This window comes from Ruegeria sp. CF4 (assembly GCF_056537345.1).
On sequence record NZ_JBQFRJ010000001.1, the window covers coordinates 57672 to 172026 of the forward strand.

General features: G+C 58.6%; 109 protein-coding genes (2 of these 109 only partly in view). 68 read left to right on the forward strand and 41 right to left on the reverse strand.

Annotated features, from left to right (window positions below; genetic code table 11):
- Window positions 1-121, forward strand: partial view of a (d)CMP kinase gene (gene cmk / locus ACR0NF_RS00260; RefSeq protein WP_480469071.1) — the 3' end only. The gene continues 494 nt to the left of window position 1, outside the view; the window shows 121 of its 615 coding nt (coding positions 495-615); its start codon lies off the left edge, out of view; the stop codon is at window positions 119-121.
- Window positions 122-145: 24 nt separating this feature from the next.
- On the opposite strand, the gene ACR0NF_RS00265 is transcribed toward cmk, so the two are convergent.
- The gene (locus tag ACR0NF_RS00265; protein WP_480469072.1) at window positions 146-622 is read right to left on the reverse strand and encodes a YHS domain-containing (seleno)protein; all 477 of its coding nucleotides are present in this window, start codon (window positions 620-622) and stop codon (window positions 146-148) included.
- Window positions 623-841: 219 nt separating this feature from the next.
- Between ACR0NF_RS00265 and ACR0NF_RS00270 the strand changes: the two genes are divergently transcribed.
- The 9 genes from ACR0NF_RS00270 (at window position 842) to ACR0NF_RS00310 (ending at window position 9358) form a co-directional block, all read left to right on the forward strand.
- Window positions 842-1378 carry a hypothetical protein gene (locus ACR0NF_RS00270; protein ID WP_480469073.1) on the forward strand — a complete coding sequence of 179 codons (537 nt, stop codon included), beginning with the start codon at window positions 842-844 and terminating at the stop codon, window positions 1376-1378.
- A gap of 283 nt (window positions 1379-1661) precedes the next feature.
- Window positions 1662-3344: a tryptophan halogenase family protein gene (locus ACR0NF_RS00275; RefSeq protein WP_480777574.1), complete on the forward strand. Its 1683-nt coding sequence runs from the start codon at window positions 1662-1664 to the stop codon at window positions 3342-3344.
- Window positions 3345-3545: 201 nt separating this feature from the next.
- Complete coding sequence (locus tag ACR0NF_RS00280; RefSeq protein WP_480777575.1) at window positions 3546-3836, forward strand: DUF6525 family protein; 291 nt, start codon at window positions 3546-3548, stop codon at window positions 3834-3836.
- A gap of 264 nt (window positions 3837-4100) precedes the next feature.
- Window positions 4101-5777, forward strand: coding sequence for a 30S ribosomal protein S1 (gene rpsA / locus ACR0NF_RS00285; protein ID WP_039532111.1), 1677 nt, complete (start codon window positions 4101-4103; stop codon window positions 5775-5777).
- A gap of 271 nt (window positions 5778-6048) precedes the next feature.
- Window positions 6049-6333 carry an integration host factor subunit beta gene (gene ihfB, locus ACR0NF_RS00290; RefSeq protein ID WP_008758048.1) on the forward strand — a complete coding sequence of 95 codons (285 nt, stop codon included), beginning with the start codon at window positions 6049-6051 and terminating at the stop codon, window positions 6331-6333.
- Window positions 6334-6339: 6 nt separating this feature from the next.
- The gene (locus ACR0NF_RS00295) at window positions 6340-6690 is read left to right on the forward strand and encodes a lipopolysaccharide assembly protein LapA domain-containing protein (RefSeq protein WP_480658539.1); all 351 of its coding nucleotides are present in this window, start codon (window positions 6340-6342) and stop codon (window positions 6688-6690) included.
- A gap of 9 nt (window positions 6691-6699) precedes the next feature.
- Complete coding sequence (locus ACR0NF_RS00300) at window positions 6700-7344, forward strand: phosphoribosylanthranilate isomerase (protein ID WP_480666568.1); 645 nt, start codon at window positions 6700-6702, stop codon at window positions 7342-7344.
- Between the two features lie 89 nt (window positions 7345-7433).
- Window positions 7434-8681: a tryptophan synthase subunit beta gene (gene trpB, locus ACR0NF_RS00305; RefSeq protein ID WP_480777576.1), complete on the forward strand. Its 1248-nt coding sequence runs from the start codon at window positions 7434-7436 to the stop codon at window positions 8679-8681.
- 44 nt (window positions 8682-8725) lie between these two features.
- Entirely contained in the window at window positions 8726-9358 is a 633-nt protein-coding gene (locus ACR0NF_RS00310) for a class I SAM-dependent methyltransferase (protein WP_480777577.1), read from the forward strand.
- Here ACR0NF_RS00310 and ACR0NF_RS00315 read toward each other — a convergent pair.
- From ACR0NF_RS00315 to ACR0NF_RS00345, 7 genes are all read right to left on the reverse strand, one after another.
- The gene (locus tag ACR0NF_RS00315) at window positions 9355-9729 is read right to left on the reverse strand and encodes a DUF2237 family protein (RefSeq protein WP_480777578.1); all 375 of its coding nucleotides are present in this window, start codon (window positions 9727-9729) and stop codon (window positions 9355-9357) included. The genes ACR0NF_RS00310 and ACR0NF_RS00315 overlap by 4 nt on opposite strands.
- 9 nt (window positions 9730-9738) lie before the next feature.
- The gene (locus ACR0NF_RS00320; protein ID WP_480777579.1) at window positions 9739-10902 is read right to left on the reverse strand and encodes a serine hydrolase domain-containing protein; all 1164 of its coding nucleotides are present in this window, start codon (window positions 10900-10902) and stop codon (window positions 9739-9741) included.
- Window positions 10903-10984: 82 nt separating this feature from the next.
- Window positions 10985-11665 (reverse strand): aminoacyl-tRNA hydrolase, encoded by a 681-nt coding sequence (gene pth, locus ACR0NF_RS00325; protein ID WP_480469081.1) that lies wholly within the window; start codon window positions 11663-11665, stop codon window positions 10985-10987.
- A 136-nt stretch (window positions 11666-11801) separates the two neighbouring features.
- Window positions 11802-12455, reverse strand: a complete 654-nt coding sequence (locus ACR0NF_RS00330; protein WP_480469082.1) for a 50S ribosomal protein L25/general stress protein Ctc — start codon at window positions 12453-12455, stop codon at window positions 11802-11804.
- 255 nt (window positions 12456-12710) lie between these two features.
- Window positions 12711-13877: an alpha-hydroxy acid oxidase gene (locus ACR0NF_RS00335; RefSeq protein ID WP_480469083.1), complete on the reverse strand. Its 1167-nt coding sequence runs from the start codon at window positions 13875-13877 to the stop codon at window positions 12711-12713.
- A gap of 172 nt (window positions 13878-14049) precedes the next feature.
- On the reverse strand, window positions 14050-14841 hold the full coding sequence (gene trpA, locus ACR0NF_RS00340; RefSeq protein ID WP_480657050.1) for a tryptophan synthase subunit alpha: 792 nt from the start codon (window positions 14839-14841) through the stop codon (window positions 14050-14052).
- Window positions 14842-14911: 70 nt separating this feature from the next.
- Entirely contained in the window at window positions 14912-15397 is a 486-nt protein-coding gene (locus ACR0NF_RS00345; protein ID WP_480469085.1) for an acyloxyacyl hydrolase, read from the reverse strand.
- Between the two features lie 199 nt (window positions 15398-15596).
- Here ACR0NF_RS00345 and ychF point away from each other — a divergent pair, with 199 nt between their 5' ends.
- The 6 genes from ychF to ACR0NF_RS00375 all read left to right on the forward strand — a co-directional run bounded on the left by ychF (window position 15597) and on the right by ACR0NF_RS00375 (window position 24373).
- Window positions 15597-16694 carry a redox-regulated ATPase YchF gene (gene ychF, locus ACR0NF_RS00350; protein WP_480657052.1) on the forward strand — a complete coding sequence of 366 codons (1098 nt, stop codon included), beginning with the start codon at window positions 15597-15599 and terminating at the stop codon, window positions 16692-16694.
- 68 nt (window positions 16695-16762) lie between these two features.
- Window positions 16763-17197: an ester cyclase gene (locus ACR0NF_RS00355; protein WP_480469087.1), complete on the forward strand. Its 435-nt coding sequence runs from the start codon at window positions 16763-16765 to the stop codon at window positions 17195-17197.
- Between the two features lie 163 nt (window positions 17198-17360).
- Window positions 17361-18242, forward strand: coding sequence for a LysR family transcriptional regulator (locus tag ACR0NF_RS00360; protein ID WP_480469088.1), 882 nt, complete (start codon window positions 17361-17363; stop codon window positions 18240-18242).
- A gap of 85 nt (window positions 18243-18327) precedes the next feature.
- Window positions 18328-20031: an NAD(P)H-dependent oxidoreductase subunit E gene (locus tag ACR0NF_RS00365; protein ID WP_480777580.1), complete on the forward strand. Its 1704-nt coding sequence runs from the start codon at window positions 18328-18330 to the stop codon at window positions 20029-20031.
- Between the two features lie 13 nt (window positions 20032-20044).
- Window positions 20045-22828, forward strand: coding sequence for a formate dehydrogenase subunit alpha (fdhF, locus tag ACR0NF_RS00370; protein ID WP_480469090.1), 2784 nt, complete (start codon window positions 20045-20047; stop codon window positions 22826-22828).
- 582 nt (window positions 22829-23410) lie between these two features.
- Window positions 23411-24373 (forward strand): porin, encoded by a 963-nt coding sequence (locus ACR0NF_RS00375; protein WP_480777581.1) that lies wholly within the window; start codon window positions 23411-23413, stop codon window positions 24371-24373.
- 53 nt (window positions 24374-24426) lie between these two features.
- On the opposite strand, the gene ACR0NF_RS00380 is transcribed toward ACR0NF_RS00375, so the two are convergent.
- The 3 genes from ACR0NF_RS00380 to ACR0NF_RS00390 form a co-directional block, all read right to left on the reverse strand.
- On the reverse strand, window positions 24427-28509 hold the full coding sequence (locus ACR0NF_RS00380) for a translocation/assembly module TamB domain-containing protein (RefSeq protein ID WP_480469092.1): 4083 nt from the start codon (window positions 28507-28509) through the stop codon (window positions 24427-24429).
- Entirely contained in the window at window positions 28509-30314 is a 1806-nt protein-coding gene (locus ACR0NF_RS00385) for an autotransporter assembly complex protein TamA (protein ID WP_480469093.1), read from the reverse strand. The genes ACR0NF_RS00380 and ACR0NF_RS00385 overlap by 1 nt, the downstream gene beginning before the upstream one ends.
- A 134-nt stretch (window positions 30315-30448) precedes the next feature.
- Window positions 30449-31672 (reverse strand): urate hydroxylase PuuD, encoded by a 1224-nt coding sequence (locus ACR0NF_RS00390; RefSeq protein WP_480469094.1) that lies wholly within the window; start codon window positions 31670-31672, stop codon window positions 30449-30451.
- Window positions 31673-31768: 96 nt separating this feature from the next.
- Between ACR0NF_RS00390 and ACR0NF_RS00395 the strand changes: the two genes are divergently transcribed.
- The gene (locus ACR0NF_RS00395) at window positions 31769-32689 is read left to right on the forward strand and encodes a LysR family transcriptional regulator (protein WP_480469095.1); all 921 of its coding nucleotides are present in this window, start codon (window positions 31769-31771) and stop codon (window positions 32687-32689) included.
- 206 nt (window positions 32690-32895) lie between these two features.
- Here the strand turns inward: ACR0NF_RS00395 and uraH are convergent, their stop codons facing one another.
- Complete coding sequence (gene uraH, locus ACR0NF_RS00400; protein ID WP_480657061.1) at window positions 32896-33252, reverse strand: hydroxyisourate hydrolase; 357 nt, start codon at window positions 33250-33252, stop codon at window positions 32896-32898.
- A gap of 166 nt (window positions 33253-33418) precedes the next feature.
- On the opposite strand from uraH, the gene puuE reads away from it, so the two are divergent.
- Complete coding sequence (puuE, locus tag ACR0NF_RS00405) at window positions 33419-34837, forward strand: allantoinase PuuE (protein ID WP_480777958.1); 1419 nt, start codon at window positions 33419-33421, stop codon at window positions 34835-34837.
- Window positions 34834-35319, forward strand: a complete 486-nt coding sequence (locus ACR0NF_RS00410; protein ID WP_480777582.1) for an ureidoglycolate lyase — start codon at window positions 34834-34836, stop codon at window positions 35317-35319. Before puuE ends, ACR0NF_RS00410 begins: the two co-directional genes overlap by 4 nt.
- 90 nt (window positions 35320-35409) lie before the next feature.
- Here ACR0NF_RS00410 and ACR0NF_RS00415 read toward each other — a convergent pair whose 3' ends face one another.
- The 3 genes from ACR0NF_RS00415 to ACR0NF_RS00425 form a co-directional block, all read right to left on the reverse strand.
- Complete coding sequence (locus tag ACR0NF_RS00415) at window positions 35410-36396, reverse strand: type I glyceraldehyde-3-phosphate dehydrogenase (protein ID WP_480777583.1); 987 nt, start codon at window positions 36394-36396, stop codon at window positions 35410-35412.
- A gap of 55 nt (window positions 36397-36451) precedes the next feature.
- The gene (locus ACR0NF_RS00420; RefSeq protein WP_480777584.1) at window positions 36452-36775 is read right to left on the reverse strand and encodes a hypothetical protein; all 324 of its coding nucleotides are present in this window, start codon (window positions 36773-36775) and stop codon (window positions 36452-36454) included.
- Between the two features lie 101 nt (window positions 36776-36876).
- Window positions 36877-37710: a bifunctional allantoicase/(S)-ureidoglycine aminohydrolase gene (locus ACR0NF_RS00425; RefSeq protein ID WP_480469100.1), complete on the reverse strand. Its 834-nt coding sequence runs from the start codon at window positions 37708-37710 to the stop codon at window positions 36877-36879.
- A gap of 174 nt (window positions 37711-37884) precedes the next feature.
- On the opposite strand from ACR0NF_RS00425, the gene ACR0NF_RS00430 reads away from it, so the two are divergent.
- The gene (locus ACR0NF_RS00430) at window positions 37885-38241 is read left to right on the forward strand and encodes a hypothetical protein (protein WP_480469101.1); all 357 of its coding nucleotides are present in this window, start codon (window positions 37885-37887) and stop codon (window positions 38239-38241) included.
- Between the two features lie 3 nt (window positions 38242-38244).
- On the opposite strand, the gene ACR0NF_RS00435 is transcribed toward ACR0NF_RS00430, so the two are convergent.
- Complete coding sequence (locus ACR0NF_RS00435) at window positions 38245-39180, reverse strand: 2-hydroxyacid dehydrogenase (RefSeq protein WP_480666580.1); 936 nt, start codon at window positions 39178-39180, stop codon at window positions 38245-38247.
- Between the two features lie 126 nt (window positions 39181-39306).
- On the opposite strand from ACR0NF_RS00435, the gene ACR0NF_RS00440 reads away from it, so the two are divergent.
- From ACR0NF_RS00440 to ACR0NF_RS00455, 4 genes are all read left to right on the forward strand, one after another.
- A complete protein-coding gene (locus ACR0NF_RS00440; protein WP_480469103.1) occupies window positions 39307-40542 on the forward strand; it encodes an acyl-CoA dehydrogenase family protein in 1236 nt (411 codons plus the stop codon).
- Window positions 40543-40557: 15 nt separating this feature from the next.
- Complete coding sequence (locus ACR0NF_RS00445; protein ID WP_480469104.1) at window positions 40558-41358, forward strand: thioesterase family protein; 801 nt, start codon at window positions 40558-40560, stop codon at window positions 41356-41358.
- Between the two features lie 70 nt (window positions 41359-41428).
- Window positions 41429-42076, forward strand: coding sequence for a DUF1007 family protein (locus ACR0NF_RS00450; protein WP_480666581.1), 648 nt, complete (start codon window positions 41429-41431; stop codon window positions 42074-42076).
- A complete protein-coding gene (locus ACR0NF_RS00455; RefSeq protein ID WP_480666582.1) occupies window positions 42061-42999 on the forward strand; it encodes a nickel/cobalt transporter in 939 nt (312 codons plus the stop codon). The genes ACR0NF_RS00450 and ACR0NF_RS00455 overlap by 16 nt, the downstream gene beginning before the upstream one ends.
- Window positions 43000-43001: 2 nt before the next feature.
- Here the strand turns inward: ACR0NF_RS00455 and truA are convergent, their stop codons facing one another.
- Window positions 43002-43769 (reverse strand): tRNA pseudouridine(38-40) synthase TruA, encoded by a 768-nt coding sequence (gene truA / locus ACR0NF_RS00460; protein ID WP_480666583.1) that lies wholly within the window; start codon window positions 43767-43769, stop codon window positions 43002-43004.
- 107 nt (window positions 43770-43876) lie between these two features.
- On the opposite strand from truA, the gene ACR0NF_RS00465 reads away from it, so the two are divergent.
- The 10 genes from ACR0NF_RS00465 to ACR0NF_RS00510 all read left to right on the forward strand — a co-directional run bounded on the left by ACR0NF_RS00465 (window position 43877) and on the right by ACR0NF_RS00510 (window position 56375).
- Window positions 43877-45292 (forward strand): YcjX family GTP-binding protein, encoded by a 1416-nt coding sequence (locus ACR0NF_RS00465; protein WP_480777585.1) that lies wholly within the window; start codon window positions 43877-43879, stop codon window positions 45290-45292.
- Complete coding sequence (locus ACR0NF_RS00470; RefSeq protein ID WP_480657074.1) at window positions 45289-45744, forward strand: N-acetyltransferase family protein; 456 nt, start codon at window positions 45289-45291, stop codon at window positions 45742-45744. The genes ACR0NF_RS00465 and ACR0NF_RS00470 overlap by 4 nt, the downstream gene beginning before the upstream one ends.
- Window positions 45737-46726 carry a YcjF family protein gene (locus tag ACR0NF_RS00475; RefSeq protein WP_480777586.1) on the forward strand — a complete coding sequence of 330 codons (990 nt, stop codon included), beginning with the start codon at window positions 45737-45739 and terminating at the stop codon, window positions 46724-46726. Before ACR0NF_RS00470 ends, ACR0NF_RS00475 begins: the two co-directional genes overlap by 8 nt.
- A gap of 54 nt (window positions 46727-46780) precedes the next feature.
- Complete coding sequence (locus ACR0NF_RS00480; RefSeq protein ID WP_480777587.1) at window positions 46781-47491, forward strand: VIT1/CCC1 transporter family protein; 711 nt, start codon at window positions 46781-46783, stop codon at window positions 47489-47491.
- 95 nt (window positions 47492-47586) lie between these two features.
- Window positions 47587-48891: an SDR family oxidoreductase gene (locus ACR0NF_RS00485; protein WP_480469112.1), complete on the forward strand. Its 1305-nt coding sequence runs from the start codon at window positions 47587-47589 to the stop codon at window positions 48889-48891.
- On the forward strand, window positions 48891-49370 hold the full coding sequence (locus ACR0NF_RS00490) for a DUF2269 family protein (RefSeq protein WP_480469113.1): 480 nt from the start codon (window positions 48891-48893) through the stop codon (window positions 49368-49370). Before ACR0NF_RS00485 ends, ACR0NF_RS00490 begins: the two co-directional genes overlap by 1 nt.
- Before the next feature lie 97 nt (window positions 49371-49467).
- On the forward strand, window positions 49468-52158 hold the full coding sequence (locus tag ACR0NF_RS00495; protein ID WP_480777588.1) for a DUF2339 domain-containing protein: 2691 nt from the start codon (window positions 49468-49470) through the stop codon (window positions 52156-52158).
- Window positions 52159-52321: 163 nt separating this feature from the next.
- A complete protein-coding gene (gene ileS / locus ACR0NF_RS00500) occupies window positions 52322-55240 on the forward strand; it encodes an isoleucine--tRNA ligase (protein ID WP_480777589.1) in 2919 nt (972 codons plus the stop codon).
- A 134-nt stretch (window positions 55241-55374) separates the two neighbouring features.
- Entirely contained in the window at window positions 55375-55830 is a 456-nt protein-coding gene (locus ACR0NF_RS00505; RefSeq protein WP_480666591.1) for a methylated-DNA--[protein]-cysteine S-methyltransferase, read from the forward strand.
- 77 nt (window positions 55831-55907) lie between these two features.
- Entirely contained in the window at window positions 55908-56375 is a 468-nt protein-coding gene (locus ACR0NF_RS00510; protein ID WP_480469117.1) for a hypothetical protein, read from the forward strand.
- Window positions 56376-56377: 2 nt separating this feature from the next.
- Here the strand turns inward: ACR0NF_RS00510 and ACR0NF_RS00515 are convergent, their stop codons facing one another.
- From ACR0NF_RS00515 to fsa, 4 genes are all read right to left on the reverse strand, one after another.
- A complete protein-coding gene (locus tag ACR0NF_RS00515) occupies window positions 56378-57073 on the reverse strand; it encodes a CDP-alcohol phosphatidyltransferase family protein (protein ID WP_480469118.1) in 696 nt (231 codons plus the stop codon).
- Between the two features lie 66 nt (window positions 57074-57139).
- Window positions 57140-58060, reverse strand: coding sequence for a tyrosine recombinase XerC (locus ACR0NF_RS00520; RefSeq protein ID WP_480469119.1), 921 nt, complete (start codon window positions 58058-58060; stop codon window positions 57140-57142).
- A complete protein-coding gene (locus ACR0NF_RS00525) occupies window positions 58057-58764 on the reverse strand; it encodes a DUF484 family protein (protein ID WP_480469120.1) in 708 nt (235 codons plus the stop codon). Before ACR0NF_RS00525 ends, ACR0NF_RS00520 begins: the two co-directional genes overlap by 4 nt.
- Window positions 58765-58959: 195 nt before the next feature.
- On the reverse strand, window positions 58960-59613 hold the full coding sequence (gene fsa, locus ACR0NF_RS00530) for a fructose-6-phosphate aldolase (protein WP_480469121.1): 654 nt from the start codon (window positions 59611-59613) through the stop codon (window positions 58960-58962).
- Window positions 59614-59672: 59 nt separating this feature from the next.
- On the opposite strand from fsa, the gene ACR0NF_RS00535 reads away from it, so the two are divergent.
- The 4 genes from ACR0NF_RS00535 (at window position 59673) to ACR0NF_RS00550 (ending at window position 64597) form a co-directional block, all read left to right on the forward strand.
- Entirely contained in the window at window positions 59673-61898 is a 2226-nt protein-coding gene (locus ACR0NF_RS00535) for a primosomal protein N' (protein WP_480657083.1), read from the forward strand.
- 79 nt (window positions 61899-61977) lie between these two features.
- On the forward strand, window positions 61978-63210 hold the full coding sequence (locus tag ACR0NF_RS00540) for an MFS transporter (RefSeq protein WP_480777590.1): 1233 nt from the start codon (window positions 61978-61980) through the stop codon (window positions 63208-63210).
- Between the two features lie 65 nt (window positions 63211-63275).
- Window positions 63276-64148: a 50S ribosomal protein L11 methyltransferase gene (locus tag ACR0NF_RS00545; RefSeq protein WP_480777591.1), complete on the forward strand. Its 873-nt coding sequence runs from the start codon at window positions 63276-63278 to the stop codon at window positions 64146-64148.
- A 104-nt stretch (window positions 64149-64252) separates the two neighbouring features.
- Window positions 64253-64597: a hypothetical protein gene (locus ACR0NF_RS00550; RefSeq protein WP_480469125.1), complete on the forward strand. Its 345-nt coding sequence runs from the start codon at window positions 64253-64255 to the stop codon at window positions 64595-64597.
- 105 nt (window positions 64598-64702) lie between these two features.
- Here the strand turns inward: ACR0NF_RS00550 and ACR0NF_RS00555 are convergent, their stop codons facing one another.
- Entirely contained in the window at window positions 64703-64918 is a 216-nt protein-coding gene (locus tag ACR0NF_RS00555) for a DUF1127 domain-containing protein (protein ID WP_480469126.1), read from the reverse strand.
- Between the two features lie 333 nt (window positions 64919-65251).
- Here ACR0NF_RS00555 and ruvC point away from each other — a divergent pair, with 333 nt between their 5' ends.
- From ruvC to ACR0NF_RS00645, 18 genes are all read left to right on the forward strand, one after another.
- Window positions 65252-65749, forward strand: a complete 498-nt coding sequence (gene ruvC, locus ACR0NF_RS00560) for a crossover junction endodeoxyribonuclease RuvC (RefSeq protein ID WP_480666595.1) — start codon at window positions 65252-65254, stop codon at window positions 65747-65749.
- Complete coding sequence (ruvA, locus tag ACR0NF_RS00565) at window positions 65746-66420, forward strand: Holliday junction branch migration protein RuvA (RefSeq protein ID WP_480469128.1); 675 nt, start codon at window positions 65746-65748, stop codon at window positions 66418-66420. Before ruvC ends, ruvA begins: the two co-directional genes overlap by 4 nt.
- Window positions 66421-66424: 4 nt before the next feature.
- The gene (gene ruvB, locus ACR0NF_RS00570) at window positions 66425-67444 is read left to right on the forward strand and encodes a Holliday junction branch migration DNA helicase RuvB (protein WP_480469129.1); all 1020 of its coding nucleotides are present in this window, start codon (window positions 66425-66427) and stop codon (window positions 67442-67444) included.
- A 61-nt stretch (window positions 67445-67505) separates the two neighbouring features.
- On the forward strand, window positions 67506-68129 hold the full coding sequence (locus ACR0NF_RS00575; protein WP_480469130.1) for a hypothetical protein: 624 nt from the start codon (window positions 67506-67508) through the stop codon (window positions 68127-68129).
- Window positions 68126-68509 carry a tol-pal system-associated acyl-CoA thioesterase gene (gene ybgC / locus ACR0NF_RS00580; RefSeq protein ID WP_480469131.1) on the forward strand — a complete coding sequence of 128 codons (384 nt, stop codon included), beginning with the start codon at window positions 68126-68128 and terminating at the stop codon, window positions 68507-68509. The genes ACR0NF_RS00575 and ybgC overlap by 4 nt, the downstream gene beginning before the upstream one ends.
- 105 nt (window positions 68510-68614) lie before the next feature.
- Window positions 68615-69310, forward strand: coding sequence for a protein TolQ (gene tolQ / locus ACR0NF_RS00585; RefSeq protein ID WP_170397391.1), 696 nt, complete (start codon window positions 68615-68617; stop codon window positions 69308-69310).
- 2 nt (window positions 69311-69312) lie between these two features.
- Window positions 69313-69783, forward strand: a complete 471-nt coding sequence (tolR, locus tag ACR0NF_RS00590; RefSeq protein ID WP_480657086.1) for a protein TolR — start codon at window positions 69313-69315, stop codon at window positions 69781-69783.
- A gap of 15 nt (window positions 69784-69798) precedes the next feature.
- Window positions 69799-70917, forward strand: a complete 1119-nt coding sequence (locus tag ACR0NF_RS00595) for an energy transducer TonB family protein (RefSeq protein ID WP_480777592.1) — start codon at window positions 69799-69801, stop codon at window positions 70915-70917.
- A complete protein-coding gene (gene tolB / locus ACR0NF_RS00600; protein ID WP_480666598.1) occupies window positions 70914-72233 on the forward strand; it encodes a Tol-Pal system beta propeller repeat protein TolB in 1320 nt (439 codons plus the stop codon). The genes ACR0NF_RS00595 and tolB overlap by 4 nt, the downstream gene beginning before the upstream one ends.
- Window positions 72234-72320: 87 nt before the next feature.
- A complete protein-coding gene (gene pal, locus ACR0NF_RS00605; protein WP_480469135.1) occupies window positions 72321-72827 on the forward strand; it encodes a peptidoglycan-associated lipoprotein Pal in 507 nt (168 codons plus the stop codon).
- Between the two features lie 4 nt (window positions 72828-72831).
- Window positions 72832-73656, forward strand: coding sequence for a tol-pal system protein YbgF (ybgF, locus tag ACR0NF_RS00610; protein WP_480471880.1), 825 nt, complete (start codon window positions 72832-72834; stop codon window positions 73654-73656).
- Complete coding sequence (gene tilS, locus ACR0NF_RS00615) at window positions 73653-74906, forward strand: tRNA lysidine(34) synthetase TilS (RefSeq protein WP_480777593.1); 1254 nt, start codon at window positions 73653-73655, stop codon at window positions 74904-74906. Before ybgF ends, tilS begins: the two co-directional genes overlap by 4 nt.
- 77 nt (window positions 74907-74983) lie before the next feature.
- Complete coding sequence (ftsH, locus tag ACR0NF_RS00620; protein WP_480657090.1) at window positions 74984-76900, forward strand: ATP-dependent zinc metalloprotease FtsH; 1917 nt, start codon at window positions 74984-74986, stop codon at window positions 76898-76900.
- Window positions 76901-76991: 91 nt separating this feature from the next.
- On the forward strand, window positions 76992-77579 hold the full coding sequence (locus tag ACR0NF_RS00625; protein ID WP_480777594.1) for an MOSC domain-containing protein: 588 nt from the start codon (window positions 76992-76994) through the stop codon (window positions 77577-77579).
- 143 nt (window positions 77580-77722) lie between these two features.
- Window positions 77723-79399 (forward strand): formate--tetrahydrofolate ligase, encoded by a 1677-nt coding sequence (locus ACR0NF_RS00630; RefSeq protein WP_480469139.1) that lies wholly within the window; start codon window positions 77723-77725, stop codon window positions 79397-79399.
- A 58-nt stretch (window positions 79400-79457) separates the two neighbouring features.
- Window positions 79458-79763: a chorismate mutase gene (locus ACR0NF_RS00635; RefSeq protein WP_480469140.1), complete on the forward strand. Its 306-nt coding sequence runs from the start codon at window positions 79458-79460 to the stop codon at window positions 79761-79763.
- A gap of 52 nt (window positions 79764-79815) precedes the next feature.
- Window positions 79816-80706, forward strand: a complete 891-nt coding sequence (folD, locus tag ACR0NF_RS00640) for a bifunctional methylenetetrahydrofolate dehydrogenase/methenyltetrahydrofolate cyclohydrolase FolD (RefSeq protein WP_480469141.1) — start codon at window positions 79816-79818, stop codon at window positions 80704-80706.
- A gap of 227 nt (window positions 80707-80933) precedes the next feature.
- Window positions 80934-81671 carry a LytTR family DNA-binding domain-containing protein gene (locus tag ACR0NF_RS00645; RefSeq protein ID WP_480777595.1) on the forward strand — a complete coding sequence of 246 codons (738 nt, stop codon included), beginning with the start codon at window positions 80934-80936 and terminating at the stop codon, window positions 81669-81671.
- Between the two features lie 3 nt (window positions 81672-81674).
- Here ACR0NF_RS00645 and pdeM read toward each other — a convergent pair whose 3' ends face one another.
- The 14 genes from pdeM to ACR0NF_RS00715 all read right to left on the reverse strand — a co-directional run bounded on the left by pdeM (window position 81675) and on the right by ACR0NF_RS00715 (window position 96777).
- Window positions 81675-82313, reverse strand: a complete 639-nt coding sequence (gene pdeM, locus ACR0NF_RS00650; protein ID WP_480667132.1) for a ligase-associated DNA damage response endonuclease PdeM — start codon at window positions 82311-82313, stop codon at window positions 81675-81677.
- Between the two features lie 65 nt (window positions 82314-82378).
- Complete coding sequence (locus tag ACR0NF_RS00655; protein ID WP_480777596.1) at window positions 82379-84790, reverse strand: ligase-associated DNA damage response DEXH box helicase; 2412 nt, start codon at window positions 84788-84790, stop codon at window positions 82379-82381.
- 39 nt (window positions 84791-84829) lie between these two features.
- Window positions 84830-86137, reverse strand: a complete 1308-nt coding sequence (locus ACR0NF_RS00660) for an ATPase (protein ID WP_480469144.1) — start codon at window positions 86135-86137, stop codon at window positions 84830-84832.
- A gap of 116 nt (window positions 86138-86253) precedes the next feature.
- A complete protein-coding gene (locus tag ACR0NF_RS00665) occupies window positions 86254-86799 on the reverse strand; it encodes a prepilin peptidase (RefSeq protein WP_480469145.1) in 546 nt (181 codons plus the stop codon).
- Between the two features lie 3 nt (window positions 86800-86802).
- The gene (locus ACR0NF_RS00670) at window positions 86803-87654 is read right to left on the reverse strand and encodes a tetratricopeptide repeat protein (RefSeq protein WP_480469146.1); all 852 of its coding nucleotides are present in this window, start codon (window positions 87652-87654) and stop codon (window positions 86803-86805) included.
- Window positions 87655-87667: 13 nt separating this feature from the next.
- Window positions 87668-88210, reverse strand: coding sequence for a tetratricopeptide repeat protein (locus ACR0NF_RS00675; RefSeq protein ID WP_480469147.1), 543 nt, complete (start codon window positions 88208-88210; stop codon window positions 87668-87670).
- A 73-nt stretch (window positions 88211-88283) separates the two neighbouring features.
- Window positions 88284-89258: a type II secretion system F family protein gene (locus ACR0NF_RS00680; RefSeq protein WP_480469148.1), complete on the reverse strand. Its 975-nt coding sequence runs from the start codon at window positions 89256-89258 to the stop codon at window positions 88284-88286.
- Between the two features lie 10 nt (window positions 89259-89268).
- Complete coding sequence (locus ACR0NF_RS00685) at window positions 89269-90237, reverse strand: type II secretion system F family protein (RefSeq protein WP_480469149.1); 969 nt, start codon at window positions 90235-90237, stop codon at window positions 89269-89271.
- Window positions 90238-90249: 12 nt separating this feature from the next.
- Complete coding sequence (locus tag ACR0NF_RS00690; protein ID WP_480777597.1) at window positions 90250-91689, reverse strand: TadA family conjugal transfer-associated ATPase; 1440 nt, start codon at window positions 91687-91689, stop codon at window positions 90250-90252.
- Between the two features lie 18 nt (window positions 91690-91707).
- A complete protein-coding gene (locus ACR0NF_RS00695) occupies window positions 91708-92943 on the reverse strand; it encodes a CpaE/TadZ family protein (protein WP_480777598.1) in 1236 nt (411 codons plus the stop codon).
- A gap of 201 nt (window positions 92944-93144) precedes the next feature.
- Entirely contained in the window at window positions 93145-93768 is a 624-nt protein-coding gene (locus ACR0NF_RS00700; protein ID WP_480469152.1) for an OmpA family protein, read from the reverse strand.
- Window positions 93769-93786: 18 nt separating this feature from the next.
- Window positions 93787-95193 carry a type II and III secretion system protein family protein gene (locus ACR0NF_RS00705; protein WP_480777599.1) on the reverse strand — a complete coding sequence of 469 codons (1407 nt, stop codon included), beginning with the start codon at window positions 95191-95193 and terminating at the stop codon, window positions 93787-93789.
- A 194-nt stretch (window positions 95194-95387) separates the two neighbouring features.
- Window positions 95388-96269, reverse strand: coding sequence for a Flp pilus assembly protein CpaB (cpaB, locus tag ACR0NF_RS00710; RefSeq protein WP_480469154.1), 882 nt, complete (start codon window positions 96267-96269; stop codon window positions 95388-95390).
- 262 nt (window positions 96270-96531) lie between these two features.
- The gene (locus tag ACR0NF_RS00715; RefSeq protein WP_480469155.1) at window positions 96532-96777 is read right to left on the reverse strand and encodes a Flp family type IVb pilin; all 246 of its coding nucleotides are present in this window, start codon (window positions 96775-96777) and stop codon (window positions 96532-96534) included.
- A 351-nt stretch (window positions 96778-97128) separates the two neighbouring features.
- Between ACR0NF_RS00715 and ACR0NF_RS00720 the strand changes: the two genes are divergently transcribed.
- Entirely contained in the window at window positions 97129-98007 is an 879-nt protein-coding gene (locus tag ACR0NF_RS00720; protein WP_480657100.1) for a lytic transglycosylase domain-containing protein, read from the forward strand.
- Window positions 98008-98053: 46 nt separating this feature from the next.
- On the opposite strand, the gene ACR0NF_RS00725 is transcribed toward ACR0NF_RS00720, so the two are convergent.
- The 5 genes from ACR0NF_RS00725 to tldD form a co-directional block, all read right to left on the reverse strand.
- Window positions 98054-98680: a 3-oxoacid CoA-transferase subunit B gene (locus ACR0NF_RS00725; RefSeq protein WP_480657101.1), complete on the reverse strand. Its 627-nt coding sequence runs from the start codon at window positions 98678-98680 to the stop codon at window positions 98054-98056.
- A complete protein-coding gene (locus ACR0NF_RS00730) occupies window positions 98680-99384 on the reverse strand; it encodes a CoA transferase subunit A (RefSeq protein ID WP_480469158.1) in 705 nt (234 codons plus the stop codon). Before ACR0NF_RS00730 ends, ACR0NF_RS00725 begins: the two co-directional genes overlap by 1 nt.
- Window positions 99385-99476: 92 nt before the next feature.
- Window positions 99477-102077 carry a type I DNA topoisomerase gene (gene topA / locus ACR0NF_RS00735; RefSeq protein WP_480777600.1) on the reverse strand — a complete coding sequence of 867 codons (2601 nt, stop codon included), beginning with the start codon at window positions 102075-102077 and terminating at the stop codon, window positions 99477-99479.
- Window positions 102078-102258: 181 nt separating this feature from the next.
- Window positions 102259-103383: a DNA-processing protein DprA gene (gene dprA / locus ACR0NF_RS00740; protein ID WP_480777601.1), complete on the reverse strand. Its 1125-nt coding sequence runs from the start codon at window positions 103381-103383 to the stop codon at window positions 102259-102261.
- Window positions 103384-103623: 240 nt separating this feature from the next.
- Complete coding sequence (tldD, locus tag ACR0NF_RS00745; protein WP_480469161.1) at window positions 103624-105045, reverse strand: metalloprotease TldD; 1422 nt, start codon at window positions 105043-105045, stop codon at window positions 103624-103626.
- A 176-nt stretch (window positions 105046-105221) separates the two neighbouring features.
- Here tldD and coxB point away from each other — a divergent pair, with 176 nt between their 5' ends.
- The 11 genes from coxB to ACR0NF_RS00800 form a co-directional block, all read left to right on the forward strand.
- Complete coding sequence (coxB, locus tag ACR0NF_RS00750) at window positions 105222-106133, forward strand: cytochrome c oxidase subunit II (protein ID WP_480469162.1); 912 nt, start codon at window positions 105222-105224, stop codon at window positions 106131-106133.
- 73 nt (window positions 106134-106206) lie between these two features.
- Complete coding sequence (gene cyoE, locus ACR0NF_RS00755) at window positions 106207-107163, forward strand: heme o synthase (RefSeq protein ID WP_480777602.1); 957 nt, start codon at window positions 106207-106209, stop codon at window positions 107161-107163.
- A complete protein-coding gene (locus tag ACR0NF_RS00760; RefSeq protein ID WP_480469164.1) occupies window positions 107160-107321 on the forward strand; it encodes a hypothetical protein in 162 nt (53 codons plus the stop codon). The genes cyoE and ACR0NF_RS00760 overlap by 4 nt, the downstream gene beginning before the upstream one ends.
- Window positions 107321-107896 carry a cytochrome c oxidase assembly protein gene (locus ACR0NF_RS00765; RefSeq protein WP_480666610.1) on the forward strand — a complete coding sequence of 192 codons (576 nt, stop codon included), beginning with the start codon at window positions 107321-107323 and terminating at the stop codon, window positions 107894-107896. Before ACR0NF_RS00760 ends, ACR0NF_RS00765 begins: the two co-directional genes overlap by 1 nt.
- Before the next feature lie 22 nt (window positions 107897-107918).
- Window positions 107919-108734, forward strand: a complete 816-nt coding sequence (locus tag ACR0NF_RS00770) for a cytochrome c oxidase subunit 3 (protein WP_480469166.1) — start codon at window positions 107919-107921, stop codon at window positions 108732-108734.
- A 156-nt stretch (window positions 108735-108890) separates the two neighbouring features.
- On the forward strand, window positions 108891-109568 hold the full coding sequence (locus ACR0NF_RS00775) for an SURF1 family protein (RefSeq protein ID WP_480777603.1): 678 nt from the start codon (window positions 108891-108893) through the stop codon (window positions 109566-109568).
- Window positions 109565-110953 carry a threonine synthase gene (gene thrC, locus ACR0NF_RS00780; protein ID WP_480777604.1) on the forward strand — a complete coding sequence of 463 codons (1389 nt, stop codon included), beginning with the start codon at window positions 109565-109567 and terminating at the stop codon, window positions 110951-110953. The genes ACR0NF_RS00775 and thrC overlap by 4 nt, the downstream gene beginning before the upstream one ends.
- Window positions 110950-112212 (forward strand): M16 family metallopeptidase, encoded by a 1263-nt coding sequence (locus ACR0NF_RS00785; protein ID WP_480777605.1) that lies wholly within the window; start codon window positions 110950-110952, stop codon window positions 112210-112212. Before thrC ends, ACR0NF_RS00785 begins: the two co-directional genes overlap by 4 nt.
- On the forward strand, window positions 112212-112796 hold the full coding sequence (locus ACR0NF_RS00790; RefSeq protein WP_480469170.1) for a GNAT family N-acetyltransferase: 585 nt from the start codon (window positions 112212-112214) through the stop codon (window positions 112794-112796). The genes ACR0NF_RS00785 and ACR0NF_RS00790 overlap by 1 nt, the downstream gene beginning before the upstream one ends.
- Window positions 112797-112897: 101 nt before the next feature.
- Window positions 112898-113716, forward strand: a complete 819-nt coding sequence (locus ACR0NF_RS00795; protein WP_480777606.1) for an MBL fold metallo-hydrolase — start codon at window positions 112898-112900, stop codon at window positions 113714-113716.
- A 38-nt stretch (window positions 113717-113754) separates the two neighbouring features.
- On the forward strand, window positions 113755-114355 hold the 5' end (the start) of the coding sequence (locus ACR0NF_RS00800; RefSeq protein WP_480777607.1) for an FAD-binding oxidoreductase. It continues 815 nt past the right edge of the window; 601 of the gene's 1416 nt are visible here — the first part of the coding sequence; the start codon lies at window positions 113755-113757; its stop codon lies off the right edge, out of view.

Here is a 114355-nt window from a genome sequence, read left to right on the forward strand (position 1 = left end):
CAGCACTGCGCCGATGAAACCAGCCGAAGATGCCATTCTACTGGATACTTCTGAGCTGAGCATTGACGAAGCGTTGGCGCAGGCCATCTCGCTCATCGCAGAAAAAATGCCCGCGGCGTAGCTTCGCCACGGGCACCAACAAGGTTTACAGTTCGCCGACTGCGATGCTCTTGATGTTGGCCCACTGGTCGTCCGCGGTTTTCGCGGTGCCGGTGACGTCCTTCAGGAACGCGGTGCGGGTTTCGGCATTCAGGAACAGGTACAGCTTGCCGTCCGCAACCAGGTATTGATCCGGGTCACCATCGAACTTCTTGCCTACGGACACACCGAACGAGCAGTAGCCGCCATGCTGAGGCAGATAGGCCGCCGGATTGGCCTCGAACGCTTCGCGGTTTTCCGAGCTGGTGAAATAGTAAGACGCGCCGTCATAGGTGGCAGAGTGGGTGGCAAAACCTTCAACCGGGTTGCCGTTGGTAACGAGCGCGACCAGATCGACACCATGTGCGGCCAGGGGGGCACCAGCCGCTGAGATGCCTTTTGAGACGTTGATTTCATCCGCCGCAAAAACCGGAGCCGTCAGGGCCAGTGTTACAGCAAGTGCAGTGAGAAACTGAGATTTCATGGCAGTAGTCCTTTCTGTTTTCAGATCGGGGTCAGTGTGCACCTCGACCGATGTGACAAGGTTAGGAGGATCTGATCGGACGTTTAATCGCAGATAGGCCGTGAAACATTGCAGATCATTCGAATGGCTGGATTTGTCGTAAAAACTGTTCACACAGCTTTGTTTAGCCAGCCGCTGTCTTGCCGCCTAAAGTCAGGGGGCAATCGCAGGAGTGGCCTCATGATCCGACTAGCATTGATTTTGTTCTTCGTCGCGGGCGGGCTTGCCGCACAAGAGGCTGAGGCCCCGACGCCTGAGGCTGAACCTCCGATGACTTACGAGCGTCTGGGCAAGATCATCTTCGCGCTCGATCCTGAGGCGCGACCGGTTGGGCCGGGATTTGAAATGACGGTCTCGGACGTAACAGTGCTTGTCGTGACGGATACCAATGCGGATCGGATGCGCGCGATGGTTGCGATTGGGCGGGCCGCGGATTTATCGCCTAAAGATCTGCAACGCGTGATGCAGGCGAATTTCGACAGTACGCTGGATGCACGGTACGCCATTGCCAATGGCACCTTATGGGCTGCGTATATTCACCCATTGTCTCCATTGCAAAGGGACCAACTGATCTCAGGGTTGGCCCAGACTGTGAATATCGCCAATACATACGGCACCCTGTATTCCGGGGGAGCGGCGGAGTTCGGCGGGGGCGACAGTCATGATTTGCAGCGCGATCTGATCGAAGACCTTCTGAAGAAGGGCGAGGAGATCTGAGATCGGCAGAGTTCTCCATATTCGCCGATATCATAAGAGCATGTTGATGTGGGAGCGCGGCGCGGCGGCCTCTGACGCTTCTCGCTCTGGCACCGCCTTGGTCTTACGGCTGTGTCAGCACGGATCAAAGAAGCCACAGTGGCACTCTCACCAAAAGCCTTAACCCTAGCTGGATGCGGGAAAGCTGTTATAGTTTCCGATACGCCATGAGGGAAAGCTGCAAAAAAGCTCAAAAAAAGGGCAGCAGCTAAATAATCCCTCAAGCCAACAGGGACAGAATAATATGAATAATCGTTTGCGTAAGATCACCATAGTAGGTGGTGGCACGGCTGGTTGGATGACCGCGCTGATACTTGAGATGGTGCTTTCCCGCACGTCGGGACCCAAAGATCGCCCGCGCATATGCCTGATCGAAAGCCCCAATATCTCTACAGTCGGAGTCGGCGAGGCCACGGTGCCACGAATGCCGGTCACTCTGCGCCAGGCCGGCATTTCCGAGCGGGACTTTTTCCGCGAAACCAACGCGTCGTTCAAGCTGGGAGTGAAGTTTTGCAACTGGAACAACGATGCCAAGGGCAATCGCATCGATTATGTGAACCCGTTTGCGCATGGCCAGATGATAGAGGGGTTAGAGGCCGCTGAGTATTTCCTGCGCTTTGGAAATGGCGATCGGGATTTTACACAGTCCATCGCGCCGCATGATGATCTGGCACGTCTGTGCAAGGGCGCGCGGCCTTTGGGTGCCCCGGAGTTCGAGCAGCGGTTCGGCTATGCCTATCATCTGGACGCTGTGAAGTTTGCGGGCATGCTGACCAAGGTCTGTACCAATCGCAGCGTTGAGCACATTCAGGATGAGGTGCAAGCGGTTGAGCTGGATGAGCAGGGTAATGTCAGCCATCTGATGCTGGAGCGGAAGGGCCGTCACGATATCGAGATGGTGGTCGATTGCACCGGTTTCCGGGGGTTGATCATCAACCAAGCTCTGGGCGAGCCGTTTATGGATTATTCGGAATATCTGCCGAATGATCGCGCCATGGCCCTGCAGGTCGAGCATCCTGATCCGGAAAAGATCGAAAGCCTCACACGGTCTACGGCACTTGGCGCAGGCTGGACATGGCGAGTGCCGCTCTACAACCGTGTCGGCACGGGCTATGTGTTTTCATCTGCGCATCGCACGGACGATCAGGCTGCAGATGAGTATCTTGAATGGCTGGGCGACAGCGGTAAGGGCTTGACGCCCCGCGTAATCCCGATGCGTGTCGGGCGTGTGCGCAACGCATGGGTCAAGAACTGTGTGGCGATCGGTCTGTCCGGCGGTTTCATCGAGCCATTGGAGAGCACCGCGATCCATATGATTGATCATGCAATCCGCTGGTTTGCCGAGCATTTGCCCACTCAGGACATAGAGCCGTCGCTCAGAGACAGATACAACCGCCAGATGGATAAGCTCTATAATGAAGTTCTGGAGTTCATCTGTCTGCATTATCGGCTGGGCAATCGTACGGATGACCAATATTGGATCGACGCGCGCACCGAGATGAAGTTGCCGGATCGTTTGGCCGAGAATCTTGATTTGTGGCAGTACCGTTTGCCGATGGAACACGATATCGAGTTCGCGACCCTGTTTGACCATCGCGTCTATCAAACGGTTCTTTTGGGCAAGCGGGTCTATGATACAGGCTATGGACCCGACATTCGTGATCGTCTGCGACCGCTGAAGAAGCCGATATGGTTCCAGGGGATGAAAACCGCAAAGGCGCATCTTGCGCAGGTTCTAAAAAGGATGCCAGACCACAAGACTCTGCTGTGCGACATCCGGGGAGAGCTGGATCGACCGGCCTTTAAAAAGGCAGCAGCGAAACCGACAGTGGCGATGCCGGGTGCGAAACCTGCACCTTTGGTGGTCCAGAACATGCCGAACCTCGCCGAAATCCAAAGCGGTCAGAAAGATCTGCAACTGTTCTAAAGATCTTTGCTCTTGGTACAGAGCGTATCTTGAGAAACGCATCGAGGCCGTGAGTCGAGCCCCTGCCTTCGCGATGACTGTCGCGGAGGCGTTAGTTTTTGCGCGTATGATGACTATCAGTAAGAGCGGGGGACTATTTTGCCCTGGCGACCGTTCAATCTACATTGTGCTTGGTGGTTAGATATGTAATATCATTACGGTATGAGGAAATCGAGAATTGAACAGCGCCCATCTGCTAAGGCTCGTAACCTTCGTAGTGATCTGAAGCGCCGTCGGCGTCGGGGTTCGCCAATGCAGACCTATGATGCCCTGCCGCAAGCGCTGCGACAGTGGCTAGCGCAGGCCTGCCTGCCATGGAGCCCGAACTCGGCCCTGAGAATCTGGCGGCAGACAGGTGGCGACAGTGATCCCGCGACCGCGATTGGTCGATTGAACGCAGTCGAGCATGCGATGCTGCAACGGGATGCGAAGGTCTGGGTTCAAAAAGGCTAATTGCGCCACGGTGGCGATATCTGGCCGGGCCCTGGAAATATGGGCTTTGCCCTTGCGCTGCTGGTGAAATCCGCCTATACGCGCGCTGTCGATACAAGGGCGGTCAACGCCCGGATGACGTTTCTGAGCAGGGCCGGGTAACCTCGGCCCTTTGTGTTTGTTGCTCAGGGGCGCGCCGGGTCACGCCTGAAGACATCATGAAACAAGACCGGCGGAGACAACCGCTCGGCCAGCAAAAACGTATGTAAAGGAAAATGACGCCACATGGCTAACGCATCCATGGAGGAATTCGAAGCCCTCCTGAACGAAAGCTTCGAAATGGACACACCCGAAGAGGGTTCTGTTGTCAAAGGCAAGGTTCTGGCAATCGAAGCCGGCCAAGCCATTATCGACGTAGGCTACAAAATGGAAGGCCGCGTTGATCTGAAAGAATTCGCAAATCCCGGCGAAGCCCCTGAAATCGCTGTTGGTGACGAGGTAGAAGTTTACCTGCGCGCCGCAGAAAACGCCCGTGGCGAAGCCGTCATCTCGCGTGAGATGGCCCGCCGTGAAGAGGCATGGGATCGTCTGGAAAAAGCATATGCCGACGACCAGCGCGTCGAAGGTGCAATCTTTGGTCGCGTCAAAGGTGGCTTCACCGTCGATCTGGGTGGCGCAGTTGCGTTCCTGCCCGGCTCGCAGGTTGACGTTCGCCCCGTGCGCGACGCTGGCCCGCTGATGGGTCTGAAGCAGCCGTTCCAGATTCTGAAAATGGACCGCCGCCGTGGCAACATCGTTGTTTCGCGCCGCGCCATCCTGGAAGAATCGCGTGCCGAGCAGCGTGCAGAAGTCATCGGCAACCTGTCCGAAGGTCAGACCGTTGAGGGTGTCGTCAAGAACATCACCGAATACGGTGCGTTCGTTGACCTGGGCGGCGTTGACGGCCTGCTGCACGTCACTGACATGGCATGGCGCCGTGTGAACCACCCGTCCGAGATCCTGACGATCGGCGAAACCATCAAGGTTCAGGTCATCAAGATCAACAAAGAGACCCACCGCATCAGCCTGGGCATGAAGCAGCTGCAGGAAGATCCGTGGGATCTGGTTGCTGCGAAATACCCGCTGGGCTCGGTCCATCAGGGTCGCGTCACCAACATCACCGACTACGGCGCGTTCGTCGAGCTGGAAGCTGGTGTCGAAGGTCTGGTGCACGTTTCCGAGATGTCCTGGACCAAGAAAAACGTCCACCCCGGAAAGATTGTTTCGACCAGCCAGGAAGTCGATGTCATGGTTCTGGAAATCGACGGCGCCAAGCGTCGCGTGTCTCTGGGCCTGAAGCAGACTCAGCGCAACCCATGGGAAGTGTTTGCAGAAACGCACCCCGAGGGCACCGAGGTCGAAGGCGAAGTCAAGAACATCACCGAATTCGGTCTGTTCATTGGCCTCGAAGGCGACATCGACGGCATGGTTCACCTGTCGGACCTGTCGTGGGACGAGCGCGGCGAGGATGCGATCCAGAACTACCGCAAAGGCGATATGGTTTCGGCCGTTGTCTCGGAAGTCGATGTTGAGAAAGAGCGTATCTCGCTGTCGATCAAAGCCCTGGGCGGTGACAAGTTCGCCGAAGCCGTGGGCGGCGTGAAGCGTGGCTCGGTCATCACCGTCGAAGTCACCGCGATCGAAGATGGCGGCATTGAGGTCGAGTACGAAGGCATGAAGTCGTTCATCCGTCGTTCGGACCTGAGCCGTGACCGTGCCGAACAGCGCCCCGAGCGTTTCTCGGTCGGTGACAAGGTCGACGTTCGCGTCACCAACGTTGACAGCAAGACCCGTCGTCTGGGCCTGTCGATCAAGGCACGCGAGATCGCCGAAGAGAAAGAGGCCGTGGAACAGTATGGTTCTTCCGACTCGGGTGCATCGCTGGGCGATATCCTGGGTGCGGCGCTGAAGTCCGGTGACTAAACTTTAGGCTTCAACCCAAGTCGATATTCCGGCCCCGCATGCCAGTGCGGGGCCGTTTTTGTTGCGAATCAACATCTTCCAAATAACCGGCTTAATTCGCCAATCATTCGCGCTTGAAGTGTGTAAATCAGCCCCACGGGCAAAATTTCGCGTGAGTTTGCCGCAAAATGCCGCCTTTGCTGGCAGAGTATCCGTTCCCCCGATCCGGGTTTTTTCCTATACTGTCAGAACAGTAGGCTTGTCACATCGTCCGCCTGGGAGGGTATTGCGAATGATCCGTTCAGAATTGATTCAGAAAATTGCCGACGAAAACCCGCATCTCTATCAACGCGACGTCGAGCGGATCGTGAACACTGTCTTTGAAGAAGTCACCGACGCGATGTCGCGCGGTGACCGTGTCGAGCTGCGCGGCTTTGGCGCGTTTTCGGTGAAGAAGCGTGATGCGCGCGTAGGTCGTAACCCCCGCACCGGCGAGACCGTACAGGTCGAAGAAAAATGTGTTCCGTTTTTTAAAACGGGCAAGTTGCTAAGGGACCGTTTGAACGGTAAAGCCTAAGCCATGATGCGCTACATTCGTTACGCCTTTTTGGCTGCCTTGGGAATTATTCTGGTTTCTGTCTCGCTGGCCAACCGCCAGATTGTTGAACTGAAACTGATGCCGGACGCTCTGTCCGAATTGCTGGGGTTCAACCTGACCACATCCCTGCCGCTGTTTCTGGTGGTGCTGGGCGGCGTTGTGGCCGGTCTGGTTATTGGCTTCCTCTGGGAATGGCTGCGCGAGCACAAGCACCGCAAAGACGCGACCGTCAAGAAAGGCGAAGTGCGCAAGCTTGAGCGCGAGGTCAAAAAGCTCAAGAAAAAGCAGAATGAAGGTCAGGATGACGTTCTGGCTCTGCTGGATGAGGCAAGCTGAGGCCCCACCATGCCTTCTGATATTCGTGTCAAAATATGCGGCCTGACCGCCCCTGATCACGTGCGCGCCGCGGTAGATGCCGGTGCGGGCTATTTGGGGTTTAACTTTTTCCCGAAATCACCCCGGTATGTCGCACCTGCCGAGGTTGCCGCTTTGACGTCCGAAGTTCCCGCAGGGGTGGCAAGTGTGGCGCTGGTGGTGAACGCTTCAGACGAACTTCTGGATAGCATCACGCAATCTGCGCCGTTCGATATGCTCCAATTACACGGCAGTGAGAGCGTTGAGCGTGTTCGAGAGATCAAGCAGCGCTATGGATTGCCAGTGATGAAAGTCATTGGCGTGGCCGAGGCCGAGGATCTGGCCAAAATCGATACCTATAGCGAAGTGGCCGATCAGCTCTTGATCGATGCCAAAGCTCCGAAAAACGCGGTTTTGCCGGGCGGAAACGGTTTGGCGTTTGATTGGCGCCTGTTGGCAGGGCGAAAATACTGGCGCAAGCCGTGGATGCTTGCCGGTGGATTGACCCCTGACAATGTGGCCGAAGCGATTCGAATGACAGGAGCGCGTCAGGTAGACGTTGCATCTGGGGTCGAAAGTGCTCCGGGGGTCAAGGACGCGGAGCTGATCCGCGCCTTCATCGAAGCTGCCAGCTGATCCCATTGCCGCACCACGTGCTTACGTTTTGCGATGGCAAATCCTAGCGCTACCTCCTATGAACATCAGGTACGACGAGGGAGATATCCATGGCTAACGATCTATTTAATTCCTTCATGTCCGGCCCGGATGAGCAGGGTCGCTTCGGCATCTTTGGCGGGCGCTTTGTCAGCGAAACGCTGATGCCGCTGATCCTGTCGCTGGAAGAGGAATACGACAAAGCCAAGGACGACCCCACTTTCTGGGCCGAAATGGACGATCTGTGGGCTAACTACGTCGGTCGCCCCTCGCCGCTGTATTTTGCAGAACGCCTGACTGAGCATCTGGGTGGCGCGAAAATCTATCTGAAGCGGGATGAGCTGAACCACACCGGTGCGCATAAGATCAACAACGTGCTGGGCCAGATCATTCTGGCACGCCGTATGGGCAAGACCCGGATCATTGCGGAAACCGGGGCAGGGCAGCACGGCGTTGCCACTGCAACTGTCTGCGCCAAATTCGGTCTGAAATGCATCGTTTATATGGGTGCCCATGACGTACAGCGTCAGGCCCCGAATGTGTTCCGCATGCGTCTGCTAGGGGCTGAAGTGATACCAGTGACCTCGGGCCGTGGCACGCTGAAAGATGCCATGAACGATGCGCTGCGCGATTGGGTGACCAATGTGCGCGACACCTTCTATTGCATCGGTACCGTGGCTGGACCGCACCCGTACCCAGCTATGGTTCGCGATTTCCAGTCAATCATCGGCAAGGAAGCCAAAGAGCAGATGATGAAAGCCGAGGGCCGTCTGCCCGATACCATCATCGCCGCCATCGGTGGTGGCTCGAACGCGATGGGGCTGTTCTACCCGTTCCTTGACGACAAGGATGTGAACATCATCGGCGTCGAGGCTGGTGGTAAGGGCGTGAACGAGAAGATGGAGCACTGCGCCTCGCTGACCGGCGGTCGACCGGGCGTGCTGCACGGTAACCGTACCTATCTGCTGCAGGACGATGACGGGCAGATTTTGGAAGGCTATTCGATTTCGGCCGGCCTCGATTATCCCGGTATTGGACCGGAACATTCCTGGTTGCATGAGATTGGCCGTGCCAACTATGTCTCGATCACCGACAAAGAGGCGCTGGAGGCGTTCCAGCTGTGCTGCGCGACTGAGGGCATCATCCCTGCGCTGGAACCCAGCCATGCGCTGGCGCATGTGATGAAAATCGCGCCCGAGCTGCCAAAGGATCACCTGATCTGCATGAACATGTGCGGGCGCGGTGACAAGGATGTGCAGACCGTGGCGAAATATCTGAACTTCGATATGTCGGATACTGAGGGGCGTACAGCTGACTGACCCTAGGGCTATGCGTTCCGATTGAATTGTGTCAGGTTGCGCCCATGCGCAACCCGTCCCATTCCATCAGGTCTGAGCGGCTCGATCAGAAATACGATGCCGCTGCGCCCGGATGGGCGGACAAGATGCGGTTGCTTGGCTATTTCGACGCCTACCTTGGATTTCTTTCGTCTGATCCCTCGGCGCACTACGGGCATAAAGTCCTCGACGTTGGGTGTGGAACGGGTGCCTTTGCTGAGGCGCGCGCGGTGGTTCAAACGGACGGTTCGGTAACCTTGCTGGAACCGTCAGAGAAAATGCTGAGTCAGGCCAAAAGCGCGTTGGCCAGACGTGGTATAGATGCGGCGATAGACAACACTCGGCTGGAAGATTTCAAAGCGACGCAGCCCTTTGATTGCATCTTAGCTGCACATGTATTGGAGCATTGCCCGAACCCGGTCGATGCCTTGCGCCGGATGCGTGATCTGGCTGCCGCGGGCGCGGAGTTGTGGTTGGTCGTAAGCAAACCGCATTGGTGCAATGCAATCATATGGTTGCAGTGGCGACATCGGACATATCGACCAGAGGCGGTGGCAGATATGCTGGCGCGCTCAGGCTGGGAATTGTTGGTTGAACACAGTTTCCCCACCGGACCCCCATCGCGCACGTCCCGCGGGTATCGGGCAAGAGCGATCTAGTCTTCGACCCGTTTGGTTTTCAGAACGTCCAGCGGCACGATATCCAAGGCACTTTGGTGCGTCGCCTCAAGATGTACCATCGGGGCGCAACCCTCATCGTAGGCCTGAAGAAAACGGCTCGCACAGAGACACCAGCTGTCCCCCGGCTTGAGGCCCGGGAAATCGAACTCAGGGCGTGGGGTGCTCAGGTCATTGCCGACATATTTGGAGAAGGCCAGAAACTCGGCCGTCATCACCGCGCAGACCGTGTGGCTGCCCTGATCTTCGGGGCAGGTGTTGCAGGCACCATCGCGGAAGAACCCGGTCAGAGGGTCGCGCGAACAGGGTGCCAGCACGCCACCCAGGACATTGATGCTGTCTTGCTTTTGCATGCCGCCACCTTACAGGCTTTCCGCGAGCTTGCGGAACATTTCGACATTCTGCGCGCTGACGCCCGGTTCACGGAATTTGCGATCGGCACCTGTTGTGACGATCAGCACGCCGCGCGGTTGGTCGAAATACAGGTATTGCCCATAAACGCCGCGCGCCATGAACTCTCCTTCATGCGCGCCAACGGGTACCCACCATTGGTAGCCGTATCCGATCTTGCCCGGTTCAGTGGGGGCGCTGGGCCATGTTGAATCACTGATCCATCCGGCTGGAACCACCTGTTGCCCATCGCGTGCGCCGTTCTGCAAAATCAGCTGCCCGAAACGTGCAAAGTCCTTTGTCGTGAAGTTCAGCCCGCCCAGCACAAAGGCCACACCCGCGCCGTCGGTGATGTAATACCCATCCCGTTCAAGCCCAAGCGGTTGGATGATTTTCTCGGTCAACAGGTCCGCCACGCTGCGCCCGGTCGCACCGCGAATGACCATCCCGATGACATGAGTGTCGATCGATACATATTGCCAGGCCTCGCCAGGTGTGGCGAAGCTGTCCTGCAAAGAGGCGGCGAAATCATCCAGTTCTCCGCCCAGTGCCACAACGCGGCCCATCCTGTTAATGTCTGAATTGTAGTCCAGATAATCCTCGTCAAAGGTCACGCCGCTGGCCATGTTCAATACGTTGCGGATCGTGGCGGCCTCATAGGCGCTGCCCTTTAGCTCGGGGGCATATTGTACAACGGGATCATCCAGAGATGTAATTGCGCCTTCCTCCATCAGGATACCGAACAAGGCCGACAGATAGCTCTTTGCGACCGACCATGAGATCCTGCGGTCCTCAGGCCCAGTATCCAGATAGTACTCCTCAAACCTGATCTCACTATTCTGCATCACGAGCAGCGAGGTCACGGCGCGTTCCTCAATCCACTGATCTGTGCCTGCGGGCAGGTCGAAGCCGGGACCATAGGGCAGCTCCCATGTCGGACCGGTGCCGCGTGGCAGGTCGACGGTCAGGAAGGCCTTATCCATATTTGAGAAGTTGTGGATGATTTTGTCTTCGGAAAACAAAGAGTTAACCGCCATTAACCGCTGAATCTCTTCGCGTTTCCAGACCCCGACAACAACCGCTGCCAGCACCAGCATCAAAACGATGCGCAGCACCCACTTCAACAGTGTTCTCATATGTCCTCTCCCAAACGGCTGCCGTATTGGAGCGTGCCGAATGTCGATCCGCAATTACGACGTTGCGGCAACAGCCAAAGATCTATCTGAATTTATCAAGCAGCTTTTGCATGGCCGAGCGGTCATCAACCTCGGGTTCTGGCGCAGGTTTGGAGGCTGCTTTCGCCTTCTCGGCAGGGGTTTTTGAAGACCTCGGCGGGGCGGTGCGTAGCGCGACCGCGTTCATGAACTTTCCGCCATCTCCATCGGCTAAGTATCCCGCACCATCCGATACTCCACGCAACACGTCGTCCAGCCAGTCTGCATCGGCCTTGGCGAAGTCCCCCAGAACGTAGGGCGAGACCATCTCTTTCCGCCCCGGATGCCCAATCCCCAGCCGAACCCGGTCGTAGGCCGGGCTGATGTGTTCGTGGATTGAGCGCAATCCGTTGTGACCGGCATGGCCTCCGCCCGCCTTGACGCGCACCTTTCCGGGCGCAAGATCCAGCTCGTCGTGAAAGACGGTCACGTCGGTCGAATCTAGCTTGTAGAACTGCATCGCCTCGCCCACGGACTGGCCGGAACGATTCATAAATGTCTGGGGTTTGATCAACAGAACCTTTTCGCGACCGAGCCGCCCCTCGGCAATCTCGGCCTGGAACTTGGATTTCCACGGGCCGAAACCGTGATCTTCAGCGATCCGATCCACGGCCATAAAGCCGATATTGTGCCGGTTCCGGGCATATTTTGATCCGGGGTTTCCCAATCCGACAAACAGTTTCATGGGCTCGTCCTTGTTCGCTGAAACCAGTGCAGCAGGTTGATGGCACGAATTGCCCCCGGTTTTCCAGCCCGGGCGACAAAAGAAAACGGGGCCTGATAGAGGCCCCGTTTCAATCTCCGGTATGTTCCGCCCGGATTTATTCTTCGGCTTCTTCCTGGCCGACGACTTCAACCTCGTCTGCGGCCACTTCTTCGCCTTCCTCTTCATCGTCGGTCGACAGGCCTGTCGGTGCCGAGATGTTGGCGATCACGAAGTCACGGTCGATGGTCGGCTTGGTGCCCGTGGGCAGGTCAACTGACGAGATGGTGACAACATCGTTGATGTTCAGACCGGTCAGATCAACGGTGATTTTCTCGGGAATGTCACCAGCGGTGCACATCAGTTCGACTTCCGGACGGACAACGGTCAGAACGCCGCCCTTCTTGATGCCGGGGGCTGCTTCTTCGTTGACGAACTCAACAGGAATGAACAACGCGATCTTCGTGGTCCGACGCAGGCGCATCAGGTCCAGGTGGGTCGGCAGATCTTTGACGACGTCACGCTGAACGTCGCGGCAGATGACGCGAACGTCTTCGTGGCCTTCGACCTTCAGGTTCCACAGGGTCGACTTGAACCGGCCTGCTTTCAGGCGCTTGAACAGGACGTTGAACGGGATTTGGATCGGCAGCGGGTCTTTGTCGCCGCCAAAAACAATGCCCGGAACCATGCCGTCGCGGCGTGCCTGACGAGCGGCGCCCTTGCCTGTCCCCGTCCGTTCCAGAGCTACGAGATCAGGAATCTCTCCAGCCATGATAATTCTCCAATGTTAGGGCGGGCATCCTCCAAGGCTGTATGCCCGCGTGAAGCCGCGTCCTTAGCTTGATTCACCCAGTTTGGAAAGGGCTTTTTGTTCAGCAGGGAATTTTGCGAGGCTCTGCCTCGCGCTCCGGGATATTTATAGCCAGATGAAGAACGGATCCCCTGCTTCATCTGGCTATAAATATCCCGGGGGAGACGCCCGAAGGGCGGCGGGGGCAGAGCCCCCATCCTTGATTGCGGCTGCAAATCAATCCTGCCAGCGACCGCCAAAATCCTCGGGTATCAGAAGATTATGACGCCCCAGATCAGCCACGTTGCGTTCGCCGCAGAGCGCCATTGTCGTGTCCAGCTCTTTCTGGATCACTTCCAGGGCGGTCGTCACACCTTTCTGGCCCATCGCCCCCAGACCGTAGACAAAGGCGCGGCCTATGAAAGTGCCCTTGGCGCCAAGCGCCAGCGCTTTCAGCACATCCTGACCCGAGCGGATGCCGCTGTCGAGATGCACCTCGACGTCGCCGCCGACCGCGTCCATGATCTCAGGCAGAACCCGGATCGAGCTGAGTGCGCCATCCAGCTGCCGACCCCCGTGGTTCGAAACCACGATCGCATCTGCACCCAGCTTGGCGGCCATTTTGGCATCTTCCGCATCCAGAATGCCTTTGAGGATCACTTTGCCGCCCCATTGCTCCATCAACTTCTCGACCTTACCCCAGTCGAGGCTAGGGTCGAACTGCTCTGCCGTCCACGTGCCCAGTGATCTGGTGTCGGTTACGTTGTCGACATGACCGACGATGTTGCCGAATTCTCGCCGCTTGGCGCCGAGCATCTCGATACCCCAAGCCCATTTTGTCATCAGGTTGGCAATGGTTTTGGGGGTTAGCTTCGGCGGGGCGGAGAGGCCGTTTTTCAGGTCTTTGTGCCGTTGACCCAGGATCTGCAGGTCGAGCGTGATGACAAGGGCTGAACATTTTGCGTCTTTGGCCCGCTGGATCAGTCGACCGACATAGTCCTGATCCTTCATGGTATAGAGCTGGAACCAGAATGGTGCCGAGGTGTTTTCGGCGACATCCTCGATCGAGTTGATCGACATTGTCGAAAGCGTAAACGGAACACCAAAAGCTTCGGCAGCTTTGGCCGCTTTGATCTCACCATCGGCGTGCTGCATCCCGGTCAGGCCCACAGGTGCCAACGCGACCGGCATCGACACATCCTGCCCAATCATCTGCGATGCTGTCGAGCGTCCGGTCATGTCGACTGCAACCCGCTGCCGCAGGCGAATGTCTTCGAAATCCGAGCTGTTCTCGCGGAAAGTCTGCTCAGTCCAGCTGCCGCTTTCGGCATAATCATAAAACATACGTGGAACGCGACGTTCGTAGATTCGTTTGAGGTCTTCGATATTGGTGATCACGGGCATGACATCAGGCCTTTGCAGGATTGGTTAAGTTTCTTTACCAATTCTTGAAGCCCTGTGCAACATCGCGTGAATGCGGTGGGTTGCCGCGCTGATCACGAGGTCCAATGACAAAGCCCCAGCCGACAGGATGTCCGCTGGGGCTTGTAGAAAAAGTTGTAACTCAGAAGGTCAGTCAGGCTGAATGCGCGCCGTCTGCCAGAGACTTGACGAAATCAAGGACCTCAGCCGCCGGTTTGCCCGCGCCAATCTGGCTGACAATGGCCGAACCAACCACTGCTCCATCGGCGACACTGGCGATTGCGCGCGACTTTTCGGGCGTGTTGATGCCAAAGCCGACAATGACGGGCAGGTCGGTCTTGGCCTTGATCCGTGACACTTCGGGGCCGACATCGGTCGCCTGAGCCTCGGCAGCGCCTGTGATGCCCGTGATCGAGACATAGTAGACGAAGCCAGATGTGTTCTGCAAAACGCGTGGCAAACGTTTGTCGTCGGTGGTTGGCGTTGCCAGTCGAATGAAGTTCAGACCCGCGGCCTGTGCTGGGAGGCACAGCTCCTCGTCTTCCTCAGGCGGCAGATCGACCACGATCAGCCCGTCTATCCCCGCTGCTTTGGCGTCTTCCAAAAAGGCGTCGACGCCCCGGCTGTAGATCGGGTTGTAATACCCCATCAGCACGATCGGGGTTGTATCATCCGTTTCGCGAAATGCGCGCGCGAGATCCAGAGTACGCTGCAGGGTCATACCACCATCAAGCGCGCGCTGACCTGCGGCCTGAATGGTTGGCCCATCTGCCATCGGGTCGGTAAACGGCAACCCCAGTTCGATCACATCAACCCCTGCACCGGGCAAACCCTTGACCACCTCAAGCGACGTTTCATAGTCCGGATCACCGGCCATGATATAGGCAACAAAGGCCTTCTTCCCTTCGGCTTTCAAAGCGGCGAATTTGGCGTCGATACGGGTCATCGGAATTCCTTGCACACGAGGTTTGGACCTGATGTGCAGAAACTTGACCCGAAAATCAATCCCGGTTGCCTCAGAACGCGTAATGATATCTCAGGAACACCGAGTTCACGCCCGGATTGTCATCCTGGGTGCTGGCGTTCGAGATGTGCGTGATTGCCAGGGACACCTTGTTGCCGCTGTCGAGCGTATACCCCAAACCCAGCAGGCTGCGGATCTGGAAGCTACCACCCAGATCGTTTGCTGCGTTTGATTCATTATAGTAGCCCGGGAAGACGCTTCCTTCGACGAACCAGCGATCTGCAAAACTGTAGAGCCCGACCAAACCGGCACCCAGATGCGTGTCACCATCGGAATCGACTGTCAGGGCAGCCCCCCATGTGGCGCTGAACCGGGTTGCCTCGTGAAACGGGCGGTGCTGATATTCCAGCGAGAATATTGCCTGATCGTCACCCGAGCCAGCCGAGTAGTCCGCATATCCTGCGCCAAAGATAACAGATTGTGCCTGAGCTGCACCTGCTGCAGCCAGTGTAAATGCCAATACAAGAAGGGATTTCATCTTCACTACTATGTCCGTCGTTTTCTGATTACTTTTATTGGGGACTGTAAGTGCGTGATTTCAATACGCGCAAGAACACAATGCGATCTCGCTTTCGTGATGTGGCAGAATGGACTCGGCGCAAGACGGACACCCATGCCTTGCGCATTGCCGCTGACCTGCATAGAAGCAGCGCGCAACCGGTATGCAGGAGGCCGTGATGGGCTTTAAAATGGGAATTGTGGGTCTGCCGAATGTGGGCAAGTCGACCTTGTTCAACGCGTTGACCAAAACCGCAGCCGCGCAGGCGGCGAATTTCCCCTTCTGCACCATTGAACCCAATGTGGGCGATGTAGCCGTTCCTGATGATCGGCTGGACAAATTGGCGGCGATTGCGTCATCCAAGCAGATCATTCCCACGCGGATGACATTTGTGGATATCGCCGGTCTGGTAAAAGGGGCCTCGAAAGGCGAGGGTCTGGGCAACCAGTTCCTGGCGAATATCCGCGAGACTGACGCCATTGCCCATGTGCTGCGTTGTTTCGAAGATGGTGACGTGACCCATGTCGATGGCCGCGTTGATCCGGTTGCCGATGCCGACACGATTGAGACCGAGCTGATGCTGGCCGATCTGGAAAGCATCGAAAAGCGCCGCGCCAATCTGGTGCGCAAGCTGAAAGGCAACGACAAAGAGGCGCAGCAGCAGGACCGCCTGTTGGCCGAGGCACAGGAAATGCTGGAAAGCGGCAAGCCTGCGCGTCTGGTCGAGGTGTCAGACGAAGACGTCAAGGCGTGGAAGACGCTGCAACTGCTGACCACAAAACCGGTGCTCTACGTCTGCAACGTGTCCGAGGAAGAAGCCGCCGAGGGCAACGAATATTCGGCTAAGGTTGCCGAGATGGCAGCGGAGCAGGGCAACTCTCATGTCATCATCAGTGCCAAGATCGAAGAAGAGATCAGCCTGCTGGAAGACGACGAAGCGCAGATGTTCCTTGAGGAGATGGGTCTGGAAGAACCCGGTCTCGACCGCCTGATCCGCGCGGGCTACGACCTGCTGAAACTGGAAACCTATTTCACCGTCGGCCCGAAAGAGGCCCGTGCCTGGACCATCCGCACCGGAACCGCCGCGCCGCAGGCGGCAGGTGTGATCCATGGCGATTTCGAAAAGGGTTTCATCCGCGCCGAGACCATCGCCTATGACGACTACATCGCCGCGAATGGTGAGCAGGGAGCGAAAGAAGCGGGCAAGATGCGGGCCGAGGGCAAGGGCTACATCGTCAAGGACGGTGATGTGATGCACTTCCTCTTCAATACCTGAAGCGGTGCAATTGCTTCGAGAAATGTGCTATCTGCAACGGAGTTTTTTCTAAACTTGGTTGGGTTGGGATGGAAAACGCAACTCTCGAAGCGAACAAGGCCGTTGTGAAGAGATATATCGACGAAATACAAAACGGTCATTCGCTCGACGCTATTTACGACATTTTCGCGGAAGACTTCGTCGATCACACATCGAGCGGGGGAGGTGCGTTTGTCGGCGGCATTGAAGGTCTAAAAAATGGATATGCAACTTTCTTGCAGGCGTTCCCCGATTTACATGCAACTGTAGAAATGATGATCGCCGAGGGCGATAACGTTGTCGCGTACAAGACGCTTACGGGAACGCATACGGCTGAGTGGTTGGGCGTTCCTGCGACCGGGCACCCGGTAAAGTTCAAGATTATCAGTATCTATAAAATCAAAGACGGAAAGCTCTCCGAATTTTGGGGATTGCAGGACGAGAATACGCTCAGGCAGCAATTGGCAAACACTCCAACTGGTTAGTCAAAGCACGCGCACTATAGCCCTAAAATGCTATCTGTGTTTGAAATCCAAGCGCCGGGTTTCAGTAACATAATCAGGACGCTAAGAAGAATAGATGCGGGCTTACTTTTTTCCGTCCGATACGCTGTAGTGTTGGGCCGACCCGTAACCCGAGAAAAGATAGATGATTGAAATCCGTGACCTACAACTCCTCAGCGCCTTGGCGCGGCATCGGCATTTTGCCAAGGCGGCGGAAGAATGCGGAATTTCTCAGCCTGCGTTTTCAATGCGCATCCGCAATCTTGAGGATCGTCTGGGCGTCTCCATCGTCCGTCGCGCCAACCGGTTTCAGGGCCTGACTGAAGAGGGCGAGATGATCGTGCAGCGTGCGCGGCGTATCCTTGACGATACCAAGGCCCTGGAGCAGCAGGTGCTTGCCTCGAAGGGTGAAATTACAGGTACATTGATCTTGGGCGTGATTCCGACGGCGATCGCCTTCACTGGCCGGTTGATAAAGCGCCTGCAGTTGGCGCATCCGCGTATTCTCTCTCGAATCGAAACCATGTCCGCGACAGCGATCCAGCACCGGTTAGATGAAGGCAGTCTGGATGCGGGCATTACATATGGCGACAGTATCGGCACAGATTTGAGGCAGGTGCAGCCGCTCTATGAGGAAACTTATGTTTTGTTGGTTCCATCGCATATGACGGATGAAACCGACCCGATCCCGTGGGCGCGGGTTGCCGAGTTTCCCATCAGCCTGTTGGAGCCGCAGATGCAGAACCGACGTATTCTGGATCGCATTTTTGCCGAGCAGGGCCTGCATCCCCATGTGGTTGCGGAAACCAGCGGTTTTACCGCCTCGATGGTGATGGCGCGCGAGGGGTTGGCGGCCACCGTGGTTCCCCGGGTGTTGGTCCGCGCGCTGGGCGATTTGAAGGGGACAAAAGTGCTGCCTTTGGTCGATCCTCTTGTCAGCAAACCGATTTGTCTCGCGACCCTGACCCGTGACCCTGAACTGCCAACGGTCGAGGCTTTGCGTGCCGTGGTGACGTCTTTGCGGTGATAAGCTGTCGTTATCGTGCGATTACGATAAGCGATTTGACGATATGCTATTCTGATGAGACACGGAGCCTCAATCGGAGGGCATCATGGCACCATTAGATACCAAGCCATCAGGCGCACCAAAGGGCGTCTGGAAGTCAGGTAAAGGCAAGGGGCGGCACACGCCCAAAGGCCGTCAATTCTCGGACGAGGCACAGGCAGAGATCCATCGCCTGCTGGGCGACCGCCCGCGACGTCGCGACCTGCTGATCGAATTCCTGCATTTGATTCAGGACGAACACGGCCACATCAGCGCCGACCACATCGCGGCACTTGCGGTTGAGATGCGCATCGGTCAGGCCGAGATCTATGAGACCGCCACCTTCTATGCCCATTTCGACGTCGTGAAAGAAGGCGAGACGCCTCCTCCTGCGTTGACGATCCGCGTCTGTGATTCTCTGTCCTGCGAGATGGCTGGTGCCCAACAGTTGCAGAAAGCTCTGGAAGACGGTCTGGACCCGGCTGAGGTGCGCGTTGTCCGCGCGCCCTGCATGGGCCGATGCGACACGGCTCCGGTGCTTGAGATCGGTCACAACCATATCGATCATGCGACCCCCGAAAAGGTGCAGGCCGCAATTGCCGCCGATGATACCCATGCGCACCTGCCCGTCTACGAAACCTTCACGGCCTATGAGGCGGATGGCGGTTACGCCAAGCTGAAAGAACTGCGCGATGGCGGTGATTGGGAAAAGGTGCAGGAAGATGTCCTGACCTCGGGCCTGCGCGGTCTGGGCGGCGCAGGATTCCCGTCCGGCAAGAAATGGGGCTTCGTTCGCATGAACGAAGGTCCGCGCTATCTGGCCGTGAACGGGGACGAAGGCGAGCCCGGCACGTTCAAGGACCGTTACTATCTGGAACGCACGCCGCATGTCTTCCTTGAAGGGATGCTGATCGCCGCATGGGCGGTCGAGGCCGAGACCTGCTTTATCTACATGCGTGACGAATATCCGGCGGTTCTGGAGATTCTGCGTCGGGAGATTGCTGCGCTGGAGCAGGCCGGGATTGTTGAGCCCGGTTACATCGATCTACGCCGGGGTGCTGGTGCTTACATCTGTGGTGAAGAGTCCGCGATGATCGAGTCGATCGAAGGCAAGAAGGGCCTGCCGCGCCATCGTCCTCCGTTCGTGGCGCAGGTTGGGGTCTTTAACCGCCCGACCTTGGTGCACAATGTTGAGACGCTCTATTGGGTCACCAAAGTGTGCCGCGAGGGGCCGGAATGCCTCAACAGCACTGAAAAGAATGGCCGCAAAGGTCTGCGCAGCTATTCGGTCTCGGGCCGAGTGGCCAAGCCGGGGGTCTACCTGCTGCCTGCGGGGTCAACCATTCTGGATGTGATCGAAGTTGCTGGAGGCATGGCCGAAGGTCATGTGTTCAAAGCGTATCAGCCGGGCGGCCCGTCCTCGGGCCTGCTGCCCGCATCGATTGACGATGTGCCGCTGGACTTCGACACCTTGCAGCCGCTGGGCACCTTCATCGGCTCCGCCGCCGTGGTGGTTCTGTCCGATCAGGACACCGCGCGGGATGCGGCGCTGAACATGCTACGGTTTTTCGAGGATGAAAGCTGCGGCCAGTGCACGCCCTGCCGTGCTGGCTGCGAGAAGGCGGTTAAGCTGATGCAAGCCGATAAGTGGGACACCGATCTGCTGGAAGATCTGTGCCAGGTCATGGGCGACGCCTCGATCTGTGGTCTGGGGCAGGCTGCTCCGAACCCGATCCGCCTTGTCATGAAACATTTCGCTGACGAAATCTGAGGGAGACAGAGCCATGCTTGACGCAAGCCCAAACAAGACCGTCACCTTCAACCTGAACGGCGAAGATGTCACCGTGCCCGAAGGCTGGACCATCTGGGAAGCCGCCAAAGGGCAGGGGTTCACCATCCCGCACCTGTGCCACAAGCCACAGCCGGGCTACAAGCCCGATGGCAACTGCCGCGCCTGTATGGTCGAGGTGGAAGGCGAGCGCACGCTGGTCGCCTCGTGCATCCGCCCTGCAGCGGACGGTATGGTTGTGAAGACCGACAGCGAGCGTGCTGAGAAGTCGCGTGCTATGGTCATGGAGCTTCTGGTAGCTGACCAGCCTGAAGAAGCACACGACACGTCCAGCCATTTCTGGGACATGGCCAAGCTGAACGATGTCAGTGAAAGCCGTTTCCCAGCCAAAGAGGCCGAGAAGATCCCGCTGCTGGATGACAGCCACGTTGCGATGCGTGTCAATCTGGATGCCTGCATCAACTGCAACCTCTGCGTCCGCGCCTGCCGTGACGTGCAGGTGAATGACGTAATCGGTATGGCCGGTCGCGGTCACACTGCGCAGGTGGTGTTCGACCAGAACGATCCGATGGGCGCCTCGACCTGCGTGGCCTGTGGTGAATGCGTTCAGGCCTGTCCGACAGGAGCGCTGATGCCCGCTACGGTGCTGGATGACCAGCAACAGGGCGACAGCAAAGACTACGATTCCGAGACCGAAAGCGTCTGCCCGTTCTGCGGGGTTGGCTGCAAGGTCTCGCTGAAGGTCAAAGATGGTAAGGTCAAATATGTCGAGGGCATTAACGGTCCCGCCAACGAAGGCCGCCTCTGCGTCAAAGGCCGCTTTGGCTTTGATTACATCCACCACCCGCATCGCCTGACCAAACCGCTGATCCGACGCGAGGATGCGCCTGAGAAAGGTCTGAATGTCGATCCATCGGACCTGTCGACCCATTTCCGCGAAGCGACATGGGAAGAGGCGATGGATTTGGCTGCCTCCAAACTGATGGCCTTGCGTGAGGAAGACCCGCGCAACGTTGCAGGCTTTGGCTCGGCCAAGTGTACCAACGAAGAGGCCTATCTGTTCCAGAAGTTCATCCGTCAGGGCTTCAAACACAACAATGTCGACCACTGCACCCGTCTGTGCCACGCGTCGTCTGTGGCGGCTCTGATCGAGAACGTTGGCTCGGGTGCCGTGACCGCGACTTTCAACGAGATCGAAAACGCGGATGTGGCGATCATCATCGGGGCCAACCCGATTGAAAACCACCCCGTTGCGGCCACCTACTTCAAGCAGTTCACCAAACGCGGCGGCAAGCTGATCGTCATGGACCCGCGCGGCGTTGGCATGCGCAAGTTTGCCGATGAAATGCTGCAATTCCGCCCCGGCGCGGATGTCTCGATGCTGAACGCGATCATGAACGTGATCGTCGAGGAAGAGCTGTATGACAGCCAGTATATCCATCGCTGGACCGAAAACTGGGAGGCAGAGAAAGAACACCTGCGCCAGTTCACGCCCGAGGCGATGGCGCCGATCTGCGGTATCGAACCGGATCAGCTGCGCCGTGTTGCGCGCACCTTTGCGCAGGCCAAGGCCGGTCTGATCTTCTGGGGCATGGGCGTCAGCCAGCACATCCACGGCACGGATAACTCGCGCTGCCTGATCAGCCTTGCGTTGATGACCGGTAATGTCGGCAAACCCGGTGCGGGTCTGCACCCGCTGCGTGGTCAGAACAACGTGCAAGGTGCGTCTGACGCAGGCCTGATCCCGATGTTCCTGCCGGACTACAAGACGGTCACGGATGACAGTATCCGGGCGCAGTTTACGGATGTCTGGGGCTCGGACGATTTCTCGAACGAGAAGGGGCTGACCGTTACCGAGATCATCGACCAGGCCTATGCAGGCAACATCAAGGGTATGTACATCATGGGTGAAAACCCGGCCATGTCCGACCCTGATGTGGGCCACGCGCGCGAGGCTCTGGCCAAGCTGGAGCTGATGATCGTGCAGGATATCTTCCTGACCGAAACGGCGAACTATGCCGACATCATCCTGCCCGCCTCAGCGCTGTATGAGAAGAACGGCACCGTGTCGAACACCAACCGTCAGGTTCAGCGGGTGCGCCCGGCTGTGACCCCTCCGGGTGAGGCGCGCGAGGATTGGCGGATCACCGTCGAGCTGGCGCAGCGCATCGGATTGAACTGGGATTACACCGATGTGTCTCAGGTCTTTGCCGAGATGAAGCTGACCATGGAGTCGCTGAACAATATCACCTGGGAACGGCTTGAGAGCGAGACGATCACATACCCGTCTCTCAGCGAAACCGATCCAGGGCAGTCCATCGTGTTCGGCGACGGGTTCCCCCGCGCGGATGGTAAGGCCAGATTCACACCGGCCAGCATCATCCCGCCGGATGAGGCCCCGGATGAAGACTATCCGATGATTGCCACCACCGGACGTCAGCTGGAGCATTGGCACACAGGTTCGATGACTCGACGTGCAACCGTTCTGGACGCGGTGGAACCCGAGGCGAACTGCTCGATGAACCCGCGCACGCTCAAACTGATGGGGATTGAGCCGGGTGAAACGATCCGTCTGACCACCCGTCGCGGTTCGATTGAGATCATGGTTCGCGCGGACCGGGCGATTGCCGAGGATATGGTGTTCATCCCGTTTGCATATGTCGAGGCGGCGGCGAATATCCTGACCAACTCGGCCATCGATCCTTATGGTAAGATCCCAGAGTTCAAGTTCTCGGCAGTCCGGATTGAAAAGATCGAAGACGCCATCGCTGCGGAATAGCGGAAGCAGTGATTTGACATAATTTTTGGGGCGGCTCTGAACAAGGCCGCCCTTTTTTGTTTCACCATCGAAACCCGCGATAAAGATGTTGAATTTGCTGGCTACCAACGTTCGATTGCCCAGTGCAATCGCTCATGAGAACGGACGGGTTCATCGGAAAAAACGGGCCATTAATCACTCAATGTAACGTTTCAATGGTTGGTAAGACACACGATAACGTTATGCCGAAATCTGTGACTTTCAGGCCGCGTCGAAGGCTGAGAAACAAAAGGCATTTTGCGAGTATAGCGCAATCGAAAGAATGGGATTTGACAAGTGAAGTCGCGCGAATCCTGATATAATAAGTTATATTTATCAAAATGTTATGAGTGCATCGTGGGCGAATTTATGGACCTGTCATGTGGCCCGATTTCTGTTTTTTTGTGAATTGATCTTCATTAAGCACATCCGATCCAGAGGGGCAGATATCGTGTGGTCTTTCCTGAATTGACCCGGGCGTATTGCAGGTCAATCGGATTTGACCGATGAGGACCCGTGCCAGCTTTTGCAGCAAGCTCATTCACTCAAATTACGGAACACGACATGAAACATGTTCTCTTCGCTTCTGCGGCGCTGTTTGCGACCGCAAACGTCGCCGTGGCTGACGTAAAGTTCAGTGGTTTTGCCCGCTTTGGTATCGGCTATCAGGAAGATCGCTCAGCTGATGAAAATGTTGACGACACCATTTTGGTTTCGCGCTTCCGCCTGAATCTCGACGGGGATGCGGAAACCGATACAGGCATCAAATTCTCGGCACGAGTTCGTCTTCAGGCGGACGAAAGCAGCAGCACTGGTGAGGCTAATCAGGCCGGGCTGAACGGCGCGCGGTTCTCTGTCATCTATGGCGGCCTACGAATTGATGCTGGCAACGTTGCAGGCTCCTTTGACAACTCGGACCTCTATTTCGGGAATGAGCCGGGTCTGGAAGAATTTTTGGGTCAGTATTCGGGGGTCGATTATGAGTTCCTTGAATATTCATCGACCGGAGCAGGTTCGAACGCCGTATTCTTCCAGTACCATATTGATGATTTTTCCTTCACCGGGTCCTATGATTCCGATAGCGAAGAAGGTGCAGATCGTTGGGATGTCAGCGCTATTTACGCCATAGACAACATTTCAGCCACGCTGATCTACGGTAAGACCGATGGTGTAAACGGAGAGAGCAGCCAGAATCTTGTCGTTCTGGCTTTGGGTGCCGATTTTGGCGATTTCAGCGGCACCCTGCTTGTCGGTCGTGACGGTGATACGCCTGACAATGATTTTGGTGAAGAAACTGATGGTACGACCTATGGTCTGTCACTGGCCTATAACATTGGCGCAGCGACCACATTGACTGCGGCATATGGTGATGGTTCTGCCGAAGGCGATACGCAGCAGTATGGCGTTGGTATTATTCACGATCTGGGCGGTGGTGCCTCGCTGCGCGGCGCTGTTGGGCGCGAAAAAGTTGGCCGTGAAGGTGACGGCCAGGTGCTTGCCGATTTTGGTGTTCGCTTCAATTTCTGAGCCGTTTCGAAACCAAAGAGGGGGTTGCCCATAGGGCAGCCCCTTTTTTTGCCCTAGTAGTCGCGCTCGAAAAAGATACCCAGTCCGGTCTCGCCACGCCCGTCTACTGTGCCCCGAACCGTGAAGCTGTCGGTGACATCCAGATTCAGATTCACTTCGGTATCGCCCTCAGTGTTGACGGTGAAATCGGTATAAAGGTTATCGCTGAGATAGGCACCGGCGCCCAGACGGCCTGCGCCGCCTTCGGTCGCGCCAATATCGATCGTATCTACCCCGGTTGCATCGCGCACGCCTTTGGTGGCATCCCCGCCCGCGCCGCTGAGTTGTGCCAGCGAGGCCGCCATCTGCGCAATCACGAACGGCGAAAGCTCTGAGAAACGGTTGCCGAACAGCAGCATCGCCAATGCCTCTTCAGTGGGGCGTTCAGGGTCCGAGAATACATCGATTTCCGGTGCATCCAACGGACCTTCAATCTCGATGGTCGCGGTGCCATCGGATGTGCTGGTTGAGGATTCGAATTCGATATAGGGCGTCAGGTCACCCTGCAGCGTGACCACACCCTTGGTTAATGCCAGACGGCGGCCCAATATGTCGATGTTGCCCCGGATCAGTTCGATCTGACCGGAGGGAACGACCGCTGTCGTCGTGCCGCCGATCTGAATGCGTCCGCCCAGTTCCGCGTTAACGCCACGGCCCCGCACAAAGACCGCCTTCGGGGCGAGCAGAGCGATATCCAGCGCGATGCGAGAGTTGCTCTTTTCAGCGTCCTCGCGTTCTACCAGATTGGCGCGCTCTCGGGTAACGAAGCTAGCCTGGCTTTCGTTGAGATGTTCGATTGATGGGATCGGGGCGGCACCAACCGCGCCGGACGCTGCGGCAAGGTTGATGTTTGTCTCGCCGAAATTGATCTGTCCGGCGACCGAGCTGTTGCCCGCCAATGCCCCTGTCATCGCAATCTGGCCGTTCAGCGTAGTTTCGAACAGCAACTTGTCAGTTAGAACCAGATTGTTGATTGCCGTGGTGATCTGTGCGTTGAACGGTGGCGTCAGATCGACCGGGCCTCTGACTGTAAAGCCGCCTCCGGCGCGCACGCCGCCTTGCAGGTCGATTGTGGCACGGCTCTGCCCGAGCGTGACTGCGCCGCTGATACCGGTGATTGTCTGACCGACTTCCGGCAGCGCCATTGATGTGCCCGAGGTTGAGATCGTTCCACTGAGCGCGCCAAGCGATGGCGCTCCGTTCAGGGCGAGGTCGAATTGCGCAGTGCCCTGCAAACTGTTCGGGGTGATAAAGGTATTGGCGATGCCAATATTGACGCCGCCCCGCATTTTCAGATCGGCGGTACCGCTGGTTTCATCAAACGTGCCGGTGACCGTGCTGTTGATCTGTGCCGGACCTTCTGCCCTGGCATCGATAACCCATTTGCCCGCATCGCGTTGGGCCTTGCCCGTCGCAGAGATGGTGCCGGGGAAATCCGGTGCAAACCGTTCAATCCGATTGAGTCGGGCATCAAAATCCAGATCGGCCGAGCCATTGGTATCGAAATCTCCCGACAGGCTGGCATATGAACTCTCTGGCCCCAAAAGCCGCGCGGTCCCTTCCAGCCCAGACGCCGTGGGGGCAACATTACCTTCTAACCGCAACGGACCCGACAGGGTGGGCGAGAGACGGGCCATATCGTCCAGCGCTGCTGAAAAGGTCAAGCCGCCAGCCGAGCGATCCAGTTGACCCGAGGCGTTTGCGGTCAGCGCTGTGCCATTCAGGCGGAAGGTGCGAATGTTCAGCCCTTGATCGTCATTCACGGCATCCACGTTGAGCGTGGTCCGACCCTGAACAAGGTTGTCAACCACATCCATCCCGGTGCCGATGTCATCGGCCGTTACGTTGCCTTTCACGTCGAAGGTCCTGGATCCTTGAGCACCCTTTCCCGAGAGGTCGGCATTGACCGATCCAGCCAATTCACGCCCCGCGAGGCCGGAAAACAGTGACAGATCAGGCACATCTACCTTGGCTGAGCCATCTACAGCGAAGTCTCCCGTGGGGTCGTCAATCGTTGCTGAGACCTGCGCTGTCAGAGCTTTGCCGTTCACTGTGGCATCGCGAATGACGATCTGGTCCCCCGAACGCGCACCATCGAAGCTGATCGTGATGCGGCCCGTTAGCAAGGGATCGATATCGCTCATCCCGGTCTGGATATCGGTGCCGATCACGCTGGCCTGGCCGTCAAACTCAAGCGTCTGAACGGTACCTTTGCCGTCCAGCCGTGCCTGAACAGTTCCGGCCAATTCGCGTTTGGCCAGACCAGAGAAGACCGAAAGATCAGGCGCATTTACGCTAGCCTGACCGTCGATAGTGACATTGCCATCAGGTGTTGTGACAGTGCCGCTAGCCTGAGCGGTCAGTGCGTCGCCGTCGATGCTGAACGCTCGGATGGTGACGCCATCGGACCCACGTTTGGCATCCAGTGTGATCTCGGTCTCGCCCGTGATCACCGGATCGATATCATCACGACCTGTCGACAGGTCACGTCCGTTGACGACCACCGTGCCGTCAAAGCTGCGTTCGAGCGGTGAACCCTTGCCCTGCACCCGAACCGAAGCCTCGCCACCCAGCTGAAGCTGTGCCAGATCGGAAAACCGTGACAGATCGGTGGCCTTTAGCGTTGCAGCGCCGTCGACCTGCAATCCCGTTGCAAGCCCACTGATCAACGCATCCGCGCCGAGCGTATAGTCGCTGCCTACCAGCTCGAACTCGGAAAGCTGCAGGGACTGATCGCTGCCGTAGTCAAATTGTCCGTCCAGTGTGACCTGATCCCCAACGGCTTTGTTGAGCGCCGGATCGGCGAGGTCGATACCGTTCAGGGCCGCCTGTAGATCGCCCTCGATCGACAGCCCGTCGGTCTGATCCAGCGTGCCTTGGCCAGAGATCCGAGCATCGTCCAGTTTCAGATTAGGCGTTGTGACCGCGTTCGTGGTCAGGCTCAAATCCCAGAGGTTGCCGTTCTCGGCGTTAAACAGGGCCGAGATCTGTGCCGCTCCGATTGAGGTGTCGCCACCACTGATCGGCAGCACGACACTGTCTCCTTCCGGCGGCGTTATCCGGCCTTGCAACGCGGCCAGTTCCAGTGTGCCTCCTGCCCCAAGGCTGAGCTGGCTTTTCAATTCCAGTGCCTGCGACGTGATTTCGATATCCGAGATATCCAGCGCGCCGTCCGGATGTGTCCGCCCATCCACGAACAGCTTGGTATCGGTGCCAAAGAATGTGTCCATCTCTTCGGCCAGAAACGGGGTCAGATCGCCGCCCAGATCGGCAGTGAAGGCGATGCCGTCCGCCGCCGTGCCGCCCTCGACAGCGCTACGCAGCCGAACCTGTCCGGTGACCCGCAACTGCTGATCGCTGCTGAGACCGATATCAGCGGTGAAGTCACTGACAGGGCCTGACCCTTTCGCGGTCAACTCGATTGGCGGCGTGTCGGGAACTCCTAGCGCGGTGGCAATCAACCCGCCCGATGCCTCGGCAACGGTCAGGTCAAGGTCTATCTGGCGGCTTGAGTTGTCGAACCCGGCAGTCAGATCGATAGTGTCACCTGCTCGGTCCAGCCGGTCGATGTCGAGCGTGGTATCCAGCGCACCATCGGCCAGCGAAAGGTTCCCATTGACCTGCAATTCGGCGGCAACACCGATCAGGGGTTCACCCAGCGACAGATCATCGATACGAAGCTCTCCGATCTCTATCGAGACGGGCAGTTCGGGCAATTGGAACGGCTGTGTTTCGGCAGAGGGAGGGGGCGCATCCTTGGTTGTCGTTCCGGGCGCGCGCGCGATGTCAATCTCTTGCGCTGTCAGCGCATTGACTGAAAAACGGCCCCGCAGCAGCCCCAGCCGGTTCCAGTCCAACTCGGCATTTTTGATGGTCAGCCAGACGCCTTGATCATCGGCAACTGTGATCTCCTGGATGGTCGCGCGCGAACTCAGCGCGCCTTGCAACCCGATCACGCGGACATTCTGATCGTCGCCGGACAGGGTATCCTGTAGGAAGCGTTCGATCATGCTGCCACCTTCGTCCTGCGCGGCCACAGGGACAGGTGCGGTGAAGGCCACCGAGCAGAGCAGCAGGGGATATGTCACGCGACGCATCAAAAGGCCTGTCCGATCCCAAGGTAGAATTGCAGCCCGCTGCCGGTATCGCCCTGAACCGGTACTGCAAGGTCAAAACGCAGGGGGCCAAAACCACCCAGATCATAGCGGATGCCAATCCCCGCGCCAGAGTGTTCCTGTGACCCGTTACCCACGAAGGATGAAGTGTCGACAACGCCATAGTCATAAAATCCGACCAGAGAGATGGCGTCGGTCACGCGTCCCCGTACTTCGGCAGACAGACCCAGAAAGGATCTGCCGCCTGCGACTTCGTCGCCGATGGGGATGCCGAGGCTTTCAAACGGCTGCCCGCGTACGGTGCCCGCACCACCCGAGAAGAACAGGAAGTCCGGGGTCACGCCATCGGCAGGCGGCCCCAGGACCGAGCCCAGCTGGACACGTCCCGCCAGCACCAATCGCCCACCTGTGCCCAGATCATTATAGGCGCGCCCGTCAAAGAACATTCGCAGGCCTGAGTCCGAGCCCGAAAAGCCGACAAATGGCATGATCTGCGAATCCAGATAATAGCCGCGCGTGGCGCTGACCTTGCTGTCGCGTTCATCCCATTCCGATCGGAACGGAATGATGAAATACCTGAACTTTCGCCCATCCCCATAGGCGTCATCCGCATCCGACCACTGGAAGCCAGCTGATGCTTCGGCATAGAGCCGGTCCGAGAACGTGCGTCGCGCACCATAGGCAAGCGAAGCGACCGAGACGTTGTAATTCTCAGTATTGCGACGCTCCAGCAGTGCGCTCCAGAAGGTATTGTCGTCGGGGCCCAGCCGGTCGGGCTGATCCAGACGCAGGCCAATACGTCCGTCGATATCCTCGGCCCCGCCGATATTGCGGATGGCGGCCTCGAACCGCAGACGCTCGGCCCGGCGAAACACGTTGCGATGGGTCCATGTGGCTGTCACATCGACCCCATCGCGCGAGGCAATCTCAGCCCCGAATGTCAACCGGCGCGGCGGCAGGTCTTCGAATGTGGCATCGAAATCCAGGGTGCCATCGGGGTTTGGTGTCTCGCGTTCCTGTATCGACACAGTGCTGAACGTGCCTGTGCGGCGCAGCCGGGTCCCCACCTTTTGTACCTGTTGTGGAGAATACACCTCACCCGATGGGAAACCGGCGATATCTCTGATCGATTTGTGCCGGACTCGCGTATCGCCCTGAATGATCATCTTGCCGAATGTCAGACGCCGCCCCGGATTCAGATCAATTGTTGCATCCAGCCGGGCCTGCGCATGACGGGCAATCACTTTCTGATCTGCAACTTCTGCTTTGGCATGGCCTGCATCTCGCCAGCCTTGAACCCCGGCCGAGGCCGCCTGCTGAATAGCGCCGGTCGTTGCCAGTTTGCCGGTCGAAAAATCCTCGGGCAGAACCGTTTCGGGGGCCAGAGGTTGCACGACCGCTGTGCCGAACTTGAATTTCGGTCCAGATTGAACGGATATCGTGGCGCGGCCAAATTGCGCCGGCACGTTCAGCGAGTTGATCTTGGTTGCTTCTTGCCCGTCCAGTTTGATGCTGACCACGGGACTGAAATATCCTTCGTCATACATGATCTGCACGATGGTGCGATAATCCGATAGTGCCGCCGATAGAATCTCAAGCGAGGTATCCAGATCTCGTGAGTCTGCGTTGAAGACCGAAGACGTCTCCTCCAGTCGTTCAACAAGAGCTTTTGATGCGCCCGGTGCGGACAGCGTTGTTTCCAGCGCAGAAGCAAGGGTGGGGGACAGGGCTACAAGCGTACCAAAAAACCAGCTTTTCAGAGCGCTGCGCGGTCTGCTCCCTGTCATTCTATGGCTCCAACTGCCCCAAGTCGAAATCACTACGGCCGCGAAATACATTACCGCGGCTTGTTGAGTTCTTGTTAGAGCATCTGAAGGCGCGCAGGGGAAGCACTAAACGCCAGAACCACAGGATTAATGGCTTATAGATCGGCGTTGCGGAACCAGCGAATGATCGCTTCGCGGTCCTCGGGTTCCATATAGGTCACATTGGCCGGAGGCATGGCATGGGTCACGCCCGATTGCAGATAGATCTGCTGTGCATTTCTGGCAATGTCCGCCTCGGTTTCCAGCAGAACGCCTTTCGGGGCCCATAGGATGCCTTCCCAAACCGGTTCGCGCGCGTGGCACATCGAGCAGCGGCCCAGCACAACGTCATGCGCCTCTTCAAACCCGTCCGCAGCAGCAAATTTCTGTTCATAGGGTGTGAGCGTTGCGGCCTCGGCCTCTTCCAGAGTTTGGTGCATCGTCGCGGTCGACAGCCACATGATGGCGATGAACAGCAGCGCGGTGACTGCCCAGGTCCAAGTGGGATTCCCGGCGCGGGCGTGGCGGGTGTTGAAGTAATGCCGGATGGTGACCCCCATCAGGAAAACCAGCGCAGCGATGATCCAGTTATATTCCGTCGCAAAGGCCAGCGGATAATGGTTCGACAGCATCAGGAACACGACTGGCAGGGTCAGATAGTTGTTATGGGTCGAACGCAGTTTGGCGATCTTACCGTATTTCGGATCCGGCGTGCGGCCGTTCTTGAGATCATCCACCACGATGCGCTGGTTTGGCATGATGATGAAGAACACGTTGGCGGTCATGATCGTCGCAGTGAACGCGCCCAGATGCAGCATCATCGCGCGGCCGGTGAAAATCTGGTTATACCCCCAGCCCATGGCAACCAGCAGGACGAACAGCAGAACCATCAGCAGCGTCGGTCGCTCACCCAGCCCGGATTTGCAAAGGAAATCGTAGACCAGCCAACCAATTGTCAGTGACGCAGCCGAGATCAGAATACCTTGCCACAACGCCAGATCGGCCTTTTGGGCGTCGATCAGATAGAGCTCTCCACCCACCCAATAGACGATCATCAACAGCGCCGCACCGCTGAGCCAGGTCGCATAGCTTTCCCATTTGAACCACGTCAGATGCTCTGGCATCCGTTCCGGGGCCACCAGGTACTTCTGGATGTGATAGAAGCCACCGCCATGTACCTGCCATTCTTCGCCATCCGCCGGGCTGGGGATGTTGCGGTTCAGGCCAAGGTCCAGCGCAATGAAGTAAAAGGACGATCCGATCCAGGCGATGGCGGTGATGACATGCAGCCAGCGCACACCAAAACCCATCCAATCCCAGAAAACGGCTAAGTCGTACATCGATTAGGTCTCCGATAAGTTACCGCCACACTAGGCAAACGGGCTTTTCTTCGGTATTCCCGTATATTGTCAAACTGTATCAAAAAAAACGATAAGATGTCCTATCTCGACAATATTCGCACCTTCGTCAGAGTTTACGATCTGGGTAGCATGTCTGCCGCCGGGCGTGACCTGCGGATTTCACCAGCTGTGACTTCGGCGCGAATTTCTCAGTTGGAAGATCATCTCGGGGTGCGCCTGTTTCAACGCACCACGCGCAACCTGTCTCCGACCGAGCAGGGCAAGGCTTTTTACCCCGGTGCCGTGGCGGTGCTGGATGCGGTGGACGAGGCCGAGGCGCAGGTTACCCATCTGACCGAAGCGCCACGCGGTTCGCTGTTCGTTGCCGCGCCTTTGGGTGTAGGGCGACGGTTGTTGGCACCCTATGTGCCTGATTTTCTGTCGGAATACCCGGAGATCGATGTCCGCTTGCGATTGACGGACCGATCGGTTGATCTGACGACCGAGGGGCTGGATCTGGCTTTTTTCATTGGTCAGCCCGAGGATAGCACCTTGCGCATTCGTAAGATCGCCGATTGCCAGCGCGTGCTCTGCGCGGCCCCCGAATATGTTGCACGACGAGGCATGCCAGCGACCGGTGCCGATTTGATCGCAGATAAGCATGAATGCCTGAATCTTCGCTTTCCCGGCGCGACAGAATTTCAGTGGATGCTGGAAACGCCTGACGGTCCGAAGCGGTTTGCAGTGTCCGGGCGTTTTGAATGCGATGACGGAGACGTCCTGACTGATTGGGCGCTGTCTGGACAGGGCATCGCCATGAAACCAGTGTTTGAAGTATCAGACCACCTGAAAGCGGGTAGTCTGGTGCCAGTGGCTGCCGAGACGCCGCCAGTCTCAGTTCAGATGGCGTGCCTTTATACCCATCGGCGCCATCAAGACCCCAAGGCCCGCCTTTTTATGGACTTCATGATCGAGCGGATCGGCAAGGTGGTCCGTACTGCGGAATATTCATCCTAGGAATGCTCCCGCCCCTGTTTGTGCCGTTCCGGCACCGCACAGCGTTGGGCCGGGCGCCGCGGCAAAGCCGCGGCGCAGTTGCGCTCTGAATGCGCGCGTGTACGTGCGGATACGTGCGAAGCCGCAGCGCGCCAGCATGGCGCGCTGCCTCGCCCAACGGGAGGCGACCCCGCAAGGGGGCGTCCGACGGGCGGGAGTGTTTGGGATTAGCTGCCGCGATAGGTGGAGTAGCCGTAAGGCGATAACAGCAGCGGCACATGGTAATGTGCGTCGGGGTCGGACATACCGAAGCGGATTGGCACCTGATCCAGAAACAGCGGATCATCGCCATCCTGACTGGTTGCACGCAAGTAGTCCCCGGCAAAGAAGATTAACTCGTAGGTGCCGGTTTCGAACACATCCTGTGGCAGGATCGGGCTGTTGGTGCGTCCGTCCTCGTTCGTTTCGGTCTCGGCGAGTTTGTGGCGCTCTTCGCCGGAAATCCGATAGAGCGTAATGCGCAGTCCCTCAGCCGGACAGCCGCGCGCCGTATCAAGAACATGGGTCGTCAGATAGCCTGCCACTCGCCTTCTCCTATGATTTGTCTTTCGGTTTGCCACAGTCTGGCGCAAAGTTCCAAACAGTGGAAATGCCGAAAGAACCGGAAACAGCGTTCGGATTGATTTGATAATCCCGCAAGACTTTCTGGGCTATGGCTGTTGGGAACAGAAAATGAAACTGGAAGAGACCATGCAGCCGCCTCGTTACCCAAGGGACATGATCGGATATGGAGCCACCCCGCCGGATGCCAAATGGCCGGGCGGAGCAAAGTTGGCGGTGCAGATTGTGCTGAATTACGAAGAAGGCGGTGAGAATTGCGTGCTGCACGGCGATGCCGCGTCCGAGGCCTTTCTGTCTGAAATTGTGGGTGCGGCGCAATGGCCGGGGCAGCGGCATTGGAACATGGAATCGATCTATGAATACGGCGCACGCGCCGGGTTCTGGCGGTTGCATCGGTTGATGCAGGACCTACCAATTACCGTTTATGGCGTCGCGACAGCTCTGGCGCGTTCGCCCGATCAGGTCGCCGCAATGAAATCCGCCGGGTGGGAGATCGCCAGCCACGGGCTGAAATGGGTCGAACATAAAGATATGCCCGAAGACGACGAGCGGGCACAGATCGCTGAGGCCATCCGTCTGCACACCGAAGTGGTCGGAGAACGGCCGCGCGGTTGGTACACCGGGCGCTGTTCCGACAATACGGTCCGTCTGGTGGCGGAAGAGGGCGGCTTCGCTTATGTGGCAGACACTTATGCCGATGATTTGCCGTACTGGATGCAGACAGGTGGGCGGGATCAATTGATTGTGCCCTATACGCTGGATTGCAACGACATGCGCTTTGCCACGCCGCAAGGGTTCAACGCGGGCGAACAGTTCTACTCCTATCTCAAGGACAGCTTTGATGCGCTTTATGAAGAGGGTGAGGCCGGTGCGCCGAAGATGCTCTCGATTGGTTTGCACTGCCGCCTGATCGGACGCCCCGGACGGGTCATGGCGCTGAAACGTTTTCTGGATTATGCGCGCGGTTTCTCGGATGTCTGGTTCGCCACGCGGCTGCAAATTGCTGAACACTGGGCCGAGACGCATCCACCTACGCAGCACACCAAACCGTCGCAGATGGATCGCGCCGCGTTTGCGGCTGCTTATGGGGGTATCTTTGAGCATTCGGTATGGATTGCCGAACGGGCCTATGATCTGGAGTTGGGACCAGCACACGATACGGCTGGCGGGCTGCATAATGCGTTGGTGCGGATGTTTCGTTCAGCTTCTGAGGCGGAGCGCCTGGGCGTGCTAACCGCCCATCCGGATCTTGCAGGCAAGCTGGCGCAGGCCAAACGGCTGACACAGGAGAGTACATCCGAGCAGGCCTCGGCAGGGCTGGATGCGTTGACGGATGCCGAGCGTGCGCGCTTTACCGAACTGAACCAGCGCTACACCGGAAGGTTTGGGTTTCCGTTCATCATTGCGGTGCGGGATCATGACAAGGCCTCGATCCTGCAGGCCTTTGAACGGCGGATTGTTCAGGATCGGGGCACGGAGTTTGCCGAAGCCTGCCGTCAGGTCGAACGTATCGCCGAATTCCGCCTGCAGGACCTGTTGCCCTCATGACGCGCATCGTGGTTGAGCCGATCTCGGTTGAGGAATTTGCGCCCTTTGGGGATCTCATTGAAGTCGCGGGGGAGCCGGACAAGATCATCAATCAAGGGCAGTGCGGGCGGTATCATGACCGGGCATCGTTGGAGTTTGCCGAGGGGCGCGCGGGCCTCAGTTTGTTCAATGCCAATCCGCGCGCTCTGCCCTATCGGCTTGAGATGCTCGAACGGCATCCAGAAGGCAGCCAGGCATTTGTCCCAATGACACATCAACCATTTCTGGTGATTGTCGCCCCGGATGCGGGCGGACGACCGGGGCGTCCTCGGGCCTTTGTCACGCAACCGGGGCAGGCGGTGAACTATCATCGTGGTATCTGGCATGGTGTGCTGACGCCGCTGCATGGTCCGGGCCTGTTTGCGGTGGTGGACCGGATCGGTGAAGGCGACAATCTGGAAGAGTTCTGGTTCGAGACACCTTACGACGTGGCCCAAGGCTGAGCCGGGATGCTCCCGCCCGGTCGGGGTGCATCGAAGATGCCTCAAGACCGGTTGGGCCGGGCAGCGCGCGGGCAAGCCCACCCGCTGCGGTCAGGCGCTGATCATCAGGCGGGCCACATCCAGCATCCGCGCCGAGAACCCCCATTCATTGTCGTACCATCCGAACACGCGGATCTGATGCTCTCCGATCTGACGGGTCTCGGGGCCTGCGAGGATCAGGGATTCGGCGCGCGCGCGTAGGTCGGATGAAACGAGGGGATGATCTGTCCAGCCAAGAACAGCGGTCGCAGCAACCGCGTCTCGCAGCGCGTCGTCGAACTGCTTGGCGGTCATGCCGCGTTCGAGCGTTGCCACGAGGTCAACGGCCGAGACGCTGGCAGTGGGAACCCGAACCGCCGCACCCGAGATGCGACCGGCCAGATGGGGCAGGACCACATCGATCAGATGCGTGGCACTGGAGGTCGTCGGGACCATCGACAGCGCGCCTGCGCGGGATCGCGCGAGGTCGCCGCGCGGGGCGTCGACCATGGGCTGGCTGTTGGTATAGCAGTGGATCGTGGTCATATGGGCCGAGACCAGCCCGCCCAGCGTATCAAGCAGTTTGACCAGCGGTGCGAGGCCGTTTGTGGTGCACGAAGCATTGGACACGATCCGCGCGTTACCAAGCTGATCCTCGTTCGCACCCAGAACCACCGTCACTTCGGCGGCGGGAGATGGGCCGGAAATCAGGACTTTGCCAGCACCTGCGCTCAGCCCTCGACTGGCGACATCAGAGGTCCGTGCGATGCCGGTGCAATCCAGCATGACGTCTACGCCGGACAGATCTACGCGCGCCAGATCGGTGCTATGCGACATGGGAATGGCGCGCCCATCAACGATCAGCGTGGCGTCCTGATGTGTGACGGAGCCGGGGTAGGGTCCGAAGGTGCTGTCATATTGAAACAGATAAACGCAGGTCTCGATCGGCGCGATGTCGTTGATCAACACCAGCTCAATATCCGAATACTGCGGCAGGCTGAGGACCTGACGCAGAATCGTGCGGCCAATGCGGCCGAATCCATTGATCGCTATTCTCATGGCCAAGCTATGGCAGGCCGATTATGCGACCTCAATGATTGGATTGTACCAATTTTCAGCCGCAGCTGACCTGCGAGAAGAACTGGCCCGAGATGTTCTGATACATGCTGGAAACAATAACCTTACAGCCCGTTGCCTGCTGAATGGCGGCAATCGCCTGGATCGTGCGCAAACGTGGCGGAGGACCGAACGGGTTCAGATTGTTGTTGTCGCGCGTTGCGCGATAGACCACCGGCGCGTCCGCGACCTGCGTAACCGCCCAGGTGCGGCTCATGACGAAGACGGACTTGGTTTCTTCCTTGGCCGCGACCGGAGCCGCGTTAAATGCCGTAAGCCCAAGGGTGGCCGCCAATGCAATCATCGTTCCGCGCAGTAACATCGAACTATCTCCAGTGCTGAAAACTCATGTGATTTCATCAGATTCCAGCGATTCTGGGAACCCCTGTACGGCAATTTGACCATAAGGCGGTCAATCGCGGATCAGCGGGCAGGCATCGAAAGCGGCATGTGGCGGTTTACGTCCTTATAGAGCAGATAGCGGAACCGGCCCGGACCACCGGCGTAACAGGCTTGCGGGCAGAAGGCGCGCAGCCACATGTAATCGCCTGCCTCAACCTCAACCCAATCCTGATTCAACCGATACACGGCCTTGCCTTCAAGCACATAAAGCCCGTGTTCCATCACGTGGGTTTCGGCAAAGGGAATCACGCCGCCGGGCTCAAAGGTGACGATGTTGACATGCATGTCGTGGCGCAGGTCTTCGGGGTCGGCAAAGCGGGTGGTGGCCCAACGCCCCTCGGTTCCGGGCATCGGTGTAGGTGCGATGTCGCGCTCGTTGGTGATGATCGGGTCAGGGGCGGGCAGGCCGGGCACTGCCTGATAGGCTTTGCGTACCCAATGGAAGCGGGCAACCGTCTCGGACAGGTTGCGCAGCGTCCAATCGCTGCCGGGCGGGATATAAGCGTAGCCGCCGGTATCCAGTTCATGCGTTGATCCGCCGAGCGTCAGTGTCACGCGCCCTTCAACCACAAAGATCACCCCTTGTGCGTTCGGATCGGTTTCGGGCTGATCGCTGCCGCCATTGGGCTGAACTTCCATGATGTATTGCGAGAAGGTCTCGGCAAACCCGCTGAGCGGGCGGGACAGGACCCAAAGGCGCGTTCCTTCCCAAAATGGCAGAAAGCTGGTGACGATGTCGCGCATAGTGCCTTTGGGGATCACCGCATAAGCATCAGTAAACATGGCGCGATCGGTCAGAAGTTGCTCTTGCCCTGGATGCCCGCCGGTGGGCGCGTAATACTGTGGATGTGTCATCGAAAGCCTCTGCTGCGTCTTGCGTCACTATCTGCTGAATGCCGCACGCATCCTAGCGGCTGCCTTGCGATAGGTTTGTTCGGGATAATTTGAAGGTGGCAGGCTGGGGCTTGGCCGCGGTCGCTTGGCGGTATATCCTTGAGAGCAAATGTATTTCAGCTCAGAGAGACGCTCATGAAAGCCCGAATTTCTGTTGTATTGGCTGCCGCATTGGCCTTCGCCGCAGGCGGAGCCGTGCAGGCCAAATCAATTTCACGGATCATCGCCGAAATGGGGTTGAGCCCCGCCGATTTCGAAGTGGTGAGCGCCACATCGAACGGGTTGCTGAACGCGGGCACGCCTTCAGTCGGAGCAGAGAGGGCTTGGGTCAATGAAGACACAGGTTCAAACGGGACGGTTCGCATTCAAAGCGTACAAGGCAACTGCGTGGTTCTGCAGCATGTTGTCCAACCCGAGGGCACTGGCAATACGCGCGACATCAGAACCCGTCGGTGCAAGAGCGCAGATGGCAACTGGTTGCTGGCGCCGTAAGCTTCAGTAACCCAACTGCCGGTCGACCTCGTGCAGAAGTGCCGTGCCGGATTGCAGCCTGCGGAAATTCTCGGCCACATCCGACAGCGCATCGCCCAGATGCCAACCCGAGACGTGAGGTGTAATCGTCACGCCCGGATGCTGCCAGAGAGGGCTTTCCGCGGGCAGCGGCTCTTGTCGTGTGACATCTAGAACCGCGTGGGCGGGCGTGCCCTGATCTAAGGCGCTGATCAACGCTGCCTCGTCAATCAGATCTCCGCGACCCGCGTTCAACAGGTGACTGCCGGGCTTCATAGTGGCCAGCATACGCGCGTCGAACAGATTCACCGTTGCGGGCGTCGACGGCAGAATGGCGCAGACATGATCGCATTGGCCTAGCAGTTCAGGCAGGGCGTCATCGCCATGCAGGCATGTGACACCTTCGAACTGTTTGGGTGAGCGGCTCCACCCCATCACCTGAAACCCCACGGCGCGCAGCATATCGGCGGTTCGTCCGCCGATATGTCCCAGCCCCAAAACGCCGACCACGGTATCTGGCGTAAAGATCGGAGCTTGCGGAGCCCATTCAGCGCGCGCTTGCGCGCCTTCGTATTGCGCCATATGGCGCTGGGCACGCAGAATATAGGCCAGAAACCACTCGGCGATACCCTGTGCCGGAGCGTCGGGCTTCAGGCGCGTCACGCGGACATGATCGGGCAGGCTGGGATGGCCGACGATTGTCTCAACTCCCGCCCCGAGCTTTTGCACCAGTTTCAGATTGGACAGCCGTTGGGGGAGGTCCGCTTTCAAGACCGAGACTGCGATCATCGTGATCTCATCTACGTTCCCCACGGTTTCGGGGGTGCGCACATCTGTCTCCGGATCGTGCTTCTGGATTTCGCGCGCGATTTCTTCGTTGCTCAGCCAGCCCGAAAGGCCTGTATCCACCAACAACGCCATTTGCGCCGCTCCTTCATTCATTTTGTCCAAGTGACGTGCCGTCACTCAACTGGACAGCGCCCCAGCAGCTAAGCCATCCTCTTGGCAAAGGTAAAGGCCGGCGCGCCACCGGACGGAGGATTTTTCATGACCATGACATTCGGACTGCGCGAGGAAAACCGCGCCCTGCTGCAGCGTGTTGCCGACATGATCCGTGATGAGGTCATGCCGCTGGAGGGAGAATACCAAGCCGAGATCAACAAAGGTGATCGCTGGCAATATACCGAGCGCCAGTCTGAGATACTCGAAGGGCTCAAGGCTAAGGCCAAGGCGGCGGGCCTGTGGAACTTCTGGTTGACCGACAGCGACAAGGGTTTTGGCCTCAGCACGGTTGAATACGCTTATTTTGCCGAGGAGATGGGCAAGACTCCATTAGGCGCGGAAGTGTTCAACTGCTCGGCCCCAGACACCGGGAACATGGAGGTTTTTGAACGCTACGGGTCCGACGCGATGAAAGAGCAGTGGCTGAAGCCGTTGCTCGACGGGCAGATTCGGTCTGCCTATCTGATGACCGAGCCTGATGTGGCCTCATCAGATGCCACCAATATCTCGATGTCCTGCGTACGGGACGGGGAGGACTACGTTCTAAATGGCGAGAAATGGTGGTCTTCTGGCGCAGGTGATCCACGCTGCAAGGTCTATATCGTGATGGTCAAAACGGGCGGAGACGATCTGCCCAAGCATCAGCGCCAGTCGATGATCGTGGTTCCAGCGGATGCTCCGGGGATCGAGGTGCTGCGCCCGATGGAGGTTTATGGTCACGACGACGCCCCCCACGGGCATATGCACATACGGTTCACGAATGTCCGGGTGCCGGCTGAAAACATACTGCTGGGTGAGGGGCGCGGATTCGAGATCGCCCAAGGCCGGTTGGGGCCGGGCCGTATTCATCATTGCATGCGCGCCATCGGTCAGGCTGAGGCGGCGCTGGAACAGATGTGCAAGCGCGCGCTGCAGCGCGAGGCGTTCGGAAAGAAGCTGGCGCAATTGGGCGCAAACTACGACATCATTGCCGAATGCCGGATGGAGATCGAGATGGCGCGTCTGCTCTGTCTGAAGGCGGCGTGGTACATGGATCAGGGTGATGCGCGTGCAGCGGCCCCATGGATCAGTCAGATCAAGGTTGTGGCACCTAAAGTGGCGTTGAAGGTGATCGACGAGGCCGTGCAGATGTTCGGCGCACAGGGGATCAGTCAGGATACACCGTTGGCGAATGCCTGGACTCATGTGCGTACCCTGCGTCTAGCGGATGGGCCAGACGCAGTGCATCGCCGTCAGGTCGCGCGCGCAGAATTGAAGAAATACACGCAAGAGAAAGTCTGAGGCGACAGAACCACGATGGCATTGGATGTGTTGGGGCAAGCGTATTTCCATCAGAATGCGCAGGGTGTGTTTGTCGGCAATGATCCCGCGCGCGGGCCGTGGTCTGCGGATCACTGCCACGCGGGGCCTGTCAGTGGTCTGATCGTGCGGGCGGCAGAAACCGAAGTGGGCCCTGACAAGATGCTGACCCGGCTGACAGTCGATCTGCTGCGTCCGCTGCCTTTGGCGGGCCTGAGGGTTGCCGCCGAGACCACGCGCCATACCAAGACGCTGGCGACCACGCGGGTTACGGTACATGACCTTGATGACACGCTTTGCGCCACGGCCACCACGATGCACATGATACGCAAAGACCTTGGGTCAGTGCCCGATGTCGACCTACCCGCGCCGCGGGTCGAGGAAATGGTCGACGGGCCGTTCCCAATTGGTGAAATGCGGCATGATCTGCCGGGCTTCGCCCATCACTCCCAAATCGGCTATCCCGCAGGCGGCAATCAGGGGGCGGGTCCCAAAACGGTCTGGATGCGCACGCCCCCATTGCTGGACGGAGAAGAGCCGTCGCCTATTCAGGCCCTTTGTCCGCTGGCTGATTGCGGCAATGGTATCTCGTGGAATGCGCCCACGACCGAGATGGGGTTCATGAACACGGATCTGACAGTGCAAATTCACCGAGAGCCGGTTTCGGATTGGCTGGCCTCCGAGTCGATCTCGCATTGGCAATCCTCTGGCATTGGCATGTCGCAGTCGGTGCTGTTTGACACGCAGGGACCAGTTGGGACGGCGCTGCAGACATTGGTTCTGTTCCCGCCAGGCTAAGGCGGCGGGTTTCTGCACGATTTCGCGCAATCGGATTGCCGATGCCTGTCGTCTGGCCTATCTTTTTGCCATGCGTTGGCTTGCCCTCTCTCTGACCTGCTGCCTGCCGATTCCGGCCTTGGCCCACCCGCATGTCTTCATCGACACGGGGTTGGAATTCATTGTGGACGACGCAGGCAATCTGACCCATGTGCGCGTAACTTGGGCCTATGATGAGTTCTACTCGCTACTGGTTCTCGAGGAATACCGTTTGGATCAGGATGCGGATGGCGTCCTGACCGAAGCAGAAGAACAGCAGCTGTCGGGTTTCGATGCGCAATGGGTCGATGGTTATAATGGCGATCTGGTCATCCGCATAGGCGAGACAATCGTCCCGCTTTCTGGTCCGTTGGAGCCTCAGGCCACGACCGAGGATGCGCGCATCGTCACCACCCATCTGCGCGCGGTCGAAGGTGGGCCGGTTCCGGCAAACGCCCTATCGATCAAAGCCTTCGATGAGAGCTTTTATACCGCATATGAAATGACCCGTCCCGTCACGGTCTCGGGCCCTACGACCTGCGAGGTCGAGCGGACCGACCCGGATATAGATGCAGAGCTGGCGCAGATGCAGGCATTCTTGCTGACGCTCGATACAAATTACGATCTTGAGGAAAATGATATCCCGCTGGTCGGCGAGAAATTCGCAACCGAGATTCGGCTTTCATGTCCAAATACCTGATAGTCCCCGTTGCCATCGCTTGCGGGGCGCTTCTGTGGTTCTGGGGCAGCGGCGGCTTTGACCATCTCGCCGCCTGGGCCGCCGGAGAGCAGCGGGAATTCCAGAACCAGATCGCCCGCGCTCTGCGCGCGGCGCGTGCCGAACAGCCCGAGGCTGTCGCGACGCTACTGACTGTCTGTTTTGCTTATGGGTTTTTCCATGCCATCGGGCCGGGCCACGGCAAGGTCCTTATCGGAGGTTATGGGCTGGGTCGTCGCGTGGCGTTCTGGCGGCTGTCCGCGATCAGCGTCCTTTCTAGCCTTGGGCAATCCGTAACTGCCGTTGTGCTGGTCTATTCAGGGGTTCTGGTATTCCAGACGTCGCGCGAGTCGCTGGTGAGCACCACCGAACAGGTTATGGCCCCGATCAGCTATGGCGCGATTGCTGCAATTGGCTTGTGGCTGATCTTTCGCGCGCTTCGCAGTTTCGCGCGGCGTCATAGAAACCGAGGATCGCATCTGCATGACCACGATCACCATGCGCATGATCATGACCACCACCATCACGATCATGAGGTCTGCTCGGATTGCGGCCACCGCCATGGTCCGACCGCCGAAGAGGTCGCTCAGGTCGGCAGCCTGCGCGAGGCGCTGGTTCTGATCGCAGGCATCGCCGCACGCCCCTGCACAGGCGCGTTGTTTGTGCTCATCCTGACATGGCAAATGGGTATCGCGATGGTTGGTATTGCAGGTGCATTCGCCATGGCGCTGGGCACCGCAACTGTCACGACTCTCGTCGGGTGGACGTCCTTTGGGTTGCGCGGTGGATTGTTGGCCTCAGCCTCGGCCACGCGCTTTGCATCGGTGCTGGCCCCGACCATCGAACTGGTGGCAGGTCTTATCATCGCCGTGATTGCAAGCGGGCTTTTGATGCGCGCTTTGTAATCTTAGTCGAAAACCGGCTCAGGATACCCGACCCGTGCCAGATAGAGCCCCTGCGGGGGGCAAACCGGGCCACAAGCCGCACGATCAACCGCCTCCAGAGCATTACGCACATCCTCCGGCGTCCATGCTCCGGCCCCCACACGCTCTAACGTGCCAACAAAGCTGCGTACCTGATTGTGCAGAAACGACCGGGCGCGGACGTGGAAATGGATTTCGGGGCCCGAGAAGCCTTCAACCTGCTCTACGCGCAGCTCATCCAATGTTTTGACCGGGCTGGCGGCCTGACAGATGGAGGATCGGAAGGTAGTGAAGTCATGTCGTCCGATCAGCATATCCGCCCCGGCCTGCATCGCCGCGACATCGAGCGAATGATTGATCTGCCAGACTTGCCCCCGATCATGGGTCGCGGGCGCACGGCGCATCAGGATGCGGAACAGATACTGCCGCTCGAGCGCTGAAAAGCGCGCGTGCCAGTCGTCATCGACCCGCGCAGCTTTGATAATGGCGACAGGCTGCGGCTTGAGGTGATAGTTCAACGCTTCGGACAGGCGGAACGGGTCCCAGTCCTTGACCAGATCGCAATGGGCCACTTGCCCCAACGCGTGAACGCCCGCGTCAGTACGACCGGCGGCGGCGATGGTGTGGTCTCCGGGTTCGATCCGTGACAAAGCCTGTTCGATTGCCCCCTGAGCTGAGGGCAGTTCTTTCTGCCGTTGCCATCCGGCGAACGGTTCCCCCTGGTATTCGACTTTTAACGCATATCTGGGCATGGGGCGCTGGTATCGCGCCTTGGGCGGGCGGGCAAGAGGGCGAAAGCTCTGGCATGTGCCGCGACCGCTACCTATCTTGGGCGAAACGATAATTGCGGGGCGACGGCTTGGTCATCTCATCATTGGCAGACAGCTTGGTGCGCGGCGTCGAATCCGTGGGCGACCGCGTGTCTGAGACATTCTTCGAGCCGGTTATCCGGTTGGGCGTCACGGGATTGGCGCGGTCCGGCAAGACGGTGTTCATCACATCTCTGGTGGCCAACCTGCTGGATCGAGGCCGCATGACCAGCCTTGTTGCGCAGCAAGAGGGGCGGATCACCGCCAGCTATCTGCAACCGCAACCCGACGATACCGTGCCCCGGTTTGATTTCGAATCCCACTTGGCCGCTCTGACCGGTCCCACTCCGCACTGGCCGGACAGCACCCGCGCCGTGTCCGAACTGCGCTTGTCGTTCAAAGTCCAGCCTGCGGGGTTGTTGTCAGGTCTGCAGGGGCCTCGCACGCTGCATCTGGACATCGTGGATTATCCCGGCGAATGGCTGCTGGATTTGGCCCTGCTGGACAAATCCTACGAGGCTTGGTCGCGGGATACGCTGGACCATATTTCGAACCGTCCACAGGCCGAGGCATTTCTGGCTAAGGCTCAGGCGGTCGACCCAATGGCCCCACATGATGAGCCGCAGGCCCAGGACCTTGCTCGCCGCTTCACAGCCTATCTGAACGCCGCGCGCGAGGCAGGGTTCTATGATTGCACTCCCGGTCGGTTCCTTCTGCCGGGGGACCTCGCTGGTTCCCCTGTGCTTACCTTCGCGCCTTTGTCGGTGTCGGAGGCGTCGCGCCGCCGGTCCCTGCATCGCGAGATGGAGCGGCGTTATGAGGCTTATAAATCGCAAGTGGTCAAACCTTTCTTCCGGGATCATTTTGCCCGGATCGACCGGCAGATCGTTCTGGTCGATGCGTTGGGCGCGATCCACAAAGGCCCGCAGGCGGTCGAGGATATGCGCCGCGCAATGGCCGATATCCTGTCGGCCTTCCGCCCCGGTCGCAACGCATGGCTGAACAAGCTGCTGCTGGGCAAGCGGGTCGAGCGTATCCTGTTTGCCGCCACCAAAGCCGATCACCTGCACCACCTGCAGCATCCGCGCCTGACCGCAATCATCGAAGCCCTGACCCGTGAGGCGCGTGATCGCGCCAGTTTTGCCGGGGCTGAGACGGCGGCGCTGTCGCTGGCCTCGCTCCGGACCACCACGGAAGAGATGCGCAGCCATAACGGCGTCGAACTTCCTTGCGTGCGCGGCACCTTGCTGGACAGCGGCAAGCAGGCGGCTTTTTATCCCGGTGATCTGCCAGAAGACCCGGCCCATCTACTGGGCCCTGCGCGCAACGGGGCCGAGGGTTGGTTGGACGAGGATTATGGTTACATGGCCTTTGCGCCCGCCCATCTGACCCTGAACCCTGGCGACGGACCCCCGCATATCCGGCTGGACCGAGCCGCGCAGTTTCTGATCGGAGATCGGCTGTGACCGCGATCCTCCGCCCTGCGCGCAGCACTGATGCCGGAACCACAGGCGCGATTCTGCATGGGTTCGCGCGCGAGAACGACTGGATGCCGGAATTGCATTCCGAGGCTGAAACCATCGCGTTTTGTGGCAAGATGATCGATCTCGGCTGGGTCACGGTGGCTGAAATGCGGGGGCAGGTGGTTGGATTTCTTGCGCTGAACGGGGATGAGGTGCAGTCATTCTATCTGGCAGCCCCGGCGCGCGGACAGGGGATCGGTCAGAAATTGCTGGATCACGCGAAAGCACAACACACAGAGCTCAATCTCTATGCGTTTCAGGCCAATCACCCCGCCTGCCGCTTCTATGAACGCAATGGATTTGCCGAGGTTTCACGCGGCGATGGGTCCGAGAATGACGAAAACCTACCCGACATCAAATATATCTGGAAACGCAAGGAGGTGACCGATGGCTAAAGGTCCGGTCCTGATCGATCTGGAAGACGATGCCCCGGCGGCTGACGTTTCAACCGCACCTCCGGTACCCGATATCACGCCGCCTCAGGGGCAGGCGATGCAAGCAGCTGTTCGGTTTGCGGCACGGAAACCTTCGGCCTTGGCGCGCTGGTTCTGGGGTTTGGCTCTTGCGGTCGTGGGGGCGGTGGTTTCGGTCGTGACTTGGGATTTCGCCATCTCGCTACTTGAGCGCGCGCCAATTCTGGGTTGGATCGTTACCGGCCTGATTGCCGCTCTGCTGCTGGTCGTGCTGATCATTGCGTTGCGTGAACTGGCTGCAATCAGCCGTCTGTCTCGCGTGGACGGGCTGCGCCGCGCTGCTGATACCGCATTGGCGGATGAAGACCTGTCGCAAGCTCGCGCCGTCACCAATCGCCTGATCACATTCTACAACGGACGCGACGAAACGCGCTGGGGTCGAGATCGCCTGAAGGAGCGGATGGGCGAACAATTCGATGCTGCAACCCTGCTGACCTTGGCCGAAGACGAGCTTCTGGCCCCGCTGGATGCTGCCGCCAGCCGCGAGGTCGAGGCTGCAGCCCGGCAGGTCGCGACCGTGACCGCTCTGGTTCCGCTTGCGCTGGCTGATGTCGCGACGGCGCTGGCAAGTTCATTGCGCATGATCCGGCGGATTGCGGAAATCTACGGCGGGCGCGCAGGTGCCTTGGGCAGTTGGCGCCTGACCCGCGCCGTATTCGTACATCTGGTGGCAACGGGCGCAGTGGCGGTGGGGGATGATCTGCTGGAACCGATTTTGGGCGGTTCAGTCCTCAGCAAACTGTCCCGCCGGTTCGGCGAGGGGCTGGTCAATGGCGCGCTTACTGCCCGTGTTGGTGTTGCCGCGATGGAGGTCTGCCGCCCGCTGCCTTTCTCGACACGCCACAAGCCCTCGACCCGCGGCATGATCAAACGCGCGCTCAGCGGGCTGTTTTCCAGGACTTGATCTGGCGCAAGGCCGTGTTTGGTGCCGTCCTGCATAAACAGGGCGGAGCCAGCCATGACCGACCACGGCCACAGTCAGCAAGAGATTTCCGAGCGGATCAACGCCCCCCCGGGGCGAGGAGTGCTGCGCGATGTGGTTTATGGCGGCATCGATGGCTCGGTCACAACCTTCGCCATCGTTGCAGGTGTCGCAGGTGCAGGGTTATCGCCTTTTGTCATTGTTGCCCTCGGGCTGGCCAATGTGCTGGCGGATGGTTTTTCGATGGCGGCGGGGAATTATTCAGGAACCAAAGCCGAGCTCGACAACATCTACCGGATCCGCGCGATCGAAGAACGGCATATCAAGCTTTATCCGGATGGAGAGCGCGACGAAGTAAAGGAAATCCTTACACAAAAGGGCCTCTCGGGCAGCGTGCTGGACGAGGCGACGGACGAGATCACCTCCAACCATGACAACTGGATCAACCTGATGATCGAGGGCGAATATGGGCTGGGAAGCGTCGATCCGCACCCCCTCAAAGCCGCGATGGCGACTTTCTTTGCCTTTCTGGTCGCGGGGATGATCCCGTTGCTCCCGTTCCTTTTGTCGATCGCGAATGCATTCACCGTGTCAGCGTGGATGACGGCAGGCGTGTTCTTTGCCATCGGCGCGATGAAAAGCCGTTGGTCCCTTGCGCCGTGGTGGCGGTCAGGTGGTGAAACCCTGTTGATCGGAGGGGCTGCGGCGACCATCGCCTATTGGGTCGGATCACTGTTTCACCCGTGATGGGCAATGGTGTCGCAGATGTAAGACCAAAGCTGGTGCGGTCTGTATGACCCGCTAGGGTGTTTCAAACAGCTCCGATGAGACAGGCGTTTATCATGCGCGAGACAAAAACCGTATTGGTTCTGGGTGCTTATGGCTTCATCGGCGCATCTGTTGTGAGGCGATTGCGAGCCGAGGGTATTGCGGTCAGGGGTTTGGTGCGAAACCTCGGCATCGCTGCTCGGGTTTTGCCAGATGTTGAACTGATCCAAGGCGATCTTCGAACGCTCACGCAGGTCCGCAACTGGCAGGCCATCCTGCGCGAGATTGATGTCGTGGTGAATTGCGCCGGGGCATTGCAGGATGGCGGGCAGGACGATCTGCGCGCAGTGCATCAGCTGGCAATCGCGGCTCTGGGACAAGCCTGCGCGGAGAACGAGGTGTCGATCATTCAGGTCTCGGCCATCGGGGCCTCGCCTGACGCTACAACCAACTTCATGCGCAGTAAGGCCGAGGGCGATGCAGCCCTGCGCGCCAGTGGTGCCGTACTGTGGGTGCTCAGGCCAGGTCTGGTCATCGGGCAGAGTGACTATGGCGGCACCGCTCTGCTGCGCATGCTGGCGGCGGTGCCTATCGTGCAACCCATTGCCTATCCGCAGACGCCAGTTCAATGCGTCGGCATGGAGGACCTATGTACCGTGATCCTCTCATGCGTTCAGGGCGATCTGCCCGAAGGCGACTATGATCTGGTTGAAGACAGTCCACACACGCTGGCTGAGGTTCTGGCGGCCACCCGCCATTGGCTTGGGTTTCCTGTCGCACACCGTGTCATATCGGTGCCTTTCGTACTAACCAAAGCGGTTGCTGGGGCTGCCGACCAACTTACGCGGCTGGGATGGAGGTCACCCCTGCGCAGCACCGCGATGACTGTGATGGAACAGGGCGTCGTGGGTGACCCTGAACCTTTCCGCGCTGCGACTGGTCGGTCCCTGCGCGGACTTAGCGAGATTTACGATAACTTAACCTGCGCGCGTGAACACCGGTTGAGCGCTCGGATGACACTGCTGATGCCCGTAGTGATCGGCGCATTATGCCTGTTCTGGCTGCTGTCGGGGCTGTTTGGCCTGACAGGGCTGTCGCAGGCATCCGAAGTTCTCATCCGTTCCGGGTGGTCCGCCGGATGGACAGGTACAAGCGTCGTGCTGTGGTCGCTGGTTGATATCGCATTGGGGATGGCGTTGCTGTGGCGGCCCTGGGCGGCGCGAGTTTGTCTGGCTCAGGCCGCAGTCGCCGCTTTCTATTTGATTGCGGCGACACTGTTCGTGCCTGCGCTATGGCTCGATCCGCTGGGACCTCTGCTCAAGGTCATCCCGGCGCTTTTGCTGTCCGTGACCGCAATCCCTATGCTTGAGAGCCGCTGATGGATCCCGACCTTATCCTGCGTTGGTTACACGTGATCGGGGCTTGCGTATTGCTGGGAACCGGCGCTGGGATTGCGTTCTTCATGTTGATGGCACATCGCACAAAGGACGCACGCGTTATTGCCCACACTGCGGGTATTGTCGTGCTGACCGATCTGCTGTTCACGAGCTCGGCGGTTGTGCTGCAGCCTCTCACAGGCTTTCTGCTGGCGTGGCGGCTTGGATGGTCGCTTGGTGAAGGTTGGTTGCTGATGTCGATCATTCTTTATGTCGTGACCGGCTTGTTCTGGCTGCCGGTGGTCTGGATACAAATCCGCCTGCGCGCTTATGCGCAAGACGCTGCAAGCACCGGTAGCGAACTCCCGCTGGCCTATTTCCGTCTGTTTCGCATCTGGTTTGCCTGCGGCATACCAGCTTTTACCGCAGTATTGGCGATCCTGTGGCTGATGCTTGCGCGACCCGATTTTGCGTTGTTTTAACCTACCTGAGCAATTGGTCGTAGGTATCGGGATTTCCAGACTATTAACCTCAGCGCGCGAAGCGTAAATTCGAGACATCGCCGCGCGGAGGTCTCGATTGGAATCCTTGCTTGTCCTTGTTGGTCTGATCGTATTGGCCATTCCTGTTTCGATCATCGTTCTGTTGATCGGCCAGTCCCGGTTACGCAAGCGGGTTGAGCAGTTGGAGCGGCAACTAGCCGGGCAATTGCCCGAGCCCCCTGCTGAGACCGAGGCTCCGGTTGAACCGGTTGCAACGGAGACCAAGCCAGGACCATGGGCATCACGACCAAAAGAGGAAATCTTCACCGAAGAGCCCCATGAGCCCCCCGATGATGTGCCTTCTGCCGCGATCGTCTTGCGCGAGGACCGTTTTGCAGCGCTTGGCGCATGGCTGCGCGAGAATTGGTTTTACGCGGTCTCGGCGTTGTCATTGGCGCTGGCAGGGATATTTCTGGTTCAATACGGGGTCGAGAACGGATTGCTGCCTCCGACCGCGCGCGTTGCAGCCGCTTTGATCTTTGGCGCAGTGCTGATCACAGCTGGAGAAGTGGTGCGCCGTCGCTTTGGCGATGACGAAAGTGCTGCGACCGCGTATCTGCCTTCGGTTTTCTCGGGCGCCGGGCTGGTAACACTTTTCGGTGCCATTCTGGCCGCGCGTCAGCTGTATGACCTCATAAGTCCCGAAATTGCCCTGACGGGTATGATTGCCGTTGCCCTGATTGGCTTGGTGCTTGGCTGGTTCCACGGCCCGCTGCTGGCAGCGGTTGGCCTGATCGGAGCCTTCGCGGCCCCCTTTGTTGTTGGCGGATCATCAGATGACCCCACGTGGCTCTATGGTTATTTCTTCGTGATCGCCGTTCTCGGGCTGGGTATAGACACGGTCCGGCGCTGGGCCTGGATATCCGCTCTGACGCTTGTCGGAGCTTATGGCGCAGCGTTTCTTTTGGTGCTGTCCTCACCGCTCACCGAGCCCGGATATCTGACCTGCATCACAGCCTTCGCATTGATTGCTATCGCGATCCCGGTCCGGCGTTTCTGGCCAAGCCATTCCGGCCCAATGATCGCTGAGTTGGTTCGACGACGGAAAGGTGATCTCTGGCCCGAGTTTCCTACTCGATTAGCCTTTGGTGCGGTCGCGGCCAGTTCGGTGATCCTGTCGGTGCATTGGGCGGATTCGGCCAGCGAGTTCTGGCTGGGCGTGATGCTGCTAGTCGGACTGACGTTGGCGCTGATTCTATGGGCAAAAGATGCACGTGCGTTGCAGGATCTCACGGTGCTGCCTGCGTTGGGGTTGGTCTGGTTTGTATTGGTGCATGGTCTGGATTTTGGCGCAGCGGCGCGCACTTTTGCAGATACTTATGCGGAAACCGTTGAGGCCGATTTCCCGCGGATTGTCACTCTGCTGGTGGGATTGGGTGCCTTGATTTCGGTATTGGCGGCGTGGCGATCTTTCTCAGGCGGACGCGTGGCTGTGATCTGGGCTGGGGCTGCGGTTCTGTTCGCGCCGCTGATGGCGATTGCGCTTGAGGTTGGGTGGCATCCGGCTGAGGTGATCGGAGCTTACCCTTGGGCACTACACGCCATCGCACTGGGGGCGATGATGGTTGTTCTGGCCGAGCGGTTTGCGCGGGTGGACGGAGATAACCGCATGCGGGCTTCTCTGGCCACGCTTTCAGCGCTGTCCTGTCTGAGCTTTGCCTGCATCATCGTACTCAGTTCAGCCGCGCTGACAGTTGCATTAACCGTCATGATCGTTGTGGCCGCAGCATTGGACCGGCGATTTGCGCTGCCACCAATGAGCTGGTTCATCTGGGCCGGAGTGCTCACGGTGACGGTCCGGCTGGTGCTGGATCCGGGCCTGGATTGGGCCAACACCGCACCGCTGGCCGAAATGGTGCTGGTCTATGCCGCTGCCGTGGTCGGGTTTGTGGCGGGTTGGGCTTTGCTGAGGCCACTGAACCGACCCATCGCGTCCCTGCTGCTGGAAAGCGCGGCCTGGGCGACGGCGGGCATCCTACTGTCGCTGCTTGTGTTGCGCTGGCTTGAGGGGTTCGGCGAAGGTGGGGCGAAAGACAGTCACTGGGGGCTGGGCCTGCTGGCGGTGATCTGGTTGCTGCTGGCCTATGCGCAGGTTCAGCGCTTCTCACTCGGCGGCAAGCTGAACTACGCGCGCTATCTCCTGGCTGGTTTTTTTGCCGCGCACGGGATCGCGCGGCTGGCGCAGGCGCTGTCCGAGGCGAATCCGTTGCTGAATCCGCTGACAGACCCTGTGCTTGGCCCGCCAGTTCTGAATACTCTTGCGGTGGCTTATCTTGTTCCTGCGCTGGCTATCGGCTTTTCCGCTTGGCGTATTCCAACGATGCCGGTTTTGCTGAGGCAGGCCAGCTATGGGAGCGCCTGCGCTCTGGCCGCTGTCTGGCTGGGGCTGGCGATCCGGCATGTCTGGCAGGGCGCTGGTGGCATGTTCGAGGGCAATGGCGTCACGCAGCCCGAGCTTTACACCTATACCATCACCTTGCTGGTGGTTGGGGGCGCGCTGTTCTATCAGTCGCTGGCCCGCCGGTCCGATCTGATGCGCAAGGCAGGGCTGGCCGTGATTGGGCTGGCCGTGGCTAAGGTGTTTCTGATCGATATCGCGGGGCTGGGCGGGCTGATCCGGGTCTTCTCACTGCTCGCGTTGGGCCTCGCACTGGCGGGGTTGGCGTGGCTCAATCGCTGGGCCAAACTGCGCCATTCGCCGCAAGGCTCGGAACCTCTGGACCATTAGGCTGTGGCGTCCTATAAGCCCGCCATGCATGACCGTTTGGCCATCATTATTCGAATTATATCCCCGGCGCTCTGATATCGCGAGACGCCGGGCAAAGGTGCTTGAGATATCGCACTGACCGCTTCGATCCATACACGACCCGAACATCCTGAGGACGCCCCAAATGTGCGCCGACACGACCCAAGCACCTGATTACAAAGACACGCTGAACCTGCCCAAGACCGACTTCCCCATGCGCGCCGGATTGCCCAAGCGCGAACCCGCATGGCTGGAGCGTTGGGAAAAGATCGGCGTCTACGACCGCCTGCGCGAGAAAGAGGGCCGCAAACCCTTTACCCTGCATGACGGCCCTCCTTACGCGAACGGTCACCTGCATATCGGCCACGCGCTGAACAAGACCATCAAGGACATGATCGTGCGGTCGCATCAGATGATGGGCTTTGACTCACGTTACGTGCCCGGCTGGGACTGCCATGGTCTGCCCATCGAATGGAAGATCGAAGAGCAGTACCGCAAGAAGGGCAAGAACAAGGATGAGGTGAACGTTGTCGACTTCCGTCAGGAATGCCGCAAGTTTGCCGAAGGCTGGATCGACATCCAGCGCGAAGAGTTTAAGCGCCTTGGCATCACCGGAAACTGGCCCGATCCCTACATCACCATGGACTATCACGCCGAGGCCGTGATTGCGGATGAGTTCATGAAGTTCCTGATGAATGGGACGCTTTATCAAGGTTCGAAACCCGTGATGTGGTCGCCAATCGAGAAGACAGCTCTGGCCGAGGCCGAGGTCGAGTATCACGACAAAGAAAGCTTCACCATCTGGGTGAAGTTCAAGGTCGTGAACACGGGCGATGTAACGCTGGACAATGCCTATGTGGTGATCTGGACGACGACCCCATGGACCATGCCGTCGAACAAGGCCGTGGTGTACGGTGAGGACATCTCCTACGGTCTCTACGAGGTTACAGGTCGCCCCGAGGAATGCTGGGCGCGGATCGGTGAGCGTTATCTGCTGGCCGATGATCGCGCGGCGGACGTGTTTGCGCGCGCGCGTCTGGATGACTCGATGTATCGCCGTTTGTGCGATGTCACGCAGGAAGATCTGGCCAAGATCCAGCTAACCCACCCGCTGGCCGGGGCCGAGGGTGGCAATGGCGAATGGGACGACATCCGCGATTTCCGCGCTGCTGAGTTTGTGACCGACACCGAAGGCACCGGCTTTGTCCACTGTGCGCCGTCGCACGGGATGGAGGAATTCGAGCTCTACCGCGATCTGGGCATGTTGGAGCAGGTCATCACTTACAACGTGATGGACGATGGCTCGTTCCGCACCGACCTGCCGTTCTTTGGCGGCAAGTACATCCTGTCCCGTAAAGGCGGCGAAGGTGATGCGAACAAAGCGGTCATCGACAAGCTGGCCGAGGTTGGTGGGCTGCTGGCGCGCGGCAAGATCAAGCACAGCTACCCGCATTCGTGGCGCTCCAAGGCTCCGATCATCTATCGCAACACGCCGCAGTGGTTTGCCTCGGTCGACCGCGAGCTAGACGATGGCATGGATGAGATGGGCGACACGATCCGCGAACGCGCCCTGCGCTCGATCGACGAACTGGTGAAATGGACGCCGCAGACCGGTCGCAATCGCCTGTATTCGATGATCGAAGCGCGCCCGGACTGGGTTCTGTCGCGCCAGCGCGCCTGGGGCGTGCCGCTGACCTGCTTTACCAAGAAGGGCGCGTTGCCGACCGACGCGGATTACCTGCTGCGCAACGAAGATCTGAACGCCCGCATCAAGGCGGCGTTCGAGAAAGACGGCGCCGATATCTGGTACACCGACGGCTTCAAAGAGAAGATCCTCGATGGCATCGCCAACCCGGACGACTACGATCAGGTGTTCGACGTGCTGGATGTGTGGTTCGACTCGGGTTCGACCCACGCCTTTGTTCTGCGTGATCGTGAGGATGGCACCGAGGATGGTATCGCAGACGTCTACATGGAAGGCACCGACCAGCACCGCGGTTGGTTCCACTCGTCCATGCTGCAGGCCTGCGGCACCAAGGGCCGCGCACCATACCGCAACGTTGTGACCCATGGCTTCACACTGGATGCCAAGGGCAACAAGATGTCCAAATCGCTCGGCAACACCATCGTGCCGGAAGAGGTCGTCAAGCAATACGGCGCCGATATCCTGCGCCTGTGGGTGGCTCAGACTGACTATACCGCCGACCAGCGGATCGGGCCGGAGATTCTTAAAGGCACCGCTGACAGCTATCGCCGTCTGCGCAACACAATGCGGTTCATGTTGGGCTCGCTGGCCGATTTCACCGAGGCCGACCGCGTCGCGCCCGAGGAGATGCCGCGTCTGGAACGTTGGGTCCTCAGCCGACTGGCCGATCTGGATGAGCAGGTCCGCAAGGGCTATGCCGCGTTTGACTTCCAGGGCGTATTCAGTGCCGTGTTCACCTTTGCCACGGTTGACCTGTCGTCGTTCTATTTCGACGTCCGCAAGGATGCGCTCTATTGCGATGGCGATACGTTGCGCCGCCGTGCTGCGCGAACTGTCCTCGATATCCTGTTCCACCGCCTGACCACATGGCTGGCACCGGTACTGGTCTTCACCATGGAAGAGGTCTGGCTGGAACGTTTCCCCGGCGATGACAGTTCTGTTCATCTGGTGGATTTCCCCGACACACCCGCCGACTGGCGCGATACAGAGCTTGAGGCCAACATGGCCAAGGTGCGCCGCGTGCGCCGCGCCGTAACCGCCGCTCTGGAAGTGCAGCGGCAAGAAAAGGTCATTGGTTCAAGCCTTGAGGCCGCTCCGATCGTCTATGTCGCGGATGCGGAAACGCGCGATTTGCTGGCCACCTTCGATGTGGACGATCTGTGCATCACTTCGGGATTGACCGTCACGGGAGATCCGAAACCTGCCGAAGCATTCCGTGTGCCGGAAATCGAAGGTGTCGGAGTGGTGTTCGAGAAGGCCGAGGGGGCGAAATGCCAGCGCTGCTGGAAGATCCTCCCCGACGTCGGACTTCACGCGCATTCGGGTGTCTGCGGACGGTGTGACGAAGCCCTAGGCTAAATCAGTGGCGGAGCGCATTTGGTAGGGCCTATTGTAAGGCCCTCCCGCGCTCCGACGCATTTTTGAACGGAAGACGCAGTGGTAGCGCATGATCCGGGTTGTGCTTTACCCGCAAACACTGTCAGCATCTGGCCATGCCTATGATTGCAGTGGATACCCGGTTCGGACGCCTTGGGATTGAAGAAGAGGGCGAGGCGGTAACGCGCCTTGTCTGGAACGGTCGTGATGAGGGTACCAGGACGCCCTTGTTACTTGAGGTGGCGGCGCAACTGCGGGCCTATGATGAAGGGCGACTAACGCGGTTTGATCTGCCCTATCGCGTGGATGGGTCTAGGTTTCAACAGCAGGTTTGCGACATCATGTATGCCATCCCGTTTGGTGAGACGCTAACCTATGGTGATATTGCCAAGCAGCTGGGGCAGCCGGCGCAGCCCGTGGGTCAGGCCTGCGGTGCAAATCCTATTCCCGTGATCATTCCGTGTCACAGGGTTTTGTCTGCAACGGGGTTGGGAGGGTTCTCTGGAGCCGGAGGAGTTGAAACCAAAGTGGCTTTGCTGCGCCATGAGGGCGCAGCGAGCCTATTGATCTGAGACCGCAAATAGCTGTTGCAATCAAAGAGGCGCGGTTCCAACTTATACCAAATACCGAATTTGAAGGACCTGATCATATGACCGGCCAGACAGACCCTGCAGCACGTAAGAAAGCCATTATCGATCATCTGATGTCGCTTGAGGCGGAAGAGCTTGCGACGGCACAGGCCCACTACGATGCGTTCCTGAAGGATTCCCAGCTGGATGACCGGGAAGGACACGATAAGGACGATATTGCCGCGTCGCGCGAAAATGCAGATTTGGCTGCGGCTTTCGACGCGCCGGTGCATGCGCATCATGCCAAGATCGACGTAATCGAAAACACTGATTTCAGTTTGACCGACAGGGTGCAGCCTGGTGCCGTGGTTAAGTTCAACAACCGATGTTTCGTGGTTTGCGTGTCGACCACACGGTTCGAGGTGGACGGGAAGACCTATATGGGCATTTCAACCCAAAGCCCGATCTATCTGGCCATGACTGGCCTGCAGGAGGGGGATGTGTTCACCCACAACGGTACCGAATTTGAGGTTCAGGAGGTTCTGTAACCTCAGGCCTTGCGTGGCGGGATGATCTGCTGCGCAATACCCGCGAAGACCAGATAGAGGCTGGTGATCACCAGACCCCAATGGGCCCAGCTTTCGGGGTGGAAATCAACCCATGCAGCCCAGCCGGCAAAGAAGGTCCAGCCGAAGGCCATGGGTAGTGTCAGGGACCGCCAACGCTCGGTTCTGACCGGATGGACGAACTTCAGCGGGACGAACATCGCGATCGACAGTAGTGTCACCAGCATCAGGATCACCCAGAAATTCGGCTCAAGCGCGAAGATCACGATGACGAACATGTTCCAACAGCCCGGAAAGCCAGAGAAAGAATTGTCTTTGGTTTTCATGCGCGTATCGGCGAAATACATTGCGCTGGCGAAGGTGATGACAATGATGGCAAACCAGCCTGTCCATCCGTCCATCAGGCCCGATTTGAACAGCGCAAAAGCCGGGATGAAAACGTAAGTCAGGTAGTCGATGATCAGGTCCAGAAGCACTCCGTCAAACTCGGGGGCGTTCTTTTTGACGTGGTAGTGACGCGCCAGCGGCCCGTCGATCCCGTCGACGATGAACGAGACCACCAGCCAGAGATACATTAGGCTCCATTTCTCCTCGACAGCGGCCAGCATGGCCAGCATCGCGAAAACGGCTCCGGTAGCAGTAAATAGATGAACGGAAAGAGCTTTGAATCTGAGTGTCATGGGCGTGTCATGTACGATGCGTGCGGCAGATGCAAAGCAAAAAGACGTACGGTGAAGGGATTTACGTCAGGCTTTGGGATGGGCGCGATTGTAGACTTCCATCAGGCGGGCGGTGTCCACGGCGGTATAAGTCTGAGTGGTTGAGAGAGAGGCGTGGCCCAATAACTCCTGAATCGCCCGCAGATCACCTCCGGCGGATAGAAGATGGGTGGCAAAGCTATGGCGCATGGCATGGGGGGTGGCGGTTGCAGGCAGGCCGAGTTGCATGCGTGCCTTGGCCATCACACCCTGGATTGCGCTCGGGTTCAGCGCGCCACCGCGGACGCCTCGGAACAAAGGGGCCTCGGGCGAATGGGGGTGAGGACAGAGCCGCTGATAGCGGTCGACAGCTGCGCGGGCAGCAGGGATGACCGGGACGATCCGCTCTTTGTCACCTTTGCCGAGGATGCGGAGTGTTTCTGGTAGCGGTGCGTCCTGTCCCGTCAGCGACAGGGCCTCGGAGATGCGCAAGCCGCAACCGTAAAGCAAGGTCACGACCGCGACATCGCGCGCTGCGACCCAATCCGAGGTCGACTGCATCTCGACCGTTTCGATCATGGCGCGGGCAGCGTCCTCGGCCAGAGGGCGGGGGAGCTTCTTGGTGAACTTGGGCGCGCGCGTGGATAGGACGGCGGTGGGCTCGAACCCTTCCCGTTCGGCGAGCCAGCGGTAGAAGCTTTTGACAGCTGAAAGCTTGCGGGCAAGCGATCGTGCGCCGACGCCCGAACCGCGCTGATCTGCCATCCACGCCCGCATATCCGAGACGGTGATGCGTTCGAGCGCGGCCAGCCCCTGTCGTTCGCTATGGTGCAGGGTCATGAACGAGAGGAACTCGGTCACGTCCCCACGATAGGCGTTCTGGGTATTCTCGGACCGGCCTTCTAGCGCCCGCAGGCTGTCCAGCCAGTGCTGTAATGCATCGCGACAGGCTGGTGAAATCAGGCTCACGACAGCCAGTGGCGCATGGAGCGTTCGAATACGCCTGCGAAGAATGACAGAAGATCGGTACCCAATTGCGGCGTGAAATGCCGTGGATCGCGGGCGCCCATGACGATCATGCCGGGCAGCCGACCGGTGCCGAGGTCCAGCTTGAGGCAGGCCTCGGACCGCAAATCCTCGGCTTGTGTGCCATAGACCTGAGGGTTGGGGCGGCTGATCTCGCGCAGAGTGACATCTCGCGTGGCGCCGCTACGGTCGGTGCTGAGATAGCCGTCGATAAAGTCAGGCTCAACGATGGTCAAAACACCGCCCAGCTGAGCCACGGCGGGATCGTCCTGAACGACGGTGGTTTCCAGCACCAAAGTAATGTGATCGACGCGCAGGATTTCGGCGACGTCATTGCCCAGAGCGCGCAGGAAGTCCTCGAACACCGTGGGCTCCAGCAAGCGCAGAATGGCGCGGTGGACCTGATTGGTGCCCGCCAAGTTCTCATAGGCTGCTGCGATGACCGAGCGGTGGGTGTCTTCCAACCGGTCCAGACGTTCCTCGAGCCGCTGCATCGCGATTCCGCGCAGATCGATAACGTTATCGCCGCGCGCCTGTTCGTTGGCGGCAACAAGGGCCTGCATCAGATCTTTGTCGTCCAGAACGGCGTCAGGCTCGGCCAGAATCGCCGCGCGGAGGTTGTCTTTCAATTTGGGGTCGCTGCTCATGTCCCGTCCGGTCGTTTTTTTGTTTTACGGGCTTATACCATGAGTTGCCGGATTTGCCTTGGGAAAAATGCACGCAAAGGGCGAAATTCGTTTGCGCTGTGGCGGGGCTCCCGCCCGCCATGTGCTGATCAGAGATCAGCTTTGGCCGTTGGGCCGGGCGCGATGCCTGACGGCATCGCGCGGCAGCACCAGTGATCAGAGGATTTTCTGACCGGTTTTGGCCCAATCGGCTAGGAAGGTTTCCAGACCTTTGTCGGTCAGCGGATGGTCGGCCAGTTTTTTGATCACGGCGGGCGGCGCAGTGATCACGTCAGCCCCGATGCGGGCACTGTCAGTCACATGGTTCACAGTGCGGATCGACGCGGCGAGGATTTCGGTTTCGAACCCGTAATTGTCATAAACCTGACGGATGTCTGCGATCAGATCCATGCCGTCGAGGTTGATGTCGTCAAGGCGTCCGATGAAGGGCGAGATGAAGGTCGCGCCCGCCTTGGCGGCCAGAATCGCCTGATTGGTCGAGAAGCACAAGGTCACGTTGACCATCTGACCTTCATCGGTCAGCGTCTTGCAGGTCTTCAGGCCAGCCCATGTCAGTGGCACTTTGACGGCGATGTTCGGGGCGATCTTAGCCAGCTTGCGGCCTTCGGCGATCATGTCTTCGGCTTCGGTGGCGACAACTTCGGCCGAGACTGGACCGTCGACCAGATCGCAGATCTCTTTGGTCACTTCCAGAATGTCGCGGCCCGATTTCAGGATCAGCGAGGGGTTGGTGGTCACGCCGTCCACCATGCCCAGATCGTTCAGTTCGGCGATGGCGTCGATCTCGGCTGTGTCTACGAAGAATTTCATGCGGGCAGTCCTTTGATGGGTTGGCCTTGGTCGCGGATGGCTTTACCCCAAAGAGAGACATGCTGAAACCCCCCGGCCAAGGATATGCGGTGAGCGTTCAGGAGTATTTCGACCAAGGTGAGCTGGTGGCGGTGCTGACCACGCAGCCGCTGGACCGGACGCTGGATTATAAAGCGCCTGAGGGTGGGTGCTTTCTGGGCGCGTTTGTCGAGGTTCCGCTGGGGCCGCGCAAGGTGCTGGGTGTGGTCTGGGGGCCGGGGCGGGGCGGTTTTGATCTGGCCAAGGCGCGGTCGGTGATCCGGGTGCTTGAAGTTGCACCGATGCGCGAAGAGATGCGGGTATTTCTGGGCAAGGTGGCCGACTATACCCTGACACCGATGCCTGCGATGCTGCGACTGGCAACCCGCGCGCCGGGGTTGGGTGATCCTCCATCGATGCGCAAGATCTACCGGTTGGGGGACGCGGAACCGGATCGGATGACCGATGCGCGAACCCGTGTGCTGGAAGTGTTGCGCGAGTATGGCGGGTTGGCCTTCACCTTGAAAGAACTGGCCGAGCAGGCGGGGGTGACTTCGTCCGTGGTCAAGGGGCTGGTGAAACAGGGCGCGGTAAGGGAAGAGGACAGCCCGCGCGATCTGCCCTATCCACATCTTGATCCCGATCTGCCGGGGAAAGATCTGACCGAAGATCAGGCCACCGCAGTTGCCTGTCTTCAAGCCGGGCAGCGGACCGGAGATTACGGCACTACGTTGCTCAAAGGTGTGACCGGATCGGGCAAAACCGAGGTGTATCTGGAGGCTGTGGCCGAAGCGCTACGCATGGGGCGGCAGGCGTTGGTTCTGCTGCCTGAGATCGCTTTGACCGCCGAATTCTTGACCCGCGTTGAGGCGAGGTTCGGCGCGCGTCCGGCTGAATGGCATTCCGGGGCCACCATGACCGAGCGCCGCCGGGTCTGGCGCATGGTTGGGCAGGGGGAGGCGCAGTTGGTCGTGGGCGCGCGGTCGGCATTGTTTCTGCCATTCCGTGATCTGGGGCTGGTCGTCGTCGATGAGGAACACGACACCTCGTACAAGCAGGAAGACGGGGTGCATTACAGCGCACGGGACATGGCGGTTCTGCGGTCCTCAATCTGCGGCGCACGGGTTGTACTCGCCAGTGCGACGCCTTCGCTGGAAAGCTGGGCCAACGCCGAGGCCGGGAAGTACGAGCGGCTTGACCTGACCTCGCGCTTTGGGGCGGCGGTACTGCCTGAGATGAAGCCCATCGACATGCGGGCCGAGCAGATGCAGCCAGGGACGTGGATTTCTCCATCTCTGCGACAGGCGGTGCGGCAACGGATCGAAAAGGGCGAACAATCGTTGCTGTTCATCAACCGCCGGGGCTATGCGCCGGTTACGCTGTGCCGGGCCTGCGGGGAGCAGATCGCCTGTGATCATTGCGATGCGCGGATGGTGGAACATCGGTTCCTCAAACGTCTGATGTGCCACCAATGTGGTGAGACCAAACCGATGCCCGAGGCCTGCCCGTCTTGCGGGGTCGAAGGCAAGCTGGCTCCGGTCGGGCCGGGGATCGAACGGCTGGCGGAAGAGGCCGAGGTGACTTTCCCCGAGGCCAAAATTGCGATGCTCAGCTCTGACCTGTTTGGCTCGGCGCGGGCGCTGAAGGCCAAGATCGAAGAGATTGCCGAGGGGGACGCGGATATTGTCATTGGCACGCAGCTGGTGGCCAAGGGGCATAACTTTCCCAAGTTAACCCTGGTGGGGGTGATTGACGCAGATCTCAGCCTGCATGGCGCTGATTTGCGCGCGGCAGAGCGGACATTTCAACTCATGCGGCAGGTTGCTGGACGGGCAGGCCGGGCGGATAAGCCGGGTCAGGCGCTGTTGCAGACCTTTCAACCGGAACATCCGGTGATCCGCGCCATTCTATCAGGCGATGAGGAAGGGTTCTGGAAAGCCGAAGCCGCCGGTCGACAAGCCGCCGGAGTGCCGCCCTATGGGCGCATGGCGGGCATCGTCTTGTCTGGGCCTGAGGTCGGACCGGTGTTTGACATCGGCAACGCGATGGCGCGAAACGATGCGCCTCTGCGAGAAATCGGAGCGCAGGTATTTGGTCCGGCACCAGCGCCGATTGCGCGCATCCGAGGCAGACACCGCGTGCGCCTGCTGGTCAAAGCCCCCAAAGGTGCGCCCATTCAGGACGCTATCGCACGTTGGATCGCGCCCCTGCGTCTAAAAGGCGACATTCGCCTTGCCGTCGATATCGACCCGCAAAGCTTCTACTGACCCTGCGCCAGTGCAGAGCCAATGTGCGCCGCGCCCTAGGCCCTCGCCAAAGCGCAAAAATGGGCGTAGAGGGAGTCCCATGTTGAAACCCATGCCGCTTTCCGAGGCGAAGAGCCTGCCATTCTGGCGCCGTCCCATGACGCTTCTGTTCATGATGGCGTTGATGATGCCGATCGCGTTCAACGCGTGGAGTGCGCTGCTCAATAACTTCGTCATCGAAATGGCGAATTTCGACGGGGCCGACATAGGTCTGCTGCACACGGTGCGCGAAATTCCCGGATTTCTGGCCGTTGGTGTGATCGCAGTGATCATCTTTATCCGCGAACAGGTTCTGGCCATGATCTCGCTGATGATGCTGGGGGTTGCGACGGCGGTCACGGCCTGGTTCCCCAGCCTGGGCGGGTTGTTGTTCGTGACGTTGTTCAGTTCGATCGGCTTTCACTATTACGAGACCGTAAATCAGTCACTGCAACTGCAATGGCTGCCCAAGGATCGCGCTCCGCAGATGCTGGGATGGTTGGTGGCGATGGGTTCGGCCGCGACGGCGGTGGTCTATGGGCTGATCGTGCTGACATGGGATCGTTTCGATCTGTCTTATAACTTTGTCTTCATGGCGGCGGGTGGTGTGACTGCCCTGCTGGCGCTGTTCTGCTTGATCGCCTACCCGCAGTTCGAGGCCCCCACACCGCAGACCAAGAAGCTGATCCTGCGCAAACGGTATTGGCTGTATTATGCGTTGCAGTTCATGGCAGGTGCCCGACGGCAGATATTTGTCGTTTTCGCTGGTTTCATGATGGTCGAGAAGTTCGGCTTCAAAGTGCATGAACTGACAAGCCTCTATCTGATCAATCTGATGATCAACATGATGGCGGCGCCTCTTCTGGGCAAAGCAGTGGCCAAGTTCGGTGAGCGCCGCACGCTGATCTTTGAATACACCGGTCTGGCGATCGTCTTCGCAGCCTATGGCGGGATTTATTGGTTCAGCTGGGGCGTATTGCTGGCCGCAATTCTCTATGTGATCGACCACGTGCTGTTCGCACTGGCGCTGGCGTTGAAGACCTATTTCCAGAAAATCGCCGATCCGGCGGATATCGCACCCACCGCCGCCGTGGCCTTTACCATTAACCACATCGCTGCTGTGTTCCTGCCAGCGCTGTTGGGGTTGCTGTGGGTGGTGTCTCCGGGTGCGGTCTTTGGGTTGGCGGCGGCGATGGCGTTGGTCTCTCTGGCCTTGTCCCTGCTGATCCCGCGCCATCCGGAACCGGGCAACGAAACCATTCTGTCGAAATATGCCCCTGCACCCGCCGAGTGAGCACCGCGCTTGACCTTGGCGGCCTCTGGGCCTAGGCGCTGTTTCAAATGAAACAGGAGGCCTCCATGCCCACATTCACCGCGCTGACCACTCTGACCGGCAAGAAAGCGGCCGAAAGCCTGGGCGAAGCCATGGAACGTCTGGAACCCGAACCCACCGGCGTAGGTGTGTTCGAGGTTGAGGATGGTTCGGGTCTGTGGGAAGTGGGCGGCTATTTCACCGAAACCCCGGACGAGGCAGCGCTGGCCCTTCTGGCCACCGCGTTTGAGGCCAAGCCTTTCGTAGTCTCGGAACTACCCGAAACCGATTGGGTTGCCCATGTCCGTCGTGAGCTGGCCCCGGTCGAGGCCGGACGCTTCTTTGTCTATGGCAGTCATGATGCAGATAAGCTGCCCGAAGGCAGCATTCCGTTGCTGATCGAGGCCGCGATGGCCTTTGGCACCGGTCATCACGGAACGACTCTGGGCTGTTTGAAAGCTCTGGATTTTCTTCTGGACCAGGGTTTTTCGGCCTCCAGGGTCGCCGATATCGGGTGTGGTACTGCCGTGTTGGCGATGGCGGCAGCTCGGGTCTGGGATGGCGATATCATCGCCAGTGATATCGACGAGGTTGCGGTCGATGTGGCCGAGGCCAACCTGAGGGCAAATGGTATGGCCGGTCAGGTCCACTGCGTCGAAGCCGCCGGTTTCGATCACCCGGAACTTAATGCCCACGCGCCTTATGATCTGATCTTTGCCAACATTCTCAAAGGCCCGCTTGTGGCACTGGCCCCCGAAATCGGGGCGAATCTGCGCGCAGACGGTAAGGCGATCCTGTCGGGAATCCTCAATGAACAGGCCGATGACGTGATCTCGGTTTATCTGCAAAACGCGTTCAATCTGGTCCGCAGGGATGAGATTGGTGAATGGACGACGCTAATCTTAAGCAAACAGGGCTAAATCTGGGCCATTTGCAGGAGTTTTGTGGTTTTTTGCCACGTTTTCGTCGCATTCTCTAATTACCGTCTTTGGATGCAATCGGGGGGCGGTTTTCGGAGGCTGCCATGACAGGAAAACAACTCGAATTCGATCAGCGCATCACGCGTCTGAACAAGAAACACCAGAAACTCAGCCGGGGCTATCGGGCCACGATGCGCTCGGATGGACTGGTTGTTATGAAACCTCAGCGGATGAGATCGGCCATCCCGGCGAAGGTTCTGGTTCTTTGTTTGCTGGGTTTCTTCGGTTTCAAAGCATTCTTATTGTCGAATATCGGCGCATCTGCGTATGACACACGCGTTGCAAGCCTGGATCAGGGTACACCCGTTGAAAAGGCCGGAGCCTGGATCATGCAGGCGGATCCGGTTACTCAACTCCTCGCAGCCCAGCTGACCAAGGTTCTTTACTAAGGATAAGATGTCCTTCCTAACGAAAACACCGCGGGCCATTCGGCGCGCGGTGTTTCTGTTCGCCCCACAGGGAGGAGGAAGGGGCGTGAGCGGTATTGCGTTGTCTTAGTAACGGCGGCCTTCGGCAACAACGTCGATGTCGCCGCGGCACAGACCGATATCGTCCAGCTCGCGGTCGGTCAGACCGCTCAGCGCGTTGCGGGTTGCGCGGGCGTCATTCCATTCTACAACGGCGTTTGCGACCGATGCGAAAGTTACGCCGATACGGCCGACGAGGCCGAATGAGCCAGTGGTGGTGCGGGTGGTATCCAATGCAGCCATATCCTGTTTCCTTCTGGTTTGCGTTAATCTCTGATCTTGCGATCTGACGGGCATCTAGGGATGTATACCGCCCCATGCAAGCGCAGAATTTGCATGTGTCCTATGCGTTTTTTGCAATGCTCGAAATTCATGAAAGCCCCTTAATTCATTGATTAATTCCAGTTTATAAAAGCGTCGAAAACAGACGGATTGCTGTCGCAAACAAGCCTCCATGCTGCAGGTGCGACATGGATGTCGTTTTCAGATCGTGTGTTGAATTCCTTGGAAAATGTTCACGCTTCGTGCTAATCGATGGAAAAAGGTCACACGAACCCGAGCAGGCCAATACAAAATATGCGAATTCTGGGCATTGATCCGGGTCTCAGGACCCTGGGATGGGGCATCATCGAATCGACAGGCAGCCGTCTAAGTCACGTGGCGAACGGCTTGTGCAAATCCGACGGCGATGATCTGGGTGAACGGCTTCTGTCGCTGCACAACCAGATTGTCGAAGTCATTGCCGAGCATCAGCCCGATCAGGCCGCCATAGAACAGACCTTTGTCAACAAAGACGGGGCAGGGACATTGAAGCTGGGTCAGGCGCGCGGTGTGGCGTTGTTGACCTTGGCGCAAGCGGGCCTGCCTGTGGGCGAATACGCCCCCAATCGGGTCAAGAAAACTGTGGTCGGCGTCGGCCATGCTGAGAAAGAGCAGGTTCTGCATATGGTCAAGTTACAGCTGCCGGGGTGCTCTCCCAAGGGTGCGGACGCTGCGGATGCTCTAGCGATCGCGATCTGTCATTCCTACTATGGGGCCACCCCGCGGGCGCGGGTGAAAGAGGTGCGTGCATGATCGGCAAACTTACGGGACGGCTGGATTATCGCGCGGCGGATCATGTTCTGATCGACGTGCGCGGGGTCGGTTATATCGTCTATTGCTCGGACAGGACCATGGCAGCTTTGCCGGGTGTGGGTGAGGCGGTCTCGATCTACACCGACATGGTCGTACGCGAAGACCTGATGCAGCTTTATGGGTTTCTATCCTTGGTTGAGAAAGAATGGCACCGCCTGCTGTGCTCGGTTCAAGGTGTGGGCGCCAAGGTGTCGCTGGCCATTCTCAGTGCGCTGGGGCCGGATGGCGTGAGCCGCGCGATTGCGTTGGGCGATTGGGGCGCGGTCAAGGCGGCCAAAGGCGTTGGCCCGAAGACGGCGCAGCGCATTGTGCTGGACCTCAAGGACAAGGCCCCGGGCGTGATGGCCATGGGGGGCACCGTGACCGAAGCGATGGATGGACCGGCTCTGGAAGTGGTCGAAACTGAGCCTTCGCCTACACCGGCGCGCGTGGCGAAACCGGTCTCGGGCTCAGCGGCGGCCTCGGCCGGGGCGCTGTCTGCGCTGGGTAATTTGGGCTATGGCCCGTCCGAGGCGGCCTCGGCGGTGGCTGAAGCAGCGGCGAACCTGCCCGATGCAGGTGAGGCCGAACTGATCCGCGCCGCGTTGAAACTGCTGGCTCCGAAAGGGTGATTGAATGGTAGACGCCGACCCCACCCTGCGTCCCGAGCCGATGCCCGAGGACAATGACCGCGCCTTGCGTCCGCAAGGCCTGGATGAATTCATCGGTCAGGCAGAGGCACGTGCAAATTTACGCATCTTCATCCAATCGGCCCGACAACGGGGCGAGGCGATGGATCATACGTTGTTCCATGGCCCTCCGGGATTGGGCAAGACGACGCTGGCGCAGATCATGGCGCGGGAATTGGGGGTGAATTTCCGCATGACCTCGGGGCCGGTGTTGGCCAAGGCGGGTGATCTGGCGGCGATCCTGACCAATCTGGAATCGCGCGATGTGCTGTTCATCGATGAGATCCACCGCCTGAACCCGGCGGTCGAAGAGGTGCTGTACCCCGCGATGGAGGATTTCGAGCTGGATCTGGTGATCGGCGAAGGCCCTGCCGCCCGGACCGTCCGGATCGAGCTGCAGCCGTTTACGCTGGTCGGGGCCACCACGCGGATGGGGTTGCTGACAACCCCGCTCCGGGATCGCTTTGGCATTCCGACACGATTGCAGTTTTATACCGTCGATGAGTTGCACGAGATCGTCACGCGGAATGCGCGCAAGTTGGGCGCGCCTGCCGATGATGAGGGCGCACGCGAGATCGCGCGGCGTTCGCGTGGAACGCCGCGGATTGCAGGGCGCTTGCTGAGACGGGTAGTGGACTTTGCCATTGTCGAGGGCGATGGGCGGATCACGCGTGATCTGGCAGACGGGGCGCTGACCCGGCTTGGCGTGGACAATCTGGGACTGGACGGGGCGGACCGCCGCTATCTGAAACTGATTGCCGAGAACTACGCGGGCGGTCCCGTGGGGATTGAAACCCTCTCGGCGGCCTTGTCCGAAAGCCGGGATTCGCTGGAAGAGGTGATCGAGCCCTATCTTCTGCAGCAAGGCCTGATCCAGCGCACACCGCGCGGGCGGATGTTGGCGCAGAAGGCGTGGACCCATCTGGGAATGGCGGCACCCAAGGGGCAGAGCGATCTGTTTGGTTGAAGCTGTGCGCTTAAGAACTTATGCCTCTCGGTGAGAGATTTGTTAGAATGAAGGGCCAAGCGTGACTCCGGAAGAGATTGAGGCGCTGTTCACCCGCGAAAGTGGAGAATTCCTGTTTGCGCGTTGGGGGCGTCCCATCGTGCCGATCGTGTTCGGTGTCGAGGATGAGACGCTCTCGACCGTCAAGGGCGCGTTTGAAGCAGTCGTCACGTTGGCCGGTCACAAGATGGCCGAGACGGATCCCGAACTCGGCGCCAATTGCATGGTTTTTTTCTTCCGCGATTGGCAAGAGCTGCTTGAGGTGCCCGATCTGGACCGGCTTATCCCGGATTTGGCACCGCTGGTCGAACGACTGGTGGCTGCTGACGCCAACCAGTACCGTATTTTCCGGTTCGAGGAAGATGGTGCCATTCGGGCGGCTTTTGTATTTCTGCGCATGGACAAAGAACTCTCTAAAGTGCCGGCAGAGACCTTGGCGCTCAGCCAGGTGGTGCAGACCATCCTGCTGTGGTCCGATGCTGCATTTCGCAGCACTTCTCCTTTGGCTATCGCCGGTGAGGCGACGATCCTGCGGCCCGATATTGCCGCGTTGATCCAGGCCGCCTACGATCCTATTCTGCCCGGTGCTGCGCAGGACCCCTCTCATGCGTTGCGCTTGTTCGCCAGATTGGAGCCGCCGCAATGAAGCATCACTACCCGGTCCGTGTTTATTACGAAGACACCGACATGGGCGGCGTGGTCTATCATGCGAATTATCTGAAATTCATCGAACGCGCCCGGTCGGACTGGGTGCGTAAGCTGGGTAATGATCAGAACGCGATGCGGGACGCAGGTATCGTCTGGGTCGTGCGGCGGATCGAGGCGGATTATCTCGCAGCCGCTAGGTTTGAAGACGAGCTAATGGTCGAGACCGAGATGGTCTCGCTCTCGGGTGCGCGGCTAACGATGTCCCAGTCGGTCAAACGCGGCGAGACGGAAGTTTTCCGCGCCGAGGTGACGGCTGTCTGCATGAATGCCGAGGGCAAACCGGTACGCCTTCCGGCAGAGATTCGCGCATTGATGTAACAATTTCACCCTTGAGGGTGGTTCTGTTGGCTTTTCACATCCATCTGCGCTAGCGTTTGGCAAAACAAGGCCAAATGGCCATCAGGCAAAACAAAGAGCAGGTTCATGGAAGCTGAAACGCTGGCGCTGGCGCAGGAGATCGATTTCTCCATGTGGGGGCTGTATGCCCGCGCGACCTTTATCGTCAAACTGGTAATGCTGATGCTGATCGGTGCATCCATCTGGTCCTGGGGCATTATCATTCAGAAGCTGATCAACTACCGCGCTGCGCGTCGCGAGGCGCAGGTGTTTGACGAAAGCTTCTGGTCTGGCAATCCGCTGGATGAATTGTTCGAGCAGATCGGAACGCAGCCCGATGGCAGTTCTGAGAAGATTTTTGCGGCTGGAATGATAGAATGGCGGCGCTCACACCGCACCGATGGCGGGCTGATCGCAGGGGCGACTGCGCGGATTGACCGGTCGATGGATGTGGCAATCGCCAAAGAGGCTGAGGGGCTGCAGAAGGGGTTGCCCATTCTGGCAACCGTGGGTTCGACAGCTCCGTTCATCGGTCTGTTTGGCACGGTCTGGGGTATCATGAATGCCTTTATCGAGATTGCCGAGCAACAGAACACAAACCTCGCCGTCGTGGCCCCCGGCATTGCCGAGGCGCTGCTGGCCACGGGTCTTGGCCTGCTGGCTGCGATCCCGGCGGTGATTTTCTACAACAAGCTCAGCGCGGATAGTGATCGGATCGTGGGCGGCTATGAGGCCTTTGCCGACGAGTTCGCCACCATCCTGTCGCGTCAGTTGGATAGCTGACGATGGGTGCGGCGGTTCAGCAAAGCTCGAGCGGGAACGGACGCAGGCGTGGGCGGCGGCGTGGGCGCGCGCAGCCGATGGCCGAAATCAATGTGACGCCTTTTGTCGATGTCATGCTGGTGCTGCTGATTATCTTCATGGTGGCCGCGCCACTTCTGACGGTTGGCGTTCCGGTTGATCTGCCCAAGACGGCTGCCAGCGCTTTGCCCGGTGATAACGAAGAACCGCTGACCGTGACCCTGACGGCCGATGGTCGGGTACAGATTCAGACCACTGACATTCAGCGCGAAGAGTTGATTGGCAGGCTGCGCGCGATTGCGGCAGAACGCAGCAGCGACCGGGTGTTCCTGCGCGCGGATGGTGCGATCCCGTACGCGCAAGTGATGCAGGTGATGGGCGCGCTTAATGCGGGTGGGTTTTCCAATGTGGGCCTTGTGACCGATACCGGCGGGCCAACGCTGGACGATGGGTGAGAGTGAGGTCGCACGGTGGATACCGGCACCAAGATTTCAGCAATTGCGCATGTCAGCCTTATCAGCTGGGCGCTGTTCGGAGGCACGTTCCGATCCGAGCCGCTGCCGATGGCTGTGCAGGATGTCTCGGTGATTTCATCCGAACAGTTTGCGGCGCTGAGCGCGCAGCGCAATGCACCCGAAATGCCAACCGATCCGGAAGAGCTCGAGCAGCCCGAGACCCCGGATCAGATCACCGCACCGGACCCCGTGCCGGACACTCCGCCAGAGCCGGAAGCTGTACCGCAACCGGAGCCAGAGCCCGAGCCGGAGGTCCAGCCGGAAACCGTCGAGATCGCGCCTGAACCTGAACTGATCGAGGAGCTGCCAACGCTGGATCAGCCCGAACCGGAAGTGGCCGCACTGCCTGTGCCTCCGGGCCCTGAGGCTGAGCCGCAGCCTGCGGACAGAGTTGCACCTGAGGCGATTGCACCGCCTCCGCCAGAGGCGAAACCGGATGACATCGAAACCCCTCCGGTCTCATTGGACGAAGGGGCAGAGACGCAGCAGGAGCAGCAGGATCAGACCGCGCCGGAAGAGGCCGCGCCCGAGATCGTGACCGAGGCGGAAGAAGTTGAAGATCCGGCCCCGCGCACCTCTCCGCGCCCGCGTGTGCGCCCCAACCGCCCGACACCTGAGCCCGAACCTGAGGTGGCCGAGACGCCCGAGCCCGCGCCGACAGAACCTGCACCGACCGAGCCCGCTCAGGATGAGCAGGCCATCAATGACGCACTGGCCGAGGCATTGGGGAGTGGCACCGAGCCTTCAGGTCCGCCGCTGACCAGCGGAGAAAAGGATGCGATGCGGGTGGCCGTATCGCAGTGCTGGAATGTCGGATCGTTGTCGACCGACGCGCTGCAGACCGTGGTGGTCGTCGGCTTCTCGCTGACACCAGATGGTAAGGTTGTCGGCGGTAGCCTGAGGATGCTGGATAGTTCCGGCGGCTCTGCGGCGTCTGCCAAACAAGCTTATGAAGCTGCGCGTCGCGCGGTTTTACGCTGTGGGGCAAAAGGATACGACCTGCCTGCTGACAAATACAGCCAGTGGCAGGATATTGAGATTACATTCAATCCCGAGAGGATGCGGATCAAATGATGAAACTTCTGACCAGCCTCTTTATTGGCCTGACCCTGCTGACGGCTCCGGCCTATGCTCAAAGCGGGCCGCTTCGTCTGGAAATTGACGAAGGCATCATTGAGCCGATGCCCTTTGCGGTCCCAAACTTCGTCCCGGACAACGCGGCGGCTGCGCAATATGCGCAGGATATCTCTCGCGTGGTGGTGTCGGACCTGACGGGAACCGGCCTGTTCCGCGAGATTTCGTCAGATGCATTCATCAGCCGGGTCAGCAGCTTTGATGCTCCGGTGCAGTTCGCGGATTGGAAGGCGATCAACGCGCAGGCGCTTGTGACGGGGGCCGTGAATGTCTCGGGCAAGCGGCTGACGGTGCGGTTCCGGGTGTGGGATGTGTTCTCGGGTCAGGAACTGGGCAACGGGTTGCAGTTTGCGGGCACTACGGACGGTTGGCGGCGCATGGCGCATAAGGTGGCTGATCAGGTCTATACAAGGATAACGGGCGAGGGGGCCTATTTCGACAGCCGTGTGGCCTTTGTTTCGGAAAGCGGGCCTAAGGATCAGCGGCTTAAGCGGCTGGCGATCATGGATTATGATGGCGCGAATGTACAGTATCTGACAGACAGTGCGGCCATCGTGTTGGCCCCTCGGTTCTCGCCCACCGGCGATCGGTTGCTTTACACCGGCTATGAGACTGGCCAACCACGGATCTATCTGCTGGATGTGGGGCGCGTACAACGTCAGGAATTGCCGACACTGGAAGGTACAATGAGCTTTTCTCCGCGCTTTTCGCCGGATGGGCGCTCGATTGTCTATTCGCTGACGCAGGGCGGGAATACCGACCTTTGGAAAATGGATCTGGCCTCGGGCCAAAGCGCGCGCTTAACCAATACGCCGGCCATTGAAACCGCGCCCAGCTATTCGCCGGATGGCAGCCAGATCGTGTTTGAAAGCGACCGCTCGGGGACGCCGCAGCTCTATGTCATGCCCGCAAACGGAGGTGAGGCAACGCGGATCAGCTTTGGGCAAGGTCGCTACGGCACGCCCGTCTGGTCCCCGCGCGGCGATCTGATTGCGTTCACCAAACAGAACAAAGGCCGGTTCCATATCGGTGTAATGCGCACCAACGGAGACGAGGAACGTCTGCTGACCGCTTCGTTCCTTGATGAGGGGCCGACGTGGTCACCCAATGGCCGTGTCATCATGTTCACGCGCGAAACGCAGGGGGCCAGCGGTCGCTCGACACTGTATTCGGTCGATATATCGGGCCGTAATCTACGTCCGGTCCGCACGCCGGACGGGGGTAGCGATCCATCCTGGGGTCCATTGCAGAATTGATCTGTGCTGGCTGTGGATAACGTTCACAACGAAGATGCGGTGTGATAGAAACGCGCCAATAAACAAACGAAACACGAGGCACCTGAAATGAAACTATTGAGCAAAATCGCGGCTGTCGGGGCGCTGACCCTGATCGCCGCATGTTCCAACAATGATCCTTCCGCATTGGGCGGTGGTGGTCCCGGCGCCAACGGAGCGCTGGTGCCGGGTTCGCCGAGCGATCCGCGCTCGCCAGCCTATTTCCAGCAGACCGTGGGAGATCGGGTTCTGTTTGCGGTCGATCAATCCACGCTCAGCCCGCAGGCCCAGACCGTTCTGCAAGGGCAGGCCGACTGGCTACTGGCCAACCCCGATTTTGTGGCCAACATCGAAGGTCATGCGGATGAGCAGGGCACGCGGGAATATAACCTTGCCCTGGGCGCGCGCCGGGCGAATGCGGCGCGTGAATATCTGATCTCGCGCGGGGTGGCGGGCAACCGTCTGACCACGGTCAGCTTTGGTAAAGAGCGCCCGATTGAAATTTGCAGCACCGAGGAATGCTATTCCAAGAACCGCCGCGCGGTGACGGTGCTGACCGGCTCAACCTTGGGGTAAGATGATGCGATTTGCAGGATTGGTTCTGGCGACGGTTGTGACCGTCGCTGGTGTGGCACGGGCACAGGATCAGCAAACGCTGGCGGATATCCGTCAGGAGTTGACGGTGCTGCATGTGGAAATCCAGCGCCTCAAGCGCGAGTTCTCGACCACTGGTTCGCCCGCGCCCAACCTATCCGGCAGTTCCGTGCTGGAGCGCGTTGACGCCATCGAGGCGGAACTGCAGCGCCTGACGCGTCAGACCGAGCAATTGAACCAGCGGGTCCAGAATATCGTTACCGATGGCACCAACCGTATCGGCGATCTGGAGTTCCGTCTGGTCGAACTGGAAGGTGGCGATCTCAGCACACTGGGTGAGACCTCGACGCTGGGTGGTGAGACGTCGACCGAGGTTGCAGTTGCCCCGACGCCCCCCCAGCCCGAGGTGACTGAACAAGGTGAGTTGGCGATCGGAGAGCAGGCAGATTTCGATGCGGCCTCACAAGCGCTCGTGGATGGGGATTTCCAGACCGCAGCCAATCTGTTCTCGCAATTTGATCAGGCTTACCCGGGTAGCCCGCTGGCGGCACAGGCCAACTTGCGGCGCGGTCAGGCTTTGGAAGGATTGGGTGATACGCGCGAGGCTGCCCGGGCATTCCTGGCCAGCTTCACCGGTGATTCCGAAGGGCCGCTGGCCCCCGAAGCTTTGTTTGAGCTGGGTGCGGCGCTTGGACGTCTGGGGCAGACCGATCAGGCTTGCATCACGCTCGGCGAGGTTGGCGTGCGCTTCCCAAGCTCGGCCCCGGCAAGCTCGGCCACGCAGGAAATGGCGGCGCTGGGCTGTTCTTGACCTCTGACACCGATACGCTTCGGTCCGAAATTCTGGCACGCCTGCCAGACCCACTGCCGCGCCGTCTGGGTGTGGCCGTGTCCGGTGGCAGCGATTCGACGGCTCTGTTGCATCTGCTTGCAAGCATCGCTCGGGAAATGCAGATCACGTTATTTGCAGCAACTATTGATCATGGGCTGAGGCCCGAATCGGCTGCCGAGGCTGCATCGGTTGCGGAATTGGCGCAAAGCTGGGGCATTCCGCATCAAACCTTGAAATGGCGAGATTGGGACGGATCCGGCAATCTGCAGGATCAAGCGCGACGAGCGCGATATCGGTTGTTGGTGGAATGGGCAGATGATCTTGGGCTTGAGGCTATCGCATTGGGACATACGGCAGATGATCAGGCTGAAACAGTTCTGATGCGGCTTGCCCGGTCGGCGGGTGTTTCTGGCCTGTCCGGCATGGCGGCAGAACGTGCTGAGGGCGGTGTCTCTTTGCTGCGCCCGATGCTTTCGATCACGCGTGCGCCGTTGCGCGACTACCTGACAGCGCAGGAGATCAACTGGATCGACGACCCTTCGAATCAGGACCCGCGCTTTGATCGGATCAAGGCGCGCGACGCACTGACTCGGCTGGATCAGATCGGTATTACGGCTGAAGGTCTTTCGCGCGTTGCTGACAATCTCGCACAAGCCCGCGAGGCTTTGGCGCGATACGCGCAGGAATCCGCCCGTCATCATGTGAAGGTTGTGGACGATGACCTGTGTTTCGATCGAGAGGGTGTCGCGGCGTTGCCGCACGAGATCCGACGGCGTCTTTTGGTGGCTGCGGTCATGTGGCTGGCAAACAAAGACTATCCACCCCGTCAAAGCGCCATCGATCAGGCGGTGCAGGCGCTGCTGAGCGGTCAGGCGACCACTCTGAGCGGCTGTCACCTGATTCCGGATGACAAAAAGACGTGGATTTGCAGAGAGCTAAATGCCGTCAGTGCCCAGACAACACGTCCCGGCACCGTGTGGGATGAGCGCTGGGTTCTGACAGGACCCGAAGCACCCGGTGCTGAAATTCGCCCTCTGGGGGAGGATGGCATCCTGCAACTGATGGATTGGCGGTCGGCGGCCAAGCCCCGCGCGTTATTGATGTCGACACCGGCTGTTTGGGTCGGTGAAACCGTTCTGGCCGCCCCATTGGCCGGTTTTGCCAATGGATGGACGGTAAATGCTCCCTCTGGCAGGCCTGACTTCTATGCCGCAATTTTATCTCATTGAACCTGCCACAATCCTCTCTATTTTAAGGAACAACCCCGGCGGGTCCCCATCCGCCGAAACCTTCTAGGAGAATTTCCTTGGGCAACGCTCGCAACATCGCCTTCTGGGTCGTTCTGTTTCTGCTGATCCTGGCACTGTTTAACCTGTTCAGTGGCCCCAGCGGATCGCTTCAGAACAACGAACGCACTTATTCCGAATTCGTCAGCGCCGTGGACGCCGGAGACGTCACCAGCGTGACGCTGGATGGCGAACAGATCCGCTATCGCACGAATGACAATCAGGATTATGTCACCATCAAACCCGGCGATGCCGAGGTGACCAAGCTGCTGATCGACAAGAACATCCCCGTGCGTGCTGAAAAGCAGCAGCAATCCGGGTTCCAGTCGTTCCTGATCACGCTGCTGCCCTTCCTGCTGCTGATCGGTGTTTGGGTCTATTTCATGAACCGGATGCAAGGCGGCGGCAAAGGCGGGGCGATGGGCTTTGGCAAGTCCAAGGCCAAGATGCTGACCGAAAAGCATGGCCGCGTGACCTTTGATGACGTGGCAGGCATTGACGAGGCCAAGGAAGAGCTAGAAGAGATCGTGGAGTTCCTACGCAACCCGCAGAAGTTCTCGCGCCTTGGTGGCAAGATCCCTAAAGGCGCGCTGCTCGTTGGCCCTCCGGGTACTGGCAAGACGCTGCTCGCCCGCGCCATTGCGGGTGAGGCGGGCGTGCCATTCTTTACCATTTCGGGTTCGGATTTCGTTGAGATGTTCGTCGGTGTCGGTGCATCCCGTGTGCGCGACATGTTCGAACAGGCCAAGAAGAACGCGCCCTGTATCGTTTTCATCGACGAGATCGACGCGGTGGGTCGCCACCGTGGTGCCGGTTATGGCGGCGGGAACGATGAACGCGAACAGACCCTCAACCAGTTGCTGGTTGAGATGGACGGGTTCGAGGCCAATGAAGGCGTGATCATTCTGGCGGCCACCAACCGTAAGGATGTTCTGGACCCCGCGCTGCTGCGTCCGGGCCGGTTTGATCGGCAGGTCACCGTGGGCAACCCCGACATCAAAGGCCGCGAGAAAATTCTGGGCGTTCACGCGCGCAAGACACCTTTGGGCCCCGATGTCGATCTGCGCATTATCGCACGTGGTACTCCGGGCTTCTCGGGTGCCGATCTGGCGAACCTCGTGAACGAGGCCGCACTGATGGCCGCGCGTGTGGGCCGTCGCTTTGTCACCATGGAAGATTTCGAGAATGCCAAGGACAAGGTGATGATGGGGGCCGAGCGCCGCTCGATGGTGCTGACCCAGGATCAAAAGGAAAAGACCGCCTATCACGAGGCCGGTCACGCCGTGGTTGGTCTGGAATTGCCGCTGTGCGATCCGGTTTACAAGGCGACGATCATTCCGCGCGGTGGTGCGCTGGGGATGGTTGTGTCCCTGCCCGAAATGGACCGTCTGAACTATCACCGCGATGAGTGTGAGCAGAAGCTGGCCATGACCATGGCAGGCAAGGCCGCCGAGGTCATCAAATACGGTGAAGATCACGTTTCGAATGGACCTGCGGGTGACATCATGCAGGCCAGCCAATTGGCGCGCGCCATGGTGATGCGTTGGGGTATGTCGGACAAGGTCGGCAATATCGACTATGCCGAAGCCCATGAAGGCTATCAGGGCAACACAGCCGGCTTCTCGGTATCCGCTCACACCAAAGAGCTGATCGAGGAAGAAGTGAAGCGCCTGATCCAACAAGGCTATGAGCGCGCGCACCAGATTCTGAGTGACAAGAACGAAGAATGGGAGCGTCTGGCGCAAGGTCTGCTGGAATACGAAACCCTGACCGGGGATGAGATCAAGCGGGTCATGAATGGCGAACCGCCCAGCGAAGGCGATGACGAAGGCGATAAGCCGGACGAGGGCAACGCGCCCAGTGTCACCGCGATCCCGAAAACCAAGGCTAAGAAATCTCCGCCCGAAGGCGGAATGGAGCCGGAACCTTCGACATAAACGTAAAAACCCGGGCCCAGACCCGGGTTTTTCTTTTCAATCTGCGCCGGGTGATCTCTGGCGCATTCATACGCGATGAAAGAGGGGTACCATGCCGGTCCTGATAGAAACCGAGTTTGTGGCCGAAACCGTCTGGCTGGGACATGTTCCAGCGGGTCAATCGCTGCGGGCGCAACCTGTCGAGGCATTGACGCTCGGCTTCTCGGGCGACCAGGGCGCGCGGCATGAGGGAGAGACACGAGCGTCCTGCGTGCGGGTCAAGAATCTGTATCCCGAGGGCACAGAAATTCGCAACGTACGCCAATTGTCGGTTCTTTCTGCTGAAGAGGTGCAGATGATTGCGGATGACATGGGATTGGATCAACTGGACCCGGCCCTGATGGGGGCCAGCATCGTGTTGCGCGGTATCCCGGATTTTACCCATGTTCCCCCGTCGTCACGCCTGCAGGCAGAGAGCGGGCTGACTATCGTCATCGACATGGAAAACCGCCCCTGTGTTTTGCCGGGGCGCGAGATCGAAGCGGAAACGCCGGGTAAGGGCGCGGCGTTTAAACCAGCCGCAAAGGACCGACGAGGTGTAACCGCTTGGGTGGAACGCCCCGGCTCTTTGCGTGTCGGCGAGAAAATGAAACTGTTCGTTCCGGACCAGCGCCCGTGGGCGCCTGTGGTTTCCGATTAGAAACTGTTGATTGATCTTACGACGCTTCGCGACACCAGAATGTCGGAAACCAGAGTTATCTGAATGGTACACAACGGTATGGATTGCGCAGCGCCGACGCCCTGCGTCGGTTTTGCACGGCATTCAACTAAGGACTCCGGCCAATGAGCTATAAATCCGACATCGAAATCGCTCGCGAGGCGAACAAGAAGCCGATTCAGGAAATCGGTGCAAAGATCGGCATCGAATCTGCGGATCTGCTGCCCTATGGCCACGACAAGGCGAAGGTTAGCCAGGACTTCATCAACTCGGTTCAGGACCGCGAAGATGGCAAGCTGATTCTCGTGACCGCGATCAACCCGACCCCCGCGGGCGAAGGCAAAACCACGACCACCGTTGGTCTGGGTGATGGCCTGAACCGCATCGGCAAGAACGCGATGATCTGTATCCGTGAAGCCTCGCTTGGCCCGAACTTCGGCATGAAAGGCGGCGCTGCAGGTGGCGGTTACGCGCAGGTTGTTCCGATGGAGGAAATGAACCTGCACTTCACCGGTGACTTCCACGCGATCACCTCGGCCCACTCGCTGCTGTCGGCGATGATCGACAACCACATCTACTGGGGCAACGAAGCTGAAATCGACACCCGCCGCGTTGCATGGCGTCGTGTGGTCGACATGAACGACCGCGCTCTGCGTCAGATCACGGCGTCTCTGGGCGGCGTGTCGAACGGCTTCCCGCGTGAGGCAGGCTTTGACATCACCGTGGCCTCCGAAGTTATGGCGATCCTGTGCCTGGCGAACGACCTGAAAGATCTGGAAAAGCGTCTGGGTGACATCATCGTTGCTTACCGCCGAGACAAGACCCCGGTTTACTGCCGCGACATCAAAGCAGAAGGCGCAATGACCGTTCTGCTGAAAGACGCAATGCAGCCGAACCTGGTACAGACGCTGGAAAACAATCCGGCATTCGTCCATGGTGGCCCCTTCGCGAACATCGCGCACGGCTGTAACTCGGTCATCGCAACCAAAACCGCTCTCAAAGTGGCCGACTACGTCGTGACCGAAGCGGGCTTTGGTGCCGATCTGGGTGCCGAAAAGTTCATGAACATCAAGTGCCGCAAGGCAGGCATCGCCCCGTCGGCAGTGGTTCTGGTTGCCACCGTTCGCGCGATGAAGATGAACGGCGGCGTTGCCAAGGCCGATCTGGGTGCTGAAAACGTCGACGCCGTGAAGTCGGGTTGCGCCAACCTGGGCCGTCACATCGAGAACGTGAAATCCTTCGGTGTTCCGGTTGTTGTCGCCATCAACCACTTCGTCACCGATACCGATGCCGAAGTTCAGGCGGTGAAAGACTACTGCGGTGAGCACGGGGTTGAAGCGATCCTGTCGCGCCACTGGGAACTGGGTTCGGAAGGCTCTGCGCCGCTGGCCGAGAAGGTTGTCGAGATCGTTGAAGGTGGTTCCGCGAACTTCTCGCCGATCTATCCAGATGAGATGCCGCTGTTCGAGAAAATCGAAACCATCGCCAAGCGTATCTATCGTGCCGACGAAGTTCTGGCCGACAACAAGATCCGCAATCAGCTGCGCGAATGGGAAGAAGCCGGATATGGCAACCTGCCGGTCTGCATGGCGAAAACGCAGTACTCGTTCTCGACCGATCCGACCCTGCGCGGCGCGCCGACCGGTCACTCGGTTCCTGTACGTGAGGTTCGCCTGAGCGCCGGTGCTGGCTTCATCGTGGTTGTCTGTGGTGAGATCATGACCATGCCCGGTCTGCCGCGCAAGCCAGCCGCTGAGACGATTCGCCTCAACGAAGAAGGCCAGATCGAGGGCTTGTTCTAAGCGCCTGAATGATACATCTCGTGGTCCGGGGACTTCCCCGGGCCGTGAGGAGAATAGAATGCCCACTCTGACACCGCCGCAAGACTGTCATACGATGCAGGAATTGCGGCCTCAGATCGACATGCTGGACCGCCAACTGATCGAATTGTTGGTAACGCGCGCAAGCTACATCGACCGCGCGTCCGAGCTGAAACCCGGCGAGGGGCTGCCCGCCCGCATCCCGGAACGTGTCGAAGATGTGGTGCAGCGCGTGCGCAAGAGTTCGGATGAATTGGGTATGGATCCCGATCTTGCAGAGAAACTCTGGCGCATCTTGATTGATTGGTCGATCGCTCGCGAAGAGCGTGTGCTCGGCCCCGACTGAAGACCCGGGCGCTTTCGGCGCCCGATCCGTTTTTGAAAGAAGGGATCAAAGGATGGTAGCGCAGGTTATCGACGGTAAGGCTTTTGCGGCCAAGGTTCGCGCTCAGGTGGCCGATCAGGTGGCAAAGCTGAAGGAAGAAAACGGTATCACGCCTGGTTTGGCTGTGGTGCTGGTGGGTGAAGACCCGGCGAGCCAGGTTTATGTCCGCTCGAAGGGAAAGATGACCGTTGAAGTCGGCATGAACTCTTATGAGCATAAGTTAGATGCCGACACCTCGGAAGAGGACCTGCTGGCCCTGATCGACAAACTGAACAACGACCCTGCCGTCCACGGCATTCTTGTACAGCTGCCGCTGCCGAAGCATCTGAACGAGGATCTGGTGATCAATTCGATCGACCCGGCCAAGGATGTCGATGGGTTCCACATCTCGAACGTGGGCTTGCTGGGCACTGGCCAGAAGTCGATGGTCCCCTGTACCCCTCTGGGCTGCCTGATGATGCTGCGCGATTACCACGGCTCGCTGTCGGGCATGGATGCGGTTGTCATTGGTCGTTCGAACATCGTGGGCAAACCGATGGCGCAGCTGCTATTGGGCGACAGCTGTACGGTGACCATCGCGCATTCGCGCACCAAGGACCTGCCGGATGTTGTGCGCCGCGCCGATATCGTTGTGGCCGCGGTTGGCCGCCCCGAGATGGTTCCGGGCGACTGGATCAAGGAAGGCGCGACCGTCATTGACGTGGGCATCAACCGGATCGAACGTGACGGCAAGAACAAACTGGTTGGCGACGTCGACTATGCCAGCGCCGCCGAACGCGCGGGCGCGATCACACCGGTTCCGGGTGGTGTAGGTCCGATGACCATTGCCTGCCTGCTGGCCAACACTCTGACCGCCTGCTGCCGCGCGAATGATCTGCCCGAACCAGAAGGCCTGACAGCGTAACTCTGCTTTACAGGGGCTTCGACGCAACCCCTGACATCTCATCCGGGCCGGAAAGCACCTGCGCTTTTCGGCCCGTTTTGCATCTGCATCCCAGAAAATTAATTCGCATATTAACGGGTTTGACTTAACGTCAACCGGTGATAAGCCTTCTGCTCCAGCTGGTTAGGAGGATAAGATGCCTTCCAACTAAGCGAATTCGAGAATGCGTTAGGGGCGCGCGGGTTTGTATGAGATCTAAACTGGAACCTATATTGGCGCAGGTCTACCTGCAGCGCATTCTGGCTGGCCTCGTATTCATTCCGTTGATGGCCTACTCATTCGCGCCATTTCGGGACATGACCCTATCTTTCGTCGAACGACTGGTGTTCTGGTCGGGTGTCATGCTGTTGGCCCTGGCGGCGACCTGGGCCGCGGGCAAGCTGGTGCGCGATCGGTTGCTGCGCGCAGGCCTGTTGCTGCGTGACCTCGCGTTTGCGCTGTTGATCCTGATACTCTTCGCCCCGGCGTTGTGGGGGCTGACCTGGGTTCTGTTCACGCTCAACGGGCTGATGGCGCCCGGATTGTTGATGGTTGTGCCATATGGTGTGCTGTTTGCTACGGGCCTGTTGCTGGTTCGTGAGCGGGATCAGCCCGATGTGCTGGAGGAAGAGGCCAAACCACGCCTGTGCGGTCGGCTGCCATCTGGCTTTCAGGGTCAGATCTATCGGCTAACCGTCCGCGATCACTCTGTCGACGTTGTGACGTCAGAGGGGACCTTCACGATCCGCTCACGCTTTACGGACGCGATTGCCGAGATGGAGCCCGTGTCGGGCCATTGTACCCATCGGTCGCATTGGATCGTGGATGCGGCAATTACCGGGATTGAGAAGCAGAACGGCAAGACTTTCCTGCGTTTGTGCAATGATGACCTTGTTCCGGTTAGCCGGAAATACAAACCAATGCTGGAAGAGGACGGACTTCTCTGATCCTCACCTTGGCATTGGAACCATCCGGGGATGAGCTCCGGTCAGGATCGCCCGTGCATCTGCAGCCATCAGATTGGACAGCGCAACATCTGAGCTGCGCAACCCACCGGTATAAGTGCCATAGGCCGGTAAGATCAGGCGTTTATGATCGATAAGGAAAGCTGGGCGGGTGACGTGACGGCCACGCACGGATAGGCCGACTTTGGGATGATAATGCCCCGAGATCTCACCCTTCCCACGGGGCTCGGCGATATGACGGAATGTCAGCCCCTCGCAAGTCCACTCGGCCAGATGCGTTCCACCCAGTTCAACCGGACCGGGGTCGTGATTGCCCTCAATCCAGATCCAGTGCCGTCCGGCCTGTAGGGTGGCGATCTGCAGCCGGTCTTCCCGTGGTAGTGATTGAGAAGCACGCAGATCATCAAAACTGTCGCCCAGACAGATGACGATGGCCGCATTCGTCAGCGCCAAATCAGTTGTCAGTCGGGTCAGGGTTTCGCGGTTGTCATACGGAGGCAGGGCAGGGCCGCCTCTGCGGGCTGCCCGCTCGGACTTGCCCAGATGCAGGTCTGAGACACATAAAAGCTTCTGATCTGGCCACCACAAGGCGCCAGAGCCCAGGGCAGACAACCCATGATTCATGAACGTAAAGTCAAGCGTGTTCATGATCCGTTCTTTGCGTGTTTTCGCGTTTCGTGCAAGCGGAATCAACCGGGCACCAAGCCAGCCGCTTGCATTAACCGGGCGCTTTCTTCGGCCAGAAGACGCTCTTCGGCTTCGCCTTTGACGGGGACTTTGCCGACCTCGAGAAAAAGAGGTGCGGCCAATGGTGAGACCCGACTCAATCGTAACAAATCAACACGATCCCCGATCCGGGCAATCATCGCTTCGATTCGCCCGAAATCGACCAGCCCGCGCATGGCCTCTTCGCGAGTGATCTGCATCAGCAGGTGGTCGGGGTCGTATTTCAGTAGCGTGTCGTACAGGATATCGGATGAAAACGTCGCCTGCCGCCCGCTTTTGCGTTGCCCGCCGGTGTTGCGTTCGATCAGGCCCGCAATGGTGGCTGAGGCGCGAAATGTTCGCTTCATTACGGCATTGCCCGCCAACCACGTTTCCAGCCCGTCTCGCAGCGCATCAAGCTGGAACAAAGGGCGCGGATCGGTCACCGCATCCAGCCCCCAGATCAGCGTGGCGTAGTCGGTGGCGACAAAGCCCAGAGGGGCGAGCCCTGTCTCCTCCATCCGCTTGGTCAGCAGCAGCCCCAGTGTCTGCTGCGCATTACGACCGGCAAAGCCATAGACGCATAAATGTTCACGCCCGTTATCAGGAAAGCTCTCGATCAACAGGCGGTCGCGTTGTGGCAGCCGCGAAACGTCGCGCTGCAAAGCCAGCCAATCGGCAGTGTGGGTGGGCAACTGAGGCCAATCGGGCTGTGCAAACATGCGCAGAATGCGATCGCTCAGCTGTGTCGAGGTGGCGAATTTCGTGCCCATGAAGGTCGCGATCTTGGGTTTCTTGTCCGCGCGACGGCTGACCTCAACCACCATCTCGCGCAGACCTTCATAGCGGACGATCTGGCCGCCGATCAGAAACGTGTCGCCCGGTGTCAAAGACGCGGCAAAGCCTTCCTCCACCTCACCCAACGGTTTGCCGCCGCGATTGCGTCTCAGCCGAACCTTCAGGGTATCGGTGTCTTGGATCGTACCCAGATTCATCCGGATGCGTTGTGCGGCGCGCGGGTCACGCAGCTGCCAGCGCCCGTCAGGCCGCTGCTGCAGGCGTTGCCAACGATCATAGGCGCGCAGGGCGTAACCTCCGGTGGCGCAGAAATCCAGACAAGCGTCAAACGCGGTGCGGGTGAGGGAGGCATAGGGCCCCGCTGCGGTCATCTCAGAGAAAAGTGCATCGGCCTCAAATGGCCCTGCTGCAGCGGCGATCAGGATATGTTGGCAGAGCACGTCCCGAGGGCCCGGTCCGCGAGGTTCGCCGTCCAGATCATGCTCTTGCACCGCTTGCAGCGCAGCGACGCATTCGACCACTTCGAACCGGTTGGCGGGCACCAGAAGAGCCTTCGACGGCGCGTTGTAGCGATGATTTGCCCGCCCGATCCGCTGCACCAGCCGTTTGACATTTTTTGGCGCGCCGATCTGTATCACCAAGTCGACGTCACCCCAATCGATCCCAAGATCGAGGCTGCCTGTGCAAACGATGGCGCGCAGGTCACCACGCACCATCGCGGCCTCGACCCGCTCGCGTTGCTGCCGATCCAGACTGCCGTGATGGATGCCAATCGGCAGACCCTCGTCATTGGCGAGCCACAGGTTGTGGAAGAATATCTCGGCTTGCGCGCGGGTGTTGTGGAAGATCAAAGTGGTCTTGTGCTGCCTGATTTGCTCCAACACTGCGGGGATGGAATAGGCGGCGCCACCGCCAGACCAAGGGGGCATTTCTTCGGTCTGCAGCATGGCGATATCGGGATCGGGGCCTGGATCGGCCTGAATAATCCTGCAAGGGTCTGGATGACGGGCCAGAAAGCGCGCAATGCCCCCCGGGTCTTCCACGGTTGCCGACAGACCTACGCGACGCAGATCGGGGCAGAGCGCCTGCAACCGTGCCAGTGCCAGCATCAGTTGATCGCCGCGCTTGCTTTCGGCCAGAGCATGGATTTCATCGACAATAATGCGCTGCACCCCGGCAAACATGCGCGGGGCGTCTTCGTACGAAGTCAGCAAAGCAAGGCTTTCGGGCGTGGTCAGCAGGATATGCGGAGGATCGGCGCGTTGACGTTTCTTTTGGGTTGCAGACGTGTCGCCTGTGCGGTCCTCAATCCGGATGGGCAGGCCGATCTCATCCACTGGGGTGCGCAGGTTGCGGCGAATGTCGGCTGCCAGCGCCTTGAGCGGAGAGACATAAATGGTGTGCAGCCCGTCATGCGCACCGTCGGACAGCTCGGATAAGGAAGGCAGAAACCCCGCCATCGTCTTGCCACCCCCTGTAGGGGCAATCAGCAACGTCGCCGGGTCCTGTGACCGGTCGAACATCGCTTGCTGATGCGGATGGATGGACCATCCTTTGGCGACAAACCAATCGTTAATCCGGGCGGGAATCTGCTTCATCGCTGCAGATTACCCGCCCGGGATCAGAAGGACAGGGGGTCAGTGAATGATCTTTTCTTCCTTGACGAACATGTTCGCCCAGGCGCGGTCGATCAGATCGGGGTTCATCTGGTAGGGGATGCCTTCGAATTCGCAGATCGAGATCATCTGATCGATCAGGAAGATCGGCTGGTAGTTCGCATAAATGTTGTTGATCGTCGGGTATTTGACCTTCAACAAGTGCACCAGTGCGGCCTCGTCCAATGGCATCCCGCGCTTGCGGGCCACCATGGCGAAGATCTTCAGGAAGTTCTCCTGGTTCGGACCATCGATCTTGATCTTGAAGAAGATCCGGCGCAGGGCCGCTTGGTCGAAGATCTCGTTCGGGTGGAAGTTGGTCGAGAAGATGACCAGCGTATCGAAGGGAACCTCGAACTTTTCACCCGATTGCAGACCAAGGATATCCTTGCTTTCTTCCAGCGGAACGATCCAGCGGTTGATCAGGGCCTGAGGGGGTTCGGCCTGACGTCCAAGGTCGTCCACGATGAAAATGCCACCGGTGGACTTCAATTGCAGGGGGGCCTGATAGGTCCGCGCGGTGGGGTTATAGACGAGGTCGAGCATGCTCAGCGACAGTTCACCACCGGTTACAACGGTGGGACGTTCGCATTGCACATACCGTGTATCGAAGCGTTTGCGGCGGCGCAGGCTGTTGGGGTCGTCGGCTTCTTGTTCAATCGCGGTGTGCACGATCGGGTCATAAACCGTAATCACCTGTCCAGCATACTCGATAGCCCACGGGACATAAACATTGTCACCCAGCGCGTCCCGGATCCCGTTCGAGATTGAGGACTTACCGTTACCCGGCGGGCCATACATCAGGATCGAGCGGCCAGCACTCACCGCTGGGCCCAGATGATCCAGCAGGCTGTCGGGCAGAACCAGATGGCCCATCGCCCCGGTCAGCTGATCGCGTGTGACCTGAATATTGCGGATCGATTGGCGTTTGACTTGCTCGCGATAGATGTCCAGCGGCACGGGCATCGCGCCGAAATATTCCGATTGGCTGAGGGCGTCCAAAGCACGCGCCTTGCCTGCATCAGTCAACTGATAACCCATCTCATTGCCTGAGTTGGCATTCAGGGTGCCCGTCGCCTCCAGCAGTTTCTGTTCGCGCGCAATATCGATGAGTTCCTGCGTGACCGAACCGGGCAGACAGATTGCCGCCGCGATCTCGGTGACTGTGTCTACATTCTTGCGAAAGATCGTTTTCAGCAGAATGTCACGCATCATCACCAGCGGAAGCTGCATCTCAGCCAACCCTTTGGGGGCAGGGGGGGCCATAACGGAGGTCGTCTGCATGTTCATGAGCGGGGCTCGTCTGTCAATGTTCACACCAAAGGCCCCCTAAAGGGCCGTTTGAGGAAAATTTGACGCGGCTTTGTGGCAGGACCAAGGCGCGGGCAAGGCGCACAGATGATTGTTTACGATCCGTGAATTATGCCCAAGATCAGATAGATGGCGAGACTTCCTGCCAGAGGGAGGCCCATAGGAAACTTCTTACCCTGATCCCAGCTTTCCCAGTCCGGCGCGACTTGGCGTAACTTGGTGTGCTTGGCCAATCGGTGGGCTGTAACGGCGCCAAGCGTTGTCGCGGTCAGGATCACTATCACAAACATCAGGTCTCCCGTCCAGATAAACGGCGCAGCGGCAGCGCAGAATTTGGCATCTCCAGCACCCATCACCCCGGCGGCGTTCAGGACAATGCCAAGCAGCAAAATAACAATGATGTGAAGCAGTTGCCAACCATAGACCGGAAGTGACACTGACAGCGGGCCAAAGCTCCCAGCCACCCAGTCACCGGACCATGGCGGCAGGACAAAGAGTCCGACAACAACAAAGACCAAGGCCAGCGCCATGACTGCGTGGTTCTTGATCTTCATCTCGCGCATATCCGTGAACGCGACATAGAAACAGATCGGCAGCACGAAAGGCAAAAACCACGCCGCTGCTGCCGCTGGGATGATCATGGATCAGGCTTCCTCAAGCGCGCGGAGCGAACGGACGGCCTCGTCAAAATGCTGTGGATGGGTCGCGATGGCTTCGCGATACAGGTTTTTGGCGAGGTTGATGTCACCCTGTTTGACGGCAGAAATTGCCAGCGTATTCAGCAGCCTCGCTCGTTCGGCCTGAGTCATGGGCACTACAGGTACGCTGTAATTCCCTTGCGCGCTGCGCGCCAATACCAGGTTGTTCTTTGCGGTGAACAAAGACTGATCATGACGGATGGCTTCTGTGAAAAGCCGTTCTGCTTCGGCATATTGTCCGCGAGTCAGCTTGGAATACCCCCAGTTGTTCATCACACCTGCTGGGCGGGTCGTCAGACCAACAGCCGTTTCGTAGAAGTGGTCGGCGCTTTTCCAATCCTTTCTGGAATCAGCAACCAGCGCTTCGAGCCTATAACGTTTGAAGGTTTCATAAGTCGGGGGGATGCTATCGAGAGTTGCTTTCGCGCCGTTCCAGTTTCCGCTGCGCACTTGTGCGTCCGCGTATTCAACCTGGTCAGCGTTGTTGGCACCCTTCATGGTCAGCACGCGTTTCCACGCGGCGGCGGCCTCGGTATTGCGCTTTGCACGGGTCAGGCTGATCGCCAGCCCGCGTTGCAGATCGATGCGGTCGGGGTTCTTGATAGCTGCACCTTGGAAATAGGTAGCGGCCTCGTTGGGGTCGGCCGCGTTCAGCATCACGTCATTCAGGTTGGTCTCGTCGATGACGTTGACTTCCTGAAAGGTGCGCTCGACCTTTTCCTCTTCGGTTTCTTTGGCACAGGCGGTCAAAACCAACCCGCACGCAAACATCGTCGGAATCAAGAAGGGGTGGCGCATTTTTTGCGTCCTTTTACTGCTCTGCCTCTGTTGCCGGGTTTCTGCGCAGAACGAATTCTCCGTTACCGCGCTGCTCCAGCTCAAATTCTTGTTCTTGAGGGGTATTATTAACAGGATTTTCCATTTTTGCGAGTGCTAACCGTAAATTGTCACGGATTGCGTCACTTTCGCCATTGTCCAGCGCAAAGGCCTTGCGGAACACCTGCGAGGCCTCGGCATATTGCCCAGTCTCCATCAGGAAAACGCCCAGATTGTTCCAGGCGACAGGCCAGTCCGGATCATCTTCGACCGCACGGCGCAGCAGGGGTTCTGCTTGCCCAATCCGGCGCAGACCCAGATTGGCAGTTCCGAGCGAGGTCAGGATTTCCGGGGTCATGCCTTGCTGAAGGGCAGCACGTGTGAACGATTCCAGCGCCAGTTCATACTCACCCGCTGCCATCAGCCGATTGCCGATCGCAACCTCATCTACCGCAGGACCATCGGGATCAACCCCCGGTGCAAACGGACCATTGGCAGAGGGCGTTTCAGTGCAAGAAGCCACCATGGCAAGAACCATGGTGGCCAATATCGTTTTGCGAAGGCTCCGATCAGAGCGCCGATTGCCTTGCTTGATCGGGAATTGTTCTACCCTAGTTCCCAAAGTCCGCGATACCTTTTGCCGAAGGGCCAACAAGGATCACCAATAGCGGAGGAACGGTCAAAGTCATAGTTGCGAGTGTCATTTTGGTAGGCAATTTGTTGGCGGCCTCTTCTGCGCGCATCACGCGCTTGTCGCGCATTTCATCGGCATAAACCCTGAGCGCATCGGCGATTGGAGTACCAAATGAGGCAGATTGGATCATGACTGTGACAAACGCGCTCACGTCCTGGACACCACATCGTGTCGCGAAATCGCGCAGGACGACGTCTTTCTCTTTACCAGCTTTCATCTCGTGAGCGACAACCTCGAACTCATCCGCAATGTCGGGGTATGAAGCTTTCATTTCTGCAGCGACCCTGACGATCGCCTGATCCAACGATTGCCCAGCTTCGACGCAGACAAGCATCAAATCGAGTGTATCCGGAAATCCAGCGGTAATAGCCTCTTGGCGTTCAGCCACGCGCCGAGTGATCCAGTATTTTGGAATGAAGTAGCCGATTGCACCCGGGACAAGCACGCGGATGGCCATATCTTGAGTTGTCAGTTCTTCTCCATTCGAGAAGACGGTCACGAATAAAACACCCAGGATTACTCCGATAATTCCAAGAGCAAATTGAGCAAAGTGATAGAAGCGGACTGCGTCTTTCGATTGATACCCGGCCTGGCGGAGCTTGAGTTGAACCGCTGAATATTCCTCTTTGTTTTGCGGCTCGAGGAAATTTGCGAATTTCTCAAGCTGTTCGTTACGCCCCGCCGCCCTCAACCGGTCCTTTTTATTTTTCTTGGTCTTTTTGGGAGCTGCCGTCGATCGCTGCAGCTTCTTTAGCGGATCTTCCGGCTGATTCAGTATTAGCGGGATGGTGACCAGTATCATGAACAGCCCTAGGACACCGGCGACGATCAAAGGCCCGAATTCGCCAAGATTTTCTGTGAGCATATCGTTTATTTGGGTCAGAAATTCCATTGATATGTCCTCAGACTTTGATGTTCGTGAGAATGCGCATGACGATCAGGTTCAGCGTCAGCATGATACCGACAAAGAAACAGGCCGGTATGAAAAGTGAGTGGTCAATTACGTTGTCGTAATAGCCGGGGTCTTTGACCATAATAAAGACAAGACAGAACACGGGAAACCCCGACAGGAATTTGCCCGACCATTGCGCTTCTGCAGTGATCGCCTTGACGCGTCGGAATAGGCGGAACCGGGCGCGGATGACTTTAGCCAAACCCGCGAGAATTTCGGCAAGATTACCACCGGACTGCTGTTGAATCGAAACAGCAACCGCCAGAAAACGTAAATCCTGCATGTCCAGACGCTCCGCCAGATCCTTGAGCGCTTCGCCGACATCCCGGCCATAAGCACATTCATCCGATATGACACCGAACTCGGTCGCAAGTGGGTCTTCTACCTCGTTGGCAACGATCTGCACGGAAGACACAAACGGGTTACCGACACGAAGTGATCGCACCATCAGTTCAACGGCGTCGGGCAACTGCTCTTCAATCAGCGCCATACGCTTCTTTGCCTTATTGTTTACCCACGCATAGACAGCGCCAACCCCGATCGCGATAGAGATGGCGACGCGAAGTGATGTCTCAGTGGCCGTACCTATGCTCAGCCCCAGAAAGGCAAGGACTGAGACCAGAACCATAATCAAGATCAACTGCTTGGGCGAAAAGGCAATTGCAGCTTTTTGGGCCTTATCAGCAAGCAGAGAATACAGAGGTATCGTCTGCGACTTCATATGCTGCTGCATTTCTTTGCGCAGCTGCTCGAGAACCTGATCCCGCGCAATACCTTTGTCGATCATGTCCAGGCGTCTGTTGACGCGGCTGTTCAGGCTGATCGACTTACCAAAGGCAACCAGATAGATGCCCTCGACCAGGGCCAGAACCCCGACGAAGATACCGATATAGATAAGAGCCTCAACGGGCAGTTGCATTTCTCCGGTCTCCTACATCGTGGTTGGGTCGTAGATCGACGGTGGCAGGTCAAAGCCCCACAGACGGAAGCGTTCGGAATAGTGGCTGCGCACGCCGGTGGCTGTGAAATGGCCGATGATCTTGTTGTCAGGTGTCAGTCCAACCCGTTGAAACCTAAAGATTTCTTGCATCGAAATCACATCACCTTCCATCCCGGTAATCTCGGTGATCGAAGTCATACGACGTGAACCATCCTGCAGACGGCTGGCCTGTACGATCAGGTTCACAGCCGATGAGATCTGGCTGCGGACCGCCTTGATCGGCATCTCGATGCCTGCCATTGCGATCATGTTTTCCAGACGAGAGATGCCGTCCCGGGCCGAGTTGGCGTGGATCGTGGTCATCGAGCCGTCGTGACCGGTGTTCATGGCCTGCAGCATGTCAATCACCTCGGCACCACGCGTCTCGCCCACAATGATGCGGTCAGGGCGCATACGCAGGGCGTTCTTCAGACAGTCGCGTGGACTGACCTCGCCTTTGCCTTCCACGTTGGGCGGACGGCTTTCCATCCGGCCCACATGGGTCTGCTGCAGCTGAAGTTCCGCCGTATCCTCGATGGTCAGAATGCGTTCAGCGTCATCAATGAAGCTGGACAGGGCGTTCAGTGTTGTTGTTTTACCCGAACCTGTACCGCCCGAAACGATGATGTTCAGTCGAGTCGACACTGCGGCTTGAAGATAAGCGGCCATTTCTTCGGTAAACGCGCCGAAATTGACCAGATCGTCGATGCCCAGTTTGTCTTTTTTGAACTTACGAATGGAAACCAGAGAACCATCCACCGCGATCGGCGGCACCATTGCGTTGAAACGCGATCCGTCAGCAAGGCGGGCGTCGACATAAGGGTTCGATTCATCGACGCGACGACCCACGGCGGAGACGATCTTGTCGATGATCCGCATCAGATGCTTTTCATCTTTGAAGGTGATGTCGCTGATTTCCAGCTTGCCCGCGCGTTCCACAAAGATCTGTTGCGGTCCGTTCACCAGAATATCGTTGACCGTGTCATCCTGCAGCAACGTCTCAAGCGGGCCGAGGCCCGTGACCTCGTCGTACAGTTCCTTGTTGAGTTGACTGCGATCTTCCCGGTTCAGAACGATGTTGCGCGCTTCCAGAACTTCGCTTGCGATTGCGCTGATCTCGGTGCGCAACTCAGCCTCACTGGCCTTTTCGAGAGCTGCGAGGTTGAGGTTTTCTAGCAATTCGCGATGCAGCTCCAGCTTGATCTCGCCCAACCGTTCTTTGCGTTTGCGCTCTTTGTCGTTGCTGACAACCTCGGCGGCTTTCTTCTGCACCGGTTTGCGGGCGACGGCTGTTGCGGTAGAAGTCGCAGCTGGCGCGGCCGCGGGGGCAGCGGCGGGCGCTTTGGCTTCAACCGGCTGAGCCGAGGGCTGTTTCTTGTATCTTGAAAACACGGGCAGCTCCCCTTCGTGTTATGCGGCTTCGGCGTCGCTGCTGCCGAGGCTATGGAGCGATTGAGCCAGTTTGGCGATTTCCCGACGGAGCGGGTTCTTGGCTGCTGAACTGGCCAGCGGCAGGCCATGATCACCGGCTTGCATGACCGGCTTGCCGCCATCGGGCAGAAGCAAGTCGATCGAAATGCCCAGGCTTTCACCCATGCGCTTGACCCGGCTCTTGCCGTTCAGATCAGTGAATTTAGGCGCCCGGTTCAGCGCAAAGCGCAGTTTATTGAAAGGCAGCTCTTCGGCTTGCAGCGCGCGTTTCAGGCGCAGCGCATTCTGGGCCGAGCGCATATCCAACTCGATCAGGGCGAAATAGACATGCGCCGCATGCAGGATCGTCTCGGACCACTGAACAAGCGTTTTGGGCATGTCGACCACCACATAGTCGAAATGCGCGCGCGCGGTATCGATCACGCGCTGAATATCTTCCGGAGTGATGATGTCGAGCGGAATCATGTCCGAAGGTGCAGTCAGTACCTGCAGCTTGTCCTCAAAATTCTGCAGTGCCTGACCAAAGGATTCTTCGTCCATCGAGTCGGTATCCGACAGCATTTCGAAAACCGCTTCGTGGCGTGGCAGGTCCAGGTAGGTGGAAACCGTGCCGTATTGCAGATCCAGATCGATCAGACAGACCTTGGGCGCTTCCTTGGCCGAAACGGTTGCCAATTCCCAGGCGAGGTTTACAGCCATAGTTGTCGACCCAACGCCTCCGGCAAGCCCTTGAACCACAAACAGTGCACCTTCCTTTGATGCGCCACTGGCAAGAGGTGCAGCGGCGGGCTGAGGTGCAACAACCGGATCTGGTTTGTTCATCCGGTCGATTGCTTCCTGCAATTCATTCTCTGGAAGGGGGTAGGGCACGAATTCGTCGGCGCCTTTGCGCAGCAATTGATGCAGCGAGGCCGGCGTGACATCTTCTGCGATCAGGACAACCTTGATGCCTTTTTCTTTGGCCCGCACGATGATCTCGCCCATCAGCGTCAGATTGTCTTCGTCATCACCGTCCAGTGCCAGTGCCACGAATTGCAGCGATTGAGCTTCCGGTTGACTGAAAAACGCAAGCGCTTCTGCAAATCCAAGATCGCCCCAGCGCTCACCCAGCGCGGCTTCCATATCTTCGATCAAAAGATCGAAGTTCTGAACATCCCGGCTTATGGTGCAAGCCAGAATGGCGGTATTTTCGTCTTGCGGCGTCGCGCTCGTCATTAACACAATCCTCGTCGAGAGGGCTGAGCAAACCGATTGAACGCGTGGAAGGTCAGTTCTGGTTTGCTGTCGCCCGGTGCGGTCAATTTTGGCCGCAGGTCACCCAATTGTTCACAACGTCGCTTGGAAGTTGGGCAAGAATTGGGCGCAAAAGAACCAATTGTAGGGAAATGGGCGACAATGCCGCCCATGACTTGAGTATTATTCGCTGCCGCTGGTGTCGCCGTCGCGCTGAATATAGCTCAGTGGAGTGGCGCTCGCGATGTATTCTCGATAGATCACGCGGGCATATTTTCCGTCCAGCAGGTTCGGATGACGATCCACAAACCCGGATACCTCGGTTACAGTGCGACGGTTGCGTCGGTCGCGATCTGGTGTCGCCACAAGTGGTCTGGATTTTCCAAAGGAAACAACTGCTTCAAGCCTTGAGCGTGAAATCCCTTGTTGTGTCAGGAAAGCGACGGCGGCGTTCGCACGCCGCTGCCCCAAACGCTTGTTGTACGAGTCAGATCCAACCGCATCCGTATGACCATAAACGCGGAAGCGCGCCTCGGGGAATTGCTTAATCCAAGCCGCTTGCTGCAGTAGGATTCGCTGCGCCGAGACATCAAGCTTTGCACTATCAAACGCAAAGTTGATCTGTGTTGGAACTTCAGCTGCGAACCGTTGTGCCAGAATCTGGCTATACGTCAGTTCGCCATTCATGACCTGGATGTTGTTCAAGGTCGCATTGCCGAAGGTGCCAGCATCGATCTCATATCCGGCTTCGCGTGTACAACCTGCGACAGCAACCGAAAGAGCCAGTGTAATGATCCACTTATCCATTGGTTCTATCCTCTCCTATCAATCCAGGACGTAGCCATAAGACTGACCGAAATCCTGCTTGGCTACTTCGGACGCGGCACCGTTTCCAGCACGTTCTGTTCGGGCGACCTTGCCGTTTACAAAGAGATCAAACTCGCTCGGTGGTTTTACCCGGTCAGTTGGCAGAGCCAGAGCTTCGCCACGCGTTGGTGATACCAGATGTGCGGTGACAATGATGATGAGTTCGCTTTGTTCGCGTTGATACTGAGCGCTGCGGAACAGGGCACCTAAAACCGGTACATCACCCAGCCAAGGTACTTGGTTACTCAGATCGGCGAAATCATCCTGGATTAAACCCGCGATTGCAAAGCTCTCACCATCGCGAAGCTCGACAGTAGTCTTGGTTTGACGCACGATGAAGCTTGGAACGTTGTCCCCGTTGATGGTGAAGTTAGAGTTCGGGTCGATACTCGAAACTGTTGCCCCCATCTCGAGATTGATCAGATTACCGTCGACCACACGAGGCACGAACAGAACCTGCACGCCGAATTGGCGATATTCGATAGCGACGACCCCATCATCTTGCGGTACAGGGATCGGAACCTCGCCACCTGCTAGGAATTCGGCTTCCTGACCTGACAGGGCTGACAGATTCGGTTCAGCAAGGCTTCGGGCCAACCCTTTGGATTCAAGCGCTTCCAACAGCAGACGAACCTGAGTGGAGCCCGCCCCGAAACCAAAGAGGATGGCGCCGGTATTGGTTTGCACCACCGGAATGTTGTTGCTCAAAGCGTTGGTCAGCGAACCCTGGTTGTTCAAGGTATTGAAACCAGCAGTTACGTCGCCGCCGCCAAAGCCCAGCGAAGCAGACAGGTTCTTCGCGACCGAGCGATTCATTTCTGCAAAGCGCACCTTCAACATGACCTGCTGCACGCCGCCAACATTCATCAGATTTGATACACGTTCAGGCGCGTAGCGTTCGGCCAGCTCAAGAGCGCGTGCAAGACGAGCGCTGCTGGAGACTGTGCCCGACAGGACGATGCCGTCATTGGCCGTGCGCACTTCGATCTGCTCATTTGGCAGGATCTGGCGCAGCCTTTCTTTGAACTCAGTGACATCCGGTGCAACCCGTACCCGTACATTGGTCAGAAGGTTGCCCGCTCCGTCGAACAGGGTCAGCGTGGTCATGCCTGGGGCGCGACCTAATACATAGATTGTCCGATCCGACAGCGTCGAAACGTCCGCGATTCCCGCATTTGCGATGCTGATCTCAGCAAACGGTTCTTCGCTCTCCACAACGATTGCGCGGTTGACCGGGACGTCCAGCGATTCTGCCGTCCCTTTCTTGACCACGCGAAGATTTTGGGCCCAAGCGGCATCGCCGATTGAGCTCACTACAAGCGTCAACCCCAGCAGGGTTGCGCTGATCCAGGAACGTATTGTCATGTGACCTGCCTCTCCGATCACCACTCGATTTTATGGGTCTTATGCCCTCTATCCGGAAACCCTGCGCGAAAACCGGATTTATTGCAATAATCAATGGTTTCTGGAATTTTCTTTATGTGGACAATGCGCAACATCACAACGAAATAGGCCGCGCGTAATGCGCGGCCTTTGGTCCGTAACAGACTGAATTGACGTTAGTTTGTGCAAGGGATTGGGGTTTCGACGATTTCGTTCCCACGTCGAGTTCGGACGGTGCAGACTTGTTTCTTGGGTGCCTGCGGCGCCGGGGCTGCTTCTTTGATTCCAAGCAGTTTTCGTTGATCGACTTCGATAGCGCTCGCAACCGCTTCATCCTGCGCTCCAACCAGAGCCAATGATAGCCGTCCAGTGTTTTGGGCTTGCGCGAGCGCTGCAATTTGTTCAGGTGTCGCTGCAACAGTGACCGTACGTGCAATCGTCGCACCGGTTATGTCCGATCCAGCGATTTGATCGACCGCGATCAACTGGATCTTGCTTTGAATTAAGCGCGTGATTTCCCCCTGAGCGCCTTCAACCGCGCCACGCAACGAGCCTGTCCAATAGACATCAATGTTATCTCCAGGGCGCAGAAAGCCCGATACGCCGGAGGCGACGTCAACACTGATGGCGAACGCGCGCATTCCTTTTTCAAGTTGCGACGTAAGGCCTGCGGCTTCACCGGGCCTTGTAACTTTCACCTTCATGAGTGCTTCGTCTTTTTCCATCGCTCTGAGAACGAAGCGTTCGCTGTCATCGGTCTCAGGAAAAAGCACGGCTATGTCAGTGAAGCTGCCTTCAGGCACTGCTGATTCAGGCCATTGAACCATACGGACATCATCTTGCGACAGAGGTTCGCCATATCTTAGCTTACGATTCGATACGACTACGCCGACGGTTGGAACAACGCCTTCTTTGGCGCTGGCCAGCGCCTCTTGCGCCGCCAGCCGCTCGCGGGCAAGTGCACTCTGATGCTCAGTTATATAGCCCCGCGCCATATAAACTGCGCCGCCTGCCAGGACGACGCCGATGATTAAGACAAGACCAAACATAGCTCGCATATTATTACCTCACGTTCATCGTCGCGCGGATGAGTATTCAAAGCGGATGGGATGTTTTGATTGTACCCCAACGTGTTCGCGATCAACGCTAGCTTTGAATTGTGTCGAAATAAGGGACAATAAGAACAAATTCATTGTCGTATTGAGGTCGTATACCAATCGCCCCAGTTGTTTGCCGCTAAGAAAGAATAGAAAAGAGCCACATCAGATCTCTCTGATATGGCTCCAAGATTTGGCTTAGCACTAGCCGTGCTTCGATATCTTAGCCGCCGGTGCCGCTGTCAGAGCTGTCAGCGCTTGTTGCTCCGGTAACGCCACCAGCCGATGTGGTGCTTACAGTTGCGCCGGTCATCGCTGCTTCCACATTGTCAGCCATGCCCGAAGCACCGCCTGAGATGCCGCTGTATGCAACAGCTGCCAGGCCCACAACAGCTGCGGTCAGAACGACCCAGTCTACAGTTACGGCGCCGTCTTCGTCTTTGCGGAAGTTCTTGATGAACTTGATCATGTTACGTCCCTCCTAAAGGATCAAAAAGTAATTAACCTCGGCGTCTTCCAGAGCTTTCTCTCTCAGTCCGCTCCCGATCGTCTCGGCATGGATATATGTTTGACCCTTGTGCGTGGCAGGAATTGGGCCAATCGCGATTTTTTTCACTCAAAGCTTAACTTTTTGATGAGAAATATTGTAACATACGGAAAATAAACGAAAAAAAATATCTCCTTTTTACTTCCACCCGCCACGAGCGATGCAAAATAGCGGCAAATGAGGCGAAATTGCCCCAATTCGCGTTGTTTTTCTGGTGTAATGAGCTGTTCTCAGGTTCAAACTGTTCCAAAAGATAAAAATCGAGGCAGGCAAATGTATTTCCGGGACGCACTTATATGCGCCGGCGCGGTCGCGTTGCTAATAGGTGGCGCAGCGCAGGTCTTTGCGACCGAGCAAGAACCGCGCGGTGTTTACAAGCGGCTCTCAGCCCCCAAGCCGGGAGCGCGCGTGCGAGTCACCATCCAAATCACACCAGAACAGCATGCGACTGCTCCTTCGGCCCCCAGCACCGGGGCTTTGCTTGAGGTGCCAGACGATGTGACGCCAGCAAAGGTGCCCGCCTCGACGCCACCCAAGATTGCCGGGGCTGGGACCGGGATCGCTAAGCCTGTTGGATCCTACAAAGCGTTCTGGAATCGGGTGTCGCCCGAACTGGCGCAGGCAAATGCAGGGCGGTTGCGTGAGGCTGTGCAGGCGCTGACCGCCACGGGTGTTGCTGCGCCACGCCTGCAGACATTGCAGGAAATCGTCAATCAGCGGGGTGTTGATATTCTGCGGTCCACCGTGGGCACCAATGTGTCACCCGCGCTGGTGCTGGCCGTGATCTCGGTAGAATCGGCAGGAAAGACTGAGGCCGTGAGCTCTGCGGGTGCACAGGGCCTGATGCAGCTGATGCCGGCGACGGCCGAGCGCTTTGGGGTAAAAGACAGTTTCAAGCCCGAACAGAATATCGAGGGCGGCGTACGGTATCTGCATTGGTTGATGGAAGAGTTTGGGCAGGATCCGATTCTGGTCCTGGCTGGCTATAACGCGGGTGAGGGAGCCGTGCATAAGCACAGCGGAGTGCCGCCCTACGCCGAAACGCGGGATTATGTGCCAAAGGTCCTTGCGGCGTTTCAGGTTGCCAGCGCCTTATGTACGACGACACCTCAATTTGTCTCGGACCCCTGCGTCTTTCAGACCACCAACTAAAAAAGGCCCGCATAGCAGCGGGCCTTCTGATTCATAGACGGGGCACTCAACCGACAATCGTCGCCTGAGTGGCTGCGCGCATATCGTCTTCGCTGACACCATCGGCCAGCTCTACGATCTTAAGCCCGCCTTCGACAACATCCAGCACGCCAAGATTGGTGATGATGCGATCAACGACGCCCTGGCCAGTCAGTGGCAGAGTGCACTCTTTCAGCACTTTTGAATCGCCGTGCTTGTTGGTGTGATCCATGACCACGATTACGCGGCCCACACCGGCCACCAGATCCATCGCGCCGCCCATGCCTTTGACCAACTTGCCGGGAATCATCCAGTTCGCCAGATCGCCTTTCTCGTCCACTTCCATCGCACCCAGAATCGCAGCGGCGATTTTACCGCCTCGGATCATGGCAAACGAAGTCGCGCTATCGAAATAGGACGTGCGAGACAGTTCGGTGATTGTCTGTTTCCCTGCGTTGATCAGGTCCGCGTCTTCCTCGCCTTCGAACGGGAAGGGGCCCATGCCCAGCATGCCGTTCTCGGATTGCAGCGTAATATCCTTGTCACCCACATAGTTCGCCACCAGCGTCGGAATCCCGATGCCGAGGTTTACATACATGCCGTCTTCCAGCTCTTCTGCCGCGCGTGCGGCCATCTGATTGCGATCCCAGGGCATTATGCGTCCTCCTTCTTGCGGGTGGTGCGCTGTTCGATGCGCTTTTCGTGGCTGCCTTGAATGATGCGATGCACATAGATGCCGGGCAGGTGGATCGAATCCGGTTCAAGTGAGCCGCGCGGGACGATCTCTTCGACCTCAGCCACACAGATTTTACCGCAGGTCGCGGCGGGCACGTTGAAGTTACGAGCGGTCTTGCGGAACACGAGGTTCCCGGTGTCATCAGCTTTCCACGCCTTCACGATGGCGAGGTCGGCGAAGATGCCTTCCTCCATGATATAGGTCTCGCCGTTGAATTCCTTGTGCTCTTTACCCTCCGCAATCACCGTGCCTACACCTGTCTTGGTGTAGAACCCGGGGATGCCAGCACCACCGGCGCGCATCCGCTCGGCCAGCGTGCCTTGCGGGTTGAATTCCAGCTCAAGTTCACCGCTCAGGTATTGGCGCATGAACTCGGCGTTTTCGCCGACATATGAGCTGATCATCTTCTTGACCTGCTTGGTCTGCAGCAGGATGCCGATACCGAAATCATCAACACCTGCGTTGTTCGAGGCAAAGGTCAGATCCTTGGCACCCGAGGCCTTGATCGCCTCAAGCAGCATCTCTGGGATACCGCACAGCCCAAAGCCGCCCGCCGCGATGAGCATGCCGTCCGAGATCACCCCATCGAGCGCCTCATCGGCATTGTCATAGATTTTCTTCATGGAAAACTCCCCCAATGACATGGTGTTGGGCCGAGTTGTGCCGTCACGTCATTGGGAAGTCAATGAAACCCGGGCGAGGGTGGTATTTCTACCTAGCCCGCCGCCTTCTTTTTCGGCGCTGCCTTTTTCTTGGTACCCTTCTTGGCCGCGCGTTCATTGACCAGTTCGATGGCCATTTCCTGCGTCACATCCTCGGGCTTGATGTCCTTGGGGATGGTCGCATTGACCTTTTCCCACTTCACATAGGGCCCATAGCGCCCATCCAGAACCTGCATTGTGCCGCCGTCGGGGTGCTCACCCAGTTCTTTCAACGGTTTTGCCGCTGCGCGCCGCCCGCGCCCCGGATTAGCGCGCTTTTCGGCCAGCAGCTCCACGGCGCGGTTCATACCGATCTCGAATACATCATTGGGGTCTTTGAGGTTGGCATAGACCGGTTTGGCCTCGTCGGCGAGCTGATGCATCAGGTACGGGCCAAAGCGGCCAAAGTTTGACGTGATCATACCGCCTTCAGGATGTTCCCCGATCTGACGCGGCAGGCTGAGCAGCGTCAGCGCTTTCTCCAAATCCATGTCATCCTTGCTCCAGCCGCGGGGTAGGGACGCACGCGGGGGCTTCTTATTCTCGGGCGTGGGTTCGCCGCGCTGAACATATGGCCCGAACCGGCCGGATTTCAACCAGATTTCATCGCCCGCATCCTCGCCCAGCAGCCGTTCGTCGCCTTCTGCGCCTTCGCCCGCGATGGGGCGGGTATAGGTGCATTCGGGGTAGTTGCCGCAGCCCACAAAACCACCGGTGCGAGAGGTCTTCAGGTGCAATTGACCGACACCGCATTTCGGGCAGATGCGCGGATCAGAGCCGTCTTCGCGCGGCGGATACAGCTGCGGTGCCAGCGCCTCGTCCAGCTTGTCTAGCACCTCTGAGATGCGCAATTCCGACGTCTCGCCAATCGCCGCCGAGAAATCACGCCAGAATTTGCCCAGCAGATCCTTGTAGTCACGGTCACCCGCACTAACGTCGTCAAGTTCCTCTTCCAGATTGGCGGTGAACTCATAGCCCACATATTGCCGGAAGAAGTTCAGAAGGAAGATCGTCACGATCCGGCCCTTCTCCTCAGGGATCAGCCGGTTCTTGTCCTTGCGCACATATTCACGGTCCTGAATCGTGGTGACGATCGAGGCATAGGTCGAGGGCCGCCCGATCCCCAGCTCTTCCATACGTTTGACCAGAGTGGCCTCGGTATAGCGCGGAGGCGGTTGAGTATGGTGCTGCAGTGCAAGCACGGCCTCTTTGTCAGACAGAATCGCGGCTTTGTCCGAGTCGCCGGTGGCCTTGGTAAACTGATCGCGCAGCGATGTTTTGGCAAAACGCGCCGGATCGCCCTGCATGATCTGTGGCAGGCGCTTGTCGTCATCGTCGACAACGTCATCGCGGCCTTCTTCATAAACACGCATGAAACCGTCGAACAGCACCACCTGACCAGTGGCGCGCAGACCAACCTGACCGTCTGTGCTGGTGATCTCAACTGTCGTACGCTCCAGCCGCGCGGCGGCCATCTGGCAGGCGATGGTGCGCTTCCAGATCAGATCATAGAGCTTGCGCTGATCCTCATCGGTCACCTTCAACGCCTTGGCATCGCGCGACATATCTGTCGGGCGAATACACTCGTGCGCTTCCTGCGCGTTCTTGGCCTTGTTCTTGTACATGCGCGGGCTGTCAGGCACGTATTCCGCGCCATAACGATCTGCAATCGCATCGCGCGCTGCGGCCACGGCCTCGGGTGCCATGTCGATGCCGTCGGTTCGCATATAGGTAATGTAACCAGCTTCATACAGCCGCTGTGCCACTTGCATCGCATGGCGCGCACCCATGCCAAACTTGCGGCTGGCTTCCTGTTGCAAGGTCGATGTCATGAACGGGGCAGAGGGGTTACGGGCGGCAGGCTTGGCCTCGACCGACGACACGCTTAGATCGCGGCTGGTGATGGCTTGAACGGCCAGTTCAGCTTGCGTTGCGTTTGTCAGATCATGCTTGTCCAGCTTTTTACCGGCCAGAGTGACCAGACGTGCCTCATAGGTCTGGCCCCGGGGCGTCTCGAACACGGCCTTGACCGACCAGTATTCGACCGGCTTGAAGGCTTCGATCTCCATCTCGCGTTCGACGATCAGGCGCAGGCAAACCGATTGCACGCGTCCCGCCGAACGCGCGCCCGGCAGCTTGCGCCAAAGAACCGGCGACAGGTTGAAGCCCACCAGATAGTCCAGCGCGCGACGGGCCAGATAGGCCTCGACCAGAGGCATATCGACCTCACGCGGGTTCTGCATCGCCTCGGTCACGGCGTCCTTGGTAATGGCGTTGAATGTCACGCGGCTGACCGGCGTGTCCTTCTTGATCGAGCGGCGCTTGGTAAGCGCTTCCTGCAGATGCCAGCTGATCGCTTCGCCCTCGCGGTCAGGGTCAGTTGCGAGGATCAGAGCGTTGTCTTCCTTCAGTGCGTCGGCAATGGCTTTGACATGCTTTTTGCTGTCATTGCCGACCTCCCATTTCATCGAAAATTCGTGCTCAGGATCGACTGAACCATCTTTCGGCGGCAGGTCCCGCACATGGCCGTACGAGGCCAAAACCGTGTAGTCGGGGCCGAGATATTTGTTGATTGTTTTTGCTTTGGCCGGAGATTCTACAACAACTACAGGCATTTAAGTGGAAACCTCGCTCGACGAATTGGGCGCCTTCTATGGTGGTGCAAAATGTGTGGGGCAAGACAGAATTGTCAATGCGTTCCTTTTACCGCCTGAAAAGCGGTGTGATTTCAGCATGCTAGAGGGTGTTTGAACGATATGCGCGCGTCAAAGCATCAGCCGATTCAAAGGACGCGCCTTAGCTGGCCAGGGATAATAACCCGCCCGGTTGGCGCTGGATCCGCCCCTCAAGCTCAAGATCAACCAGTGCAGGGCCCAGCTCTCCGGCGGTGGCGGCAATGTCGCGCAGCAACTGATCCTCGGCAATAGGCGAAGGGCCAAGGCGATCGAGGATTTGCGCGTGAATTGCCTGCACAGGGTTGCGTTTGGGGGCCGCGGTTGGCGTTTCAGGTTCCGAGAAATGCGCGACCTGTGCTGGCAGGGCTTCGAGAACATCGTCGGCGGACCGCACGAGCGTTGCCCCGTCGCGAATCAACAGATTGCATCCAGCGGCTCTTGAATCAAAAGGATGACCTGGAACAGCCAGCACCTCGCGCCCCTGATCCAGAGCGTCCCGGGCGGTAATGAGGCTTCCTGACTTGGCAGCAGCCTCAACCACGACAACTGCCTGTGCCAGCCCCGATATTATGCGATTGCGGCGGGGGAAATGGCGGGCCTGGGGCGTCATACCCATCGGCTGTTCGGACAGGCGCAGACCCTTGCGGGCGATATCATGCGCCAGATCGGTGTTCTCTGCCGGGTAAATCACATCTACGCCCCCGGCCATGACCGCTATCGTGCCGGTCTCCAACGATGCCAGATGCGCCGCGGTATCAATGCCGCGTGCCAGTCCTGATACGATGGTATGTCCTTTGTTGCCCAGTTCAGAGGCTAACCCCCGCGCCATGCGCGCGCCTAGAGAGGAGCAATTGCGGGCACCTACCATGGCGATCGCAGGTTTTTGAAGAAGCGACACGTCCCCGACGGCCCATAGCAAGGGCGGAGCGTCGTTCAGATCATCCAAGGCGGTGGGAAAATCGGCGGCCCCAAGGCACAAAAGCCGCGCCTTGGCGGCTTTTGCAGCCTTGAGCTCCGCCTCGATGACGCCGGGAGGGCAGATTTCATACCCTTCTATTCCGGCAGCGCGTGCCATTTCGGGTAGCGCGGCCAGCGCGTTCTGCGCCGAGCTATGTTCACGCAGCAGCCTGCGAAATGTCGCTGGGCCAACCTTGCGTGAGCGCAACAGGCGAAGCCACGAAAACCGGTCCTCTTCCGTGGTGGGTGGGAGTGGGGGGTGATTGGAAGAAAGCTGCTCCTCGGTCATCCGGTGCTCCGCCTGATTGCAGAACTGGTTTACGGGTTCGGGGGTTAACAGCCTGTAAATCGCGGAAAATTAGATGCGATTTGTTGAAGGAATTTGGCCGACGATCTGCATATAGCTTTGAAAATAGATGAGAAAATTCGTGCGAATTTTCTTGGCCCGGTTGGCGGGCGGATTGCGCTCAGGCGAATTAGAAGGGCACCGTGTTAACGGTGCGCCCATGTATTTTTTCTTGGGTCCGACTCAGGCGGCTGACCCACCGACGGTCAGGCCATCCATCAAAACGGTTGGCTGCCCGACACCGACCGGCACCCATTGCCCGTCTTTGCCGCACGTCCCCATGCCGGGATCCAATGCCATATCATTGCCCAGACCGCGGATACGCTTCAATGCCGAGGGCCCATCGCCAATCAAAGTAGCACCTTTGACGGGTGCGCCGATCTTGCCGTTTTCGACGCGGTAGGCCTCGGTGCAGGAGAAGACGAACTTGCCGTTGGTAATATCGACCTGACCGCCGCCGAATCCCACGGCCCAGATTCCGTCCTTGATATCGGCGACCAGCGCCGCCGGATCGGAGTCACCGCCGAGCATGATGGTATTGGTCATGCGTGGCATGGGTTTGTGCGCATAACTCTGCCGGCGCCCGTTCCCGGTTGGTGATACCCCCATAAGGCGGGCGTTCTGGCGGTCTTGCATGTAACCGGTCAGGATACCGTCCTCAATCAGCACCGTTCGCGAGCTTGGTGTGCCTTCGTCATCCACGGTTATCGAGCCGCGCCGATCAGCGATGGTGCCATCATCCACCACAGTGACGCCCTTTGAGGCAATCTGCTGCCCCATCAGACCAGCAAAGGCCGAGCTTCCCTTGCGATTGAAATCGCCTTCAAGCCCGTGGCCGATGGCTTCGTGCAACAGGATACCGGGCCAGCCGGGGCCAAGCGCAACCTCCATCACACCGGCGGGTGCGGGGATTGCATCTAGGTTCACTAGTGCAATCCGTAGCGCCTCGCGTGTCTTGTCCTGCCAGTCAGCAGGGTCGATCAGGCCGTCCAGCCCCACACGACCTCCGCCCCCGGCCGAGCCGCTCTCACGTCGTCCGTTCTGTTCGACGATGACCGAAACATTCAGGCGTGTCATCGGGCGCACATCGCGCACCAGCACACCGTCGGGGCGCAGAATTTCAACTTCTTGAACTGCGGCAGCGATGGTGGCGCTGACCTGCACCACGCGCGGGTCCAGATCGCGGGCAAAGGCGTCAACCGCACGCAGGGTCTCTATCTTGACTGGGAAATCGGCAGATTCGATGGGATCTTCATCCGTATAAAGCCGGATATTGGTTGATCGCGGAGGCTCAGCCAACGTACCGCCACCATCACCTACCGCAAGGCGTGCCGTTTCCGCGGCGCGTTTCAGGGCAGGGATCGAAACATCTGTTGAATGAGCATATCCCGCCACTTCGCCCTGAACAGCGCGTAGACCGAAGCCTTCGGATGCGTCATAAGATGCTGTGCGCAGACGCCCGTCATCGAACACCAGAGACTCGGACTTTCGGCGTTCGACAAAAAGCTCTCCGTCTTCGGCCCCGGCTGTTGCGGACTGCAAGACAGCAAGCGCTTCGTCTTGCGGAAGAGTGCTCTCAAAAGGGCGAAATGGGGCCTGAGTCATGGGTTGCGACCTTTCGGGTTTGATCCAGATCAAAAATAGCGTCTGTTTGACGCAAGCATTTTGCTTTATCTACCTCCCGGAATATGGTTTTTAACGCGGCCAAAGACAACGGGAGAGGTGCGACCGATTCACACCTTTTCGCCAGGGACGCAAAGATCAAACGATCAGGACAGAACATGAAGAATGCTTTGATGCTTTCGGGGCTTGCAACAGCCCTCTCCAGCCTTCCAGCCATGGCTCAGGAGCTTGAGATTATTGGCAAGCCGGTCGATGGTGGCATGGGTTTCCAGCCTGCCGCGACAAGCCTCGCGGAAGGTATCCAGCGGTTGGACGGAATGATTCTCGTGATCATCACCGCAATCTGCCTGCTGGTCGCGGGTCTGCTGGTGTACTGCATCATGCGCTACAACCAGCGCGTCAACCCGAATCCTGCGCGATTCTCGCACTACACCCCGGTTGAGATTGCGTGGACGCTTGGCCCGATCCTGATTCTGGTCTTTATCGGAGCGTTTTCGCTGCCGGTGCTGTTCAAGCAGCAGGAAATTCCGGAAGGTGACGTGGTGATCAAAGTCGTGGGCAACCAGTGGTACTGGACCTACGAATATGTGGATCACGATTTTGCCTTCGACAGCTATCTTCTGGGCCATCCGGCCACTCTGGATGAGGGCGCGCGCCCGGCGGATGCCGACGTAACGCCGTTTGTTCTGGACGATGCGATGCGTGCGAAGCTCGCGGATTCCGGTTATGGCGACGATGAATGGCTTCTGGCCACCGACACGGCTGTTGTCGTACCGGTTGGCAAGATCATCGTGATGCAGGTCACGGCGTCGGACGTGATCCACTCTTGGGCCATCCCTTCCTTTGGCGTGAAGCAGGACGGTGTACCAGGTCGCCTGGCCGAGCTGTGGTTCCAGGCCGACAAGGAAGGCGTCTATTTCGGCCAGTGCTCGGAACTGTGCGGCAAGGACCATGCCTATATGCCGATCACGGTGAAAGTGGTCAGCGAAGAAGCCTATGAAGAATGGCTGCAAGGTGCTCTGGAAGAGTATGCAGGTCAGCCTGCTGCTTACCAGGTGGCCTCGAACTAAGCCCATCGCGGGCTAGGTAAACACAAGCGGGCTGCGCGGTAATCGCGCGGCTTTTGCCCCAGAAGGACCGGATATGAGCGACGCAAGCTTCAATGCCAGCACCGTTTCTGCACAACCCCGTGCGGATGAGGCGGGCTTTGGTGATTATTTCGCCTTGCTGAAGCCGCGCGTGATGTCGCTGGTGGTGTTCACCGCTCTGGTCGGGCTGCTGGCCGCGCCGGTTCCTGTGCATCCGTTTGTCGGGTTTTGCGCCATTTTGTTCATTGCTATCGGTGGCGGCGCATCGGGTGCGCTGAACATGTGGTGGGACGCGGATATCGACCGTGTCATGAAGCGCACCAAAGGCCGCCCGATCCCGTCCGGCAAGGTCGAAGAGGGTGAGGCATTGGCGCTGGGTCTGGCTCTGTCCGGCCTGTCCGTCATCATGCTCGGCTTGGCGACGAACTGGTTTGCAGGCGCGTTCCTGGGTTTCACCATTTTCTTCTATGTCGCCGTCTACACCATGTGGCTCAAGCGCTCGACCCCGCAGAACATCGTGATCGGTGGCGCGGCCGGGGCGTTCCCGCCGGTGATCGGCTGGGTCGCCGCGACGGGATCAATGTCGATCGAACCGTGGCTGATGTTTGCTCTGACCTTCATGTGGACGCCGCCGCATTTCTGGGCGTTGGCGCTGTTCATGCGTTCGGACTACGATGATGCGGGCGTGCCGATGCTGACCGTGACTCATGGACGTCGGGCGACGCGCTGGCATATTCTGGTTTACACGGCTTTGCTGGCCCTGCTGGCCATCGGCACAGCCTTCTCGGGCATTGGCGGGCCGATCTACCTGACTGTTGCAGTGGTAATGAACGCCCTGTTCCTGCGTGGCGCGTGGCTGATTTTCCGCCGCAGCGAGGATGACTCAGAGGCTGACAATTTCAAGGTGGAGCGCAGCTTCTTCAAGCTGTCGCTGCTGTATCTCTTCCTGCATTTCGGTGCGATCCTCTTTGAGGCCTTGCTGAAACCCTATGGATTGGGAGGCTGGTCATGAGCCTGCGCAAAACCCATGAGCTTCACCAGCGCCGGTTCAGCCGCAATCTGGGCGTAGGCCTGACGCTGGCGGCCTTCATCGTGATCATCTTTGGTCTGACCGTCGTGAAGGTGTCGGGCACGGACTTCAACATGGCGACGCAAGAGGTGCAGAACTGATGGCGCTTTCGGGTCCTCAGAAGACTGTTGCCCAGACTGTGGGTGTTGTGGTGCTGATGGGCAGCCTCGCTTGGGCGGCAGTGCCGTTCTACGACTGGTTCTGCCGGGTTACCGGATTTGGTGGCACTACCGGTGTGGCGGAAACCGCACCCGAAGATATTCTGGATCGCACCATCACCGTGCGCTTTGACGCCTCAAAGGCCAAGGATATGGACTGGGAGTTCAAGCCGGTTGAGCGCGAAATGGAGGTGCGTATCGGTGAAACCGGTCTGGCCTTCTATGAAGCCTACAACCCCACCGATCGCCCGATTGCCGGGCAGGCGTCTTACAATGTCGCGCCCTATTCGGCGGGTGGATATTTTCAGAAAATCGCCTGTTTCTGCTTTGAAGAGCAGGTACTGCAACCCGGTGAGCGGGTTGAGATGCCGGTGACTTTCTTCGTCGCCCCCGAAATGGTCGAAGATCTGGAAGCCAAGTATGTTCATACGATCACGCTGTCGTATACATTCTATGAAATTGACCTGCCCGAGGGCTATGCCGCCCTTGACGTGCAGGCTGATACAAACAAGAACTAACGCCTGTAGGTGAGGGACGCTGATGGCACACGCAAAAGACCATGATTATCACATTCTGAACCCGTCGATCTGGCCACTGGTCGGCGCGGCGGCCGGCTTTGTGATGCTGTTCGGAGCTGTTCTGTGGATGCACGGGGTGACCCCGTGGATCTTCTGGATGGGGTTGATTGGTGTTCTGTACACCATGTTTGCCTGGTGGTCCGAAGTGGTGGTCGAAAGCCGCCAGGGCGACCATACGCCGGTTGTGCGCATCGGCCTGCGCTATGGTTTCATCCTGTTCGTGATGTCCGAGGTGATGTTCTTCTTCGCTTGGTTCTGGTCGTTCTTCAAACATCGCATGTATCCGATGTACGACTATGCTGGCACTGAATACATCCAGCCGGACATCCATGCGGTCGACCCGTTCCACCTGCCGCTGATCAACACTCTGGTCTTGCTGCTGTCGGGCTGTGCGATCACATGGGCGCACCATGCGCTGGTACATAACAATGACCGCAAGGCGCTGGTGCAGGGTCTGGCGATCGGGATCGCACTGGGCATCGCCTTTACCGCGCTACAGGGGTTCGAATATTACGAACTGCTGGCTCATGAAGGCTGGAAGTTTGGTGGCGACCAGTTCTACTCGAACTTCTTCATGGCGACCGGTTTCCACGGCGCGCATGTGATCATCGGGACGATCTTCTTGTCGGTCTGCCTGATCCGGGCGCTGAAAGGTGACTTCACCCCCGAGAAACATGTCGGGTTCGAAGCCGCGGCCTGGTACTGGCACTTTGTCGACGTCGTCTGGCTGTTCCTGTTCTTCGCCGTTTACATCTGGGGTCAAGCTCCGCTGATGTAACGCCGGTCAGGTGATCCAATTGCAAAAGCCGCCCTATGGGGCGGCTTTTTCTCTATTCGGGGCGCAAGATTGCGCCCGATACAATTGCGTGGTTGCAATTCGGCCCACGCCCCCCTTAACAAGACGCCGGTTCCTGCTACGAGGTCTGATCCCGCCATGCGCCGCATTCTGTTCCTGCTGATATTCGGTGTCGCCGGTTTGGGCGTGCTGCTGTCACTGGGTTTTTGGCAAGTTCAGCGGCTGGCGTGGAAACAGGAGGTTCTGGCTGAGATCGAAAGCCGCATGTCTGCCGATCCGGTCGCTTTGCCACCGCAGGTGTCCGAGGCCGGAGATAAATACCTGCCTGTGACGATTTCCGGTGATCTGGAACCCAACGAAATTCACGTTCTGGTCTCGGTAAAGCAGGTGGGTGCGGGATATCGTATCATCCAGCCATTCCACACTGCGGACCGGACCATTCTGGTAGATCGCGGCTTTGTGCCGACCACAGCCAAACAGGCGGATCGTTTGGCTGGCCCTATGGAGATCACTGGCAATTTGCATTGGCCCGATGAGGTCGATGGCTACACGCCCGAACCCGATATCGGCAGCAACATCTGGTTCGCCCGTGACTTGCCCGCGCTGGCGGCGGCCCTGGGGGCTGAGCCGGTGCTGCTGATTGCGCGGTCCGAAACCGACCCGAACGTGACGCCTCTGCCGGTCGATACAGCGGGCATTCCCAACGATCATCTGCAATATGCAATCACCTGGTTTGGTCTGGCTCTGGTCTGGGCCGCCATGACCGGGTACTTCCTGTGGCGCAGCCGTGCCAATTCTGAGAGTGACGCGACATGAAATACATCTCGACCCGCGGGCAGGCGCCCGAACTGAGTTTTGAAGAGGCAATGCTGACCGGGCTGGCCCGTGACGGCGGCCTGTATCTGCCCGCCGAGATTCCGGTTTTGAGCCAGGATGACATCGCCGCGCTGGCCGGTCTGCCCTATGAGGAAATCGCGTTCCGCGTCATGTGGCCCTATGTCAGCGGCTCATTTGCCGAAGGTGAGTTCAAGGACATCATCGCCCGCGCCTATGAAGGTTTCGGCCATGACGCCCGCGCGCCGCTGAAGCAACTGAACGAGAACCATTTTCTGCTGGAGCTGTTCCACGGGCCGACGCTGGCCTTCAAGGACTTTGCCATGCAGCTGATCGGGCAGTTGTTCCAGGTGGCCCTTAAGCGGCGCAATGACCGCGTGACCATCGTCGGCGCGACCAGCGGCGACACCGGCTCAGCCGCTATCGAAGCGTTTCGGGGGCTGGACGCGGTCGACGTGTTCATCCTGTATCCGCATAGCCGCGTGTCCGAGGTGCAGCGCCGTCAGATGACGACGCCTGCGGACAGCAATGTGCACGCGCTGGCCGTCGATGGAGATTTTGACGATTGCCAAGCCGCGCTGAAGGATATGTTCAACGATTTCGACTTCCGCGATGGTGTGAAGCTGGCCGGGGTGAACTCGATCAACTTTGCGCGGGTACTGGCGCAGATCGTTTATTACTTTTCGGCCGCCGTCAGCCTCGGCGCGCCACACCGGAAGGTCAGTTTCACTGTGCCAACCGGCAATTTCGGCGATATCTTCGCGGGCTATCTGGCCAAACGCATGGGTCTTCCTATCGATCGACTGGTGGTGGCAACCAACCAGAACGACATCCTGCATCGCTGTCTCTCGGGCGAAGGCTATTTCAAGGGCGACACCATCCCCTCGATCAGCCCGTCGATGGATATTCAGGTCAGCTCGAACTTTGAGCGTGCGCTGTATTATGCCTATGGCGAAGACGGCGGCGCGGTTGCGCAGTTGATGGACGAACTCAAGACCGGGGGCTTCAACGTCAGTCAAGGCGCGATGGAAGCGCTGCGCGAAAGTTTCGATTCAGGCCGTGTGTCCGAGGACGAGACGCTTGAAACGATTAAGCATACTCTGGCCCACAGCGCTGAACTGGTCTGCCCGCACACTGCCGTTGGTATCAAGGTTGCCGAAGAACGCCGCGCGGCAGAGGTGCCGATGATCACGCTGGCCACCGCGCACCCTGCAAAATTCCCGGCAGCGGTCGAGAAGGCGAGCGGCGAACATCCGCCTCTTCCATCCCGCATGTCTGATCTGTATGAACGTCCGGAACGGGTGACCCGCATTGCCAACGATCTGGGCGCCCTTGAGGATCATATCAAAAGGCACATCGCTGAGTGACTGTCAGACAAGACCAACTGAAGAACGGCTTTCGTATCGTCAGTGAACATATGCCGGGGCTGCAATCTGCGGCCATCGGCATCTGGGTGACCGCCGGCGGGCGGCATGAGCGGATCGAACAGAACGGAATTGCGCATTTCCTTGAACATATGGCGTTCAAAGGAACCGAGCGACGTTCCGCGCTGCAAATCGCCGAGGCCATCGAGGATGTGGGCGGCTATATCAACGCCTATACCTCGCGTGAGGTCACAGCCTACTACGCGCGCGTCTTGAAAGACGATGTGGCGCTGGCGATGGACGTGATCGGTGACATCGTTCTGAACCCGGTCTTTGATCCGCGCGAGATCGAGGTTGAGCGTGGCGTGATCCTGCAGGAGATCGGTCAGGCCTATGACACGCCCGACGATGTGATCTTTGACTGGCTGCAGGAGCAGAGCTATCACGACCAGCCCCTTGGCCGCACCATTCTGGGACCGACCGAGCGCGTCAGTGCGTTTTCACGCGAGGACTTGTCGGGTTTCGTGGCCGAACACTACGGGCCGGAACAGATGATCCTGTCTGCCGCAGGGGCGGTGGATCACGACCAACTGATGAAAATGGCCGAAGAGATGTTTGGCCATCTGCAGCCGCGCAAGGGTTTGACGCCCGACGCCGCGCGGTTCACAGGAGGTGAAGCTCGGCAGGAAAAAGAGCTGGAGCAAGCCCATTTTGCACTGGCGCTGGAAAGCCCAGGGTATCGCGATGACGCGATCTATACAGCGCAGATCTATTCGACGGCATTGGGTGGCGGCATGTCCTCGCGCCTGTTTCAGGAAGTGCGCGAGACGCGCGGGCTGTGCTATACGATCTTTGCTCAGACCGGGGCCTACGCGGACACCGGGACGACCACGATCTATGCCGGGACCTCGGCGGATCAGGTGGGCGAGCTAGCGACGATCACCATCGACGAGATGAAGCGCGCGGCGGAAGACATGAGCCCTGAAGAGGTCGCACGTGCCCGTGCTCAGATGAAAGCCGGGATGCTGATGGGGCTAGAAAGCCCGTCGAACCGGGCCGAACGACTGGCGCGGCTGGTGCAGATCTGGGGGCGGGTGCCTTCGCTTGAGGACACGGTCGCCAAGATCGATGCGGTCAGCACCGAAGATGTGCGCGCCTTTGCGGAAGAAATGGCGGTGCAGGCCCCGGCGGCGCTGGCGCTTTATGGCCCGATCTCGGGCGCGCCGACATTGGCGGAACTGCAGGAGAGGCGTGCGGCGTGATGCTGTTGGGCAGACGCAAGCTGAAACTCGAAACCGAGCGCCTGACTCTGCGCCCGCCCATACATTCCGACTTCAACGACTGGACCGCGCTGCGGCGGTCGTCGAAAGATTATCTGGTGCCGTGGGAGCCGGTCTGGGCCAACGATCATCTGAGCCGCAAATCGTTTACTAACCGGGTCTATTGGGCGCAGCGTTCCGTGGCCAGTGGAACGGCGATCCCGTTGTTTCTGTTCCGCCGCAGCGATGATGTGCTGCTGGGGGCGATCACGCTGGACAATATACGGCGGGGTCCGGCGCAGGCGGGAACGCTGGGCTATTGGACCGGTGAGACCTATGCGCGGCAGGGCTTCATGCGTGAGGCGATCGGGGCGGTTGTGCATTACGCCTTTACCCGGCTGGATCTGAGCCGGATCGAGGCGGCCTGTCTTCCGGAAAACAAGGCCTCTCGCGGGTTGTTGGAAAGCTCGGGGTTCAAATACGAAGGCGTGGCGCAGTCTTATCTGCAGATCAATGGGCGGTGGCGGACGCATGTACTCTATGCCTCTTTGCGGTCCGATCGGCGGGGCAAGACGGACGCTGGGTAGGGGCTCTGCCCCCGCCGCGGCAAGCCGCGTCTCCCCCGGGATATTTTTGGCCAGATGAACAAGGGGCATGACTTGGTTGCGTTCTGCGCTACACTCCCTTCATGCGGTGGATTGTTTTTGGGCTGATGATGTTTGCAGGCGGGGCGGTGGCGCAGGAGCGTCGGCCAAGCCATTGCATAGCTATCGCGGATGCGGCGCCCGGGATCGAGTATCTGCACAAGGCGGCCTGGCAGGATCCGGTGCCCGAGTTTTCGGTGCGGATCAGCTATGTCGCCCATGCCTCGTTTCTGATCCAGACGCAGGGCGGGTTGAATGCGGTTACGGATTTTACCGGGTTCATCGGAGGCGCCGATCTGATTCCGGATGTGGTGACCATGAATCACGCGCATAGCACCCATTGGACGGCGTACCCTGATCCAGCTATTCCACATGTCTTGCCGGGCTGGGGCGAGTTCGGGCAGGGGATCGACCACTATCTCGATCTGGGTGAGATGTTGGTGCGCAATGTCTCGACCGACATTCGCTCAACCTATGGCGGGGTCGAGGAACGCGGGAATTCGATCTTCGTGTTCGAGGTCGAGGGGCTGTGTATCGGACATCTGGGTCATCTGCATCATATCCCCTCGGACGAGCAGTTTGCGGCGCTTGGGCGGTTGGATGTGGTCATGGCAGCGGTGGATGGCGGCACGACGATGCCGTTGCCCGAGATGATCGAGGTGCTGAAACGGCTGAAAAGCTCGGTGATCATACCGATGCACTGGTTCTCGGGCTTTTCGCTGGAGCGATTTCTGGTGGATATCCGGGATACGTTTCCGGTGCAGCGCGATGGGGTGTCCGAGATCGTTGTTTCGTTGCGGACCTTGCCGGACCGTCCCACCGTAGTGGTGTTGGAGCCGCAATATCTGATCGATCTGGAATAGGGCTTGTCGCTGGTGATCGCCTTTGGCAGGGATGGTGTATGGAACTGAACCCCGCCGATGAAAATTTTGCCCGCGTTATCCGCAACGCGCTCGGTAACGATGTGCTGCGCGCGCTTGAGGATCGCTATCTTGAAGAACCGCGTCGTCGGTTTGTCGGTCAGGGTGGTTTGCTGGCGATGCCGCGCTCGGTCGAGGAAGTCTCGGCGCTTGTGCGATATGCGCATGAGGCGCGAGTCCCGGTTGTGCCTTATGGCGGCGGGACCGGGTTGGTTGGCGGTCAGGTGATGGCAGAGGGTCCTGTGCCGTTGATCCTGTCACTGGAGCGCATGACCGCGATCCGTGCGATCTATCCAACCGAGAACATAATGATCGCCGAGGGTGGTGCGATCCTGGCGGATATACAGGCCGCAGCAGAACAGGCTGACCGGTTGTTCCCGCTGTCACTGGCGGCGCAGGGCTCTTGCCGGATCGGCGGCAATCTGGCCACCAATGCGGGCGGAGTGAACGTGCTGCGCTATGGCAACGCGCGCGATCTGTGCCTGGGGCTTGAGGCGGTCTTGCCCAGTGGCGAGATCTGGCATGGGCTGAGCCGGTTGCGTAAGGACAACACCGGCTATGATCTGCGCAACCTTCTGATCG

Bases quoted from the DNA above. Each gene is read 5' to 3' on its own strand.
- ACR0NF_RS00265 (WP_480469072.1), bottom strand. From the start codon at position 622: ATGAAATCTCAGTTTCTCACTGCACTTGCTGTAACACTGGCCCTGACG.
- ACR0NF_RS00270 (WP_480469073.1), top strand. From the start codon at position 842: ATGATCCGACTAGCATTGATTTTGTTCTTCGTCGCGGGCGGGCTTGCC.
- ACR0NF_RS00275 (WP_480777574.1), top strand. From the start codon at position 1,662: ATGAATAATCGTTTGCGTAAGATCACCATAGTAGGTGGTGGCACGGCT.
- ACR0NF_RS00280 (WP_480777575.1), top strand. From the start codon at position 3,546: ATGAGGAAATCGAGAATTGAACAGCGCCCATCTGCTAAGGCTCGTAAC.
- rpsA (WP_039532111.1), top strand. From the start codon at position 4,101: ATGGCTAACGCATCCATGGAGGAATTCGAAGCCCTCCTGAACGAAAGC.
- ihfB (WP_008758048.1), top strand. From the start codon at position 6,049: ATGATCCGTTCAGAATTGATTCAGAAAATTGCCGACGAAAACCCGCAT.
- ACR0NF_RS00295 (WP_480658539.1), top strand. From the start codon at position 6,340: ATGCGCTACATTCGTTACGCCTTTTTGGCTGCCTTGGGAATTATTCTG.
- ACR0NF_RS00300 (WP_480666568.1), top strand. From the start codon at position 6,700: ATGCCTTCTGATATTCGTGTCAAAATATGCGGCCTGACCGCCCCTGAT.
- trpB (WP_480777576.1), top strand. From the start codon at position 7,434: ATGGCTAACGATCTATTTAATTCCTTCATGTCCGGCCCGGATGAGCAG.
- ACR0NF_RS00310 (WP_480777577.1), top strand. From the start codon at position 8,726: ATGCGCAACCCGTCCCATTCCATCAGGTCTGAGCGGCTCGATCAGAAA.
- ACR0NF_RS00315 (WP_480777578.1), bottom strand. From the start codon at position 9,729: ATGCAAAAGCAAGACAGCATCAATGTCCTGGGTGGCGTGCTGGCACCC.
- ACR0NF_RS00320 (WP_480777579.1), bottom strand. From the start codon at position 10,902: ATGAGAACACTGTTGAAGTGGGTGCTGCGCATCGTTTTGATGCTGGTG.
- pth (WP_480469081.1), bottom strand. From the start codon at position 11,665: ATGAAACTGTTTGTCGGATTGGGAAACCCCGGATCAAAATATGCCCGG.
- ACR0NF_RS00330 (WP_480469082.1), bottom strand. From the start codon at position 12,455: ATGGCTGGAGAGATTCCTGATCTCGTAGCTCTGGAACGGACGGGGACA.
- ACR0NF_RS00335 (WP_480469083.1), bottom strand. From the start codon at position 13,877: ATGCCCGTGATCACCAATATCGAAGACCTCAAACGAATCTACGAACGT.
- trpA (WP_480657050.1), bottom strand. From the start codon at position 14,841: ATGACCCGTATCGACGCCAAATTCGCCGCTTTGAAAGCCGAAGGGAAG.
- ACR0NF_RS00345 (WP_480469085.1), bottom strand. From the start codon at position 15,397: ATGAAATCCCTTCTTGTATTGGCATTTACACTGGCTGCAGCAGGTGCA.
- ychF (WP_480657052.1), top strand. From the start codon at position 15,597: ATGGGCTTTAAAATGGGAATTGTGGGTCTGCCGAATGTGGGCAAGTCG.
- ACR0NF_RS00355 (WP_480469087.1), top strand. From the start codon at position 16,763: ATGGAAAACGCAACTCTCGAAGCGAACAAGGCCGTTGTGAAGAGATAT.
- ACR0NF_RS00360 (WP_480469088.1), top strand. From the start codon at position 17,361: ATGATTGAAATCCGTGACCTACAACTCCTCAGCGCCTTGGCGCGGCAT.
- ACR0NF_RS00365 (WP_480777580.1), top strand. From the start codon at position 18,328: ATGGCACCATTAGATACCAAGCCATCAGGCGCACCAAAGGGCGTCTGG.
- fdhF (WP_480469090.1), top strand. From the start codon at position 20,045: ATGCTTGACGCAAGCCCAAACAAGACCGTCACCTTCAACCTGAACGGC.
- ACR0NF_RS00375 (WP_480777581.1), top strand. From the start codon at position 23,411: ATGAAACATGTTCTCTTCGCTTCTGCGGCGCTGTTTGCGACCGCAAAC.
- ACR0NF_RS00380 (WP_480469092.1), bottom strand. From the start codon at position 28,509: ATGCGTCGCGTGACATATCCCCTGCTGCTCTGCTCGGTGGCCTTCACC.
- ACR0NF_RS00385 (WP_480469093.1), bottom strand. From the start codon at position 30,314: ATGACAGGGAGCAGACCGCGCAGCGCTCTGAAAAGCTGGTTTTTTGGT.
- ACR0NF_RS00390 (WP_480469094.1), bottom strand. From the start codon at position 31,672: ATGTACGACTTAGCCGTTTTCTGGGATTGGATGGGTTTTGGTGTGCGC.
- ACR0NF_RS00395 (WP_480469095.1), top strand. From the start codon at position 31,769: ATGTCCTATCTCGACAATATTCGCACCTTCGTCAGAGTTTACGATCTG.
- puuE (WP_480777958.1), top strand. From the start codon at position 33,419: ATGCAGCCGCCTCGTTACCCAAGGGACATGATCGGATATGGAGCCACC.
- ACR0NF_RS00410 (WP_480777582.1), top strand. From the start codon at position 34,834: ATGACGCGCATCGTGGTTGAGCCGATCTCGGTTGAGGAATTTGCGCCC.
- ACR0NF_RS00415 (WP_480777583.1), bottom strand. From the start codon at position 36,396: ATGAGAATAGCGATCAATGGATTCGGCCGCATTGGCCGCACGATTCTG.
- ACR0NF_RS00420 (WP_480777584.1), bottom strand. From the start codon at position 36,775: ATGTTACTGCGCGGAACGATGATTGCATTGGCGGCCACCCTTGGGCTT.
- ACR0NF_RS00425 (WP_480469100.1), bottom strand. From the start codon at position 37,710: ATGACACATCCACAGTATTACGCGCCCACCGGCGGGCATCCAGGGCAA.
- ACR0NF_RS00430 (WP_480469101.1), top strand. From the start codon at position 37,885: ATGAAAGCCCGAATTTCTGTTGTATTGGCTGCCGCATTGGCCTTCGCC.
- ACR0NF_RS00435 (WP_480666580.1), bottom strand. From the start codon at position 39,180: ATGGCGTTGTTGGTGGATACAGGCCTTTCGGGCTGGCTGAGCAACGAA.
- ACR0NF_RS00440 (WP_480469103.1), top strand. From the start codon at position 39,307: ATGACCATGACATTCGGACTGCGCGAGGAAAACCGCGCCCTGCTGCAG.
- ACR0NF_RS00445 (WP_480469104.1), top strand. From the start codon at position 40,558: ATGGCATTGGATGTGTTGGGGCAAGCGTATTTCCATCAGAATGCGCAG.
- ACR0NF_RS00450 (WP_480666581.1), top strand. From the start codon at position 41,429: ATGCGTTGGCTTGCCCTCTCTCTGACCTGCTGCCTGCCGATTCCGGCC.
- ACR0NF_RS00455 (WP_480666582.1), top strand. From the start codon at position 42,061: ATGTCCAAATACCTGATAGTCCCCGTTGCCATCGCTTGCGGGGCGCTT.
- truA (WP_480666583.1), bottom strand. From the start codon at position 43,769: ATGCCCAGATATGCGTTAAAAGTCGAATACCAGGGGGAACCGTTCGCC.
- ACR0NF_RS00475 (WP_480777586.1), top strand. From the start codon at position 45,737: ATGGCTAAAGGTCCGGTCCTGATCGATCTGGAAGACGATGCCCCGGCG.
- ACR0NF_RS00480 (WP_480777587.1), top strand. From the start codon at position 46,781: ATGACCGACCACGGCCACAGTCAGCAAGAGATTTCCGAGCGGATCAAC.
- ACR0NF_RS00485 (WP_480469112.1), top strand. From the start codon at position 47,587: ATGCGCGAGACAAAAACCGTATTGGTTCTGGGTGCTTATGGCTTCATC.
- ACR0NF_RS00490 (WP_480469113.1), top strand. From the start codon at position 48,891: ATGGATCCCGACCTTATCCTGCGTTGGTTACACGTGATCGGGGCTTGC.
- ileS (WP_480777589.1), top strand. From the start codon at position 52,322: ATGTGCGCCGACACGACCCAAGCACCTGATTACAAAGACACGCTGAAC.
- ACR0NF_RS00505 (WP_480666591.1), top strand. From the start codon at position 55,375: ATGCCTATGATTGCAGTGGATACCCGGTTCGGACGCCTTGGGATTGAA.
- ACR0NF_RS00510 (WP_480469117.1), top strand. From the start codon at position 55,908: ATGACCGGCCAGACAGACCCTGCAGCACGTAAGAAAGCCATTATCGAT.
- ACR0NF_RS00515 (WP_480469118.1), bottom strand. From the start codon at position 57,073: ATGACACTCAGATTCAAAGCTCTTTCCGTTCATCTATTTACTGCTACC.
- ACR0NF_RS00525 (WP_480469120.1), bottom strand. From the start codon at position 58,764: ATGAGCAGCGACCCCAAATTGAAAGACAACCTCCGCGCGGCGATTCTG.
- fsa (WP_480469121.1), bottom strand. From the start codon at position 59,613: ATGAAATTCTTCGTAGACACAGCCGAGATCGACGCCATCGCCGAACTG.
- ACR0NF_RS00535 (WP_480657083.1), top strand. From the start codon at position 59,673: ATGCTGAAACCCCCCGGCCAAGGATATGCGGTGAGCGTTCAGGAGTAT.
- ACR0NF_RS00540 (WP_480777590.1), top strand. From the start codon at position 61,978: ATGTTGAAACCCATGCCGCTTTCCGAGGCGAAGAGCCTGCCATTCTGG.
- ACR0NF_RS00545 (WP_480777591.1), top strand. From the start codon at position 63,276: ATGCCCACATTCACCGCGCTGACCACTCTGACCGGCAAGAAAGCGGCC.
- ACR0NF_RS00550 (WP_480469125.1), top strand. From the start codon at position 64,253: ATGACAGGAAAACAACTCGAATTCGATCAGCGCATCACGCGTCTGAAC.
- ACR0NF_RS00555 (WP_480469126.1), bottom strand. From the start codon at position 64,918: ATGGCTGCATTGGATACCACCCGCACCACCACTGGCTCATTCGGCCTC.
- ruvC (WP_480666595.1), top strand. From the start codon at position 65,252: ATGCGAATTCTGGGCATTGATCCGGGTCTCAGGACCCTGGGATGGGGC.
- ruvA (WP_480469128.1), top strand. From the start codon at position 65,746: ATGATCGGCAAACTTACGGGACGGCTGGATTATCGCGCGGCGGATCAT.
- ruvB (WP_480469129.1), top strand. From the start codon at position 66,425: ATGGTAGACGCCGACCCCACCCTGCGTCCCGAGCCGATGCCCGAGGAC.
- ybgC (WP_480469131.1), top strand. From the start codon at position 68,126: ATGAAGCATCACTACCCGGTCCGTGTTTATTACGAAGACACCGACATG.
- tolQ (WP_170397391.1), top strand. From the start codon at position 68,615: ATGGAAGCTGAAACGCTGGCGCTGGCGCAGGAGATCGATTTCTCCATG.
- tolR (WP_480657086.1), top strand. From the start codon at position 69,313: ATGGGTGCGGCGGTTCAGCAAAGCTCGAGCGGGAACGGACGCAGGCGT.
- tolB (WP_480666598.1), top strand. From the start codon at position 70,914: ATGATGAAACTTCTGACCAGCCTCTTTATTGGCCTGACCCTGCTGACG.
- pal (WP_480469135.1), top strand. From the start codon at position 72,321: ATGAAACTATTGAGCAAAATCGCGGCTGTCGGGGCGCTGACCCTGATC.
- ybgF (WP_480471880.1), top strand. From the start codon at position 72,832: ATGCGATTTGCAGGATTGGTTCTGGCGACGGTTGTGACCGTCGCTGGT.
- ACR0NF_RS00625 (WP_480777594.1), top strand. From the start codon at position 76,992: ATGCCGGTCCTGATAGAAACCGAGTTTGTGGCCGAAACCGTCTGGCTG.
- ACR0NF_RS00630 (WP_480469139.1), top strand. From the start codon at position 77,723: ATGAGCTATAAATCCGACATCGAAATCGCTCGCGAGGCGAACAAGAAG.
- ACR0NF_RS00635 (WP_480469140.1), top strand. From the start codon at position 79,458: ATGCCCACTCTGACACCGCCGCAAGACTGTCATACGATGCAGGAATTG.
- folD (WP_480469141.1), top strand. From the start codon at position 79,816: ATGGTAGCGCAGGTTATCGACGGTAAGGCTTTTGCGGCCAAGGTTCGC.
- ACR0NF_RS00645 (WP_480777595.1), top strand. From the start codon at position 80,934: ATGAGATCTAAACTGGAACCTATATTGGCGCAGGTCTACCTGCAGCGC.
- pdeM (WP_480667132.1), bottom strand. From the start codon at position 82,313: ATGAATCATGGGTTGTCTGCCCTGGGCTCTGGCGCCTTGTGGTGGCCA.
- ACR0NF_RS00655 (WP_480777596.1), bottom strand. From the start codon at position 84,790: ATGAAGCAGATTCCCGCCCGGATTAACGATTGGTTTGTCGCCAAAGGA.
- ACR0NF_RS00660 (WP_480469144.1), bottom strand. From the start codon at position 86,137: ATGAACATGCAGACGACCTCCGTTATGGCCCCCCCTGCCCCCAAAGGG.
- ACR0NF_RS00665 (WP_480469145.1), bottom strand. From the start codon at position 86,799: ATGATCATCCCAGCGGCAGCAGCGGCGTGGTTTTTGCCTTTCGTGCTG.
- ACR0NF_RS00670 (WP_480469146.1), bottom strand. From the start codon at position 87,654: ATGCGCCACCCCTTCTTGATTCCGACGATGTTTGCGTGCGGGTTGGTT.
- ACR0NF_RS00675 (WP_480469147.1), bottom strand. From the start codon at position 88,210: ATGGTTCTTGCCATGGTGGCTTCTTGCACTGAAACGCCCTCTGCCAAT.
- ACR0NF_RS00680 (WP_480469148.1), bottom strand. From the start codon at position 89,258: ATGGAATTTCTGACCCAAATAAACGATATGCTCACAGAAAATCTTGGC.
- ACR0NF_RS00685 (WP_480469149.1), bottom strand. From the start codon at position 90,237: ATGCAACTGCCCGTTGAGGCTCTTATCTATATCGGTATCTTCGTCGGG.
- ACR0NF_RS00695 (WP_480777598.1), bottom strand. From the start codon at position 92,943: ATGACGAGCGCGACGCCGCAAGACGAAAATACCGCCATTCTGGCTTGC.
- ACR0NF_RS00700 (WP_480469152.1), bottom strand. From the start codon at position 93,768: ATGGATAAGTGGATCATTACACTGGCTCTTTCGGTTGCTGTCGCAGGT.
- ACR0NF_RS00705 (WP_480777599.1), bottom strand. From the start codon at position 95,193: ATGACAATACGTTCCTGGATCAGCGCAACCCTGCTGGGGTTGACGCTT.
- cpaB (WP_480469154.1), bottom strand. From the start codon at position 96,269: ATGCGAGCTATGTTTGGTCTTGTCTTAATCATCGGCGTCGTCCTGGCA.
- ACR0NF_RS00715 (WP_480469155.1), bottom strand. From the start codon at position 96,777: ATGATCAAGTTCATCAAGAACTTCCGCAAAGACGAAGACGGCGCCGTA.
- ACR0NF_RS00720 (WP_480657100.1), top strand. From the start codon at position 97,129: ATGTATTTCCGGGACGCACTTATATGCGCCGGCGCGGTCGCGTTGCTA.
- ACR0NF_RS00725 (WP_480657101.1), bottom strand. From the start codon at position 98,680: ATGCCCTGGGATCGCAATCAGATGGCCGCACGCGCGGCAGAAGAGCTG.
- ACR0NF_RS00730 (WP_480469158.1), bottom strand. From the start codon at position 99,384: ATGAAGAAAATCTATGACAATGCCGATGAGGCGCTCGATGGGGTGATC.
- topA (WP_480777600.1), bottom strand. From the start codon at position 102,077: ATGCCTGTAGTTGTTGTAGAATCTCCGGCCAAAGCAAAAACAATCAAC.
- dprA (WP_480777601.1), bottom strand. From the start codon at position 103,383: ATGACCGAGGAGCAGCTTTCTTCCAATCACCCCCCACTCCCACCCACC.
- tldD (WP_480469161.1), bottom strand. From the start codon at position 105,045: ATGACTCAGGCCCCATTTCGCCCTTTTGAGAGCACTCTTCCGCAAGAC.
- coxB (WP_480469162.1), top strand. From the start codon at position 105,222: ATGAAGAATGCTTTGATGCTTTCGGGGCTTGCAACAGCCCTCTCCAGC.
- cyoE (WP_480777602.1), top strand. From the start codon at position 106,207: ATGAGCGACGCAAGCTTCAATGCCAGCACCGTTTCTGCACAACCCCGT.
- ACR0NF_RS00760 (WP_480469164.1), top strand. From the start codon at position 107,160: ATGAGCCTGCGCAAAACCCATGAGCTTCACCAGCGCCGGTTCAGCCGC.
- ACR0NF_RS00765 (WP_480666610.1), top strand. From the start codon at position 107,321: ATGGCGCTTTCGGGTCCTCAGAAGACTGTTGCCCAGACTGTGGGTGTT.
- ACR0NF_RS00770 (WP_480469166.1), top strand. From the start codon at position 107,919: ATGGCACACGCAAAAGACCATGATTATCACATTCTGAACCCGTCGATC.
- ACR0NF_RS00775 (WP_480777603.1), top strand. From the start codon at position 108,891: ATGCGCCGCATTCTGTTCCTGCTGATATTCGGTGTCGCCGGTTTGGGC.
- thrC (WP_480777604.1), top strand. From the start codon at position 109,565: ATGAAATACATCTCGACCCGCGGGCAGGCGCCCGAACTGAGTTTTGAA.
- ACR0NF_RS00790 (WP_480469170.1), top strand. From the start codon at position 112,212: ATGCTGTTGGGCAGACGCAAGCTGAAACTCGAAACCGAGCGCCTGACT.
- ACR0NF_RS00795 (WP_480777606.1), top strand. From the start codon at position 112,898: ATGCGGTGGATTGTTTTTGGGCTGATGATGTTTGCAGGCGGGGCGGTG.